The organism is Solibacillus sp. FSL K6-1126 (genome assembly GCF_038003445.1).
Lineage (GTDB): Bacteria > Bacillota > Bacilli > Bacillales_A > Planococcaceae > Solibacillus > Solibacillus silvestris.
Genome location: NZ_JBBOPD010000001.1, coordinates 1 through 112,500, shown reverse-complemented (window position 1 = coordinate 112,500; position 112,500 = coordinate 1). Strand labels below are relative to the sequence as shown.

109 protein-coding genes, 1 pseudogene and 2 other annotated features (1 of these 112 only partly in view) are annotated in these 112,500 nt (G+C 38.2%); of the genes and pseudogenes, 85 read left to right on the top strand and 25 right to left on the bottom strand.

The window, feature by feature from the left end:
* The 6 genes from gyrA to dnaA form a co-directional block, all read right to left on the bottom strand.
* On the bottom strand, nucleotides 1-2,199 hold the 5' portion of the coding sequence (gyrA, locus tag MHH44_RS00550; RefSeq protein ID WP_340797525.1) for a DNA gyrase subunit A. Its footprint begins 300 nt before the window's first position; 2,199 of the gene's 2,499 nt are visible here — the first part of the coding sequence; its start codon is at nucleotides 2,197-2,199; its stop codon lies beyond the left edge, outside the window.
* Nucleotides 2,200-2,289: 90 nt separating this feature from the next.
* A complete protein-coding gene (gene gyrB / locus MHH44_RS00545; protein WP_008408395.1) occupies nucleotides 2,290-4,215 on the bottom strand; it encodes a DNA topoisomerase (ATP-hydrolyzing) subunit B in 1,926 nt (641 codons plus the stop codon).
* Between the two features lie 61 nt (nucleotides 4,216-4,276).
* Complete coding sequence (recF, locus tag MHH44_RS00540; RefSeq protein WP_008408394.1) at nucleotides 4,277-5,395, bottom strand: DNA replication/repair protein RecF; 1,119 nt, start codon at nucleotides 5,393-5,395, stop codon at nucleotides 4,277-4,279.
* A 3-nt stretch (nucleotides 5,396-5,398) separates the two neighbouring features.
* Nucleotides 5,399-5,635: a S4 domain-containing protein YaaA gene (gene yaaA / locus MHH44_RS00535; RefSeq protein WP_008408393.1), complete on the bottom strand. Its 237-nt coding sequence runs from the start codon at nucleotides 5,633-5,635 to the stop codon at nucleotides 5,399-5,401.
* A gap of 125 nt (nucleotides 5,636-5,760) precedes the next feature.
* Nucleotides 5,761-6,897, bottom strand: a complete 1,137-nt coding sequence (gene dnaN, locus MHH44_RS00530; RefSeq protein ID WP_008408392.1) for a DNA polymerase III subunit beta — start codon at nucleotides 6,895-6,897, stop codon at nucleotides 5,761-5,763.
* 171 nt (nucleotides 6,898-7,068) lie between these two features.
* Nucleotides 7,069-8,412, bottom strand: coding sequence for a chromosomal replication initiator protein DnaA (dnaA, locus tag MHH44_RS00525; RefSeq protein WP_008408391.1), 1,344 nt, complete (start codon nucleotides 8,410-8,412; stop codon nucleotides 7,069-7,071).
* 686 nt (nucleotides 8,413-9,098) lie between these two features.
* On the opposite strand from dnaA, the gene rpmH reads away from it, so the two are divergent.
* The 11 genes from rpmH (at nucleotide 9,099) to MHH44_RS00470 (ending at nucleotide 19,471) form a co-directional block, all read left to right on the top strand.
* Nucleotides 9,099-9,233 (top strand): 50S ribosomal protein L34, encoded by a 135-nt coding sequence (rpmH, locus tag MHH44_RS00520; RefSeq protein ID WP_008408389.1) that lies wholly within the window; start codon nucleotides 9,099-9,101, stop codon nucleotides 9,231-9,233.
* A gap of 95 nt (nucleotides 9,234-9,328) precedes the next feature.
* Nucleotides 9,329-9,679 (top strand): ribonuclease P protein component, encoded by a 351-nt coding sequence (gene rnpA, locus MHH44_RS00515; RefSeq protein WP_340797524.1) that lies wholly within the window; start codon nucleotides 9,329-9,331, stop codon nucleotides 9,677-9,679.
* Between the two features lie 132 nt (nucleotides 9,680-9,811).
* Nucleotides 9,812-10,594 carry a membrane protein insertase YidC gene (gene yidC, locus MHH44_RS00510; protein ID WP_008408385.1) on the top strand — a complete coding sequence of 261 codons (783 nt, stop codon included), beginning with the start codon at nucleotides 9,812-9,814 and terminating at the stop codon, nucleotides 10,592-10,594.
* A complete protein-coding gene (gene jag / locus MHH44_RS00505) occupies nucleotides 10,595-11,359 on the top strand; it encodes an RNA-binding cell elongation regulator Jag/EloR (RefSeq protein WP_008408383.1) in 765 nt (254 codons plus the stop codon).
* Nucleotides 11,360-11,533: 174 nt separating this feature from the next.
* A complete protein-coding gene (gene mnmE / locus MHH44_RS00500; protein WP_008408382.1) occupies nucleotides 11,534-12,919 on the top strand; it encodes a tRNA uridine-5-carboxymethylaminomethyl(34) synthesis GTPase MnmE in 1,386 nt (461 codons plus the stop codon).
* Nucleotides 12,920-12,946: 27 nt separating this feature from the next.
* The gene (gene mnmG, locus MHH44_RS00495; RefSeq protein WP_014822345.1) at nucleotides 12,947-14,842 is read left to right on the top strand and encodes a tRNA uridine-5-carboxymethylaminomethyl(34) synthesis enzyme MnmG; all 1,896 of its coding nucleotides are present in this window, start codon (nucleotides 12,947-12,949) and stop codon (nucleotides 14,840-14,842) included.
* 59 nt (nucleotides 14,843-14,901) lie between these two features.
* Complete coding sequence (gene rsmG / locus MHH44_RS00490; RefSeq protein WP_014822346.1) at nucleotides 14,902-15,618, top strand: 16S rRNA (guanine(527)-N(7))-methyltransferase RsmG; 717 nt, start codon at nucleotides 14,902-14,904, stop codon at nucleotides 15,616-15,618.
* A gap of 249 nt (nucleotides 15,619-15,867) precedes the next feature.
* A complete protein-coding gene (gene noc, locus MHH44_RS00485) occupies nucleotides 15,868-16,752 on the top strand; it encodes a nucleoid occlusion protein (protein ID WP_008408374.1) in 885 nt (294 codons plus the stop codon).
* 222 nt (nucleotides 16,753-16,974) lie between these two features.
* Nucleotides 16,975-17,736: a ParA family protein gene (locus MHH44_RS00480; RefSeq protein ID WP_008408372.1), complete on the top strand. Its 762-nt coding sequence runs from the start codon at nucleotides 16,975-16,977 to the stop codon at nucleotides 17,734-17,736.
* The gene (locus MHH44_RS00475) at nucleotides 17,729-18,574 is read left to right on the top strand and encodes a ParB/RepB/Spo0J family partition protein (protein ID WP_008408369.1); all 846 of its coding nucleotides are present in this window, start codon (nucleotides 17,729-17,731) and stop codon (nucleotides 18,572-18,574) included. The genes MHH44_RS00480 and MHH44_RS00475 overlap by 8 nt, the downstream gene beginning before the upstream one ends.
* A gap of 189 nt (nucleotides 18,575-18,763) precedes the next feature.
* A complete protein-coding gene (locus MHH44_RS00470) occupies nucleotides 18,764-19,471 on the top strand; it encodes a DUF554 domain-containing protein (protein ID WP_008408367.1) in 708 nt (235 codons plus the stop codon).
* On the opposite strand, the gene yyaC is transcribed toward MHH44_RS00470, so the two are convergent.
* Nucleotides 19,388-20,014, bottom strand: a complete 627-nt coding sequence (yyaC, locus tag MHH44_RS00465; protein WP_008408365.1) for a spore protease YyaC — start codon at nucleotides 20,012-20,014, stop codon at nucleotides 19,388-19,390. The genes MHH44_RS00470 and yyaC overlap by 84 nt on opposite strands.
* A gap of 115 nt (nucleotides 20,015-20,129) precedes the next feature.
* Here yyaC and MHH44_RS00460 point away from each other — a divergent pair, with 115 nt between their 5' ends.
* The 6 genes from MHH44_RS00460 to rpsR all read left to right on the top strand — a co-directional run bounded on the left by MHH44_RS00460 (nucleotide 20,130) and on the right by rpsR (nucleotide 23,845).
* A complete protein-coding gene (locus MHH44_RS00460; RefSeq protein WP_087617924.1) occupies nucleotides 20,130-21,035 on the top strand; it encodes a mechanosensitive ion channel family protein in 906 nt (301 codons plus the stop codon).
* A gap of 3 nt (nucleotides 21,036-21,038) precedes the next feature.
* The gene (locus MHH44_RS00455) at nucleotides 21,039-21,239 is read left to right on the top strand and encodes a DUF951 domain-containing protein (RefSeq protein WP_008408362.1); all 201 of its coding nucleotides are present in this window, start codon (nucleotides 21,039-21,041) and stop codon (nucleotides 21,237-21,239) included.
* A gap of 128 nt (nucleotides 21,240-21,367) precedes the next feature.
* On the top strand, nucleotides 21,368-22,468 hold the full coding sequence (gene ychF / locus MHH44_RS00450; protein ID WP_014822352.1) for a redox-regulated ATPase YchF: 1,101 nt from the start codon (nucleotides 21,368-21,370) through the stop codon (nucleotides 22,466-22,468).
* A 209-nt stretch (nucleotides 22,469-22,677) separates the two neighbouring features.
* Nucleotides 22,678-22,968 (top strand): 30S ribosomal protein S6, encoded by a 291-nt coding sequence (gene rpsF / locus MHH44_RS00445; protein WP_008408357.1) that lies wholly within the window; start codon nucleotides 22,678-22,680, stop codon nucleotides 22,966-22,968.
* 38 nt (nucleotides 22,969-23,006) lie between these two features.
* Nucleotides 23,007-23,564, top strand: a complete 558-nt coding sequence (gene ssb, locus MHH44_RS00440; RefSeq protein WP_008408356.1) for a single-stranded DNA-binding protein — start codon at nucleotides 23,007-23,009, stop codon at nucleotides 23,562-23,564.
* 41 nt (nucleotides 23,565-23,605) lie between these two features.
* Nucleotides 23,606-23,845, top strand: a complete 240-nt coding sequence (gene rpsR, locus MHH44_RS00435; protein WP_172954456.1) for a 30S ribosomal protein S18 — start codon at nucleotides 23,606-23,608, stop codon at nucleotides 23,843-23,845.
* Nucleotides 23,846-24,000: 155 nt separating this feature from the next.
* Here rpsR and rbsB read toward each other — a convergent pair whose 3' ends face one another.
* The 6 genes from rbsB to MHH44_RS00405 are packed head-to-tail and all read right to left on the bottom strand — an operon-like array spanning nucleotide 24,001 to nucleotide 29,642.
* Nucleotides 24,001-24,939, bottom strand: coding sequence for a ribose ABC transporter substrate-binding protein RbsB (gene rbsB / locus MHH44_RS00430; RefSeq protein ID WP_008408352.1), 939 nt, complete (start codon nucleotides 24,937-24,939; stop codon nucleotides 24,001-24,003).
* Between the two features lie 15 nt (nucleotides 24,940-24,954).
* Nucleotides 24,955-25,896, bottom strand: a complete 942-nt coding sequence (rbsC, locus tag MHH44_RS00425; protein WP_008408350.1) for a ribose ABC transporter permease — start codon at nucleotides 25,894-25,896, stop codon at nucleotides 24,955-24,957.
* Entirely contained in the window at nucleotides 25,883-27,379 is a 1,497-nt protein-coding gene (locus MHH44_RS00420) for a sugar ABC transporter ATP-binding protein (protein WP_008408348.1), read from the bottom strand. Before MHH44_RS00420 ends, rbsC begins: the two co-directional genes overlap by 14 nt.
* Nucleotides 27,380-27,394: 15 nt before the next feature.
* Nucleotides 27,395-27,784: a D-ribose pyranase gene (gene rbsD / locus MHH44_RS00415; protein ID WP_340735881.1), complete on the bottom strand. Its 390-nt coding sequence runs from the start codon at nucleotides 27,782-27,784 to the stop codon at nucleotides 27,395-27,397.
* Nucleotides 27,781-28,659 carry a ribokinase gene (rbsK, locus tag MHH44_RS00410; protein ID WP_008408346.1) on the bottom strand — a complete coding sequence of 293 codons (879 nt, stop codon included), beginning with the start codon at nucleotides 28,657-28,659 and terminating at the stop codon, nucleotides 27,781-27,783. Before rbsK ends, rbsD begins: the two co-directional genes overlap by 4 nt.
* Nucleotides 28,656-29,642 (bottom strand): LacI family DNA-binding transcriptional regulator, encoded by a 987-nt coding sequence (locus MHH44_RS00405; protein ID WP_340797523.1) that lies wholly within the window; start codon nucleotides 29,640-29,642, stop codon nucleotides 28,656-28,658. The genes rbsK and MHH44_RS00405 overlap by 4 nt, the downstream gene beginning before the upstream one ends.
* Nucleotides 29,643-30,142: 500 nt before the next feature.
* On the opposite strand from MHH44_RS00405, the gene MHH44_RS00400 reads away from it, so the two are divergent.
* The 14 genes from MHH44_RS00400 to rlmH all read left to right on the top strand — a co-directional run bounded on the left by MHH44_RS00400 (nucleotide 30,143) and on the right by rlmH (nucleotide 46,244).
* Nucleotides 30,143-31,090, top strand: a complete 948-nt coding sequence (locus tag MHH44_RS00400; protein ID WP_340797522.1) for a YybS family protein — start codon at nucleotides 30,143-30,145, stop codon at nucleotides 31,088-31,090.
* Between the two features lie 13 nt (nucleotides 31,091-31,103).
* Entirely contained in the window at nucleotides 31,104-33,080 is a 1,977-nt protein-coding gene (locus tag MHH44_RS00395; RefSeq protein WP_008408343.1) for a DHH family phosphoesterase, read from the top strand.
* Nucleotides 33,077-33,523 carry a 50S ribosomal protein L9 gene (rplI, locus tag MHH44_RS00390; protein ID WP_008408342.1) on the top strand — a complete coding sequence of 149 codons (447 nt, stop codon included), beginning with the start codon at nucleotides 33,077-33,079 and terminating at the stop codon, nucleotides 33,521-33,523. Before MHH44_RS00395 ends, rplI begins: the two co-directional genes overlap by 4 nt.
* Before the next feature lie 12 nt (nucleotides 33,524-33,535).
* Nucleotides 33,536-34,888, top strand: a complete 1,353-nt coding sequence (dnaB, locus tag MHH44_RS00385) for a replicative DNA helicase (RefSeq protein WP_008408341.1) — start codon at nucleotides 33,536-33,538, stop codon at nucleotides 34,886-34,888.
* A 191-nt stretch (nucleotides 34,889-35,079) separates the two neighbouring features.
* On the top strand, nucleotides 35,080-36,366 hold the full coding sequence (locus tag MHH44_RS00380; RefSeq protein ID WP_008408340.1) for an adenylosuccinate synthase: 1,287 nt from the start codon (nucleotides 35,080-35,082) through the stop codon (nucleotides 36,364-36,366).
* Between the two features lie 294 nt (nucleotides 36,367-36,660).
* Nucleotides 36,661-38,130, top strand: coding sequence for a peptidoglycan DD-metalloendopeptidase family protein (locus MHH44_RS00375; protein ID WP_340797521.1), 1,470 nt, complete (start codon nucleotides 36,661-36,663; stop codon nucleotides 38,128-38,130).
* 238 nt (nucleotides 38,131-38,368) lie between these two features.
* Entirely contained in the window at nucleotides 38,369-39,079 is a 711-nt protein-coding gene (yycF, locus tag MHH44_RS00370; protein ID WP_340718861.1) for a response regulator YycF, read from the top strand.
* Nucleotides 39,080-39,084: 5 nt separating this feature from the next.
* On the top strand, nucleotides 39,085-40,920 hold the full coding sequence (gene walK / locus MHH44_RS00365) for a cell wall metabolism sensor histidine kinase WalK (protein WP_340797520.1): 1,836 nt from the start codon (nucleotides 39,085-39,087) through the stop codon (nucleotides 40,918-40,920).
* Entirely contained in the window at nucleotides 40,917-42,251 is a 1,335-nt protein-coding gene (locus MHH44_RS00360) for a YycH family regulatory protein (protein WP_339263400.1), read from the top strand. The genes walK and MHH44_RS00360 overlap by 4 nt, the downstream gene beginning before the upstream one ends.
* Complete coding sequence (locus tag MHH44_RS00355) at nucleotides 42,238-43,071, top strand: two-component system regulatory protein YycI (protein WP_008408335.1); 834 nt, start codon at nucleotides 42,238-42,240, stop codon at nucleotides 43,069-43,071. Before MHH44_RS00360 ends, MHH44_RS00355 begins: the two co-directional genes overlap by 14 nt.
* 12 nt (nucleotides 43,072-43,083) lie before the next feature.
* Nucleotides 43,084-43,872 (top strand): MBL fold metallo-hydrolase, encoded by a 789-nt coding sequence (locus MHH44_RS00350; RefSeq protein WP_340797519.1) that lies wholly within the window; start codon nucleotides 43,084-43,086, stop codon nucleotides 43,870-43,872.
* A gap of 181 nt (nucleotides 43,873-44,053) precedes the next feature.
* Complete coding sequence (locus MHH44_RS00345; protein ID WP_340735876.1) at nucleotides 44,054-45,346, top strand: S1C family serine protease; 1,293 nt, start codon at nucleotides 44,054-44,056, stop codon at nucleotides 45,344-45,346.
* 163 nt (nucleotides 45,347-45,509) lie between these two features.
* Nucleotides 45,510-45,674 carry a CxxH/CxxC protein gene (locus MHH44_RS00340; protein ID WP_340797518.1) on the top strand — a complete coding sequence of 55 codons (165 nt, stop codon included), beginning with the start codon at nucleotides 45,510-45,512 and terminating at the stop codon, nucleotides 45,672-45,674.
* A gap of 90 nt (nucleotides 45,675-45,764) precedes the next feature.
* Nucleotides 45,765-46,244, top strand: a complete 480-nt coding sequence (gene rlmH / locus MHH44_RS00335; RefSeq protein WP_340735874.1) for a 23S rRNA (pseudouridine(1915)-N(3))-methyltransferase RlmH — start codon at nucleotides 45,765-45,767, stop codon at nucleotides 46,242-46,244.
* A gap of 188 nt (nucleotides 46,245-46,432) precedes the next feature.
* On the opposite strand, the gene MHH44_RS00330 is transcribed toward rlmH, so the two are convergent.
* Nucleotides 46,433-47,623 carry an MFS transporter gene (locus tag MHH44_RS00330; RefSeq protein WP_340797517.1) on the bottom strand — a complete coding sequence of 397 codons (1,191 nt, stop codon included), beginning with the start codon at nucleotides 47,621-47,623 and terminating at the stop codon, nucleotides 46,433-46,435.
* 254 nt (nucleotides 47,624-47,877) lie between these two features.
* On the opposite strand from MHH44_RS00330, the gene MHH44_RS00325 reads away from it, so the two are divergent.
* The 3 genes from MHH44_RS00325 to MHH44_RS00315 all read left to right on the top strand — a co-directional run bounded on the left by MHH44_RS00325 (nucleotide 47,878) and on the right by MHH44_RS00315 (nucleotide 52,157).
* Nucleotides 47,878-49,467, top strand: a complete 1,590-nt coding sequence (locus tag MHH44_RS00325; protein ID WP_340797516.1) for an ATP-binding protein — start codon at nucleotides 47,878-47,880, stop codon at nucleotides 49,465-49,467.
* A gap of 703 nt (nucleotides 49,468-50,170) precedes the next feature.
* Nucleotides 50,171-50,473: a DUF4212 domain-containing protein gene (locus MHH44_RS00320; protein ID WP_008408321.1), complete on the top strand. Its 303-nt coding sequence runs from the start codon at nucleotides 50,171-50,173 to the stop codon at nucleotides 50,471-50,473.
* 16 nt (nucleotides 50,474-50,489) lie between these two features.
* Nucleotides 50,490-52,157, top strand: a complete 1,668-nt coding sequence (locus MHH44_RS00315) for a sodium:solute symporter family protein (RefSeq protein WP_340797515.1) — start codon at nucleotides 50,490-50,492, stop codon at nucleotides 52,155-52,157.
* A 149-nt stretch (nucleotides 52,158-52,306) separates the two neighbouring features.
* On the opposite strand, the gene MHH44_RS00310 is transcribed toward MHH44_RS00315, so the two are convergent.
* The 3 genes from MHH44_RS00310 to MHH44_RS00300 form a co-directional block, all read right to left on the bottom strand.
* Nucleotides 52,307-53,389, bottom strand: coding sequence for a DUF4179 domain-containing protein (locus MHH44_RS00310; protein WP_340797514.1), 1,083 nt, complete (start codon nucleotides 53,387-53,389; stop codon nucleotides 52,307-52,309).
* Nucleotides 53,373-53,936 carry a sigma-70 family RNA polymerase sigma factor gene (locus MHH44_RS00305; protein ID WP_340797513.1) on the bottom strand — a complete coding sequence of 188 codons (564 nt, stop codon included), beginning with the start codon at nucleotides 53,934-53,936 and terminating at the stop codon, nucleotides 53,373-53,375. Before MHH44_RS00305 ends, MHH44_RS00310 begins: the two co-directional genes overlap by 17 nt.
* A gap of 187 nt (nucleotides 53,937-54,123) precedes the next feature.
* The gene (locus tag MHH44_RS00300; RefSeq protein WP_340797512.1) at nucleotides 54,124-55,272 is read right to left on the bottom strand and encodes a YhgE/Pip domain-containing protein; all 1,149 of its coding nucleotides are present in this window, start codon (nucleotides 55,270-55,272) and stop codon (nucleotides 54,124-54,126) included.
* Between the two features lie 130 nt (nucleotides 55,273-55,402).
* Here MHH44_RS00300 and MHH44_RS00295 point away from each other — a divergent pair, with 130 nt between their 5' ends.
* Entirely contained in the window at nucleotides 55,403-55,993 is a 591-nt protein-coding gene (locus tag MHH44_RS00295; RefSeq protein ID WP_340797511.1) for a TetR/AcrR family transcriptional regulator, read from the top strand.
* A gap of 50 nt (nucleotides 55,994-56,043) precedes the next feature.
* Here MHH44_RS00295 and MHH44_RS00290 read toward each other — a convergent pair whose 3' ends face one another.
* Entirely contained in the window at nucleotides 56,044-56,697 is a 654-nt protein-coding gene (locus tag MHH44_RS00290; RefSeq protein WP_014822374.1) for a TVP38/TMEM64 family protein, read from the bottom strand.
* A 231-nt stretch (nucleotides 56,698-56,928) separates the two neighbouring features.
* On the opposite strand from MHH44_RS00290, the gene MHH44_RS00285 reads away from it, so the two are divergent.
* Nucleotides 56,929-57,672, top strand: a complete 744-nt coding sequence (locus MHH44_RS00285; RefSeq protein WP_014822375.1) for a DUF4230 domain-containing protein — start codon at nucleotides 56,929-56,931, stop codon at nucleotides 57,670-57,672.
* 329 nt (nucleotides 57,673-58,001) lie between these two features.
* A complete protein-coding gene (locus tag MHH44_RS00280; protein ID WP_340797510.1) occupies nucleotides 58,002-59,270 on the top strand; it encodes an OFA family MFS transporter in 1,269 nt (422 codons plus the stop codon).
* A 108-nt stretch (nucleotides 59,271-59,378) separates the two neighbouring features.
* Here MHH44_RS00280 and MHH44_RS00275 read toward each other — a convergent pair whose 3' ends face one another.
* Nucleotides 59,379-63,143 (bottom strand): S8 family serine peptidase, encoded by a 3,765-nt coding sequence (locus MHH44_RS00275; protein WP_340797509.1) that lies wholly within the window; start codon nucleotides 63,141-63,143, stop codon nucleotides 59,379-59,381.
* A gap of 350 nt (nucleotides 63,144-63,493) precedes the next feature.
* Here MHH44_RS00275 and MHH44_RS00270 point away from each other — a divergent pair, with 350 nt between their 5' ends.
* Nucleotides 63,494-63,718, top strand: a complete 225-nt coding sequence (locus MHH44_RS00270; protein WP_065217695.1) for a hypothetical protein — start codon at nucleotides 63,494-63,496, stop codon at nucleotides 63,716-63,718.
* Between the two features lie 142 nt (nucleotides 63,719-63,860).
* On the opposite strand, the gene MHH44_RS00265 is transcribed toward MHH44_RS00270, so the two are convergent.
* The gene (locus MHH44_RS00265) at nucleotides 63,861-64,448 is read right to left on the bottom strand and encodes a hypothetical protein (protein ID WP_340797508.1); all 588 of its coding nucleotides are present in this window, start codon (nucleotides 64,446-64,448) and stop codon (nucleotides 63,861-63,863) included.
* A gap of 340 nt (nucleotides 64,449-64,788) precedes the next feature.
* Here MHH44_RS00265 and MHH44_RS00260 point away from each other — a divergent pair, with 340 nt between their 5' ends.
* The 8 genes from MHH44_RS00260 to MHH44_RS00225 all read left to right on the top strand — a co-directional run bounded on the left by MHH44_RS00260 (nucleotide 64,789) and on the right by MHH44_RS00225 (nucleotide 71,923).
* Nucleotides 64,789-65,211, top strand: a complete 423-nt coding sequence (locus MHH44_RS00260; RefSeq protein WP_065217694.1) for an organic hydroperoxide resistance protein — start codon at nucleotides 64,789-64,791, stop codon at nucleotides 65,209-65,211.
* Nucleotides 65,212-65,596: 385 nt separating this feature from the next.
* Nucleotides 65,597-66,805, top strand: coding sequence for a glycosyltransferase (locus MHH44_RS00255; protein ID WP_014822379.1), 1,209 nt, complete (start codon nucleotides 65,597-65,599; stop codon nucleotides 66,803-66,805).
* A complete protein-coding gene (locus MHH44_RS00250) occupies nucleotides 66,771-67,514 on the top strand; it encodes an HAD-IIB family hydrolase (RefSeq protein ID WP_008407066.1) in 744 nt (247 codons plus the stop codon). Before MHH44_RS00255 ends, MHH44_RS00250 begins: the two co-directional genes overlap by 35 nt.
* A gap of 162 nt (nucleotides 67,515-67,676) precedes the next feature.
* Nucleotides 67,677-68,015, top strand: coding sequence for a CotD family spore coat protein (locus MHH44_RS00245; protein WP_008407064.1), 339 nt, complete (start codon nucleotides 67,677-67,679; stop codon nucleotides 68,013-68,015).
* A gap of 173 nt (nucleotides 68,016-68,188) precedes the next feature.
* Nucleotides 68,189-69,271 (top strand): type III polyketide synthase, encoded by a 1,083-nt coding sequence (locus tag MHH44_RS00240; protein WP_039967176.1) that lies wholly within the window; start codon nucleotides 68,189-68,191, stop codon nucleotides 69,269-69,271.
* Nucleotide 69,272: 1 nt separating this feature from the next.
* The gene (locus MHH44_RS00235) at nucleotides 69,273-69,815 is read left to right on the top strand and encodes an isoprenylcysteine carboxyl methyltransferase family protein (protein ID WP_039967174.1); all 543 of its coding nucleotides are present in this window, start codon (nucleotides 69,273-69,275) and stop codon (nucleotides 69,813-69,815) included.
* Nucleotides 69,816-69,979: 164 nt separating this feature from the next.
* The gene (locus tag MHH44_RS00230; RefSeq protein WP_008407061.1) at nucleotides 69,980-71,119 is read left to right on the top strand and encodes a zinc-dependent alcohol dehydrogenase; all 1,140 of its coding nucleotides are present in this window, start codon (nucleotides 69,980-69,982) and stop codon (nucleotides 71,117-71,119) included.
* Between the two features lie 162 nt (nucleotides 71,120-71,281).
* Nucleotides 71,282-71,923 carry a peptidylprolyl isomerase gene (locus MHH44_RS00225; protein ID WP_340797507.1) on the top strand — a complete coding sequence of 214 codons (642 nt, stop codon included), beginning with the start codon at nucleotides 71,282-71,284 and terminating at the stop codon, nucleotides 71,921-71,923.
* Nucleotides 71,924-71,949: 26 nt separating this feature from the next.
* Here the strand turns inward: MHH44_RS00225 and MHH44_RS00220 are convergent, their stop codons facing one another.
* Nucleotides 71,950-72,702, bottom strand: coding sequence for a DUF2268 domain-containing protein (locus MHH44_RS00220; protein ID WP_340797506.1), 753 nt, complete (start codon nucleotides 72,700-72,702; stop codon nucleotides 71,950-71,952).
* A gap of 100 nt (nucleotides 72,703-72,802) precedes the next feature.
* Here MHH44_RS00220 and MHH44_RS00215 point away from each other — a divergent pair, with 100 nt between their 5' ends.
* The gene (locus MHH44_RS00215; RefSeq protein WP_014822384.1) at nucleotides 72,803-73,048 is read left to right on the top strand and encodes a hypothetical protein; all 246 of its coding nucleotides are present in this window, start codon (nucleotides 72,803-72,805) and stop codon (nucleotides 73,046-73,048) included.
* 53 nt (nucleotides 73,049-73,101) lie between these two features.
* On the opposite strand, the gene MHH44_RS00210 is transcribed toward MHH44_RS00215, so the two are convergent.
* Nucleotides 73,102-73,947, bottom strand: coding sequence for a DegV family protein (locus tag MHH44_RS00210; RefSeq protein ID WP_065217689.1), 846 nt, complete (start codon nucleotides 73,945-73,947; stop codon nucleotides 73,102-73,104).
* Nucleotides 73,948-74,469: 522 nt separating this feature from the next.
* Between MHH44_RS00210 and mqo the strand changes: the two genes are divergently transcribed.
* The 8 genes from mqo (at nucleotide 74,470) to MHH44_RS00170 (ending at nucleotide 82,023) form a co-directional block, all read left to right on the top strand.
* Nucleotides 74,470-75,954 carry a malate dehydrogenase (quinone) gene (mqo, locus tag MHH44_RS00205; protein ID WP_014822386.1) on the top strand — a complete coding sequence of 495 codons (1,485 nt, stop codon included), beginning with the start codon at nucleotides 74,470-74,472 and terminating at the stop codon, nucleotides 75,952-75,954.
* Nucleotides 75,955-76,055: 101 nt separating this feature from the next.
* Nucleotides 76,056-76,535 carry a methylated-DNA--[protein]-cysteine S-methyltransferase gene (locus MHH44_RS00200; protein ID WP_014822387.1) on the top strand — a complete coding sequence of 160 codons (480 nt, stop codon included), beginning with the start codon at nucleotides 76,056-76,058 and terminating at the stop codon, nucleotides 76,533-76,535.
* 45 nt (nucleotides 76,536-76,580) lie between these two features.
* Nucleotides 76,581-77,186 (top strand): class I SAM-dependent methyltransferase, encoded by a 606-nt coding sequence (locus MHH44_RS00195; protein WP_340797505.1) that lies wholly within the window; start codon nucleotides 76,581-76,583, stop codon nucleotides 77,184-77,186.
* Nucleotides 77,187-77,428: 242 nt separating this feature from the next.
* A complete protein-coding gene (locus tag MHH44_RS00190) occupies nucleotides 77,429-78,640 on the top strand; it encodes an ABC transporter substrate-binding protein (protein WP_340797504.1) in 1,212 nt (403 codons plus the stop codon).
* 77 nt (nucleotides 78,641-78,717) lie between these two features.
* The gene (locus MHH44_RS00185) at nucleotides 78,718-79,593 is read left to right on the top strand and encodes a branched-chain amino acid ABC transporter permease (RefSeq protein WP_008407046.1); all 876 of its coding nucleotides are present in this window, start codon (nucleotides 78,718-78,720) and stop codon (nucleotides 79,591-79,593) included.
* Nucleotides 79,594-79,602: 9 nt separating this feature from the next.
* Nucleotides 79,603-80,541 (top strand): branched-chain amino acid ABC transporter permease, encoded by a 939-nt coding sequence (locus MHH44_RS00180; protein WP_340797503.1) that lies wholly within the window; start codon nucleotides 79,603-79,605, stop codon nucleotides 80,539-80,541.
* Nucleotides 80,538-81,314: an ABC transporter ATP-binding protein gene (locus tag MHH44_RS00175; RefSeq protein ID WP_008407042.1), complete on the top strand. Its 777-nt coding sequence runs from the start codon at nucleotides 80,538-80,540 to the stop codon at nucleotides 81,312-81,314. Before MHH44_RS00180 ends, MHH44_RS00175 begins: the two co-directional genes overlap by 4 nt.
* 1 nt (nucleotide 81,315) lies before the next feature.
* A complete protein-coding gene (locus MHH44_RS00170; RefSeq protein ID WP_008407040.1) occupies nucleotides 81,316-82,023 on the top strand; it encodes an ABC transporter ATP-binding protein in 708 nt (235 codons plus the stop codon).
* 105 nt (nucleotides 82,024-82,128) lie between these two features.
* Here MHH44_RS00170 and rluF read toward each other — a convergent pair whose 3' ends face one another.
* Nucleotides 82,129-82,833 (bottom strand): 23S rRNA pseudouridine(2604) synthase RluF, encoded by a 705-nt coding sequence (gene rluF / locus MHH44_RS00165; RefSeq protein WP_340797502.1) that lies wholly within the window; start codon nucleotides 82,831-82,833, stop codon nucleotides 82,129-82,131.
* A 352-nt stretch (nucleotides 82,834-83,185) separates the two neighbouring features.
* Between rluF and adh the strand changes: the two genes are divergently transcribed.
* From adh to MHH44_RS00140, 5 genes are all read left to right on the top strand, one after another.
* Nucleotides 83,186-84,712 carry an aldehyde dehydrogenase gene (gene adh, locus MHH44_RS00160; protein WP_008407036.1) on the top strand — a complete coding sequence of 509 codons (1,527 nt, stop codon included), beginning with the start codon at nucleotides 83,186-83,188 and terminating at the stop codon, nucleotides 84,710-84,712.
* A gap of 17 nt (nucleotides 84,713-84,729) precedes the next feature.
* Nucleotides 84,730-85,086: a DUF779 domain-containing protein gene (locus tag MHH44_RS00155; protein WP_087617877.1), complete on the top strand. Its 357-nt coding sequence runs from the start codon at nucleotides 84,730-84,732 to the stop codon at nucleotides 85,084-85,086.
* Between the two features lie 118 nt (nucleotides 85,087-85,204).
* A complete protein-coding gene (locus tag MHH44_RS00150) occupies nucleotides 85,205-86,179 on the top strand; it encodes a DUF4003 family protein (RefSeq protein WP_340797501.1) in 975 nt (324 codons plus the stop codon).
* 31 nt (nucleotides 86,180-86,210) lie between these two features.
* A complete protein-coding gene (locus tag MHH44_RS00145) occupies nucleotides 86,211-87,641 on the top strand; it encodes an aldehyde dehydrogenase family protein (protein ID WP_340797500.1) in 1,431 nt (476 codons plus the stop codon).
* Nucleotides 87,642-87,705: 64 nt separating this feature from the next.
* The gene (locus tag MHH44_RS00140; protein ID WP_008407032.1) at nucleotides 87,706-88,194 is read left to right on the top strand and encodes an acyl-CoA thioesterase; all 489 of its coding nucleotides are present in this window, start codon (nucleotides 87,706-87,708) and stop codon (nucleotides 88,192-88,194) included.
* 59 nt (nucleotides 88,195-88,253) lie between these two features.
* On the opposite strand, the gene MHH44_RS00135 is transcribed toward MHH44_RS00140, so the two are convergent.
* A complete protein-coding gene (locus MHH44_RS00135) occupies nucleotides 88,254-89,567 on the bottom strand; it encodes a globin-coupled sensor protein (protein ID WP_340797499.1) in 1,314 nt (437 codons plus the stop codon).
* A 165-nt stretch (nucleotides 89,568-89,732) separates the two neighbouring features.
* Between MHH44_RS00135 and MHH44_RS00130 the strand changes: the two genes are divergently transcribed.
* The 7 genes from MHH44_RS00130 to radA all read left to right on the top strand — a co-directional run bounded on the left by MHH44_RS00130 (nucleotide 89,733) and on the right by radA (nucleotide 96,743).
* Entirely contained in the window at nucleotides 89,733-89,945 is a 213-nt protein-coding gene (locus MHH44_RS00130; RefSeq protein WP_014822397.1) for a hypothetical protein, read from the top strand.
* A 121-nt stretch (nucleotides 89,946-90,066) separates the two neighbouring features.
* Nucleotides 90,067-90,372, top strand: a complete 306-nt coding sequence (locus MHH44_RS00125; RefSeq protein WP_008407029.1) for a DUF4870 domain-containing protein — start codon at nucleotides 90,067-90,069, stop codon at nucleotides 90,370-90,372.
* A 202-nt stretch (nucleotides 90,373-90,574) separates the two neighbouring features.
* A complete protein-coding gene (locus MHH44_RS00120; protein WP_008407027.1) occupies nucleotides 90,575-91,039 on the top strand; it encodes a CtsR family transcriptional regulator in 465 nt (154 codons plus the stop codon).
* Nucleotides 91,040-91,051: 12 nt separating this feature from the next.
* Nucleotides 91,052-91,594: a UvrB/UvrC motif-containing protein gene (locus MHH44_RS00115; protein ID WP_008407026.1), complete on the top strand. Its 543-nt coding sequence runs from the start codon at nucleotides 91,052-91,054 to the stop codon at nucleotides 91,592-91,594.
* Entirely contained in the window at nucleotides 91,591-92,688 is a 1,098-nt protein-coding gene (locus MHH44_RS00110) for a protein arginine kinase (RefSeq protein ID WP_014822399.1), read from the top strand. The genes MHH44_RS00115 and MHH44_RS00110 overlap by 4 nt, the downstream gene beginning before the upstream one ends.
* Complete coding sequence (locus MHH44_RS00105) at nucleotides 92,685-95,129, top strand: ATP-dependent Clp protease ATP-binding subunit (RefSeq protein ID WP_014822400.1); 2,445 nt, start codon at nucleotides 92,685-92,687, stop codon at nucleotides 95,127-95,129. The genes MHH44_RS00110 and MHH44_RS00105 overlap by 4 nt, the downstream gene beginning before the upstream one ends.
* Nucleotides 95,130-95,369: 240 nt before the next feature.
* Nucleotides 95,370-96,743, top strand: coding sequence for a DNA repair protein RadA (gene radA / locus MHH44_RS00100; protein WP_008407021.1), 1,374 nt, complete (start codon nucleotides 95,370-95,372; stop codon nucleotides 96,741-96,743).
* Between the two features lie 69 nt (nucleotides 96,744-96,812).
* Here radA and MHH44_RS00095 read toward each other — a convergent pair whose 3' ends face one another.
* Nucleotides 96,813-97,460, bottom strand: coding sequence for an acetate uptake transporter (locus MHH44_RS00095; RefSeq protein WP_008407020.1), 648 nt, complete (start codon nucleotides 97,458-97,460; stop codon nucleotides 96,813-96,815).
* Between the two features lie 285 nt (nucleotides 97,461-97,745).
* Between MHH44_RS00095 and MHH44_RS00090 the strand changes: the two genes are divergently transcribed.
* From MHH44_RS00090 to MHH44_RS00005, 18 genes and pseudogenes are all read left to right on the top strand, one after another.
* Nucleotides 97,746-98,825 carry a PIN/TRAM domain-containing protein gene (locus MHH44_RS00090; RefSeq protein WP_008407019.1) on the top strand — a complete coding sequence of 360 codons (1,080 nt, stop codon included), beginning with the start codon at nucleotides 97,746-97,748 and terminating at the stop codon, nucleotides 98,823-98,825.
* Nucleotides 98,826-98,838: 13 nt separating this feature from the next.
* Nucleotides 98,839-99,519, top strand: a complete 681-nt coding sequence (gene ispD, locus MHH44_RS00085; protein ID WP_008407017.1) for a 2-C-methyl-D-erythritol 4-phosphate cytidylyltransferase — start codon at nucleotides 98,839-98,841, stop codon at nucleotides 99,517-99,519.
* 121 nt (nucleotides 99,520-99,640) lie between these two features.
* On the top strand, nucleotides 99,641-100,117 hold the full coding sequence (ispF, locus tag MHH44_RS00080; RefSeq protein ID WP_008407014.1) for a 2-C-methyl-D-erythritol 2,4-cyclodiphosphate synthase: 477 nt from the start codon (nucleotides 99,641-99,643) through the stop codon (nucleotides 100,115-100,117).
* Nucleotides 100,118-100,323: 206 nt separating this feature from the next.
* Nucleotides 100,324-101,784, top strand: coding sequence for a glutamate--tRNA ligase (gene gltX / locus MHH44_RS00075; protein ID WP_008407013.1), 1,461 nt, complete (start codon nucleotides 100,324-100,326; stop codon nucleotides 101,782-101,784).
* 100 nt (nucleotides 101,785-101,884) lie between these two features.
* Nucleotides 101,885-102,106, top strand: a binding site (T-box leader).
* A gap of 93 nt (nucleotides 102,107-102,199) precedes the next feature.
* Nucleotides 102,200-103,603, top strand: a complete 1,404-nt coding sequence (cysS, locus tag MHH44_RS00070) for a cysteine--tRNA ligase (RefSeq protein WP_087617868.1) — start codon at nucleotides 102,200-102,202, stop codon at nucleotides 103,601-103,603.
* Nucleotides 103,604-104,017, top strand: a complete 414-nt coding sequence (locus MHH44_RS00065; protein WP_014822403.1) for a Mini-ribonuclease 3 — start codon at nucleotides 103,604-103,606, stop codon at nucleotides 104,015-104,017.
* Between the two features lie 137 nt (nucleotides 104,018-104,154).
* The gene (gene rlmB, locus MHH44_RS00060; protein WP_173364521.1) at nucleotides 104,155-104,883 is read left to right on the top strand and encodes a 23S rRNA (guanosine(2251)-2'-O)-methyltransferase RlmB; all 729 of its coding nucleotides are present in this window, start codon (nucleotides 104,155-104,157) and stop codon (nucleotides 104,881-104,883) included.
* A 4-nt stretch (nucleotides 104,884-104,887) separates the two neighbouring features.
* Complete coding sequence (locus tag MHH44_RS00055) at nucleotides 104,888-105,400, top strand: NYN domain-containing protein (protein ID WP_008407006.1); 513 nt, start codon at nucleotides 104,888-104,890, stop codon at nucleotides 105,398-105,400.
* Between the two features lie 94 nt (nucleotides 105,401-105,494).
* Nucleotides 105,495-106,118: an RNA polymerase sporulation sigma factor SigH gene (sigH, locus tag MHH44_RS00050; RefSeq protein WP_169797433.1), complete on the top strand. Its 624-nt coding sequence runs from the start codon at nucleotides 105,495-105,497 to the stop codon at nucleotides 106,116-106,118.
* A 77-nt stretch (nucleotides 106,119-106,195) separates the two neighbouring features.
* Nucleotides 106,196-106,342 (top strand): 50S ribosomal protein L33, encoded by a 147-nt coding sequence (gene rpmG, locus MHH44_RS00045; protein WP_039967164.1) that lies wholly within the window; start codon nucleotides 106,196-106,198, stop codon nucleotides 106,340-106,342.
* 40 nt (nucleotides 106,343-106,382) lie between these two features.
* The gene (gene secE / locus MHH44_RS00040) at nucleotides 106,383-106,568 is read left to right on the top strand and encodes a preprotein translocase subunit SecE (RefSeq protein WP_008407002.1); all 186 of its coding nucleotides are present in this window, start codon (nucleotides 106,383-106,385) and stop codon (nucleotides 106,566-106,568) included.
* Nucleotides 106,569-106,747: 179 nt separating this feature from the next.
* The gene (gene nusG, locus MHH44_RS00035) at nucleotides 106,748-107,287 is read left to right on the top strand and encodes a transcription termination/antitermination protein NusG (RefSeq protein ID WP_008407000.1); all 540 of its coding nucleotides are present in this window, start codon (nucleotides 106,748-106,750) and stop codon (nucleotides 107,285-107,287) included.
* 180 nt (nucleotides 107,288-107,467) lie between these two features.
* On the top strand, nucleotides 107,468-107,893 hold the full coding sequence (gene rplK / locus MHH44_RS00030) for a 50S ribosomal protein L11 (protein WP_008406998.1): 426 nt from the start codon (nucleotides 107,468-107,470) through the stop codon (nucleotides 107,891-107,893).
* 132 nt (nucleotides 107,894-108,025) lie between these two features.
* Nucleotides 108,026-108,724 carry a 50S ribosomal protein L1 gene (gene rplA, locus MHH44_RS00025; RefSeq protein WP_008406997.1) on the top strand — a complete coding sequence of 233 codons (699 nt, stop codon included), beginning with the start codon at nucleotides 108,026-108,028 and terminating at the stop codon, nucleotides 108,722-108,724.
* 74 nt (nucleotides 108,725-108,798) lie between these two features.
* Nucleotides 108,799-108,944 (top strand) — a sequence feature (ribosomal protein L10 leader region).
* Nucleotides 108,945-108,976: 32 nt separating this feature from the next.
* The gene (gene rplJ, locus MHH44_RS00020; RefSeq protein WP_008406995.1) at nucleotides 108,977-109,477 is read left to right on the top strand and encodes a 50S ribosomal protein L10; all 501 of its coding nucleotides are present in this window, start codon (nucleotides 108,977-108,979) and stop codon (nucleotides 109,475-109,477) included.
* Between the two features lie 72 nt (nucleotides 109,478-109,549).
* Nucleotides 109,550-109,909, top strand: a complete 360-nt coding sequence (gene rplL, locus MHH44_RS00015) for a 50S ribosomal protein L7/L12 (RefSeq protein WP_008406994.1) — start codon at nucleotides 109,550-109,552, stop codon at nucleotides 109,907-109,909.
* Between the two features lie 191 nt (nucleotides 109,910-110,100).
* Complete coding sequence (locus MHH44_RS00010; RefSeq protein WP_008406993.1) at nucleotides 110,101-110,703, top strand: class I SAM-dependent methyltransferase; 603 nt, start codon at nucleotides 110,101-110,103, stop codon at nucleotides 110,701-110,703.
* A 252-nt stretch (nucleotides 110,704-110,955) separates the two neighbouring features.
* A pseudogene (locus MHH44_RS00005) lies at nucleotides 110,956-112,500 on the top strand (DNA-directed RNA polymerase subunit beta); the annotation flags it as partial.

The following is a 112,500-nucleotide window of genomic DNA, read 5'->3' as shown; positions in this document are numbered from 1 at the left end:
ACGGCTTTGTAAACGGTATTCAGATTCTGGTGTACGTTTACCGTAACCATTTTCAGTGACAACTAAAATTTCCTGACCTGGTTCAAGAATTTCCATACCTACTACAAAGTCACCTTCACGAAGTTTAATACCGCGTACCCCGGCAGCTGAACGACCCATTGAACGAATATCGTCTTCTTTAAATCGTACTAACATACCATCGCTTGTACCGATAATAATTTCCTTCGTGCCATCCGTTAAGTGAACAGAAATTAAATCATCGTCTTCACGTAATGTAATGGCGATTAAACCATTTGTACGGATATTAGCAAACTGATCAACAGGTGTACGTTTTGTTACCCCTGTTTTCGTAGTAAAGATAAAGTAAGCATCTTCTTTAAACTCTGTTACGCGAATCATTGCAGTAACATGCTCACCTTTATCAATATTAAGCAAGTTTACTATTGGTAAACCTTTCGCTTGGCGACCAAACTCAGGAATTTCATATCCTTTTGCACGGAACACTTTCCCTTTGGAAGTGAAGAACAGAATTGTATCGTGTGTAGAAGTGAATAATAAATGTTCTACAAAGTCATCTTCATTCGTTCCCATACCTTGTACACCACGGCCACCACGTTTTTGTGAGCGATACGTGTTCGCAGCTAAACGTTTAATATACCCGTTATGTGTTAATGTCAGTACCGAGTTTTCACGAGGAATTAAATCTTCGTCTTCGATCATTTCTAAGCCGCCAGCTGTAATTTCAGTACGACGCTCATCACTGTAGCGTTCTTTAATATCCGTCATTTCTGTACGGATAATTTCGACTACTTTTGCTTCGTCAGCTAAAATCGCTTTTAATTCATCGATTAATTTTAATAGTTCCTGGTACTCAGCTTCAATTTTTTCGCGTTCCAACCCACTTAAACGCACAAGACGCATATCTAAAATTGCCTGTGCTTGGCGTTCAGATAAATTAAAGCGCTCCATTAATTGAGGTCTTGCTTCTTCCCCGCTGCGAGATGCTCGAATAATAGAAATAATTTCATCGATATGATCAAGCGCAATACGTAAACCTTCTAAAATATGTGCACGTTCCTCTGCTTTTCGAAGTTCGAATGCAGTACGACGTTTAATAACTACTTTCTGGTGTTCTAAGTAATGATAAAGCACTTCTTTTAGACTTAATACTTTTGGCTGCCCGTCAACTAGCGCAAGCATATTTACACCAAAGCTTGATTGCATCGCTGTTTGCTTGAATAAATTGTTCAATACGACATTTGCATTTGCATCACGGCGTACTTCAATTACAATACGCATACCATTACGGTCTGATTCATCACGTAAATTAGTAATGCCATCGATTTTTTTGTCGCGAACTAACTCAGCAATTTTTTCAATTAGTTTCGCTTTGTTAACCTGATATGGCAATTCGTGTACTAGAATTGTCTCTTTGCCGTTAGAAGCTTGCTCAATTTCTACTTTAGCCCGAATGGTCAGTGAACCACGGCCCGATTCATATGCACGGCGAATACCGCTGCGCCCTAGAATAATTCCCCCTGTAGGGAAATCCGGACCTGGAATGATTTCCATTAGCTCTTCTGTCGTAATGCTTGGGTTATCTGCCACTGCTAATACGCCGTCAATTGTTTCTCCAAGGTGATGAGGCGGTATATTTGTAGCCATACCTACTGCGATACCAGAAGCACCATTCACTAATAGATTCGGATAGCGCGCCGGCAATACTAAAGGTTCATTTTCACTACCGTCATAGTTCGGTCCATAATCAATCGTATCTTTATTAATATCGCGCAACATTTCCATCGCGATCTTTGACATACGTGATTCCGTATAACGCATTGCTGCTGCACCGTCACCATCAACAGAACCAAAGTTACCGTGGCCATCGACTAGCATATAACGGTAGCTGAAGTCTTGCGCCATACGCACCATTGCATCATAAATTGATGAGTCACCGTGAGGGTGGAATTTACCCATTACGTCCCCTACAATACGGGCACTCTTTTTATATGGCTTATCTGAAGTATTTCCTAGCTCCTGCATACCATAGAGGATACGACGATGTACTGGTTTAAGCCCATCACGTACGTCTGGTAAGGCACGCGAAACGATAACGCTCATCGCATAGCTTAAGAAAGATGATTTTATTTCTGTTGTAATATTTCTAGATTCAATATGTCCATGCTGAATGTCAGACAAAATAAGGACCTCCTTCCAATTGCACTAACTAATCAATTATGCCCGAGCATAATTGCATCTTTCAGCGGGTTTTCAAACCGCTGAAAAATGTTAAATATCCAAGTCTTGCACGTATACTGCATTTTCTTCGATAAAATCACGACGAGGTGCAACTTCATCACCCATTAAGTGATCGAAAATTTTATCCGCTTCAATTGCATCATCCAATTCTACTCGAATTAAAGTACGGTGCTCTGGATCCATTGTTGTATCCCATAATTGTGTCGCATTCATTTCCCCTAAGCCTTTATAACGCTGTACATTAGGTTTCGGTAACTTCGGCAGACGGTTTAAAATATCTTCTAACTCCTGATCTGAGTAGCAGTATTCAACATGTTTCCCTTGTTTCACCTGATAAAGAGGCGGTTTTGCTGCATATACATAGCCCGCTTCGATTAACGGACGCATGAAACGGAAGAAGAATGTCAGCAATAGTACACGAATATGTGCACCATCGACATCGGCATCCGTCATAATTACAATTTTATGATAACGTGCTTTTTCTAAATTAAATTCTTCACCAATACCGGTACCAAATGCTGTAATCATCGCTCGAATTTCGGCATTTGATAAAATACGGTCTAAGCGTGCTTTCTCAACGTTAAGGATTTTTCCGCGCAATGGTAAGATCGCCTGGAAATGACGGTCACGTCCTGATTTAGCAGAACCACCGGCAGAGTCACCCTCTACGATATAGATTTCAGATTCGGCAGGGTTTGTTGAAGAACAGTCTGCTAACTTACCTGGTAAGCTTGAAACTTCCAATGCAGATTTACGACGTGTAAATTCACGAGCCTTTTTCGCTGCTACACGAGCACGTGCCGCCATTGTACCCTTTTCAATAACTTGACGTGCTACCGATGGATTTTCAAGCAGGAAACGTTCAAATCCATCTGAGAATAAAGCATTTGTAATCTGGCTTACTTCAGAGTTCCCTAGTTTTGTTTTTGTTTGACCCTCAAACTGAGGTTCCGGGTGTTTTATTGAGACAATTGCCGTTAAACCTTCACGAACATCTTCGCCTGTAAGGTTGGCATCCGATTCTTTAATTAAGTTTGATTTGCGGGCATAGTCGTTAATAACACGTGTTAAGGCAGTTTTAAAGCCCGATTCGTGGGTACCACCCTCATATGTGTTAATGTTGTTCGCAAAAGACATTATATTCGAGCTGAAACCTGCATTATACTGCATGGCAATTTCAACCGTAATGCCTTCTTTTTCACCCAACACATCAATTGGCGCATGAATCGCTTCTTTATTTTCGTTAATATGCTCAACATATTCGCGAATACCGCCTTCAAAGTGGAATGTCTCCGAACGTTCCTGTCCTGTACGCTCATCTGCAATCGTCAGGCTGATGCCGCGATTTAAATAGGCTAATTCACGGATACGTGTTGCTAAAATATCGTATTCATAAACTGTTGTTTCTTTAAATATTTCGCTGTCCGCTTTAAATCGAGTTGTTGTACCTGTATGGTCTGTTTCGCCAATGACTGTTAATTGTTGAACAGTATGACCGCGCTCAAAAATAATTTCATGGATTTTACCATCTCGATGTACTTGAACAATTGTCTGACTTGATAATGCGTTTACTACAGAAGCACCTACACCGTGAAGACCACCTGATACTTTGTAGCCTCCGCCTCCGAATTTACCGCCGGCGTGCAGTACTGTCATAATTACTTCAACAGCAGGCATACCCATTTTTTCCTGAATATCTACGGGAATACCACGACCGTTATCTTCTACGCGAATCCAATTGTCTTGTTCAATTGTTACTGTGATTCCTGTACAATAACCTGCTAAAGCTTCATCAATACTATTATCAACAATCTCCCAAACTAAATGGTGCAATCCTTTTGAACTTGTTGAACCAATATACATGCCCGGACGTTTTCGAACAGCCTCTAATCCTTCTAATACTTGTATTTGATCCGCATCATAAGATTGCTGGACTTTATTATCTTCTAAAGCCACTATTGTTCACCTACTCTTTCATAACTATCAGTATGCTTCTTTTTTACGTATTTCAATGCACTTACGGTTGTTCAATTGTTCCTTGTGTGACACGGAACAATTTTGCGTGCTGTATTGTGTCATGGTGAATGCCTTCTACACTCGTTGTTGTAACGAATGTCTGGACCTCACCTTGAATTGTATTTAATAAATGTGATTGGCGATAATCGTCCAATTCAGATAAAACATCATCCAATAAAAGAATCGGTGTTTCCTTCGTTTCCTGTTTGATCAGTTCAATTTCGGCAAGTTTTAAAGATAATGCCGTCGTGCGTTGCTGCCCTTGTGAGCCATATACTTGAACATCATAATCATTGACAAAAAACTGCAGATCGTCCCGATGAGGCCCTATAAGTGTTACGCCTCTCTCAATTTCACGCTGCTTCACTTCTTCTAGCTTCTTTGTTAAGTAATCCGCCATTTCTTCGGCAGTCCAGCTTGCATCCATCCCGGTTACAGGACGGTATTTTATGACGAGCTTTTCTAATCCCCGCGAAATACCAAAGTGAATCGGTTCAGCCCAATCCTGTAAAAGCTCGATAAACTGAAATCTTTTACGAATAATTTGAATTGCCGCCTGCACATATTGTTCAGTATAAATTTCAAACATCACATCGGATGCGAGTGATTGTTTACCCATATTCTTTTTTAATAAATGATTACGTTGTTTCAAAATCTTTTGGAATGTTAGTAAATCATGTAAGTAAACAGGGGAAATTTGTCCGATTTCCATATCGATGAATCTTCGGCGAATTTGGGGGCTGCCCTTTACGATATTCAAATCTTCAGGTGCAAACATTACTACATTCATCTGTCCGATATAATTGCTTAGTTTCGTTTGTTCAAGATGATTGATTTTGCCCTTTTTGCCTTTTTTTGAAATCGTCAATTCGATAGGAACGCCACCGTAACGCTTATTTACCACACCTTCTATTTTACCATAATCCGCATCCCAACGTATTAATTCTTTATCGTTCGCGGTACGATGAGATTTGGCCATCGCTAGTACATAGATTGATTCCATTACATTTGTTTTTCCTTGGGCATTTTCCCCAATAAAAACATTAATTTTATCTGAAAAATCCAGTGTTAACGATTCGTAGTTACGATAATTTGTTAGCTGCAAGCGCTCGATGTTCATGAATTAATTTTCTCCGTTTTCAATAAATGCATCGACAATTTTGTAACGTCCTACACCAGGAATATTAACTACATCTCCATGACGCAGTTTTTTCCCGCGGCGATCTTCCACTTCTCCATTTACAAACACTTCATGTTCACTTAAAAACCACTTTGCCATACCGCCAGAGCTAATTGTATCTGTCATTTTCAGCGCTTGACCAAGCGTTATAAATTCTGTATCAATTACTAATTCATTCAACGTAATTCATCCTCCACTTAAATAAAGTCTTATCATTCTATCATACCTAAAAATTGTCCATAAGTAAAAAAGGAACGGTCTCAATAACAAGTTAAGACCCTTCCTTTTAGAATTTTTATTGAATTTTAGTAAGTACGTACCGGTAAAATCAGCTGCAATATTGCATCATCCGCAACAGAACGTAAGATGAACGGGCGCATTGCACCTGTAAATTCAATGACTACATCTTGTCCATCGATCGCTTTTAAGGCTTCCATCATATATTTCGCACTGAATGAAATTTTCAAATTTTCGCCTTCTAAACTTTCCACTTGGATCTGCTCTTCAACTTTACCAATCTCAGGTGAATTCGATGAAATTTCGACCGTTTGATTTTCAAGTGTTTCAAAACGGACAACATTATTGCGATCTTCACGAGCTAAAAGTGAAGCACGGTCAATTGCCTGCAATAAAGATTTTCCGTTAATAGTGATCATTGTTTTAAACTCTTCCGGAATTAAACGTGATGTATCCGGATAATTGCCTTCTAAAAGACGAGAGAAGAACAGGACATCATCTGTTTTAAATAATACATGCTGATTTGTTAATACGATTTGAACCGGATTATTTGTGTCTTCTAAAATTTTGTTCAATTCATTTAAACTTTTACCTGGAATTACGACTGAAGTAATATCATTTGGTAAATTTTCAAGATTGACTTTGCGGCGTGCTAAACGGTGACTATCCGTTGCAACGCATATTAATGCATCGCCTTCAACTTTCCAGTTTACACCTGTCAACACTGGACGGCTTTCCGATGTCGCTACAGCAAATACAGTTTCTCTAATAACTGATTTTAATAAATCGGTTGGAATCGTAAATTGTCGGTCAGCAGCAATTTCAGGTAGTTGTGGATATTCTGTTGCATCTAAGCCGATAAGGTGGAATTCCGATTTACCTGAACGAATGATTGTTGCATAGCCGTTCGTAATTTCAATTTCAACTTCATTTGTCGGCAATTTACGGATAATTTCATTGTACATACGAGCTTGTAGCACAATAGAGCCTGTTTGAGTAATATCCATAATTTGTTCGCCATTTTCTTCTACCGGGATGAAAGTCTGGATTGTAATGTCTGCATCACTACCAGTTAACGTCATACCTTCGTTTGTAACATCAATTTTAATTCCCGTTAAAATAGGAATCGTTGTTTTGGAACTTACAGCTTTCATTACATCGTTTAATCCTGCTAAAAGACGATCACGTAAAATAGTAAATTTCATTAGTTTACCTCTCTTATATAATTAATTATTTATTTAAAGATATTAATAGATATAGTAATAGGGCCTGTGAATTTGTGGATAACCCCTAATTTAAACAGGCAGAGCACGCTATCCACATGTTGATAAGCTGTGAATAGGTATGTGTGAAAAACATAAAGTTATACACAGAGATTATTTACCTAACATACTACGTATTTGTTTAATATCCTGCTGAAGCTGCTGATCTGTTTTAAGTAAGGAAGAAATCTTTTCATGGGCATGGATCACTGTTGTATGATCACGGCCTCCAAACTCCTCACCAATTTTAGGTAATGAGTAATCTGTTAGCTCACGCGATAAATACATCGCCACTTGACGAGGATAAGCAATCGATTTTGTCCGGCGCTTAGCCTTAAAATCTTCCAGACGTATACTGTAATGTTCACCAGTTGCAGTTTGAATATCTAAAATCGAAATCATGCGCGGTTTTGAATTTGGCATAATATCTTTTAAAGCTTCTGCAGCAAGTTCAGGCGAAACATCCATATTTACTAAGGATGAATAGGCCACAACCCGTATTAATGCCCCTTCAAGTTCACGAATATTTGTATCAACCTGATTGGCAATATAAAGCATGACTTCATTTGGAATATCGAGTCCATCAGCTTTGGCCTTCTTACGTAAAATAGCAATACGTGTTTCCAAATCTGGTGGTGCAATATCTGTAATTAGTCCCCACTCAAAGCGTGAACGCAAACGGTCCTCTAAAGTAGGGATTTCCTTTGGAGGGCGGTCACTTGAGATGACAATCTGCTTTGATTCTTCATGCAGTGTGTTGAATGTATGGAAGAATTCCTCTTGTGTCGATTCCTTACCAGCCAAAAATTGAATATCGTCAATTAGCAGTACATCAACATTGCGGTATTTATTTCGGAAATCGATTGTTTTATTATCACGGATGGAGTTAATGAACTCATTTGTGAACTTTTCGGATGATAAATAGACGACATTTGCTGTCGGATTATGTTCTTTTACATAATGGCCAATTGCATGCATTAAGTGAGTTTTTCCTAAACCTACCCCCCCATAAATAAAGAACGGGTTGTAAGCTTTTGCGGGTGCTTCTGCTACAGCTAAGCTCGCTGCATGGGCAAAGCGGTTACCGGAACCAATAACGAATGTATCAAATGTGTACTTTGGATTGAGCATACCCGGGGTAATGTCATGGTGTTCACTTGATTTTGCTTGAGTAATTGGGGGCGGTAGTTCAAAGTCGTCTGCCGTCTGATCTTTCTGGACAACAAAATTAATGACTAGATCCTCTCCAGTTAACTCGTTTAATATTCCTGTAATCATATGGATGTAATATTGTTCAAGCCAATCGCGGGCAAAAGAGTTAGGCGCGGAAATCGTCACTTTTGTGCCACTATGCGCAAGAAGTTTTGTTGATTTCAGCCAAGTATCAAAGCTCGGTTTCGAGATTTTCTGTTCAGCTTGGGCAAGGACGGCATTCCATAGGTTTTCTAAATGTTCCAAGCTCTTTCTTCCTTTCATTAATTCATTTCACATTCGATTCGTATATTTAAATGACAAGGCTCATACTAACGAAAATTAGATGAGAGTCTTTTTTATGTGAATTTCCTTACAATGCAAACTTTCTTGCTTACGAAAAAAGAAAGGCTCTGTTAAATGATTAATAGTAAACAGAGCTATAAAATATATATTTTATAATTAAAAAGGAGTTCATACACATAACCACAAGTTGTGGATAAAGGTTGTTCTAGAGTATGGGAAATCTTTGTCCACAGATTATCAACAATTGTGGATAATATATTTCCCAGAAAAGAATTCCACAAAGTAAAACACAGTTATCGTATCAAATAAAGTTAGGTATTTCAATACTTAAACGATCTTATCCACATAATCATATGTTATATACATAACAGTTGTCCACAGGTTTGTTATATGTGAAAAACCTGTAGATAAGCGTTGTGGATAATTTTTAAGAGCAAAAATACTATTCACAGCATAAATGTAAATTAATTTTATAAATTGTGGATAACTGAGAGTGTGAATCAGGAAAGGGATTTATATGAGGTTTATATAGAAAAACAGAAAAATTATAATGAGGCATTGACAAACAGGTTTTATTCTTTATATAATATCATGGTCTGTATGTAGAGATAGATATAGTAACGCTCGAATTCAGGAGGTGTATATAAATGAAACGCACGTACCAACCTAAAAAACGTAAGCACTCTAAAGTTCACGGTTTCCGCGCTCGTATGAGCACTAAAAACGGCCGTAACGTATTAGCTCGCCGTCGTAAAAAAGGAAGAAAAGTATTATCAGCATAAGTCCACTGAGCCACATCAGTGGTCTTTTTTTTCTTTTATCGTTGTTGAATGAGCAAAAAAAGTACCAATGATTAGATGGAGCAGGTGAATGGATCATGAATAAACGCCAACGTATAAAGAAAAATGAAGATTTTCAAAAGGTGTTTAAAAAAGGTAAGTCGTTTGCGAATCGCCAATTTGTTGTATATTGCTTGAAGAAGGAAGAACAACAGGCGTTTCGTATTGGCTTATCAGTGAGCAAAAAAGTAGGAAATGCGGTCACTCGGGTTCAAGTGAAACGATATATTCGCCAAGCTTTTCTGGAATTAAAAGATGAAGTAAAACAAGATATGGATTATGTTATTATCGCCAGAACGCAGGCGGCCACACTGGATTTTCACGAAACAAAAAAAAGCTTGCAGCATGTTTTAAAGGTTGCAAAGGTTGCAAGAGTATATAAAGGATAGTTCCATAATTAATTGTTTATCATTCATTACTTGAAACTTTGAATATACAGAACAATTAGTAGTGTACGAACGTCCGTACATGGTAAAATATTGTCATAAAAATTGAATAGGTTTGCTTTAGGAGGAAGAAGGTTGAAGAAAAATCTATGGATAATGCTGTCACTTGTTTCAGTAGTATTACTGCTATCAGGCTGTACAGAATTTGACCAACCAATTTCATCTGAAAGTAATGGCTTTTGGAATGAATATATTGTTTGGCCATTAGTATCATTTATCAAGCTTTTTGCTGATATGTTTGAAGGTAATGCCGCGAATTATGCATTTGCAATTATTATTGTAACTGTTATTATTCGTCTAATCATTCTGCCTTTAACTATTAAACAAGTAAAAAGTTCTAAGAAAATGCAGGAAATGCAACCGAAGTTAAAAGAGCTGCAAGCAAAATACAGCTCAAAAGACGCGGCAACTCAGCAAAAATACCAACAGGAAATGATGCAGTTAATGCAGACTTCAGGTGTTAACCCATTAGCTGGATGTTTACCGATTCTTATTCAAATGCCGATCTTAATCGGTTTCTATCATGCAATTAGCCGTATGAATGCAACACCGGATGCATTTGAACTAGGGACATTTTTAGCGGTTCCATTAGCGGAGCCAAGTATTGTATTTGCTGTAATCGCAGGTCTGATCCAGTATGTTGTATTAATGACTGGTCCCGCTGTAGATAATCCGCAAATGAAAATTATGATGTACATCATGCCATTAATGATTGTTGGTTTCGGTATTATTTTACCTGCCGCTTTATCATTATATTGGGTAGTTGGAAACTTTGTATCTGTATTACAAAACCTTGTTATTTACAAACCTTGGAATAAAAATAAACCGGATGCTACCGATGCAAAAGGAGCGAAATAAGTGAAACAAACTACGCAAATAGGCGCAACAGTAGAAGAAGCGATCTCATTAGCGTTACAAAAGCTTGGCCATACTCGTGAACAAGTTGATGTGGAAGTTTTACAAGAGGGTAAAAAAGGATTTTTAGGTTTTGGAGCACGAAATGCTGAAGTTCGTGTAACTGTAAAGGAAATTGTTCAGCAGCAAGTGGATCAAGAGACGACTTCAGATTCTGCACCTGATGTGGAAGAACAACCAATTGTCGAGAAAACAATCGAGAATGAGCCGGTTTTAGCTAATGAAGATCAACCAATTCACCATGAACAACAACAAGTGGATCCTATTGAAGAAGCAAAAGAGTATTTAACGAATATTGCTTTAGGGATGGGAATTACAGATTTAACAATCGACCATGAAACAGATGGTAAACATGTTTCATTTAAGTTATCGAGCGAGAAAGCAGCATTATTAATTGGGAAGCGTGGTCTTACATTAAATGCGCTTCAACATTTAACTCAGCTCATTCTTAATAAAACAGCCAAATCGTTTATGATTTTACAAATGGATGTGGAAGATTATCGTGAGCGACGTCAAGTTGCCCTTGAACAGCTGGCATTACGCATGGCGGACAAGGCTCTTCGAACACGAAAACCCGTATCATTTGAACCGATGGCATCTTATGAACGAAAAATTATTCATAATGCCTTGGCAAATCGTATAGATATTGAAACGCACTCAGAAGGTGTCGAACCAAATCGATATTTAGTCATAGAGCCAGTAAAATAATATACAGACAGTTTTCGACCTATTCTTTTGGATAGGTCGTTTTTTTAATGAAAGATGGAACCAAATCTACATTACTTTAGATTTTAATTAAAATATGTTAGTCTAAATTGTTAGTTAGTATAGCACGGATGTGATTTATCCACATGTGGATAACACTGAAATAGGAGGATATAAATGGAATTCGATACGATTGCTGCGATTTCCACTCCAATGGGAGAAGGAGCTATTGCGATTGTTCGTCTGAGCGGCGATGAGGCGGTAGCGATTGCAGATAAAATATTTAAATCACCAAATCATAAGCGTTTGACGGAAGTTGCGACACATACGATCCATTACGGACATCTGATCGACCCGAAAACGGATGAAGTGGTAGAGGAAGTTATGTTGAGCTTAATGCGCGGACCGAAAACATTTACGCGAGAAGATGTTGTCGAAATCAATTGTCATGGTGGTATTGTGTCTGTTAACCGAGTATTACAGCTTGTCTTACGTTACGGTGCACGTTTAGCAGAGCCTGGGGAATTTACGAAACGTGCATTTTTAAATGGCCGTATCGACTTATCACAGGCAGAAGCGGTAATGGATTTAATTCGTGCGAAAACTGACCGCGCGATGAACGTTGCGCTTGGCCAGATGGATGGAAAGCTTTCTCGTCTCATTACATCTTTACGCCAGGCATTATTAGAGACGTTGGCACAAGTGGAAGTAAATATTGATTATCCTGAATATGACGATGTAGAAGAAATGACGATTCCTGTACTTCTTGAAAAATGCGGTTGGGTACGAGAGGAAATTATTAAATTACTTCAAACATCATCCCAAGGTAAAATTTTACGTGAAGGTTTATCTACCGTTATTTTAGGACGTCCAAACGTAGGTAAATCATCTCTTTTAAATAGTTTAGTTCAAGAAAATAAAGCGATTGTAACCGACATTGCAGGTACAACTCGTGATATTATTGAAGAATACGTAAATGTACGTGGAGTTCCTTTACGTTTAGTTGATACAGCAGGTATTCGGGAAACAGAAGATATTGTTGAACGAATCGGAGTTGAACGTTCGAGAGAGGCACTAAAAGATGCCGATTTAATATTGCTTGTATTAAATTACGGAGAAGAGCTTACAGAAGAAGATGAACGCCTTTTTGAAACGATTCAGGCGATGGATTATATTGTCGTTGTCAACAAGACAGATATCGAACGCAAAATCGATTTAAACCGTGTTCATGAATTGGCTGGAAAACATCGTGTCGTAACGACTTCGTTATTGAAAGAAGAAGGTGTAATCGAGCTGGAAGAAGCGATTGCAGCATTGTTCTTTGAAGGGCAAGTAGAAGCGAATGATTTAACATATGTATCAAATGCGCGACATATTGCGCTATTGCATCAAGCTCAACAGGTGATTGAGGATGCGCTTGCTGCAGCTGAGTCAGGTGTACCTGTCGATATGATTCAAATCGATGTGACACGTACATGGGAAATTCTTGGTGAAATTATTGGAGATACTGTACAGGAAAGCTTGATCAATCAGCTATTCTCGCAGTTCTGTTTAGGGAAATAAATCGGAATAAAAGAGAGGAAGAACAACATGTCAATACAATACGAAGCAGGTAATTTTGACGTAATCGTTGTTGGTGCAGGACATGCAGGTGTGGAATCTGCCTATGCAGCTGCGAAAATGGGTGCTAAAACACTCATGCTTACAATTAACTTAGATATGATTGCGTTTATGCCTTGTAATCCATCAGTCGGCGGACCTGCAAAAGGAATCGTTGTTCGCGAAATTGATGCACTTGGCGGTTTAATGGGACGCATTATCGATAAAACACATATTCAAATGCGCATGTTAAATACCGGGAAAGGTCCAGCAGTACGTGCTTTACGTGCACAAGCCGATAAATTCCAGTATCAGCATGAAATGAAACGGGTTTTGGAAGAAGAAGAAAACCTTCAAATTCATCAGGCAATGGTCGATGAACTAATTGTAGAGGATGGCGAAGTAAAGGGTGTTATTACACAAGTTGGAGCAATTTACCGTGCACCGGCTGTCATCATTACTACAGGTACGTTTTTACGTGGGGAAATTATTTTAGGAAATCTGAAATATTCTTCAGGTCCAAACAACCAGCAGCCATCAATCAAATTAGCGGATAACTTAAAAGAATTAGGATTCGACTTAATCCGATTTAAAACAGGGACACCACCACGTGTAAACAACCGTACAATTGATTATTCTAAAACGGAAATTCAACCTGGTGATGATGTACCCCGTGCATTCAGTTTTGAAACAACAGAATATATTATGGATCAGCTACCTTGCTGGTTAACTTATACAACAGAAGAAACACATCGTACAATTGAGGAAAATCTGCACCTATCCCCAATGTTTTCAGGGATGATTAAAGGGACAGGTCCACGTTACTGCCCATCCATTGAAGATAAAGTAACACGCTTTAACGATAAGCCGCGTCACCAGATTTTCCTTGAGCCAGAAGGGCGCAATACACGTGAAGTATATGTCCAAGGTTTATCGACAAGCTTACCTGAGCATGTTCAAAAGAAATTAATTGCTTCTATTCCAGGGTTGGAAAATGCGGAAATGATGCGTGCTGGCTATGCCATTGAGTATGATTCAGTCATTCCTACACAATTATGGCCAACATTAGAAACGAAAAAAATTCAAGGTCTTTATACAGCAGGTCAAATTAATGGTACTTCAGGTTATGAAGAAGCAGCAGGCCAAGGTTTAATGGCCGGGATGAATGCAGCAGCAAAAGTTTTAGGCCGTGAAGAAATCATTTTAGACCGTTCAGATGCTTATATCGGTGTATTAATCGACGATCTAGTTACAAAAGGTACAAATGAGCCTTACCGTTTATTAACATCTCGTGCAGAGTACCGTCTTCTGTTACGTCATGACAATGCAGATTTACGTTTAACGGAAATCGGTTATAAAGCAGGGATGATTACAGAAGAGCGTTATGTGAAGTTCCAACATAAAAAAGCACAGATTGAGCAGGAAATTGCCCGTCTGCGTGAAATTATTATTAAACCAAATGCGACAACGCAGGAAGTAATCCGTAATGCTGGCGGTGCGGAGCTAAAAGATGGTATCCGTGGAGCAGACCTTTTAAAACGAACAGAAATGACGTATGATTTAGTTGCTTCCCTTACTCCATCGGAAATCGAACTTTCGGATGATGTGAAAGAGCAAATTGAAATTCAATTAAAATATGAAGGGTATATTCAAAAAGCGCTTCAGCAAGTAGAGAAAATGAAGAAGCTTGAGGATAAGAAAATCCCTGAAAATATCGATTATGATGCCATTCCAAGCTTAGCAACAGAAGCACGTATGAAACTGAAAAGTGTTCAGCCGCTTTCTATTGCTCAAGCATCGCGTATTTCAGGTGTTAACCCTGCAGATGTTTCAATTTTACTTGTCTATATTGAGCAAGGTAAAATTGCAAAAGTAACTACGAACTGAATGATGTGAGCGTCTTTAACCAGAAAGACGCTCATTCTTTAATATGGAGGAATCATTTTATGAACGAAAAGCAATTTATCGAAGCATTGAAGGAAAAGGGTATTGAGCTATCAGAACACCAGATTGCGCAGTTTAAAAAATATTTTGAGCTATTGGTTGAGTGGAATGAAAAAATGAATTTAACGGCGATTACGGATTTGGAAGGTGTTTATTTAAAGCACTTCTATGATTCAATCAGTGCGTCTTTTTATTTTGATTTTACAAAGGTGACAACGGTATGCGACGTTGGTGCAGGTGCAGGCTTCCCAAGTATTCCGATTAAAATTTGCTTCCCTCACTTACAAATTACGATTGTCGATTCACTTAACAAACGAATTACATTTTTAAATCATTTAACAAATGAGTTAAACTTGGATCATATGACATTTGTTCATGCCCGTGCTGAAGAGTTCGGTCAAAATGCAGCATATCGTGAAAAGTTTGATGTTGTAACAGCCCGCGCGGTAGCACGTCTTTCTGTTTTATCAGAGTTATGTATTCCTTTAGCAAAAGAAGGCGGTTATTTTGTTGCATTAAAAGCTGCAGCAGGTGCAGAGGAATTAAAAGATGCGACAAAAGCCATTTCTACGTTAGGCGGAAAATTAATAGAGGAGTTTGCATTCCATTTACCAGTTGAGGAAAGCGAACGTTCACTTTATGTATTTGATAAAGTAAAATCGACACCGAAAAAATACCCGCGTAAACCAGGTGTTCCGAATAAAACACCAATTAAATAAATAAATTTACGAAATTTGAAATATATCCGTCTTTTGCTGCATATATATTTATATTTATGTTTTTTTAGTGGATAGAAAAATATAAGTTTATTTTGAAATACAAATGGGTATAGACACTATTTTGTCCTATTTTAGGCGAATTCAGTCTATCACCTAAATTACTATTCATTGAACACTGTACATTTTTGATTGAATCAGAAATAATATTGTATATGAGGTAGACAGTTTCCTAAAGGTGGTGCCACACGGATGAAAAGTACTTTTTCACGTTTTTTCGGAGGCGGGAGCAAAGAGCCAGAAGTAAAAAGTGAAGTAGAAGTAATAGAGAATATCTCGATGGCTTCAGAAGAAGTAGTTAAAATTCCAATAGACAAAATCATTCCGAACCGTTATCAGCCACGTACAGTTTTTGATGATGAGAAGATTGAAGAATTAGCAAGAACGATTCATACACACGGCGTCATTCAACCAATTGTGATTCGTCCAATAAATGATGACGCGGATAAATATGAAATAATTGCCGGTGAGCGACGTTATCGAGCGATGAAATCCCTACAATGGACAGAAGTACCTGCTATTGTACGTAATTTAAATGATCGAGAAACGGCGTCTATTGCCCTTATTGAAAACCTTCAACGTGAGGAATTAACAGCAATTGAAGAAGCGCTTGCTTATCAACAATTATTAGGATTGCATCAGCTTACACAAGAAGCGCTTGCACAACGTCTTGGTAAAGGACAATCAACAGTTGCTAATAAATTGCGTTTATTAAAGTTGCCTCAATTTGTTCAGGATGCTATTTTAAATCGTGAAATTTCGGAACGTCATGCCCGAGCTTTAATTGTAATCAAAGATGAGCAATTACAAATGCAGCTCATTGCAGCGACAAAAGAGTTTGATTGGAATGTTAGACAGCTTGAAGAACAAATTCAAAAAATTCTAAATCCCGATGAGCCTGAGATAAAAAAACGTAAACCAAGCAGAAAAGCGATTAGCAAAGATGTACGTATTGCCCTTAATACGATCAAGCAGTCGTTATCAATGGTGACGAAAAGTGGAATTAATGTTAAAACGGAGGAAGAAGATACAGATGATTACTACCAAATCACTGTAAAAATTCCGAAGAAAAAATAAATTAGTGAACTGCCCGAAAGATAACGACTTTCTAGGCAGTTTTTTTAGTAGATTAGTAGAAGCAGCAAGTTTTTTGAAAATAAATTTAGTTTCATAGCATCGTTTTCTAACATTTTTTGTTAAGATAAAAGAAACAGTATTATAAAAGGAAGATTTAATCATCCAAGATTTTTAGACTTTAAAAATATACCTAAATTGAAGTGATGAAAGCAGGTGCGGATATTGGGACGTATTATTGCGATAGCCAATCAAAAAGGTGGCGTTGGAAAAACGACAACCTCTGTTAACTTAAGTGCATGTTTAGCTTTTTTAGGAAAGAAAGTATTAATAATCGATATCGACCCACAAGGTAACGCTTCAAGCGGATTAGGTGTTCGAAAAGGTGATTTGGAAAGCTGTATATACGATGTATTAATTAATGATGAAGATATTAAAGGCGTTATTCAACAAACAGATGTAGAAAACTTATATATTGTCCCTGCTACAATCTCATTGGCGGGTGCTGAAATTGAGCTTGTTTCCACAATATCGCGTGAAGTTCGACTGAAAAAGTCATTACAGGAGATTAAAAATAACTTTGATTTCATTATTATTGATTGTCCGCCATCACTTGGCTTATTAACTATTAATGCGCTGACTGCCTCCGATGCACTGATTATCCCGGTACAATGTGAATATTATGCATTAGAAGGGCTGAGTCAGTTGCTTTCCACCGTCCGCCTTGTCCAAAAGCATTTGAACAAGGAGTTAATGATTGATGGAGTGCTACTCACAATGCTGGATGCCCGTACGAATTTAGGGCTTCAAGTTATTGACGAAGTAAAGCGCTATTTCCAGGATAAAGTATATCGCTCGATTATTCCGCGTAATGTGCGGTTAAGTGAGGCACCGAGTCATGGGAAACCGGTAATTTTATATGATTCAAAATCACGCGGGGCAGAAATTTATTTAGAGTTTGCAAGGGAAGTGATTAAAAATGGTTAAAGGTTTAGGTAAAGGGATTGATGCGCTTTTTCGTGAAGAGGCCGTACATAAAGAAGACCAGGTACAGCAAATTGCAGTCGGGAAAATTTTAGCAAACCCATTTCAGCCACGTAAAATTTTTGATGAGACTGCAATCGAAGAATTAGCTAGCTCCATTCATGAACATGGTATTATTCAACCGATTGTCGTCCGTAAAAACGGAAGGAAATATGAAATTGTAGCAGGTGAACGCCGTTATCGTGCAGCGGTTAGTGCAGGTTTGACAGAAGTCCCTGTCATTGTAAAAGATTTTAACGAGCAGCAAATGATGGAAGTTGCTATTTTGGAAAACTTGCAACGCGAAGATTTAACACCAATTGAAGAAGCAGAAGCGTACAACAGTTTAATTGTGAAACTGAATTTTACACAAGATGATTTAGCGAAACGATTAGGAAAAAGTCGTCCACATATTGCCAACTTAATTCGTCTGTTGCAGTTACCGGAAGATATTCGGGACCTTGTCAACGAAGGAAAGCTTACAATGGGGCATGGGCGAGCATTGCTTGGTTTAAAAAATAAACGACGCATACCTGAAGTGGCTCATAAAGTTATAAAAGACCACCTTAATGTCCGTCAGTTGGAAAAGTATATTCAAGATTTAAATGAAGCTGTTTCACGTGAAACAAAGCCTACAAAAAAGGATATTCATACCCAGGCAACAGAATCTCAACTACGCGACTATTTTGGAACACAAGTACAAATCAAAAAAGCTAAGAACAAAGGTAAAATTGAAATCGAGTTTTATTCAGATGATGATTTGCATCGCATTTTGGAAATATTAAATATGGAACAACAATAAAAAGGTGCTGAGCGAAAAGTTTCAGCACTTTTTTTATGAACAGTTATAATATAAAAAAGACTAATACTTACCTAATACATAAAGGGAGTCTTGCCTCTGCCTCGATTCTTCAGAGGCAGTCAAATTACTATCCGTTAATAAGAGTTAAAATTGAATTTGTTGGACAGCAAATAGAAAGAGGAAAATTTCATGGTATTACTAGGTTCTCTGTTAAATGCATTATTTATCATAATCGGTGCATTGGTCGGCCGTATTTTTAAAAATATTCCAGAATCCATGCAGCAGACAGTGTTATCCATTATCGGGTTAGTTGTTGCGCTATTAGGAATTCAAATGGGACTGGAGAGTACGAATTTTATTCTCCTTATAGTCAGTTTAATCATTGGTGCGGTCATCGGTGAATGGCTCGACCTTGAAGGAAAGTTTAATCGCTTCGGTCAATGGATTGAGTCCCTTTTTGGAAAACGTGCACAAAAAGGAACGATTGCAGAGGGGTTTGTTACTGCAACGCTCATTTTTGTTATTGGTTCAATGGGAATTCTCGGTGCTCTTGATAGTGGCTTGCGCAACGATCACAATATACTCATCACTAAAGGGATTATTGATGGATTTATGTCCATTATATTAAGTTCAACTTTAGGGATCGGTGTCATATTATCAGCAATTCCTGTACTTTTATATCAAGGCTCGATTGCATTATTTGCAGGTGTTATTAGTACATATATTCCTAGTGAAGCACTGGATCTATTTATCACAGAAATGACAGCAACGGGCGGTATTATGATTATGGCAATCGGTTTGAATATTGCCGGATTAACGAAAATCCGTATAGCCAATTTGCTGCCAGCGATTTTGATGGTCGGGATACTCGTTGCGATTATTTTTCCGTTTCAGTAAGTGACGCTGCCATGCCAAAACAAGTGCTCGAACAATTTTATCACTCATAGAATACGTAACATGCAGTCTCGTATTTTGTAATACTTTAGCTTCCATAAAGCCTCCGACGTTAACAATTCCTTTTACAGAAATATTACCGATAGGGGGCAACTCTTTTTTCACGGCCTTTCCGGGATAAAGAGGGCCCTGTTGGATTAGAATAGAACCAATCGCATTTGATTCACCTAAACAAGCATCAATGGCAATAATAAAAGGTTGCTCTTTTTCATTAATCAACTGCTCGTAACGCTCTACAATATTGAGGGCATGAAGTGGTGCCTGCAAAGTTCCAACAACCGGAAATGGAAATGAGAAAGTTTGGTGCAGCTGGCTGCCGATAATAGGGCCTAATGCATCTCCTGTAGATCGGTCTGTACCGATACAGCAAAAAATAAGTTCTTCATGATCAAACGGAATCGTTTTTAAAAAGATTTCGCTCAGCTCCCAAACAGCGCTCGTCTGTTCGTAATGTACACTATAATTTTGAGGACAGGCTTGTGTCATATTATCACTCCTTTAATTTTTAAATTTAAATAGATTACTCGAGAAATAAGCTAAAATACGATATATTTATGCAGTATATTCAATTTTAAAGTTTGTTATACAAGAGGTGGTAAATTTGGAAAAAGATTTGAAATTAGATTTAGAGGAATTTGCTGAAACGGATATTAAAGGACTCGCACGCTATACGACTAAACTTTGGGAATACGTCACAAGTGCGGAATTTTTGGATAAGATCATTGTAGCCAGCGCGAAAATTCTGGCGATTATCGTTATTTCGTATCTTGTCGTTTTTATCGGCAAGAAGGTCATTCACCGAGTGTTTATGCTGCGTGTAAGAAATAATGAGCGTCGACAGCTTACGATTGTAAAGCTGCTGCAAAGCGTATTGAGCTATTTAGTGTACTTCTCCGCCATTATGGGAATTTTATCGGCTATGAATATACAAATTGCCGGGTTACTGGCAGGGGCAGGTATTGCTTCTGTCGCCATTGCCTTTGGTGCGCAAAACTTAGTGAAGGATGTTATTACAGGATTTTTCATTATTTTAGAGGATCAGTTCGGTGTAGGGGATTTTGTAAAAATTAATACGGCAGAAGGTACTGTGATGGAGATTGGTCTTCGTACAACGAAAGTGAAAGGGATAACAGGAGAGCAATTTATTATTCCAAACGGCAGTATTGTAGATGTTATCAACTATTCTATCAACAACTCAAAAGCTACGATTAATATGCAAATTCCGCTTGATGTCAATATTGAAAAAGTTCAAATGGTTATACAAAGCTATCTGGATACATTACCGGAAAAGTATGAGGAGCTTGTCACTGCTCCGGTTTTTCTAGGTGTAACGAATACGACAAGCACAGAAGCGACAATTGGTATTACGCTGGAAACATTGCCTTTACAGCAGTATTCCATTTCCCGTATTATCCGAAAAGATGTAATGGATATCCTGACTCGTAACGGCATTCCTCTTGCTGTACCGAAAATGATGTTTTATGAGCGAAATCAGGGAGGAGAATAATAGATGGAAGCAAAGCAGTACAGTCTTAATGACGTTGTGGAAATGAAAAAGCAACATCCTTGCGGCACGAACGAATGGAAAGTAATTCGATTAGGCGCCGATATTCGTATAAAATGTGAAGGTTGCGGACATAGCGTTATGATTCCACGCCGCGAGTTTGAGAAGAAAATGAAGAAAATTTTACGCCAGGCAGAAGAAGTCTAAAAGCAAAATAGACTTTTATGCGCGCAATCAATATAATAGACAAGGTTGTAAAATTTAATGGACAGAAAAATCCATAAAAGAATTAATAATAAATTTAAATGAACTGAACATAGAAAGGTTGTGTCAATATGGCATTAACAGCTGGTATTGTTGGTTTACCTAACGTAGGAAAATCGACTTTATTCAACGCAATTACAAAAGCAGGTGCACTTGCGGCTAACTATCCGTTCGCAACAATCGAACCGAATGTTGGCAGCGTAACTGTTCCGGATGAGCGTTTAGACAAATTAACAGAATTAGTAGTACCAAAGAAAACAGTTCCGACAACTTTTGAGTTTACTGATATCGCGGGTATCGTAAAAGGTGCTTCTACTGGTGAAGGTTTAGGAAACAAATTCCTTGCCCACATTCGTGAAGTGGATGCAATTTGCCAAGTTGTACGTTGTTTTGAAGATGAAAATATTACACACGTTTCAGGTACAGTAAATCCTATCGATGACATTGAAGTAATTAATTTAGAATTAATTTTAGCGGATATGGAATCAGTAGATAAACGTATTGCACGTGTAGCAAAAATGGCAAAGCAAAAAGATAAAGAAGCAATGGTAGAAGAGCCAATTCTTCAAAAGCTTAAAGACGTATTAGAAGCTGAAAAACCTGCTCGCGCGGCAGATCTATCAGATGACGAGAAAAAAGTGATCAAAGGTTTACATCTATTAACGATTAAACCAATGCTTTATGTTGCGAACGTTTCTGAGGACGAGGTAGCAGATCCATCTGAAAACAAGTATGTAAAAATGGTACAAGAATACGCAGCAGCTGAAGGCGCACAAGTAATTACTGTTTGCGCGAAAATTGAGGAAGAAATTTCTGAGTTGGAAGACGATGAGAAAAAAGAATTTTTAGCTGAATTAGGAATTGCTGAATCAGGATTAGACCAATTGATTAAAGCTTCGTACAGCCTATTAGGTTTGGCTACTTACTTTACAGCTGGTGTGCAGGAAGTTCGTGCATGGACATTCCGTAAAGGCATGAAAGCACCACAATGTGCTGGTATTATTCACTCTGACTTTGAACGCGGCTTTATCCGTGCTGAAACAGTGGCATATACGGATTTAGTAGAATACGGTTCAAAGCCAGCTGCAAAAGAAGCAGGCCGAGTACGCGCTGAAGGTAAAGAGTATGTTGTACAAGACGGCGATGTATTAGAGTTCTTATTTAACGTATAATTAGTAGACGCTTTGTGAGTATAAATATATTCTCACAAAGCGTTTATTTATATATGAAAATAAGCTATTTCCTTAATATTAAAAGACGTAGCCAGTTGCATAGAAATAACAACTATGATACAATTCATTGATGTGAGTAATAGAAGTTACTTGCTCCTTGCTCCCTATTTAGTAGGAGAGCCCAAGTCCATAAGGAGGTGCAAACACAAATGAGAAAGTACGAATTAATGTACATCATCCGCCCAAACATTGAAGAAGAAGCGAAGAAAGCTTTAGTAGAGCGTTTCCAAGAAATCTTAACTTCAAATGGTGCAGAGATCACAGAAGCAAAAGATTGGGGTAAGCGTCGTTTAGCTTACGAAATCAATGACTTCCGCGAAGGTTTCTACCAAATCGTGAAAGTTAACGCTGGTACTGAAGCTATCAACGAATACACTCGTCTAGCTAACATCAGCGAAGACATCATCCGTCACATCGCAGTACGCGAAGAAGACAAATAATTTTTAAACTTAAATGCTGAAAAAAGGAGGGTGCATTGATGATTAACCGTGTCGTATTAGTCGGAAGGCTTACAAAGGATCCAGAGCTTCGTTACACACCGAGTGGAGTTCCAATGGCACGTTTTACGATTGCCGTAAACCGTACATTTTCGAGCCAGTCGGGTGAACGCGAAGCAGATTTCATAGGCTGTATCGCCTGGAGAAAACAAGCTGAAAACTTAGCAAACTTCATGAGAAAAGGGAGTTTGATTGGTGTAGAGGGTCGTATTCAAACAGGTAGCTTTGAAGGACAAGATGGAAAGCGTGTGTATACAACAGATGTCGTTGCTGATTCAGTGCAGTTCTTAGAACCACGTGGAGGAGCTAATGCATCACAAGGTGCACCAAGCCAACAATACGGTGGAGGGCAAAATTATGGTGGTCAGCCATCTTATAATCAGCCTAACCAACAATTTGGAGGCGCGCAATCACAGGATTCTTACGGTTCTTATCAACAGCCAGCTCAAAATCAGCAAAACTATACACGTGTAGATGAAGATCCATTTGCAAACAGTAAAGGACCGATTGAAGTTTCTGAAGACGATTTACCGTTCTAAGAATTTCACATCTATAATTAAAAATTAAAAGGAGGAACACGATAATGGCACCACGTCGCGGAGGCCGCAAACGCCGTAAAGTTTGCTACTTCACTTCAAATAACATTACGCACATCGACTACAAAGATGTAGATCTTTTAAAGAAATTCATCTCTGAGCGCGGTAAAATTTTACCACGTCGCGTAACTGGTACTTCTGCTAAATACCAACGTAAACTTACATCTGCAATCAAAGTTTCACGTATTATGGCATTATTACCATTCGTAGCTGAAGAAAAATAATTTCTTAAAATGTACAGCAAAGGCTTAATTGTCTTCTGCTGTACTTTTTTTATTGTATAAAGTTTTTTATAGATCCATAAACAAAGGCTGCCACAAAACAACTTGTGACAGCCTGAGAAGTGCAACAGCCCATTTGCAGGCTGTTGCATACATTATTATTTTGTAATTAAATCAAGATTGACTGGAATAACTTCTTCAACCGTTTCACCGTTTAAATAAGCAATCGCTGTTTCCATCGCGATCTTTCCAATCTCATCAGGTTTTTGTGCAACGGTTGCAGCTAGATTTCCTGCTTTTACAGCAGCCACCGCATCGTCTGTTGCATCAAAGCCGACTACTACAATTTTCTTACCCGAAGCTGAAATTGCTTCCTGCGCACCTAATGCCATTTCGTCATTGTGTGCAAATACTGCTGTAACATCCGGATTAGACTGCAGGATATTCTCCATGACTGTTAAGCCCTCTGAACGGTTAAAGTTCGCTGTTTGCTTTGCAACGACGTCTAAGATGCCTGTTACAGCTTCATTGAACCCCTGTCCACGATCACGTGCAGCAGATGAACCTGCGACACCTTCCAACTCGACGACTTTGGCACCTTCACCAACCAACTTTGTAATATATTCTCCTGCCAGTTTTCCGCCAGCTACGTTATCAGAGGCGATATGCGATACGACTTCTCCACCTTCAGAAGAACGGTCTACCGTAATGACGGGAATATTTAAAGCATTAGCAGATTCAACAGCAGTTGCAACAGCAACAGAATCTACAGGGTTAATAATGATCAAATCAACATTTTGCTGGATTAAATCTTCAATATCGGAAGCTTGTTTAGACGCATTATCTTGAGCATCTACAATCGTTGTATTTACACCAAGTTCTCTTGCTTTTGCTTCCGCATTTTCACTTAGCGTCACGAAAAATGGATTATTTAAAGTTGAAATCGATAAACCGATTGTCAATGTATCATTACTGCCTTTTGTAGATGTGGCAGATGTTCCGAAAGAAGGTTCCAAAGAGAAGCCAGGTTTTACCGAACAAGCCGATAGCATCACAGTGGCCAAAAGTGCCATTAATAATATTAATTGTTTTTTCACGCTTATGACCTCCATCTACGCTGTTTTTTTACGGTCAATTAACACCGCGATTAAAATAACAATCCCTTTTACAACTTGCTGGAAGAATGAAGAAACGCCGATTAAGTTCAAGCCGTTATTCAATACTCCGATAATTAAGGCACCTACTAATGTACCGAAAATCCAGCCTTTACCGCCTGTTAAACTTGTCCCACCTAAAACAACTGCTGCAATTGCATCCAACTCATAAGATGTACCTGCTGTTGGCTGTGCAGAGTTTAGACGAGATGTTAAAATCAGTGCGGATAAAGCTGCTAACATACCAGTTAATGAGTATACAGCAATTTTTACACGGTCCACATTGATTCCTGATAATTTAGAAGCCGCTTCATTGCCGCCTACTGCATAAACACGGCGACCGAATGTTGTTTTATGCATAATTACATATAACGCAATGAAAGCTAGAATCATTGTACATACTGGAACTGGAATACCGAAGAAGTATCCTTTACCTAACATCTGGAATGTAATTTCATTTCCTAAGTCAGAAACAGGGCGACCATCCGTATACACTAACGTTAATCCACGGTAAATTGTCATTGTTGCCAATGTTGCGATGAATGGTGCTACTTTTCCTTTTGCAATGATGACACCATTTACAGCACCAAGAATGGCCCCTAATATTAAGGCCGCAAGAATCGTTAACACAGGATCTATTCCTGAAGCAAGCATTGTGGCAGCAACTGCTCCTGTAAGGGCTAATGTCGAGCCAACCGATAAATCGATGCCGCCGGTTAAAATAACAAAAGTCATACCGAATGCAATGAGCGCACTAATCGATACTTGACGTAAAATATTTAAAATATTATCTGTTGTCATAAAGCTTGGATTTAAAATCGTAATGACAATTACAATTAGAAATAATCCTAAGAGAGGACCTAGCTTTCCTAACATTTCTTTTGAGCTAGTTTTTAACAACTTCTTCTCCTCCTGTTGCGTAATGCATAATAGTTTCTTGTGTTAAGTCAACGTTGTCTAAAATAGCTGTTTGACGTCCTTCGTGCATGATCATTACACGGTCCGCCATACCTAACACTTCCGTTAGCTCTGAGGAAATCATTAAAATGGCTACACCTTGCTCGGCTAACTGATTCATAATCGAGTAGATTTCTTTTTTTGCACCGATATCAACACCGCGAGTCGGTTCGTCCAAGATTAAAATATCCGGTTTTGTACTTAACCATTTCGCAATAACTACTTTCTGCTGATTACCGCCGCTTAGTGAGCCGACAGCCTGTGTCGCATCACTGCAGCGAATATTTAACTGCTCAATATATTTTGCAGCATGTGATTCCTCTTGTTGTGGTTGAATAAAGCCGCTTTTTGCAATTGTTTTCAAGTTTGTTAAAAACATATTTTCCTTAATTGAAAAATCTAGTACAAGACCTTCTGTTTTACGGTCTTCCGTTACAAAGCCAATTCCGTACTTCATTGCTTGAATTGGGTTTTTAATCGACACCTTTTCCCCATGGATGAAAATATCCCCTTTGGACTTTTTAAGGTTACCGAAAATGGCCTGTGCCACTTCTGTACGGCCTGCGCCCATTAAACCTGCAAACGCTAAGATTTCCCCTTTACGAATCTGGAAGTTAATATCTTTGCATACCGCGGGACATGTTAGCCCTTTTACTTCTAAAGCAATGTCCCCAATTTTTGCATTACGGCTTGGATAACGTTCACCAAGTTCACGTCCGACCATCATTTTTACAATTTCATCAAAAGTTGTTTTTGGAATTTCACGAACACCAACATACTCACCATCACGTAAAATTGTAATACGATCACAAATTGCAAAAATCTCTTCCATACGATGTGAAATATAGACAAACGAAATACCTTTTGCTTTTAGTTCTCTAATCGTTTCAAAAAGTGTTTCAATTTCACGATCTGTAAGGGCAGCTGTCGGTTCATCCATTACGATATATTTTGCTTCTGAATTAATTGCTTTGGCAATTTCAATCAGCTGTTGTTTTCCGACAGATAGCGAACCGGCAGGCTGGCGAACATCAATATGCAAACCGAGTTTTGCTAATAGTGTCTGTGCTTCTTTATTCATTTCACGGGTACGCAGTAATCCTGTACGACCGACTGTTTTTTCTTTCCCTAAAAATAAGTTTTCCGCTACCGATAAATGCGGCAGAATATTTAATTCTTGGTGAATTACGTGAATGCCTAAACTTTCTGCGTCTTTTGCTGAAGTAAATGTATACGACTGACCGTCAACTAGCACGTCACCATTATCACGCGAGTAGATGCCGGCCAAAATTTTCATCATTGTTGATTTACCGGCACCATTCTCACCCATTAAGGCATGGATTTCCCCGTTTAACAGGGTGAACTCAACATTGTTTAAAACGACGTTTCCATTGAATGCTTTTCTTATGCCCTTCATTTCAATCATGTTCCGTCACCTACCTTAAAAAATTACGCCGCTTTGTAGCATGATATTGGCGTATGGTGTTATTTCACCTGTACGAATAATGACCTTTGCTTCGCTCGACATCTTCTTGAATTGTTCGTGGGATATATATGTAACCGGTTCCACTTTTTGCAATATAGAAGAATGAATAGTTTCGTTAGCAGTTTTTATTTCTTCGGCTAAGTAACTATGTTCTACTTTTAAATCTTCTAGAACAACTTCTAAAATCGCGTTAAATCCTGGTTCTCCCAGTTTGTATGCTAAATCGATACATGTAACACCGTCCGGAATTGGTAAGCCGCAATCGGCAATTACAATTTTGTCAGTATGACCTAAACGTGCAAATATACCGGCTAATTCCCGGTTTAAAATGCCTTGTTTTTTCATTTTGCGCCTTCCTTTCGAACAATTACATCTTCTAATTTTGGCATCCCACCTTGGGCTCCAAATTTTTCAACGGACAATGACGCTGCTATATTCGCAAAAAATACTGCTTCTTCAATCGATTGACCGTTTGTAATAGCATGTGCAAAGGCACCGTTAAATGTATCACCGGCACCTGTCGTATCGACAGCTGTTGTGTTGAACCCTTTTACATGTACATGTTTTGTCCCATCAAAGTAGCGTGCACCATCTTCACCTAATGTCACAATTAACTGATTCGGATATTTTTCCAATGCTGCTTCAACATCATCTCCAAATAGTAGGGCACATTCAGTTTCGTTCGGTGTTAAGTACTTAATATACGGCATCCATTCAATGTCGAAGTTTGCTGCTGGAGCGGGATTAAATAGTACTGGTACTTGAAGCTCTTTACATAAATTCAGGCTATACTTTATTGTTTCTACTGGAATTTCAAGCTGCATTACAACTAACTGACTATTTTCAATAACAGTTTTTGCAGAAGCAATCACTTCTGGAGATACTTTAGAGTTGGCGCCTGGTACAACGACAATACGGTTGTCCGATTCGTGGAGTAAAATATTTGCAATGCCTGTAGCACCACTTGTATTCATAACTAAGCTCGTATCTATATTTTCTTCATTCAGATTCGCACGGAGTTCCGTACCGAAGCTATCCGAGCCGACAGCGCCTAACATTTTTACTTGGCTGCCTAAACGTGCAGCTGCTACTGCCTGATTCGCACCTTTTCCGCCTGGAACCGTTGTAAATAAGCTCCCTAAAACGGTTTCCCCTTTTTTAGGGAATACATCCATTTGAACGACTAAGTCCATATTGATACTTCCAATTACCGTTATCATTTTGCAGCTTCCTTTCTTGTCGTCCCTCGCACAATTAATTGCGGATCTATATTTAATACCGTTTGTTTTATTTCTTTGCCTTCAATCTGTTCGATTAACATTGTTGCGGCTGCAGTACCCATCTTGTATAAATCCTGACCGACCGTTGTTAAAGGCGGTGATACCATCTCACCGAGCGCAATACCATCAAAGCCAACAATTTGAAGTTCTTCTGGTACGCGCTTGCCAAGCTTATGTGCAATGTGAAGTGCAGCAATGGCTAATGTATCGCTGCTTGCAAAAATACCATCAATCTGCGGATTTATTGCTAAACACTGTTCAATCGCTTTAGCAGCAACTTTAAAATCAAATGACGATGTTATAACTATTGGAGCTAATCCATGTTTATCCGTTGCTTCTAGAAACCCTGTAAGACGGTCATCCGCCGTTTTTAAACCGTGTGGACCACCTATACATAATAAATTTCTCGCACCATTTGTGAGTAAGTACTCACCCCCAAGCCTTGCTCCTTTTTGGTTATCGGTTGTCACGGTCGGGACAGTTGCATCGATTATTCGGTCAAGGGCAACAATTGGTGTATTGATGGATAGATATACAGAGGGATCTAATAAGCTTGTTGCCACAATTAAGCCGGCAACATAAGTTTGTGATAAGCGCTCTAAATATAACAATTCCTTTTCCATTTGGTCGTCTGAATTACAAAGAACAACTGTATAGCCATAAGACCATGCCATGTCTTCCACAGCACGCGCCAATTCTGGAAAATACGGATTTTTTATATCAGGAACTATAAGGCCAATAATATTGGATTGTTTTTTACTTAATGAACGTGCAACGCTGCTTGGTTTATAATCCAGCTCACGAATTGCCTGTTCAATACGTTCTGATGAATTTTTACTGACATAACCATTTTGGTTTAAGTAGCGTGATACTGTTGCTACAGAAAGATTTGCAACCTTTGCTACATCTTTAATGTTAACCATTTATCCGCCCCCTAAAACAAAATGTGTTACCGGTTACATAATATATGCTATACAATACAAATTGTCAACGAAATAGATGACATAAAGAACAGAAAAAAGGCTTTTTATACGTAGAATCTAGTTATTCAAACGAAAATTACTCCATATTAAGTTATACTAAAAAAATTATAATGACATACTATTGGTTTCTTTTGCATTTTAACCTATGGATTTCAATCCTATTTATTGGTGGTATTCCAGTATTTACATGCTCTCGCACAGTTTTGGAGGGATACAGATTTGGTAAGGAGAGGAGAAGTCAAAGGGGATATCATCATCTATACGTTTAATCATTCTTCTTGTCATGACGGTTATTTTGTTTGGGCATGCAAAAATGGTACAATAGAAACGTGAGAAAAGTTGAAAGTAGACTGGTCAAAAAGCCGACCAAATGTAATAACTATGTTTAAATAATCGTTGCATTATAAAGTCTTACGAACAACAGATAAGGAAGGTTCTCCATGCAAAATAATCAAACAAGAAAGTTGGCACATGGTGCGATGATGATTGCGCTGTTCACTGTGCTGATGGCAATCGTATTTTATATTCCATTGGCGAATATCATCGCGGCGATTATTGCTCCATTACCGATGATTTGGTATAGCGCAAACTATAATCGAAAGTCATCGCTTTTAGTCGCAGTGATTGCTGTATTTATTACCTTTTTTATAGGTGGACTGCTTTTACTACCCGCTTCATTAATCTTTGCAGCAGCAGGTGTAGCGATAGGGGATGCTATTTATCATAAAAAAAGTAAAGTATTTATGTTTATCTCAACGAGTATCGTCCTGCTGTTCACATTTGCAATTCAGTATTTAATTTCTTTGCGTTTGTTTGAAGTAGATTTTATTCGAGATTCTATCGCGCTCATGAAGACGAGCTATATGGAGTCGATTAAAATGACCGAAAATCTGACTGGACAACCTGTGCCCAAAGAAACAATGGATCTGGCGAATACTATGTTAGATACGTTGGAAATGACAATTCCGGCTTCCATTACATTTGCCATGTTATTTTTGGCATTTATTATTATTACCGTTAATTTACCGATTTTAAAGCGTTTAAAAGTAGACGTTCCAAAATTTGCGAAGTTTAGTGAATTACGTTTACCCCGAGCGGTATTATGGTATTATTTAATCGTTTTATCGGTGAATTTATTCATTCGTCCAGAGGCGGATTCGTCATTGGCTATTATCATCCTAAATATTTCGATGGTATTATGGGTATTATTAACAATACAAGGTATCTCATTTATTCATTTTGTCATTGATGTGTTTGGCTATCCGAAGTTTTTAAAAGTTTTAAGTACAATTTTGGCAATACCTCTCTATTCGTTTGTCATTTTAGTAGGTATTGTTGATTTAGGCTTTAATGCACGTAATTACATTCAAGAAAAGAGTCAGAAATGAGGAGCTGATGGGAATGGGGATTTTTCGTAAAAGACCAATTCGATATCCACTATTAGTATTATTTTTACTTGGTGCAGTAGCAGCTATCCTTATTATGATGTGGAATGTATGGGTGGGAATAGCCTTTATAGCTATTTATGCAGTAGCAGCTTACTACACGGTAAAAGTTGAATTATTAACATATGTAGAAACTGAAAAGCATATTCAAACACTTTCTTACCGGATGGAGGATGTTGGAAAAGAGGCATTTCTGGAAATGCCATTCGGAATCCTTTTAATGAATGATGAAATGACGGTGGAATGGGCGAATCCGTTTATGCTTCGCGTCCTACAGCAAGAATCGCTAGTCGGATATGAACTGGAAATGATATCAGAAGAGCTGCCTATACTTGTTAATCAGGAACAAAAAAATGAAACGGTCATTGCTATTAATGATCGCAAATATCATATTTATTACAAAGAAGAAGAGAAACTTTTTTACTTCTTTGATATTACAAAACAAGTACAGATTGAAAAGCAATATATGGCGGACCGTACAGTACTTGCAATTTTATTTATCGATAATTATGATGAGCTTACTTCGGGCATGGATGACCAGGCACGAAGCGTCACCAACACGATGATGACATCGATTATTAATGAATGGGCAGCACATTATGATATTTTTGTTAAAAGAATTGCATCGGACCGTTACATGGCTGTGTTAAATGAATCGATTTTATCGGAGCTTGAGCAGAAGCGATTTTCAATTTTAGACGTCATCCGGGAACGAACGTTGATGCAGAAAAATTTATCATTAACATTAAGTATCGGAATTGGAGCAGGTTCCCAATCACTTGTAGAGCTTGGGCAATTAGCACAGTCGGGACTTGATCTAGTTCTAGGTCGTGGTGGTGACCAAGTTGCCATTAAGCAGTCCAATGGTAAGATTCGCTTTTATGGGGGCAAAACAAACCCTGTTGAAAAGCGCACAAGAGTACGTGCACGTGTAATATCACATGCGCTAAGTGATTTAATACAAGATAGTGACCGTGTTTTCGTGATGGGTCATAAAAGCCCGGATATGGACTCGATAGGAGCCTCTGTCGGTGTACGCAAAATGGTTGCGATGAACGGGATTGAAGGCTTTGTCGTAGTCAATTTTGATGAAGTTCGAGGAAGTGTAGACCGCTTAATGACCGAGTTGGAGCAAAAAACCGATTTTTACGATCGCTTTATTACACCGGACGAAGCTTTATCTAAAATAACTCCAAAATCACTTGTAGTCATTGTCGATACACATAAGCCGAGCATGGTAATTGATAGCCGAATATTAAGCAGAACAGATAAGGTTGTTGTCATCGATCATCACCGTCGCGGAGAAGAATTCATCAATAATCCGACGTTAGTATATATGGAGCCATATGCATCATCTACAGCAGAACTCGTTACGGAGCTGCTAGAATACCAGCCTCAAAATGAAAAGTTATTGCCGCTTGAAGCAACAGCATTATTGTCTGGTATTATAGTCGATACAAAAAGCTTTACATTAAGAACAGGGGCGCGTACATTTGAAGCCGCTTCGTATTTACGAACATTTGGTGCTGATACCGTGCTGATTCAACGTCTGTTAAAAGAAGATGTAGAAACATATGTCGCCCGTTCAAAAATTATTCAAACTGTTGAATTTCCGTTTGCAGGAATTGCGATTGCAAATGGTGAAGATTCAAAAATATACGATTCCGTACTAATCGCACAAACGGCAGATATTTTACTTACAATGAAGGATGTCGGTGCCTCGTTTGTCATTGCTCATCGCAATGATGGATTAATTGGTATTAGTGCACGTTCATTAGGAGAAGTAAATGTCCAGCTTGTCATGGAAAGGCTTGGCGGTGGAGGTCATTTAACAAATGCCGCTACCCAAATGGAAGCACAATCCATTGACGAAGTGAAAAAGTATTTATATGAAGCAATTAATGAAGTAATTGAAGGGAGTAAAGAATCATGAAAGTAGTATTTTTAAAAGACGTAAAAGGTAAAGGCAAAAAAGGTGAAATTAAAGAAGTAGCAGAAGGTTATGCACGCAACTTTTTAATTAAAAACGGTTATGCAAAAGAAGCTAATAACCAAGCAATTAGCGAACTGCAAGGTCAAAAGCGATTAGAAGAAAAAAATGCGGCAGCAGAGTTGCAGGCAGCGAAAGATTTAAAAGAGCAATTAGAAGCAATCACAGTAGAAGTAAAAGCGAAATCAGGTGAAGGTGGTCGCCTATTTGGTTCGGTATCTACAAAGCAAATTGCAGATGCACTACAAAAGAAACATGGTTTTAAAGTAGACAAACGTAAAATGGATTGTAATGAAGGACTACGTTCATTAGGATTTGCCAATGTACCAGTGAAGTTACATCAAGATGTAAAGGCTACTTTAAAGGTACATGTAATTGAAGAGTAAGGAGCGACAACAATGAACGAATCCATGATGGACCGTGTTCCTCCACATAATAGTGAAGCGGAACAATCGGTCATTGGAGCCGTTTTCCTTGAACCACAAGCTCTAATAACAGCATCCGAAATTGTTATAGCAGATGATTTTTATCATATTGCCCATCAAAAGATTTTCCAAACGATGCTGAACTTGAGCGATCAGGGAAAAGCAATTGATCTTGTCACTGTAACGGAAGAATTATCAGCAAAAAAAGAGCTCGAGGATATCGGCGGATTAAGCTATATTACGGAATTGGCGAGTGCTGTTCCGACGGCTGCCAATATTGCACATTACGCAAAGATAGTAGAGGAAAAGGCGATTTTACGTCGCCTTATTCGCGTTGCATCTAAAATTGCAGATGATGGATATACGCGCGAAGATGAGGTAGAAATTCTTTTAGCAGAAGCTGAAAAGAAAATGCTTGAAGTTTCGAACCGTAAAAATGCGGGCGATTTTAAGCACGTAAAAGATGTACTCGTTCAAACATTTGATAATATTGAACAGCTCCAGTCACGTGAGGGGGATGTGACAGGTATTCCTACCGGTTTCCGTGATTTGGACAAGATGACGGCCGGTTTCCAACGCAACGATTTAATTATTGTGGCAGCCCGTCCATCGGTTGGTAAAACAGCCTTTGCCTTAAACGTAGCCCAAAGTGTTGCTGTAAAAGCCCGTGAAAATGTAGCGATTTTCTCTCTTGAAATGGGAGCAGACCAGCTTGTCATGCGTATGTTATGTGCAGAAGGTAATATCGATGCACAACGCTTGCGTACAGGCGCTTTAGAAACAGAGGACTGGAGCAAGCTGACAATGGCTATGGGAAGTTTATCAAATTCCGGTATTTACATCGATGACTCTCCGGGTGTGCGCATGACAGATATACGTGCCAAATGCCGACGATTAGCTAAGGAAAACGGTTTAGGAATGATTATGATCGATTACTTGCAGCTTATTTTAGGTAGCGGTAAACCAGGAGAGAACCGTCAGCAGGAAGTATCGGAAATTTCCCGTTCATTAAAAGGTTTAGCGCGTGAACTAAAGGTACCTATAATTGCCCTATCACAGCTGTCGCGTGGTGTAGAGCAACGTCAAGATAAACGACCGATGATGAGTGACTTGCGTGAATCTGGTTCGATTGAGCAAGATGCCGATATCGTAGCCTTCTTATACCGTGATGATTACTACGATAAAGAATCGGAAAGTAAGGATATTATCGAAATCATTATTGCAAAACAACGTAACGGTCCAACAGGCACGGTAAGCTTGGCATTCCGTAAAGAGTATAATAAGTTCTTAAATCTAGAATTTACCCCACCTCCACGAGAGGAATAATCCTTAAACACGAACGTTTCACATCAGTTGAATGTGTACGTTCGTGTTTTTTGTTGACATTTAGGATTTGAAATTGTTAAAATGTTCATGTTTCATCATTAAGGAATTAAAAGGTAAATTCTTATGAAAAAGAATGAAATACTTAATATATAATTTTCATTAGGTGAATCATTCGTCGGAGGTGCACATAGATGACAGCTGTAGTTGTAGTAGGTACGCAATGGGGAGACGAAGGAAAAGGTAAAATTACAGATTTCCTTTCAAAAAGAGCAGATGCAATCGCACGTTATGCTGGTGGGGATAACGCGGGTCACACAATAAAGATTGGTGAAGAAACATATAAATTGCATTTAATCCCTTCAGGAATTTTTTATCCGGAGAAGCTTTCGGTTATAGGAAATGGTGTTGTTCTTAATCCGAAATCAATTGTAACGGAATTAAAAGGACTGCAAGCTAGAGGAATTGATACATCGAATTTAAGAATTTCTAATCGTGCACATGTAATTTTGCCGTATCACATTTATCAGGATATTGCAGAGGAACAGGCACGTGGTGATGAAAAAATAGGCACAACAGCAAAAGGAATTGGTCCATGCTACCAAGATAAAGTTGCCCGGATCGGGATTCGTGTAGCAGACCTATTAGATAAAGAAACATTTGAAAAGAAATTACGCGCAAATTTAACATTAAAAAATCGCTTATTTACAAAGTTTTATGAAGTAGAAGGATTACAATTTGATGATATCTTCGAGGAATACTTTGCTTATGGGCAGGAAATTGCCCAATATGTAACGGATACATCGAAAGTGCTGAATGATGTTATTGAAGAAGGCGGTAAAGTGCTGTTTGAAGGGGCACAAGGGATTATGCTTGATGTCGATCAAGGTACTTATCCATATGTAACTTCTTCAAATCCAGTGGCAGGCGGGATAGCAATTGGATCAGGAGTTGGTCCAACAGCAGTAGAACGTGTCGTTGGCGTTTGTAAGGCATATACATCTCGTGTTGGAGATGGTCCATTTCCTTCTGAACTTCATGATGAAATTGGTCAGCAAATTCGGGAAGTAGGCCGTGAATATGGTACAACAACGGGCCGCCCACGTCGTGTTGGTTGGTTTGACTCGGTCGTTGTTCGCCATTCACGCCGAGTTTCTGGAATTACGGATTTAGCATTAAATTCTATTGATGTATTATCAGGTCTTGAAACGGTTAAAATTTGTACAGCGTATGAATATAACGGAGAACAAATTACAGAATACCCGGCGAACCTGGAAATCATTAAACAGTGCAAACCTGTTTATGAAGAACTGCCAGGTTGGTCAGAAGATGTGACGAACGTTCGGACATTTGATGAGTTGCCTGATAATGCGAAAAATTATATACACCGCATTGTAGAGCTTACAGGTATTTCATTAATGACATTCTCAGTTGGCCCTTCACGTGAGCAAACGAATATCGTAAGTGAAATCTGGAAATAACCGGTTTGAATATAAAAGTGTATTAAAGGTCTAACAGGCTTTTAATACACTTTTTTATTATTTCTAATAAAATGAAAAAGAGGATACTAAGAGGGTGAATATACTATTTTAACTAATAAAAATGTAACAAATTTTTAGATAATAATACATTTACATTACAAAAAGACTGGAGCGGTTCATTTGAAATGTGAAATATGATACATTAGCGAAGTGTGTTTTTTGACCATTGCGAGTTATTAAAAGAATATACAAACATTTTTTTATAGAACAGATCTAGTCGAAAGGAGCTTTATCATGAGTTCAAAAGGAAACAAGTTAGACTTAAAAAAACGTAATCTAAGTCTAATGAATCGTCATAATAGAAAACTTAAAATGGCAACATTATTTGCATTACTTGTTTCTACAGTGACATTCAATATAGGTTTCGCGAATGAAACAGATAAAGAAAAATTCGCTAAAGTTTTCCACGTTTATGTAGCTGATACATACGTAGGTTCTGTTGCAGATGAAGCAACAGTAAATGAGATTGTCGAGCAAAAAGAACAAGAGGCAAGCGAACAATATGAAGATTTAACAATTGACGCTGGCGCCGATATCTCAATCATCCCAGAGCAAGTATTTACAGTCGAAGCTAATGAAGAGCAGACATTAAAAAACCTTCAGGAAGCAATAACTGTTCAGGCAAAAGCCCATTCCCTAAAAGTAGGGGAAACAGTCGTTGCATCAGTGAAGGATAGAGAAGAGTTCGAAGCTGTAATTGACGGATTAAAGCTTCAGTTTGTGTCACAAAACGATTTAAATGAATTGCAAAACATTGCTACTAAAGATTCTATACCCGAATTGAAGGATGATGAAACACGCCTGGTTGATCTTACATTATCAGCTCCGATTACAGGAAATGAAGTGTTAGCCGAGCCGGCGGAGATTGTTTCAGCCAAACAAGCGGTACAGCTTTTACAAACAGGTGCATTAGAGCAAAAAGTATATACGGTAAAAGCAGGAGATGTGTTAGGTTCGATTGCAAAAGCCCACAATTTAACAACTGCTGACTTATTAAAAATCAATCCCACACTTAAAGCAGACACTGTCCTGCGTATAGGCGAACAAGTTAACGTAACTGTACAAAAACCGTTTGTTACGGTAAAGGCAGTTTATGAAAAGAAAAAAGTAGAGGGAATCGACTTTGCGAAAATCGTTAAAGAAGATGAAACAATGCTTAAAGGCAAAAAAGTAGTTAAGCAGGAAGGCGAAAAGGGCAAAAAGGAAGTTTACTACTTAATTACTGAAGAGAATGGTGTCCGAACGGAAAGAATAGAATCAGAGGCAAATGTAGTAGCCGAGCCTGAAGATCGTGTTGTTGTTGTCGGAACTAAAGTAATCCCTTCTGTTGGTACAGGTACCTTTGCTTGGCCTGCAGTTGGTGGCTATATATCAAGTAATATGGGAGAGCGTTGGGGACGTTACCACTACGGAATCGATATTGCCCGACCATCAAACTATACGATAAAAGCATCGGATAACGGTGTTGTTAAAACTGCAGGTAAGCATTCAACATACGGAAATTATGTTGTGGTTAACCATAAAAACGGTTTTGAATCGTTATATGCTCATTTATCTCGTATTGACGTAGAAGTTGGACAAGTAGTTGAACAAGGTTCCGCTTTAGGGCAAATGGGTTCAACAGGACGTTCAACAGGTACACATTTACATTTCGAAATTCATAAGAACGGTACAGAAGTAAACCCGTTATCATATTTAAATTAATTTTTAGCAGTCCAAGCGGAGTTTTGGGCTGCTTTTTCTATAATATGACCATTAATTAATTTAATGGGTAAAATTCAAAAAAATTCTTATATGGGTGGAATATTTCCCGGAAAATAATCATAGCAATATAGCTGTATAATGCACCAAATTGCAAAGCATGATAGAGTAGTTATAGTAAAAATAAAAGATAACCTTTCATAATTATATAGAGAATTTATGAGAAAAGAGGAATTAGATGATGGATAAAACGATATTAGTTGTAGACGATGAAAAACCGATTGCAGACATTTTGCAGTTTAATTTAATAAAAGAAGGTTATCGCGTCATTTGTGCATACGATGGGGACGAAGCGCTTCAAAGAGTAGAAGAGGAACAGCCGGATTTAATGTTGCTGGATATTATGTTACCTAAACGTGACGGCATGGAAGTATGTCGTGAAGTGCGCAAAAAATATGATTTTCCAATTATTATGCTAACGGCAAAAGGGTCGGAAATCGATAAAGTGCTAGGACTGGAAATGGGTGCTGACGATTATGTAACAAAGCCGTTCAGTACACGTGAACTAATCGCCCGTGTAAAAGCGAATATGCGCAGATTAAATGTGCCTGCTCAAATAGAAGAAGCACAAGCGGAAACGAATGATATTGTAGTAGGCTCTTTAACGATTCAGCCAGATGCCTATTTAGTATTAAAGCGCGACGATTCAATTGAATTAACACACCGCGAATTTGAATTACTGCATTATTTAGCAAAACATATTGGTCAAGTAATGACACGTGAGCATTTGCTGCAAACAGTATGGGGTTATGATTATTTCGGTGATGTACGAACAGTGGATGTAACAATCCGCCGTTTACGTGAAAAAATTGAAGATAATCCAAGTCACCCTTTATGGATTGTTACGAGACGAGGAGTAGGCTATTACTTACGAAACCCTGAACAGGAGTAAAATACATGCAAAAAGTGAGCTTTTTTAAGTCCATCCATGTAAAGCTTGTATTGATTTATGTCCTATTAATTATTATTGCTCTTCAAATTATAGGCATTTATTTCTCAAAGCAGCTGGAGTCGAATTTAAAAACGAATTTCCAAGATTCGATTCGCCAAAGAATAGAGCTTGTGCATTATAGTGTACGTGAAGAAATGTTAAAGATACGCGATGAAAATACCCCGCCTTCATTAGAGGATAGTTTAAAACCGATTTTGCAGGGGTTTTCTACAGAAGATATTAACAAAATCAATGTAGTGGACCGTCACGACCGTATATTGGCTACTTCCGAAGATGACCAGGCAATTGTTGGTCAGCGTATAAATGAAGAAATTATACAACAGGCCGCGTCTTCCGAAACACTGTTGGATAAGATTTCATTGGATCGGGATACAGGACAGCGCATATGGATATTAGCTGTACCTATTATGGATAATGTAGGATCTAAAGGGGATTTGAAAGGCGTCATTTACGTTCAATCGAATATTGAAAAGGTATACGAGCAACTAAATGAAATTAACCGGATTTTTGCGGCAGGTATTGCAGTATCGCTTGCTATTACCATTATTTTAGGAATTTTAGTTGCGCGAACTATTACTCGCCCTATTTCCGATATGCGAAAACAGGCGCAGGCAATGTCAAAAGGAAATTATGCAAGGAAAGTGCGTGTATACGGAACAGATGAAATAGGTCAGTTAGCCATTGCCTTCAATCATTTAACCAATCGTCTGCAGGAAGCACAATCCACGACAGAGGCTGAACGCCGAAAACTGGCAAGTGTACTTAGTAACATGACAGATGGTGTAATAGCCACAGACCGCAAAGGGAAAATTATATTGATTAATGATCCGGCATTGGAATTGCTTCATGATTCACGTGAAACAACGTTAAACCGCCCGATTGCATCGGTATTACGCTTAGACCAGGAGTATAGTTTTGAAGACTTGATTCATATGAAAGATCCTGTGAATCTTGATTTTAGTATGAATGATGCACCTTATGTGTTACGTGCAAACTTTTCTGTAATTCAAAAGGAAACAGGTTTTGTAAATGGTCTGATTACGGTATTGCATGATATTACCGAACAGGAAAAAATTGATATGGAGCGTCGTGAATTTGTTGCGAATGTTTCCCATGAATTGCGTACGCCGTTAACGACGATGCGGAGTTATTTAGAAGCACTTGCGGAAGGTGCATGGAAAGATGAAAATATAGCGCCGACATTTTTAAACGTCACGCAAACTGAAACAGAGCGTATGATCCGCCTTGTAAATGATTTGCTACAATTATCAAAAATGGACAGCCAGGAATATGAACTGAATCTGGAGTTTGTTGAATTTAATAAGTTTTTCACGCAAATTATTGACCGTTTTGAAATGTCGAAGTCACAGAATGTAGAATTTATCCGATTGCTTCCAGAAAAGAGCTATTTTGTTGATATTGATACCGATAAGCTTACACAGGTGATCGATAATATTATTTCAAATGCATTGAAATATTCTCCGGATGGCGGCAATATTCGTTTTGGTTTTACCGTTCATGATAATATGATTCGCGTTATGATTTCAGATGATGGTATGGGAATTCCGAAAGAAAATGTGACGCGAATTTTTGATCGCTTCTATCGTGTAGACCGAGCAAGAGCAAGGTCGATGGGTGGAACAGGTTTAGGTCTTGCAATTGCTCGTGAAATGATTGAAGCACACGGCGGGAAAATTTGGGCAGAAAGTGAGGAAGGCCAGGGCACTACGATATTCTTCACATTGCCATATGAATTGGATGAAGCGGGGGATTGGGAATGAAATATGTTGAACAGATAAAATCTCTTTTATTAGCATTCCTCGTTTTACTCAGCATTGTGTTCACACTTCTTATTTGGAATTATAAACCGGAATATGAAACGATAAAGGAGACCCAGATTGAGGAAGTACTTGTCGGCAAACCGAAGGACTTACAGGAAGTAATAAAACCATACAGATTGTTGTATCGCCAAAATGAGCAATTTTACGGGACAGTTTCTTCAACACCTTTGAAAGGATTATACAGCCACTTACGTTCGTGGCAAGTTTACGAGATGGATGTAATTAACAGTGACCTTTCAGACAGTAAAATGAACGAAATGCTGCGGAAGAATAATCGTATAACAATGTTTTTTAAAGAAGAAATTCCTTTGCGCGTTTTTTCAAATATCTTGTCATTTAATGATAATGAAATACCAGATGTAAGCTTTACACGTCTTATTGTAGACTGGTCAAATGTAGAGAATAGCGATCAGCTACAGTTGCTTTTCCTAAACACAGAAAAGCGATTATTATATAGAGCGTATGCGAGCGTGCCGGATAAAGATTATTTCATGGAGAAAGTAATTGAACCAGCAAATGATTATAGCCAATATGTTGAAGTTGAACGGGATGCTCTAAGCTCTTTATATGTGGCCAAAGATCCTATACAATCAGCAAGGTACAGATATTTAACTGAAGAGATTAAACCTGATTTATTTAAAAAGATTCTGTTCACCGATTTAAAAATCGTACAACGGAATATTGAAAGTTCCCAATCTGAAAGGTTTACTGATGGGACATCGTTAATGACAGTTGATAGCCAAAATCGGATTATAAATTATGTATACCCGACTGCAGAAAGTATTGCACCGATTCCTTCCACAAGATTATTTATAGACAGTTATAATTTTATAAATGACCATGGTGGATTTACAATGGATTACCGCCTTTCTTCTATGGACATTGATAGGCATATTACAGAATATCAGCTATTTGTACAGGGTCTTCCTGTATACAGTAATGTTACGGCAACGCGTCTCGTAACTACTTGGGGTGAAAACCGTATTTTCCGTTACCGCCGCCCTTATTATTCAATGGGTACTAATATTGAAAAGGTACAGAGGGATCTGGAATCAGGGGAACAAATAGTTGAGTTGCTTCGTACCAATGATAATAAATTATTTAATGAAACAGAGGAAATCGTTGTTGGGTACGAATTAACGCTTGAAGAATCAGAGCAGGATACGGATTTAGTCCTCGTATTGGAGCCAAAATGGTTTGCCGTAACAAACAATGTATGGACACGCCTTTCACCCGAGGAAATAGGGGGTGATGAAGTTGGATTGGAGTAGAACGAAAACTATTTTTATATGGGTTTTTCTAGTATTGAATATCTTTTTATATACGCAGTATTTAGAGAGCTATAACGAAGGCCAGGAAATAGATGTTTTAGGGGAAACGATGGAAATTGAAGCACGTTTGAAGGGAGATAATATAACGTATATTGCCCTTCCGAACAATAAGGAAAGTGCAGCATATTATTCCGGACAAATTAAAAATTTCTCTCCATCTGAAGTGCCATACTTTAAGAATCAAAGCGCAAAGATAGAAAATAACAATAAGCTGATTGTGACGATGGACAAGCCTGTAAAGCTTCAGAAAAGCGATACCCGAGATTCCTATACTGACTTTGTCCACAACAATGTATATGAAGGTGATTCCTATGTGCTTTGGGATATCGATAAAGAGAAAAAAGAAGCGACATTTTTCCAGAAGGTGAATGACGTAACACTGTATTATAATGTGCGTGGTTATGTAAAACTTTATTGGGATGATGAAAACCGCATTGTTTCCTATGAGCAAACAATGCTGGAAAAGCATGAAAAGTTAGATAAACAGCAAAATCTATTAACTGCAAGACAAGTATTGCAGATTCTATATGGAAAGAATTTATTAAAACCCGATTCTCAGATTACGGAAATGAATCTAGGCTACTCTACAATTGTTCAATTAACGCAAACACAAGTATTTGCACCGACATGGGAAGTACGGGTAAAGCTGACTGATGACACAGAAGAAATACATTTTGTGAATGCGGTACAAGGACGAATTGTGGAGATCCAAAATGACTTATCCGAAATTGTTGAGCAGACAGAGGATTTGGAAGAGTAGGGAGTTTTAAAAATGCGATTTAGCGTTTTAGCAAGTGGCAGTACAGGAAACGCAGTCTACGTAGAAAATGATGAACATTCATTTTTGATTGATGCAGGCTTAAGCGGAAAGAAAATGGAGCAACTGTTTGCTAATATAGATCGTGATATGAAAAATTTATCAGGTATTTTAGTAACTCATGAGCATAGTGACCATATTAAAGGGCTTGGTGTCATTGCACGTAAATATAATATTCCTGTCTTTGCAAATGCAAAAACATGGACAGCGATGGACGGGCTCGTAGGAACGATTCCGACAGACTTATGTTTTGATTTTAATATGGAAACAGTAAAAACATTTGGCGGGCTGGATATTCAATCATTTGCCGTTTCTCACGATGCTGCTGAACCGATGTTCTATACATTCTATGAGAACGGGCGAAAGCTAGTTGTCATTACAGATACAGGCTATGTCAGTGACCGGATGAAGGGATATATCTCAGCAGCAGATGCCTATGTATTTGAAAGTAATCACGATGTGAGTATGCTTCAAATGGGCAAATACCCTTGGAGTATTAAACGCCGTATATTATCGGATGTAGGACATGTATCGAATGAAGATGCTGCAGTGGCAATGGCTGATGTTGTAGCAGAAAAACCGACGCAAGTTTATTTGGCGCATTTAAGTAAAGACAACAATATGAAAGATCTGGCGCGGATGAGCGTAGAACAGACATTGCAGTCTTGCGGGATTATGGCAGGGGAATATCTGCATCTGCATGATACCGATGCAAATGAGCCGACAAAGCTTGTGACAGTTTAATTTCAGCAAGGCATAATTGAAGTAAATATGGGTAAAAGATAGGTGTGTTAAAAGTTTCTACTTTTAGCATACCTTTTTAATTTTATTGACAATTTTTAATTAGGTTTTATGAGATTTTCATCTAATTTTAATGTTAAGTGTGTATGCTATCAGTAAGAAGAAATAAGGAAGGATGAGCGATATGGGATACTATCCTGAAGACGATAAGAAAGAAACCCAAAATGATCGTATTGCAGAGCTTGAGGCTCGTTTAAAAAGAGAAGAAGAAGAAAAAAAACAGCGGCAGAATAGAAAAGAAAAAAAAGGCGGCAGTAAAGGCGGGTACTTTTTATCTGGCTTGAGCGGTGTTGTCGTTGGTGCTTTATTATTATGGCTCCTGCTTCCCTCGTTGGCAAATCAGTTGCCAGGGGGCAATGAAGTAAACTCGATTACAAAGGACTCCCCAAACTCAACGATTAGTCAAACTGCTACAGAGGTAACTACAAATGTAACAGATGCGGTGGAAAAAGTATCAAGTGCCGTTGTTGGGATTACAAATATTCAAAATGTAGCACCGAACTTCTGGAATCAAAGTACAGGAGAAGCTCAAGCGGTAGGTAGCGGTTCAGGCGTTGTATATAAAAAAGAAGGGAACTTTGCCTTTATCGTTACAAATCACCATGTTGTAGATGGTGCAGAACAAATTGAAGTAACTTTAGACGATGGTGAGAAAGTAAAAGCAGAGCTTATTGGTTCTGATATTTGGACAGACTTAGCAATACTTTCAATACCAAGTGAAGGAATTGAAACAGTAGCTAACTTCGGAGATTCGGATGTATTAAAACAAGGTGAAACGGTAATCGCCATCGGAAATCCATTAGGCTTAGATTTTTATGGTTCGGTAACAACAGGTGTAATTTCAGGGAAAGATCGGTCTGTACCAGTCGACTTAAATGAAGATGGTGCGGAAGACTGGTCAACAGAAGTATTACAGACTGATGCAGCGATCAATTCAGGGAACTCTGGTGGCGCTTTAGTCAATATTGCCGGAGAATTAATCGGTATAAATTCAATGAAAATTGCCCAGTCTTCAGTTGAAGGCTTAGGATTTGCGATTCCGATCAATTCAGCAATTCCGATTATTGAACAACTCGAAAAGCATGGGGAAGTACAACGCCCAACAATGGGAATTTCCTTAGTCGATTTAACGGAAGTACCGGCTTATTATCAACAGCAAACATTAAAATTGCCTGAAGAAGTAACAAATGGCGTTGTCATTTCTCAAGTTGTACGAGGTTCAGCTGCTGATAAAGCTGGTTTGCAACAGTACGATGTCATTGTGGAGATGGATGGCGAAAAAATTGAAAATGCAATTGAGCTTCGCAAACATTTATATAATGAAAAATCCATTGGCGATACACTAAAAATTAAAGTATATCGTAACGGTAAAATAGTAGAAGCTAATTTAGAGTTAGTGGAAAATGCACAATTGTAAATGTGGATAACTTAATTAAAGAGTGAAATTGTACACAACGGGTAGAGAAGAAAAAGGCTTGTCTTTTCTACTCGTTTTTTGTCTGTTACAATGGGTTGTGGATAACATTTCAAAAATTGTGAATAAGTTTGTGGAAATTTCAGAAAAGAAAGAAGGTTTAAAAATGAAGATATACAGCTGTGAAACCCATATAGATCATGCGTTAGATATGCATGTGGCAGAAACGGAAAAATTCCCTATGATGGATTTTTTATCGGAAGAGGAAAAGTTATCAACAACTTGTTCTTACTGTGAACAGTCAGCAACATATGTTGTATCAAGTAAATAACTTTACACAATATATAGTTTTTATTTGTGGATATGTGCATAACTTTTGTGGATAACTTGTTTGTAAATGGAACGTAAAGGTGGATAAGTTGTGAATATTACTATCGTCTCGGTTGGTAAATTAAAAGAAAAGTATTTAAAAATGGGCATCGAGGAATATGTGAAGCGATTAGGCGGCTATGTAAAAATCGATTTAGTAGAAGTCCCGGATGAAAAAGCACCTGAACAGTTAAGCGATGCCGATATGGAAATCGTCAAACGAAAAGAAGGTGACCGTATCCTTGCGAAAATTAATGATGGTACATATGTCATTGCTTTGGCACTCGACGGTAAAATGAAAACGAGCGAAGAAATGGCGGCAGATTTAGAGGCGCTGATGACTTACGGGAAGAGCAAAGTTGCGTTTGTTATAGGCGGGTCATTAGGGTTGCATACGGATGTACTTCAGCGCGCGGATGAAAAGCTGTGCTTCGGAAAAATGACGCTGCCTCACCAGTTGATGAAACTCGTGCTAGTAGAACAAATATACCGCAGTTTTAGAATAATTAAGGGTGAACCGTATCATAAGTAAGTGCGGTTTTTGAAACAGGCACATTCGCTTCATGCGATTGTGCCTGTTTTTCTACTAAAGTATAGGTTGTAACTAAGTAAGCACTTTAATTGGCAACTTTTCTGAAAATTCATCTCTATCTGCCAAAAGATAAACCGGTAGCAATGATCGATGTAGAATTAATTTAACTTTTGTTTAATTGATCACTTCTATTCTGATGTATTTTGTTTTTGGTCTAATTGATGACTAAAGAAAGTTAGCAGACTTGCACAGACGGCAATTATCCCACCGACCCAAGCTACATTCATTAAATTTCCTTGATGGTACACAATTCCACCTAATGCAGAACCAAAAGCGATGCCTACGTTGCTTGCCACTGGCATTAGTGAAGCGGCGAGTCCTGTTGCTTTTGGCTGATAAATTCCTGCAAGGTCAATTAAATATAGCTGAGTAGATGTTGTTAAAAGGATAGCCATTAACGACATTAATCCAATATTTATTAATCCTAAAACAAATTGATTGGTAGTCCAAAATAAACTTGTTAGAACAACTGCTTGCAAGAGAAAAACAAACCGAAGGCGACCGATTGCATTTTGGCTAGCAATTTTACCAGCGAGGATGTTGCTGAAAATCGAAATAAACCCATAACTAAATAAGATTATACTAATTGACTTATTTGGTGTTCCCATTTCTTTCAAGATTGGTACAAGGTATGTAAAGACTGCATAAGTTGCGCCAAATCCGAGTGCAGGAATGAAAAAAGCCATTAATATACGAGGCTTGGTCAATAAAGAAAACTGATCACGTATCGAACTGCGTACTTGGCTGAGTTTATGAGGTAAGACAAAAAAGGATGCCAAAAACGCCAATCCTCCTAGGAAAGTGGTTAACATGAAAGTGGCATTCCAGCCGTAATCTTCGGCGATAACAATACCAATTGGCACTCCAACGACATTTGCAAGTGTGAAACCACCGAAAACGAATGAAATAGCAAGTCCGCGTTTTTTAATCGGTATGGTTTCACTTGCTACAATCATGGCTAGAGAGATTAAAACTCCTGTTACAATCGCTGTCATAATCCGTAGTGTAAGGAGCATGATATAGCTCGTCGAAATTATGCACAAAGCATTTAGAATGATGAAAGATGCTATTAAAAACAACATCCATTTTCGCTTTGGTAAATGACTTGTTACTGACATCACCAGTGGTGTAGCGATGGCAAACGTAATTGCAAACGCAGAAACGAGTGTGCCGGTTTTTGCATTAGTCATATTAAGACTTGAAGAAATATCTGTTAAAATTCCGACAATAACAAATTCACTTGTCCCGAGAACAAATGTTAATAAAGAAAGTGTTAAGATCAGCAACCAATGTTGCTTTGATAATTCTGTGGAGTGCATAAATACCTCTTTCTTAGATGAATGTAAATGTGTGACATAGTAATTACACAACCTTAACATCATACCAAGAATAGAACAATTACGGGAAGTTATATAGTTAAGAATAGATTATTCAATGATATAACTGGAATTATAATTAATAGAGTTTCTAGTATTATATTTTTATAAGCATATCTACCTAAATGTACAAGTAATGGTATTCTTAATAGATTGAATGGAATAACAAATAAATTGCAAATGGTGGCTTTAAAAAAATGGAAACTAGAAATGAATATATATATAATTCGCATCAAAGATGTCTTGATAGGAAATTGGATCCTTATAAACTTCCTATTCCTGGAGGGAAATTGTCAAAAAGTGAGTTGGTACAAAAAAAGAAGGTGCTTGAAGATACCATTACAGTGGCGAGAAAATTTATGACAAAGATAATAGCTGAACTTGATGGGACAGCTGTTTTAATCGTTATCACTGATCATGAAGGATACATTATTGAGTTGTACGGAGATGAAATGATTAAGTGCCAAAGTGAATCGTTAGGTTTATCTACCGGAATCAGGTTAAAGGAAGAAGAAGCGGGAACGAATAGTATTGAAATGGCACTAAAATTAGGGGAATCTGTCCAACTCATTGGATCAGACCATTTCTTCCATTGTTTACATAAAAGTGCTTGTTTCTCTGTACCATTCAATTCGTTAGGTAAGATAGGCGGGACTATTTCGGTGATGATGGCTGCTCATCATGCAAGTTCATTCCATTCAGGATTACTTCAGTCTGCGGTGGATTCTATAGAACGAGAGGTTAAAGTTAAGCAGCAGAATAAGAAATTATTAATCTTAAATCAAGTGCTGATGGAAAACAGTCGAAACGGGGTCATTATGACCAATGAGGACGGAAAAATAATTGAGATAAATGCTTTTGCTGAGAAAGTATTATCTTGCAATAAAAAAGAAATATGCAATCGCCCTATTACAGAAATCGCAGTAATTGGCGGGTACATGGAAAATGTTTTGAGGGGGAGTAAAAAGTACGAAGATATTGAAATATCTATATCCAATAAAACGTATTTATTTGACTCATTTCCAATTTATAATGAATCCAACCAAATAAATGGAGTATTTGGCCAGTTTAGAGATATTACAGAAAGACTCGTATTAGAAAGGCAACTTATGCTAAGTGAGAAATTGTCAGCAATAGGAAAGATCAGTGCCGGACTTGCTCATGAGATTAGAAATCCTCTTACTTCAATCATAGGTTTGTTAGAAGTCTTTAAGGTAAATTTAAAAACAGATAATGACAAGCAAAAAGAATATTTTAGAATCATCTTCAGTGAATTAGAAAGAATAAAAAATCTTGTTCAGCAATTTGTAATGATGGCTAAACCAGATGCAAAAGAAGTCTCTAAATCCAGAGTGAGTATACATGAAATTATAGAAGATATCTTAACGTTAATGGAAAATGATTTTAAAAATAAAAATATAAAGGTCCATTATAAGGCTACTTTTAAGAATAAAATTAATGTAGATAAGGATAAAATCAAGCAGGTTTTTCTAAACGTCCTACAAAATTCCTTGGAAGCCATTGACTTTGAAGGCAATATATCAATTGCTGTCAATCAAAATCAATCTGATGGTGAGGTTGAAATTACAATCCGAGATGATGGATCTGGAATGGATAAAGATACGTTAGAAAAACTATACACTCCTTTTCATTCAACGAAAAAAAGCGGGTTGGGACTGGGATTATCGATGAGCTATCACATTATTGAGTTGCATAGAGGAAGAATAAAAGTAAAAAGTGAGAAGGAAAAAGGCACAATCTTTACAATTTGGTTGCCGCAATCTTAAAAATTCAGAACCATTATTGGACTGTAAGAAAACAGATATGAAAAAGCTTAGAGGAGATTAACTTGTTTCGGAAACAAACAAAAAAGCAGCATCCCACTTGGAGATGCTGCGGTAGAATTCTTTGTTCCTGAAGAACTCTAATGGGTTTGGCACCCAATAATGCTGATTTAACAATCTTAAATTAACATTTTCGATGTCAAAAATACTACTATTTCAATATAACATAGTAAACCGTGGAATCATTAATAATTATGTATTCTGTGTTTAAGTTTATAAGAAAAATCATATTCGATAAAAGAGGAAACAAACCATATTATAAGTAGGGGCAGTTTTAAATAAATACCACCTGGAACGTTGATTTGTCATCGTTCCAGGTGGTTTTAATTTTTCATGCTTGTCTGTTTTAATATTCGTACTCAACTGGATTTTTTATTCTATAGTCGTTTTATCCTGGACATTTTCAACATACATTAAAAAAAACTTGGAGACAAAGGGGGAATTAGTTGCTGCTGTTCATTATTCTTTTCTCCATTTGCTGTCTTGCTTATGGACTAATAAAAAAACGTTTCATCGCTCTCACCTTTCCAGTAATAGGACTTATTATTTTAATGGTTGTTAAGGTGATTTTAGTACCGCTTCCGTTAAAGGAAACAATTCTTTTTATTTTTGATTTACGATAAAAATTAGAAGAAAGAAGGTCTAGATGAAAAAAATTGACAAAAAAGTTGCTGATGCCTATTTCCGTGAGAAAAATACGTACATGGCTATTTATTTTGTTATTTGGTTTTTAGTGTCTTTTGTTATGGTAGCGCTTGCAGACTCATTAACTGAAGTTCAATTTTTAGGGTTCCCATTCCACTATTTTATGGGGGCAATTGGAGCTTTACTTACTTTCATTATTTTACTTTTTGTAAATGCAATTGTTGGAGACAAAATTGATAAAAAGTATGGAATTAGTGAAGCGCGAAATGAAGAGATAGGCGCAAACAATATGATGAATCACTAATGAAGGGAGGTAATTTATGGATACTCAATTTATAGTGTCAATGTTAATTATACTGGCAACATTTGCTTTATATATTTGGATTGCAGTTTATAACACTGCTAAACAAACATCAGACTTCTATGTTGCTGGTCGTGGAGTGCCACCAATTTTTAATGGGATGGCAATTGGGGCAGACTGGATGAGTGCAGCATCCTTTATCGGGATGGCTGGTACGATCATGTTACTTGGCTATGATGGATTGGCTTATATTATGGGATGGACTGGCGGATATTTATTTTTAACGATATTACTTGCACCGCAGCTTCGTAAATTTGGTCGCTATACTGTGCCAGAATTTATTGGAGACCGTTTTAATAGTAAAGCAGCACTAATAATAGCAGCTCTATGTACAATTATTATAAGCTTCACGTATTCAATCGGACAGCTATCAGGTTCTGGTGTAGTAATTGGACGTCTCTTTGAAATTGATGCGAAAATTGGAACGCTAATCGGCGTTGTGCTCATTGCATTTTATGCTGCATTTGGTGGTATGAAAGGTATTACTTGGACTCAAGTAGCACAATACGTGATTTTAATTATCGCATATTTAGTACCTGTTATTTTTATGTCATTCCATTTGACTAGTAATCCCTTACCATGGATTTCCTATGGTGAAATTTTAACGAAAATGGGTGAACTCGACCGGGAACTCGGTATTTCGGAGTATTTTGCACCTTTTACAAATGGAACTAAGTGGCAGTTTTTAGCTCTTATGTTTACGTTAATGTGTGGTACAGCAGGGCTTCCGCATGTAATCGTACGTTTTTATACAGTAGGTACTATGAAGGCAGCTCGTTGGTCAGGTGCATGGGCATTGGTTTTTATCGGGCTTTTATATTTTAGCGCACCAGCTTATGCAGCTTTTGCTCGCTTTATTTTAATGACGGAAGTGGCTGGTAGAAAAATTGCTGAGCTACCGGCTTGGACTCAATCGTGGATTGATACAGGCAAATTAGGGATAGCCGATACGAATGGTGATGGCATTCTTCAATGGCTAGAACTGCAAATAGCCAACGATATTGTCGTAATGGCAACACCTGAAATCGCAAACCTAGGTGTGTTTGTTATTGGACTCGTGGCAGCGGGCGCAATGGCAGCTGCATTATCTACAGCTGGTGGTTTAATGATTTCTATATCCTCGTCATTTGCACACGATATTTATTATCGCATCATCAATCCACAAGCATCTGAACAAAAACGCCTGTTAATAGGACGTATTTCAATTGTTGTGGCAACACTGTTGGCTGGTATTATTGCATTAAACCCACCTGGTGCCATTACTCAAATTGTTGCATGGGCATTCGCGCTTGCAACAGGTACCTTCTTCCCAGCACTCGTTTTAGGTGTCTGGTGGAAGCGTGCTAATGCAAAAGGAACAATAGCAGGTATGCTTGTCGGTTTAGCGGTTACACTTATTTACATCTTTAGTGCGAAGTACGGTGGCTTTACGATATTAGGCATCATTGATACAGGTGCTGGTGTTTTCGGAGCAATTGCTGCCTTCGCTACTAATATAATTGTTTCACTTTCAACACGGGCTCCTTCACAAGAACTTCAAGATGCAGTTATAAACCTGCGTTATCCAGAACAAATGGTTTATAAAGATGGCGAAGTTTATTTAAATGACGGATCATCGAAGGAGTAAAATATTGAGAGGGCAGTTCAATGTTTTATTACAAAATCACTAATATTCAAAAAGCCAAAACGTTAATTCTACGTTTTGGCTTTTCTATTGGTTGCGTTTCTCCCTAATTCCAAGGAGATCTAGGCAGGTTATTCATTTTAGATGACGTATTACTTAGGAATTTTAATAATAATATCACTAAGTTCGATTATTTCCATTTTTAAATCGCTATCAGGATTTACCCATTTTACGCCGTTTTCATCGATTTCCGCCTCCATCAATTTGAATATGGGAGTGAATATTAAAGTTTTGGCATCCGGGTGTAGTTTTTCATATGTGAATACATATTCCATAAACCCCTGCCCGTTTCCTGTGCCGCCTGTTAACCTTGATGTATACGTATTGCCTAAATCATCCTTTACATTTAAATCGGAAGAAATAACGTCCCATTTCTCTTTTAACATCTCATTTTTTTGCGTTTCTGTATAATTGACGATAAAGGAGATCGGTGTGTATATAACTTCATTTATTTTAATACCTAGAGCAGCTTTTTTTGATGCAGGTGCTTCCACAATTTGAACTTTATTCTCAGTAGCTTTGGCATCTATTTCAAAAACCCAACTACCTTGAACCATTTCTTTTGTATTCCGATTGGAAAGACTGCTAATGTGGAATTCGAAATTCGCCTGTTCCAATTGATTAGATAAGTTCAGAATTGCTGTTGTTAAGCCGGCATATTTGTTTGGTCCGACCTTTTCAATTATATGCTCTGTATGAAAGAGGGCATGCTCACGACCATCCATTTTAAATGTAGTTTCTATTTCCGGATGCTCACCTAAATCTCTGTCTGTTTCAATATAATAGCCAACTAAAAACTTTTTACTGTCAAATAAGCTTTCATTTACCGTAATCGTTGTGCCATTGCTTTCTGCTACAAGATGCTGCTGATCCGCAAACTCCTCATAGCCTGAAATTATCTTGTCCTTGGTCGAGAAGAGTTTGATAATACTGTTTACTATCGGAATTTCATGAGCAAAGGTGGTATAGGATAGACCTATAAGTGATGCGGTACCGATACCGAGCGAAAGGCAGACAGCCGCAACTCCTTTCATCCACTTTCTGTTTTTTGTTTTGGATACTTGTCTTTTCAAGTCTCTTTTAAACTGAGCCTTTTCAAATTCTGTTACATCAGCTTCTTCAAATTCATTTACATCAATGTCAATATCATTAAAGTGTTTAAACAGATTTTTCAATGGGCATACCCCCTAAATCTTTTTTTAGTTTTTTTCGACCATGGTAAAGGCGGTTATCTATTGCCGATTTTGTCATCTCCAACTGACGAGCAATTTCTTCTGTATCAAAATCTAACAAGTATCTCATTATAAAAATTTTCTGATCGACGGGCTTTAAACTAGAGATGATTACCTGAATTTCCTCCTGTTCTTCCAGGAAGGAGTTTTCATACATTATGGATTCGGCCTGTGTCAGTTCTATGTTCAAAGAAGGGCTTTCTTTTTTCTTCATTTCCATCCGGTAATAATCGATTGCTTTATATTTAGCAATAACGCAAACCCATTTCTTAAAATCAGCTGCATCGCCATGGAACTTTTTTGCATTTTTCCAAATAGATAATAGAATATCGTTACAGCATTCCTTTGGGCTTTCATTAATGTCTAGCGGACCTAAAATTTTTAAAACAACACCTTTTATTAATGGAAGATAGTGGTCGATTACGTAATCAAGAGCATGTTCTTTGCCGGCTTGAAGATATTTTATAAAATTTTGCTCATCAATCTTCATATCGTTCTCCTTTTTATAGTATTGTTACTGCAAAAGCTTTTACATTATATATAACGTATGGTGATGACCTTTTTTCGCAATAAAACCAAAAAAGTTAAAATATTGAAATATATATCGGGCTTATCTAAAAGAAGTTAAATAAAAAACGTTATTTTGCGCTGAATGCAAAATAACGTTTTTTAATATGTTAGTTCTGTTGTTCTTTAACTTTTACCGGTTTGAAAATAGACAGTAAGAAAATAACCAAACCTGCAATACCAATTCCTAAAATTGTGTTAAAGGATGCGCCTGTGTAAAATCCGCTGCCAAAGTAGAAAATTTCTCGTAAACCTTCAGAAGCAAAGCGAATTGGTACCCAAGGACGAATGAAGTTTACGAAGAAACTTGGAAGCATTTCCTGTGGTGTCATAAGAACACCCATACCTAAAAGCATGACAACCATGAATAATGTAATGGCCGGTTTGCCGATCCATGCGGTAATTGCTGATACTAATAAGTAGAAACAGAATGCCGCAAATGATACAAAGAAGGCAACTAGGAAGTAGCTTGGCATGTTAATACCGGCGATCTGTGCAAGTGTTGCAACAGTAAAGCCTGAGAATAGGGCGATAATAATGCCGAATAATACTTGCCCACCGATAAGGCCTATTGTTTGTTTACGTGTTAACAGTTCTTTCTTAAAGATGCCTGATGTTGCTAAAAATACAATGAATCCACCGATTAACGCACCTACCCATGCAGGTACTGCCAATAAAGTTGGAGCACTACCATTTGCAGTAGAAGCTGTAATAGCATTGTATATTTTTTCTTCCGGAACAATTGGATTTACTAAAACAGAAGCCTGTGCAGCATCAATTTTTTCAGTGCCAAGCTGAGCTAGGAAATTGGCGGAATATTGACTATTTACCTCATTTACAAAACCGTTTAAAGCAGTTTTTGCAAAGTTTGCACCTGTCATATTAAAGCCTTGGTTAATATATATTTGAAGTTTTGCCGCTTCATTTTTTGTTAGTGCATTTTGTAATGTGTCATTGTAGCCTTCAGGAATGACAATTGCTGCATAATACGTTTTATCTGCAAAAAGTGCCTTGATATTTTCTTCATTCTCATTTGTAAATGCTATAACGGGTTCTGCACCGTCTATACCTTTACTCATTTGTTCAACAGCCGCGCGAACAGTTTCAACGTGTTGCCCCTCATCGTTAACAATAAGAGCAACCGGCAGATTTTTTACTTGTGGATTTCCTTGTGCGAATAAGTTTACCGAAAATAGTGCAATGATTAATATAACAGCAATAGGAGCAGCCCATGCTAATTTTTCTTTAAATAATCTCAAATGAATTTCATCCTTTCTCAAATTTCAACATGTTGTTTATTATTACTCGTTTATTTTATAATTTAAGGGGAAATCAAAGCAATCAACAAAATAAACAGATTGTTCATTTTTGGTGAAAGAGGGTGTTTTTTTGAGCGTTTATACAGAAAAAAATCGAAGAACAAAAGAGCTTATTCAAAAATCATTTATGGAGATGCTGGAAAAGAAAACTTTCGATTCAATTACAGTAGGGGATATTGCGAAAACAGCCAAGATTAATCGTGGAACGTTTTATTTACACTTTATCGATAAGTTTGATTTGCTGGATCAGATTGAATTACAACTGTTTGAAGAGCTAGGGGATCATATTGATGAATTGCAGTTAAACTACTCATCTACACATACGTTTGAAAAAGGACAAGAGCAAATAGCTTCCGCATTATTTAATTCGATAAAAATGCAGGCACCATTTTTAAAAATCTTTTTAAGTGAACATGGAAGAGCGGGTTTTCATCTTCGGTTTAGAGCAGCCTTTTCAGAAAAAGTGCGTGTAAACTTGGAGGGGAATAAAAGTTTTAATGCAAATTTAAAGGTCCCGATGGAGTACTTTTTAGCCTTTATCACATCTGCTTTTTTAGGATTAATTGAACAATGGGTTCAAAATAATTTAGACAAGACTCCTGAAGAGATGACTGCATTGTATATTGATATTATTTCCTTTATCCAAAAGAAAAATAATTAGGCTGTTGTGTAATTAGCGCAATAAAAAAAGAAGGTATAATACCTTCTTTTTTAAATACTGCTTGTACGTTGCTTTTTAATGAATCGAACCGCAACGATAATGGCGGCAATTGCAATAATCACATAAAATAGTTGTCTATATTGCTGTGAGACAGAGATAATTCCAAAAGAAATAGAGGCTAATACAAGTCCATAAATCATGTTACCAATTGTAGTAGCTGAGATAAAATAAGATATTTTCATTTTGCTTAAGCCGGATACGATGTTAATTAGATTCGTAGGAAGGAATGGCAAAATACGGCCTGAAAGAACAAATAGAAAGCTGTTTTGATTGATTTTCTGCTCATATTTTTTTAGTTTTTCCGAAGTAATCAAATTTGCAAAAAAATAGCGGATGGAAATGAAAATCGATGTACTTCCAATAACACTGCTGAATGTACTAAAAAAATAACCACGCCAAAACCCGAACAATGCAATATTAATTGTGATAACTAAAATTAACGGAATAAATGTAAATAAGTTTTGCAGGAGCATTAATAACATCATTATTAAAATAACGATAGTTAGATTATTATGAGCAAGCTCTAAAATAAGCTGGGGTGACAGATCGGAAACAGAAATACCGCTTTTGTAAAGTGCAAAGAATAAACCTGTTAAAATTGCTGCAAATAGAGTTCCTCGTATAAACAACGATTGTTTTTTCATTTTGTAACCTCTCTTAATATAATTCCATTCGATAGTTTAAATGTATTTTATGAAAATTGCTATTAACAAGATTTGAAAAAAATGAAAAACGATTACACCTTCTGAGTTATATCTCGTAGTCACCTTTTTTAGTACTAATAAAGGTAAATAATTTGATATGATATTCAAGTATAAATCTGGAAACTATAATTTAATTTTCCTTAACAAGATATCGGGAAGGGGGAAGATGCCATGAGTAAAAAAGAAGAAGCATTAACACAAATTGAACAAGTATTGAAAGAATTGAAAAACGGTGAGGAAGAAAGTGCTGCCACAGCGGTTATAGGACAGCACAGAGGAAACGCCAATATTTCCGGAGCAATATTTAAGGTTATATTTAAATTTTGGGGATTTAAGATTTTATTAATTGCACTGCTCCTAATCCTCATTACCTTTGGAGGTACTTGGTTATTTTTCGGAAATACATTGAAAAAAGATAGTACAGTATTTGTAGAACAGGTTCAGGAATTAGCAACGCTCGCAACGGCTGAAGCACATGTGAAAGTAGTCATTGAACAAAAGGATAATAAGCTGTTCGGAAATGATATTTCGGTTAATTTACCAGGTACAAAAAGGGAGCTATTATTAATTGTCCCTGCCACAGTCATTGCAGGTGTTGATCTTAAAGGAATAACTTCGGATGATATCAAAATCAACGAAGATGATAAAGAGTTAGAGATTGTCCTGCCACGAGCAACACTGATACAGGATCCTGCTATTCAAATGGAAGATGTCAAAACCTTCTCGGACGAAGGATTATTCCGTGGGGAAGTGAAGTGGGATGAGGGATATAATCTGGCAGCAGTAGCGCAAAAGCAAATTAAAGATGAAGCCATTGAAATCGGGTTGCTGGAATCAGCAGAAAAAAGTGCGGAGAAAGTTCTCGCAGGTTTTTTCCGAAATCTAGGCTATGCTGTGAAAATAACATTTAAATAGATTTTAATTATACCCGATTAAACAAGAAGATATATTTTGCTGCTTCAAACAGTCTAATTACTAAATTAGGCTGTTTTTTATTTTCTTAAGTACAGAATAATTTGAATAATATATGAATCATTTCTAGCAATTTAAAAATTATATTAAAATTATTATTCATTTATCATGAATATTATTATATAATCACTTTGTTAATGTTCGTGAAAATAAAATATTTAATCTATAAATCACTTATTATAATTAATAATATAGTTTATATACGAACTATATTTATTTATTTCTAATTAAAGTTCGTGTTTTGGGTTAAATGAATAATGAGGAGTTTTAATGTGGGAAAGTTTGAAAACAAGTGGATGCGTGCTGTCATTCCGGCTTTATTGATTCACTGTAGTATTGGTACAGTTTATTGCTGGTCATTATTTAAGGGTGATATTGCCTCTTACATCGGAAAACCTGTCAGTGAAGTGGAATGGGCATTCAGTATAGCTATTTTTGTTCTTGGTATGTCTGCTGCTTTTGGCGGGAAATTTGTTGAAAAAGATATTCATAAGTCATCCTTGCTTGCGGCCATATTTTTTGTTGTAGGGATGGCAGCAACAGGATTCTTTATTTATCAAAAATCATTAATGGGAATTTATATTTCATATGGAGTTGTTATGGGGATTGGGCTTGGAATCGGCTATTTAACACCTGTAAAAACACTGATGCTTTGGTTTAAAGAACAAAAGGGATTAGCAACGGGTCTTGCTGTTGCAGGATTTGGCTTAGCAAAAGTTATTGCAAGTCCATTAATGGAAAAGTTACTTGGTGATCGCAATAGTGAAGGTATTTTAGTGAATCCGACAAATATCTATATTATGTTTTATATTTTGGCAGCAATCTATTTAGTAATGATGGTTGTCGGACACTTAATTTTAAAGAAACCGGCTGGATATGAAGAAGAAAGTTTACAAATGCAAAGCTTTAGTTATAGAAAAGTATTAACGAATAAGACATTTATCGGTATTTGGCTGATGTTCTATATTAACATTACATGTGGCTTAGCGTTAATTTCACAGGAAAAAGGCATTTTAGCTTTCATTGGATTTGGAGCGATTGGTTTAGTTAGTTCGCTCACAGCTATTTTTAATGCAGGCGGACGAATTGCATTTTCTTCTTGGGGGGACCGTTTAAAAGATCGGAACTCCATTTATAAAATTATTTTCATTTCTTCCATTGTCATTATTTTATGTACCGTTATATTTGATGGAATAAATAATTCCATGGCCATTCTTATCATTGCCTTACTTTGTATTGTGAATGCAGGTTACGGGGGAGGATTCTCATCGTTGCCGCCACTGTTATCAGACCGCTTTGGTATCGACAGTATCTCAACTGTGCATGGCTTAGCCTTATCTGCATGGGCGTTTGCAGGATTGACAGGCAACCAGCTAAGTGCCATTATTCTTGAAAAAACCCAATCTTATGACATGGTATTATACGTAATTGCAGCTTTGTTTACGCTTGCTACTTTAATTAGTATATTCGTTGTTAAACCTGAAAAAGTGAACTTGGAAAACGAAGAGTTTAATAAGAAAAAAGAAATAGTAATAGGATAAAGTGTGAAGGGGTGCTGGTGCTTTAATAAAAGCATCCTTTTTCTTCGTAGGACAAAAAAGCCAAGTTTAGGCTCCATCGGGGATGAAGCTTAAACTTGGCTATATTAATTAAATTTCAAATTCGGTAACTTCATTGTTCTTTTTAGGAACTTTACCGTTGCCATTGCCGTTGCCATTGCCGTTGCCGTTGCCATTGCCGTTGCCGTTGCCGTTGCCATTGCCGTTGCCATTGCCGTTGCCGTTGCCGTTGCCATTACCAGGCTTTACAACAGTCACGTCAAACGTTAATGTATGCTCACCATATGTTACTGTAACAGAAGTAGTACCTTGACCTTTTCCTTTTACAGTGCCTGCTTTAACAGTAGCAATCTTCTCGTTTTCAACTTGGTAGTTTGCAAGGTTTGTAACATCTTTTTCTGTTGTTTCACCGTTCAATGTTGATACTTCAGTAATCTTAACCTTAACTTCTTTACCGATGCTTGTCTCAACTTGAGTTTGGTCGACTTCCAGTGTTACAACTGGCTCTTCTATTACAGGAGCTTTAACTGTTACAGTTACTGTTGCTACATTTTCACCATGTTTAACAGTAATTGTCGTTGTGCCTTCCGCTACTGCAGTTACTAAACCGTTTACAACTGTAGCAACATTTTCGTCTGCCACAACATACGTAGCTTGTGAAGTTACGTCTTCTTCTGTTGCATCGCCTTCAGCAGGTGTTGTTGTTTCCGTTACCGCAAGCTGTGCTGTTTCACCAGATGTTAAATCAAGCTCTGTTGGACTTACAGAAAGAGTGACAATTGGTTCTACTAATTCTTTTTCAAAAATTACTGCTTCGCCGACATTTCCGGCAGCATCTGTAATGACTACTGTTACAGCATTTGTTTCTGCTGTTACCGGGAATGTAAAGCTACCATTCTCATTTAAATCGAATGCAACCGGTGCTTGTACTTCGCCGTTTACAGTCGCAACATATGAAGCTTTTAATTTATCATTTAAATTGTAATCTAAGCCGTATAAATATAATTCTTCATTGTAGTCGATATACTTATCTGTTACTTGTCCTGAAACAATACCTTCAGCTACTGAACCTGTAATTTCCGGCTTTGTCGTTTTTACAACGATTGGTCCTACATAATCCGAAACTATTCCTGTAGCTGCCATACCAGTAAAGTCAATTGTATATAGACCATCCGGAATTGTAGTTGAAGGTGCACTGCCCCAAGGTTTGTACTGCCCGCCAACATTCAGCGTATAAGATCCTTTTCCTAGTGCAGAACCTGCATGCAGATATCCGATATAACCGTCCCCATATTCTCCGCCTTCCGGATTCATAATGTCCCAAAGCTCGATATAGTTTGTTGTAACATCACCAGTCAGGGTAAATGAAAGTACCGCTGAATCTTTGATGCCATCACCGTTAAATGACAGGTCTGTTTCTGTAATGTTGAAATCTTTAATTTCAGTAGCTGCCGCGCTGCCAAAGTCAGCTGCGAAAGGTAATGAAGCTTCTGTAGATCCACCGTTTATATGGATAAAACCTAAAATTTCAGAGCCATTTGGTGCCACAGCTTGTGAAGCAGTTAATGTAATGTTTAACAGCTGCTCACCAGCTAAATTAAAGGTAGACTGATCGACTGTAACAGCTGCATCGCCAAATGTTTTTGTCACATCAACGGATACGTTGTAACTGCCGCCATTTCCTTTCATATCTTTTACTAATACTTGTTTCGTTACAGAAATGTTTCCGTCTTTCAATGATTGAGGACCAAAAGTAACCGTCCCTTTTTTGTTGTCTACAACAGCACCTGTAGCATCTAAAACTGCTGTATCAAGTGCATACGCAAGAATTTCCGGGTGAGCCGCTGCATAGGCATTTACGCGTCCCGCACCTTGAGAGAACACATCATATTTTGCTGTATCCAGCACTTTTGCTGTATTCGAAAGGGCAACTTTTACATCGAAAGCATCCCAATCTGGATTTGCTTGTTTTACTAATGCTGCAATACCTGCAATATGCGGTGTTGCCATAGAAGTACCTGTTTTACGAGCATACGCTTCGTTGTAAACTGCTTCAGGGAAGTCCACTTTATACATAGGAATCGTTGACATAATATTTGTTCCAGGTGCCGTGACATCTGGTTTAATATCGAAGTTTGGTGTAGAAGGTCCACGTGAACTAGAAGAGTTTACATCATCTCCAGTTGTCGTAGTTGAAGCAAACTTGCCGAAGCTTACTTTCCCTGTTCCACCTGCCAATACAGTGCGAATTGCATTACCGTCTGTTACTGACATATCGAATGTTGGCAGGAACTCAAAAGAGTCACCAAGGAATGTGCCTGAAATGTCCGGTGCATTCGTTCCACCGGCAAAGTTATGGATAATTGTAGCGACTGCACCGTTTGCTTTAGCATTTGCAATTTTATCAACAAATGCAATACTTCCGCGCGAAATTAATGCCACTTTACCTTCAACATCAATTCCTTCATAATCTTTCACTTCCCCGTTTCCAGGAATCGCAACTAGATCAAACTCACCTTGAAGCTGAGCTGCTAAGTTTTTACCAAAAGTTGTTCCCATTAAAGGAAGCTGTTTTGTAAAGTTATAGTCGCTAACTGTAATATTAACCTCTCCGTTATACATTGTTTCCGGATTTGTTGTGTTACCGACTGCAATCCCTAAGCGGGCAGTTGCAGGTGTGCCCATTGTTCCACGGTTTGGACCTGAATTTCCTGTTGCAACAACACCGATTGTTCCAGCCATCATTGCGTTATTGATCGCAAATGATCCTGCATCCGTTTCAGTGTTAGCACCACCACCAAGTGAAAGGTTAATAACATCCATTTCTTCTATAACAGCTGTTTCAATTGCTTTAACAATACCTGATGTCGCACCGCTTCCGTATGCTCCAAGAACGCGGTAAGCATAAAGGTCTACTTTTGGAGCAATTCCTTTAATGCCGAATTCGTTAGCGCCAATTGCCGCTATTGTCCCGGCAACATGCGTTCCATGAGAAGTATAGAACGAGCTTCCGTTTGCATTGAATTCAGGAGTACCTGCTGGGCGCTCTGAAGGTAATGTTTCCGATGCATCGTCATCTGCACGTGGTTTAGCGTAAGTTGAAGAGTTAGGAATAAAGTTCTTCCCGCCTTTATAAATATCAGCAAATTCAGGGTGGTCTGCATCAATACCTGTATCAAGTACTGCCACTTTTATCCCTTGTCCTTCAATTCCTTCATTCCAAAGATTTTCAATACCAAGGAAAGAAATACTTGTATTCATTTGTGCTTCCAATTGCTCATCTTTAATAAGTTCTGATGATTTCGATTTTGTTGTAATTTCTTCTGATGCGTATACCGTTGCATCCGGTTCAATTAAAGTAATTCCTTCTACTGATAGCAGTTTTGGAATGTCATTTGCTTTAATTGTTGCTGCAAACCCGTTTAGTACCGTATCAAAAGTGTATCCTTGAGTCATTTGCACCTGTTTGGCAGTTAACTCTTTTTTTACTTTTGCCTGTTGTGCTTTTACATTTGCGCGAACTTCATTTGCGCGGGCATTAGAAAATTTTTTGCCTTTAATTTGGCTGATTCCTTGCTCTAAAGCTACCGGTTTTTCAGATAAATGAACGATAACTGCAACCTCTTGATTGCCTGAAATATTTTGCAGGCTTTCATGAAGAGTTGGGCCATCTTTAGACAAGGTTAGCTGTTCAGCAATCGCCGCTTTTAGCTGGAGGGTACTTTCACTCTGTCCATCCTGCTTGAATGGTTTTAATTCCTCAGCACTTGCATTCGAGAATGGAACTAATAAAGAGAGCACCATAACGAAAGCTAGAATACTGCTAAAGAATCTCGTAAATTTAAACTTTTTCAATCCTCATTTCCCCTTTGTATTAAATTTTCGCACTATTCTGTTTAATGCGGTATTACCAATTTATCACAATTGAATTTATCCGAATATCGAAATTTCTGTATTTTCAAAAAGATTGATAAATAGTATCAGTATGGTAAATATAGGGTAAATCTATCTTCCTAGTAATTTGGTAAAATAGTAGAACTTTCATACGAGAGATAAAAAAAGGAGGGAACTAATTCACTAATTAGGGAAAGGAGATTGTATATATTTTTAATAAAAGGAAGTAAGAGTGGTTAAACTTTAAAATGAAAAGTATAAAGGGGAAAAGATTTTTATACTTTTCAAATAAAAATCAATGGAGGATGGCTATGTCAAATATGGATTTTAAACGCAACTATGCAAAAGCAAGTCGCAAGCAAAGTGCGAATAAGCTAGAAGTAAATCAAAATCGTAAAAACTCCAAGCAAGAAGAGTTTGTATCAGAACTTGATTTTATTTTTAATGCAGCTCCAGCAAAAGAAAGCAATGTTCCTGCTAAAAGAAATAAAACAGGCATGAACGAGGCTGAAAGTGAACGAACTGCCTGGAACTAATTTATATTTGACATCTATTTTGTACATTGAATTAAAGAACTAAGGCATAAGCCTTAGTTCTTTTTTATTGAAAGTTACTTTTCATATTGCAAACAGGTTATATCATTTAACATTTTGGTTCGGCAATTACAAGCTGATTGATTTAGTAATGATTTTCCTTATTTACCTTCTTTTCATTTTCGTCAATTTCTTTCATGTATTCCTGGTATTCTTTCTCCACTTCCGATGTTGAGGGGAGAATGTGTTCCTTAGATGAGTCGATCCGCTTTCCATAACGAATCATCTTATAAATTATCATCCCGTTATTTGGTTTTCCGTTAAATGTGGTCATTGGAACTGCATCGAATAATACATAATAAAATGCATAAAAAACAAAGCGATCCCAAAATGTTTTATATTCTTCAATCACCCCATTAGCAATTAGAAAATTAATCGTAAGACCTACTATAAGATTGATTAAAATAGGTCCCGAATAAATGCTAATATAGGCAAACTTATTTTCATGTTTTAATTTGTCATACGAAAACCAGCTATAAAAATGATAGCAACTGCGGATATCGAACATACCAAACTTAAAAACTCTGCGCCCGGATCCGATCGTTACTCTTGGTTTAATTACTCCGAAAAGCCAACTGACTATTACGTATCCCATCTCCCGAATAAATACAACAGCAGGCAGGATAATAAATGCAGAAATGACAAGTGAAATGAGATCGGATATGCCAAACATATTACTATCCCCTCCCAACGAATACTTGTAAGTTGATACCCCCGATTATCAATTCAAAACATAAGCAATCGCTTGATTAACAACACTTGCATCCAATTTGTTTGGGGAAAAAATAGTATAGAGAAATAGTAAAAAAGTATTGGACTGTATAAATCCAATAAAGAAACACAAGCCCTCATCACTCATTTTGGCGATTATATCGACCTATAAAAATTTTTTGCTGAATAATTTATTGCTACTTCATCATGAATTTAACAATTAATTAACAAAAACACTTTTGGAAAAAGAAAAAAACGGGTAAGGATAAGTTGTATTTAAAAATGAAAGGTGTGGAAGTGGAATGTCTGAAAAATTATTTACTGCTATTGCAACTGCTTCAGGAGGACGTGAAGGGAAAGTACAGTCGGATGATGGGGTAATTCAATTTGAAACAGCAATGCCAGGAACACCGCGAGCGAAAAAACTTGAAAATGCAACAAACCCGGAACAATTATTTGCTTCAGGTTATGCTGCTTGCTTTGATAGCGCTCTCCAATTAACGGCAAGTAAAGCCCGTATTAAATTCACTTCTGAAGTAACAGCTAATGTCAGCTTATTGAAAGATGAACAAGATCAAGGGTTTAAGCTTGGTGTTGTGCTTCAGGTGAAAGGCACAGATATAGAGCGCGATCAATTAGAAGAACTGGTGCATAAAGCACATGAAGTATGTCCTTACTCAAAAGCAACAAGAGGCAATATTGAGGTCACGCTTGAAGTGATTTAAATAAAGTGTGCTGGCTTATAAAGATTACAAAATGCAGGTGCTTTTAACCTATTTTGAAAAAATAGTGTAATAATAAAGTTTTGTTTTTACTATTTTTTAGAATATTTTGTTTAATTTTTACTGAGTGGGGTACGTATCAATTGAACCTAATTAATAAAATATTAAATTCCAACACCCTTAATCTCTCTTCTATTATTTGCTAGGTAGTGTGAGGGTGTTTAAATCAATTGAGAATAAAGGACAGCATAAGAAGTTATAAATTCTACCTAGCTAATGAAGAGTAATTTTATGAAAAGTTACCATCATTTCATTAAAAATCAGCAAGACAGCAGTAAATATTTACAGCTATGATTCGCTGCTTAAGAACGAAAGGATGAGATTTCATTTGAGAAAGATATTATTTATTTCCGATCATGGCGACCCTTTAATTCCACTTGGAAGTAAACAAGCAGGTGGACAAAACAATTATGTAAAACATTTAGCCCTGCAGCTTGATGGGCTTGGGTACAGTGTTGATATTGTTACCCATTGGAGTAGTGAACAAAAGCCGGCAGTTGAACAGCTGGGTGAGCGCAGTAAAGTTTACCGCTTTGCAGGTGGTCAAAAAGGCTTTGTTGATAAGCGTCAGATGTTTACTTTACTTCCTCGTTTATACGAAGAAATGACCGAAACACTGGATATAAGCAGCTATGATGTTGTTCATACCCATTACTGGTTATCAGGAGTACTTGCATATAATCTGCAAAAAGAATATTCATTTTACTGGTGCCATACAAATCACTCCCTTGCCATTGCAAAAGAGCAAGGTACAGGCTTTATAGAAAGTAAGCGTAAGCACTTTGAAAAACTAATTATGGAGCAAGCGGATGTAGTTATTGCGACTACTCCAAATGAAAAGCAACAGATTGAAGTTTTTACAAAGAAAAAAAGTGCAGTATCTGTTGTGCCGGTAGGAGTTTCACCAGTGTATCTGACATCCCCTGAGGAAGTGGATCAGTTTGCATTTCCATACTATTTTTATGCCGGCCGTTTAGAAACTTCAAAAGGGATTTTTGATCTTTTAGAAGGATTCAGACATATGCTGAAAAAGTATGATGTCCCGGATAACGTGAAACTGCTTATTGCAGGTGGCTGTCCGGAATCAATTGATATTAAAAACTATTGCCCAAAAAGCGAACCGCTAAAAGAAGCAATTAAAGGAATGGAAGATCGTGTATTATTCCTCGGCCCCAAAAATGAAAAACAGTTAAAGAACCTTTACGGTGGTGCCTTAGCAACCATTATGCCTTCACATTATGAATCATTTGGTATGGTAGCTGCAGAAGCGCAGGCTTGTGGCTGTCCTGTAATTGCGACACATGTAGGCGGACTAAAAGATGTCGTCAAATCCGGAGTGACTGGCCTTCATATACCAAAAGCAAATGTGCAAAAATTGAGCGAAAGCATGGCGTATTTCTTAAAGAGCTCGCCAAAACTATTAAAAATGCGTCGTGATGCAAAACAATATGCAATGAAAGAATTTAACTGGTCTCTCATTTCCCGCAAAGTAAAGGAGCTGTATGAACGAAAAAATGCTTACATTTCCTTACCTTAAACCTCGTGTTTTAGCAACAGATTTAGATAATACGATTGTTAGCGATAAGGTTCCACATACCGATTTGTGGGAAACGCTGGCACTTGAAAACACATCTCTTATATACATTACAGGAAGATACAGGCAGTCGGCGATTGATTTAATTGAACGCGAACAACTGCCAAAGCCGGACATTTTAATATGTGACGTTGGAGCTTCGATCTACCTTGGTCCTTCATATGAGCTTGATCAGGAATGGGCGAGCAATATTAAGCAGGAAGACTTTGAACAGGTTAATACGATTGCAAAATCCATTGATATCGCCAGACAGCCAATTGATACCCCTTGGCGATTGGCCTATTTTGCGAGTGAACTGCAGGTTCAAATACTTAAGAAAGCGATCAAGCAGCATAATTTAGCAGTTGATCTTATTTTTAGCAGTGAAAGAGATGTAGATATTCTCCCTGCAAATATTAATAAAGGTGCTGCTCTGAAATATGTACTTAATAAGTGTAACTATGATGGCGAGGTAGTTGTAGCGGGGGATTCGGAAAATGATCTCAGTCTTTTCAATCTCGGCTATCCTGCAATTGCAGTTGGAAACGCATGTGACGCCATATTAGCATTATCGCAAAATGACCATATTCATTATGCAAAAGGGCACGCATCAGCCGGTGTAAAAGAAATATGGGAAAGACTTTACACGCCATTATCACAAAAGATTCAATAGGTTTTTACTAGACAAATATTTTTTGACTTTACTTCACTATTTTTGCAGATTACAGCCTATTCTTTAAAATTTGTTTCTAAACAATAGGCAAGTAAATAGGTTATTCCGAATTCCTTTCATACGTTAGTAAAGATACATCAAGATGAAGGAAGGAGGATAAAATTGGTTAATAGAAACTGGTTTAATTCTTTTAATGATGAAAGAGGTCAATCGTTTTTCAATAATGCACAGCAATTACCAACACAAACAGGACCAACTCAGTATGCATCACCGCAAGTATCGCCAACGAGACAATATGTTCAAAGAAATATATCGAACACGGTGGTGCCACACGTTCATCCATCACATTTAACAACGGTCAACCAACATTATATTAACAACCAACACTATTTCCCTCATACACAATCTGTTGTGAATGAGTGTTTCGAAACTAATACAATGTGTGGAACACCGTTTAGACCACATGGTGACTGTGGTTGTTCAAAAAGAAGAGGCTGGTAGTCGTTCTTCAATAATTGCATTTAAAAATTAATAAAAAAGATAATAGCACCGTCCTGTTAATGGATAGTGCTATTATTCATGAAAAATAACATAAATATTCCATTTATTTCTGTATATTTTTTTGGTTTTATCAATACATTGAAAGAAAATAACTCATATAAGGAGAAATTACTATTCCAAAAATCGCTTCAGTAAGTACGCATACACCGCCTTTCGCATTAGCTCAGTCGAATATTGAGCAATTGACGAAAGAGCTTTTCCAACATAAAATTCCAAAGTTAGAACGGTTATTAAAAGTTTTTGAGAATGGTGAAATAAAAACAAGAAATTTATGTGTTTCACCTGACTGGTATCGTGAAGATCATACATTTGAAGAACGCAATGAACTTTATATAAAACTGGCTACCGAGTATAGTGTTGAAGTCATTCAAAAATGTTTAACAAATCGTTCCTTTTTACAACAGGACATCTCTACTGAAGATATAGATGCTATTATTTTTATTAGTAGTACAGGCATTTCAACACCAAGTATTGATGCACGTGTTATGAATATTCTACCTTTTTCAAATGAACTAGTCAGAATCCCGTTATGGGGGCTAGGCTGTGCAGGGGGAGCCGCAGGTATTAGTAGGGCTTCTGACTATTGCAAAGCGCACCCAAAGGCAAAGGTACTTGTCGTTTGTGTGGAACTATGTAGCCTTACATTCCAAAAAGATGATTATTCTAAAAGTAATCTCGTAGGTACTTCATTATTTGCTGATGGAGCGGCTTGTGCCCTCGTGTGCGGCGATGATGTTGAGCTAGAGCAAAATGTACCAATCCCATATATTAAGGGAAGTGGCTCAAAGTGGATGCCGGATTCTGAAGATGTAATGGGCTGGGATGTAAAAAATAGCGGTTTGCATGTAGTATTTTCAAAAAGCATACCGGTCATTATTTCAAAGTGGCTTGGACCATTTATCCATGAGTTTTTAAATAAGTACGATGTTTTACCTGAACAAATTGTAAACTTTGTAGCACATCCTGGTGGAAAAAAAGTATTGCAAGCATACGAGGAAACAATGAATTTAACAACGGAACATACAGATGTTTCACGTGAAATACTTCAAAAAAATGGAAACATGTCTTCTCCTACAGTTCTGTATGTTTTGGAGCAATTTATGTTAAATGAAAAAAGAGCGGATACTTTAGGTTTACTAGTGGCTCTAGGGCCAGGTTTTAGCGGAGAAGTCGTATTATTGGAATGGAGGGAGTAAGCTGATTTTTTATATTGTACTAGCTTTTGTAATTATTCAAAGATTAGTAGAGCTGGTTATAGCAAAAAGAAATGAAAAATTAATGCTTGCTAAAGGAGCATATGAAGTAGGTGCCTCTCATTATCCATTCATGATTGTACTGCATACTGGCTTTTTTGTAAGCCTTCTTATTGAAGTCTTATTTTTCAGTGGACAGTTTACACCGCATTATATATGGCTCATTTTATTTTTATTGTTGCAGATGTTAAGAGTATGGTGTCTAGTTTCATTAGGATCTTTCTGGAATACAAAAATTATTATTTTACCAGGAGCAAATGTAGTAGCGAAGGGGCCGTATTCTTTTATCCGTCACCCAAACTATTTAGTTGTATGTTTAGAGATTGCTGTATTGCCACTTATGTTCCAGGCATATTTTACAGCTATCTGTTTCACAATTTTAAATTTCATTATCCTTTCTATTCGTATTCCACTGGAGGAAAAAGCGTTAAAAGAAGGGACGAACTATACTGCCTATTTGGAACGTAATAATGTTAAGCAGCCATAAATAAAAACACTGATTCTTTAATAAAGGATCAGTGTTTTTTTAGCTGTAAATAGAATACACAATGGCTGATTTTATGTCTATTTTCTCGGCTGGAGGGTATATAACTTACAGAATAACTTTGACGAAGTTTCATTCTAATACTTTATCCAACAGGAGGGGTCTTTTTGAAAGCAGTAACGTATCAAGGTGCAAAAAAAGTAGAAGTAAAAGAAGTTCCGGATGCAAAAATTGAAAAGCCAGATGACATTATTGTACGTATTACCTCAACGGCAATTTGCGGGTCAGATCTCCATATTTATCGCGGGGCTGTTCCGGCACGAGAAGATTTTGTTATTGGACATGAACCTATGGGAATCGTGGAAGAAGTCGGACCTGATGTGACAAAAGTTAAAAAAGGGGACCGCGTTGTTATTCCTTTTAATGTTGCTTGCGGAGAATGCTTCTACTGTCAAAATCAATTGGAAAGCCAATGTGACAATGCCAACGAAAATCCGGCGATTGATTCGGGTGCCTATTTTGGATATACAGAGCGCTATGGTAACTTCCCGGGTGGACAGGCAGAATACTTGCGTGTACCGTACGGGAACTTCATACCATTTAAAGTACCTGACAACTGTGAACTAGAAGATGAGGCATTGCTGTTTATATCTGATGTATTGCCGACTGCCTATTGGAGTGTGGAACATTCGGGAGTTAAAAAGGGAGATACGGTTATTGTATTAGGCTCTGGCCCCATCGGCTTAATGGTACAAAAATTCGCATGGATGAAAGGTGCGAAGCGTGTAATGGTAGTAGACCCTTTAAACTATCGTTTAGAACATGCAAAACGTACAAACAATGTAGAAATATTTAACTTTGATGATTTCGATGATGTAGGAAATCATCTTCATGAGCTTACACATGGAGGTGCCGATGTAGTAATCGACTGTGTAGGTATGGATGGTAAAATGTCCCTTGTAGAAAAGGCACAGCAAAAACTAAAGCTTCAAGGTGGAACATTGAGTGCGATTGATGTTGGAATTAAGGCTGTCAGAAAATTTGGTACAATTCAGCTGACAGGTGTATATGGTTCAAAATACAATATGTTCCCATTAGGCAATATTTTCGAGCGCAATGTAACAGTGAAAACGGGACAAGCACCGGCTATTCATTATAGTCCAATGCTTTATGAAATGGTTGCTGAAGGGAAGATTGATCCAACAGAAATCATTACCCATAAAGTGCCGCTGTCTGAGGCTAGTGAGGCATATAAGAAATTCCATGACCATGAAGATCAAAGTATTAAATTTATTTTAAAACCTTAGTTTTTCTGTCGAATTTAAATAAAAGCATTTTATATAACATCTAAAACATTGCGGCTGCAAGGTTTTAGATGTTTTTTAATGAAAACGCTGCTCCCAATTGATGCTCTAATATATATATCCGTAGTATGATGGAATTAAGTTGGAAAAAGGAGATGAATGTGAATGAAGAAGTATTATCAAATAGTTTTATTTACCGTGCTAATCGTCATTTTAGCTGCATGCGGTAAGGAAACGGCGGAAAACAAAGAACAGGAAACCACTGTAAATTATGCTGAAGAAGTTACAGAAAATCCAATTGTTACGATCACAATGGAAAATGATGAAAAGATCGTTATTGAGCTAGAGCCAAAAACAGCTCCTAATACAGTGGCCAATTTTATCTCCCTTGTAGAAGATGGGTTTTATGATGGACTAATTTTCCATCGTGTCATTCCCGGTTTCATGATCCAAGGTGGAGACCCGGATGGTACAGGTATGGGTGGACCTGATTATGCAATTAAAGGGGAATTTACCTCAAACGGATTTGAAAATACGTTAACACACGAGCGAGGTGTAATCTCGATGGCTCGTTCCCAAGATCCGGATTCGGCGGGCTCACAATTCTTTATAATGACGGAGCAAGCAACGCATTTGGATGGTGACTATGCAGCATTCGGCAAGGTAACTGAAGGAATGGAAACAGTTGATGAGATTGTTGCTGCTGAACGCGCGGAAAATGATAAACCGCTGGAAGATCAAAAGATAAAAACAGTTGAAGTTGACACGAAAGGCTTTGATTATCCGGAGCCAGTCATTCAAAAATAAATATGTAAGGGAGCAACCGTAAATAATTATTCGGTTGCTCCCTTTTTCCATCCTGCACCCTCTAATAAATAAAGTGAAGGCATGGAGAGGAGTTGTTTTACATCATAAGGACCTTTCTTTTGTAAAAAGGCTTCAACTAATCGATACCCCGTACAATACCCAATCCAAGGGGGTAAATTTAATGCCGAGTCCCCGAATAAAAAGGCTTGATGTTCATGCAAACCTGACACATGCAATGCTTGGGTGAAATGAGTATCCCAATAACTTAATACTTCCTCCATGGAATACCGTTTCGTCCATGAACTTAATGCATACTCTCCATATAAGCTTTCCACCGCATGCTCGGCCAGTCCCTCCATAAGCAATGAGTCAAGTAATGTAGGGGGTTCTATTAAAAACCTGCGCCTGCAAATATGATGATATTCATGGGTAAACAGTGCATGAAGTTCTTTTATTGTGACGCGAGGGGATACATACAAACAAATGCCATTAGGATAGGCAACACCATTTTTTACAAATCCGTTTTTTATTGGCAAAATGGCAACAGGTATATCCGGACCGTTCCATAAAAGTATTAATTCCTCTAAAAGTCTTTTTGATATTTGCCAAACATCCAATGTTATGCGGAGTTCCTCATGTTGAAGCAGCCCCTGCTGTAAAAGTTCAAATTGAACGGCCTCAGGTGGAAATCGAGGGAAAATGGATTGGATGATTGGATAGGCTGCCAGCTCACGATGCTCCGTTTTTTCAAATAATAATTTTGTCTCCAGAATGGGCATAATTTTCTCCTTTTTCTTAGTGTATGAATTAGACGAAGCGCTCGTATGTGCGAATTGCTTGAACATATAGTAGAAAAAAGTAAGGAAAGGAGTGAAATAGATGCATCCAAAAGAGGCGTATGATTTATGCTGCAAATATCAAGGGAAGCGGGTAAGGATTACAGATAATCAAGGTAATCTGCATGTAGGTAGAATTACACAAGTCGATAATCGCCAAGTATGGATTATGCCCGATAGAAATGGTTATGGTATTGGATTTTGGGGCTTTGGCGGGGCTGGATTTGGTTATGGCATTGCTTTAGGAGCGATTACCGGTATTGCACTTGCAGGGCTTTTTTTCATTTAAGTAAAAAAAGCTGTCTAGAAAGTAATTTTCTAGGCAGCTTTTACAATGTATACTTATTGTCCCGTAAAGAAAATAGCAATTGTGCCTCGACCGACATGTGCACCGATCACCGCACCAATTGTTGTGGTTTCAATTGCCTTCGGGTGTAATGAATCTGCAATTGCGGCTTTTATTTCTAGCATTAATTCCTCATCATTACTGTGGGAAATACCGACAACTTTATTCGAAAAGTCTCCTCCACGTTCTTTCATAAGGGCAATCATACGTTGGGTAGCCTTTTTAAAGCCACGTGTTTTTTCTATTGGTACAAGCTTACCATCATCCATATTTAAGATAGGCTTAATATTAAGTAATCCACCCATAAAAGCACTCGCTTTTGATACACGACCGCCTTTTGCTAAGTGGTTTAAATCGCCAACTGTAAATAGATGTTCCATTGAATTAGCCATTGTTGTTAGTTTTTCAACGGCTTCATTAAACTCAATGCCAAATTTATTTAAACGTACGGCTTCTTTCACAACTAAGCCTTGCCCGAAAGAAGCACATTTCGTATCAATAATTTCTAATTTCAAGTTCGGATAACTTTCTAATACCTGATTTTTTGCTAAAATTGCTGTTTGGCATGTACCAGACAATTCAGATGAAAAGGCAATATAAACTCCTTCTTCACCGGATTTTGCTAATTCTTCAAAAGCGTTGATAAATACTTCTAATGAAACTTGTGATGTTTTAAGTTGCTCACCTTCAGCAATTGCCGCGTATACCTGGTCTGTTGTGATGCCAATAATGTCATCATACTCAACACCTTTCACTAACACGCGTAACGGAAAAAGATGTACTTCTTCGTTATCAAAAAATGATTTCGGTAAGTCAGAACCACTATCCGTATAAATTTTCATAAACATCCCCCTTATCTCACTCAGATTTGATTTTAGTTTAATTTAAATTATGAACTATTTACATTTGTCATGTTTTTCCTATGATGACTGTATTTATTATATAGTTTATGCACAGAGCGATGCCTACTATTCTTACAAAATATTGACGATATTTCAAGTTGATATTTATAGAAATTCCATTTAATGAAAAGTATAAGCTTCTCATTGTAGCATAACGTAAAATAGACAAAATAGTTAGAAAAAAGTTGTTAGAAAATAAAGAAAACATAAATAAATAATTTTAAGCTTCTACAAAATATGCTCATAAATGTTTCGCCTATTCTCGCAAAAGACAACCTTTTCACTTGCTTGCATTGTCTCGGTTTGTATATATTTTAATCTTTTCACAATTGTGTTACACTACAATAAGGTAATAAATGATATAGAATCAATGGAATCGTCTCCTATAAAGGGTTGTCGATAGTAAAATAGAGCGCTTACATTATTCTAAAAATCTTAATATATATGTAAGGGAAGGTAAAAATGAGTAACAAGCATATCAAATCAGACGTTATCTTAATTGGTGCCGGAATTATGAGTGCTACTTTAGGTACAATGCTTAAAGAATTAGCACCGGATTGGAAGATCAAAGTATTTGAGAACCTAGCTAAAGCGGGTGAAGAGAGCTCTCACGAATTAAATAATGCCGGAACTGGGCATGCTGCTTTATGTGAGCTTAACTACACAAGCGAGAAAAAAGACGGAACAATCGATATTACAAAAGCGATTAACGTTAACACACAATTCCAAGATTCACTACAATTTTGGACACATTTAGTTAACACAAAGCAAATTGAAAAACCGGAAGAATTCATTATGCCATTACCACATATGAGTATGGTACAAGGTGCTAGCAATGTTGAGTATCTTAAAAAGCGTCATGCAGCAATGACAGCAAATCCATTATTCGAAGGTATGGAATTCTCGGATGATCCTGAAACACTAAAACAATGGATTCCTTTAATTATGAATGAACGTAAATCAAGTGAACCAATTGCTGCAACAAAAATCGATTCTGGTACGGATGTTAACTTTGGGGCGTTAACTCGTACGTTAATCACGAACTTACAAAAGCAAGATGTAGATGTAAACTACAACCATAATGTTTTAGATGTAAAACGTTTAAAAGATGGTTCTTGGGAAGTAAAAGTTCATAACAAAGAAAACGGTAAAGTCGAATACCACATTGCGAAATTTGTATTCCTTGGAGCTGGTGGTGGTAGCCTTGAGTTACTACAAAAATCCGGTATCCCTGAATCAAAACATATCGGTGGATTCCCGATTTCTGGTTTATTCTTAGTGTGTAACAATGAAGAAGTAGTTAACCAACACCATGCAAAAGTATATGGTAAAGCAGCGGTTGGTGCGCCACCGATGTCAGTACCACACTTAGACACTCGTTATATCGATGGTAAAAAATCATTATTATTCGGACCATTCGCAGGCTTCTCTCCGAAGTTCTTAAAAACAGGTTCAAATATGGACTTATTTGCATCGATTAAACCACATAACTTATTAACTTTACTAGCTTGTGGTGTGAAAGAAATGTCGTTGAGCAAATATTTAGTTTCTCAATTAGTTCTTTCAAAAGAAGCACGTATGGAGGAATTACGTCAATTCATTCCAACTGCCAAGTCAGAAGACTGGGAAGTTAGTGTTGCAGGTCAGCGTGTACAAGTAATTAAAGACACAGACGCTGGTAAAGGGACATTACAATTCGGTACTGAAGTTGTAACTGCACACGACGGATCTATCGCAGCATTATTAGGTGCATCTCCAGGTGCTTCTACAGCTGTATCTGTTATGTTAAAAGTAATCAACCAATGCTTCCCAGAAGAGATGAAAGCTTGGGAACCAAAGATTAAGGAAATGATTCCATCTTACGGTGAAAACTTAGTTGAAAATACAGAACTTCTTAAAGAAGTACATGAAACAACAACGAAAGCTTTAGGTTTAAACAAAGCATAATTGTTAATAGAAAGAACCTTTAATCATTGTCGGATTAAAGGTTCTTTTTTTAATAAAGAAATTACGCTATAGTAAATTTGGAGAAGGGAAGGAGGAGTACAATGTATAAATTAGATTATGCTTCACCAATTGGCGTTATTGAGATTGCAGGAACTGAACATTTTATAGCATCGGTATTATTTGCAGAGCGAGAAGAAATTATAAACTTCCCAGCTAATGATACCCCTCAGCTTTTATTGGACTGCAGTACAGAGCTGGATGAATATTTTAAAGGCCGACGCAAAGATTTTTCGATACTTTATAAATTGCAAGGAACAATGTTTCAAACAACGGTATGGCAAGCATTAACAACAGTTCCTTATGGCAAAACCGCTTCCTATAAAGAAATTGCCCAACAGATTGAAAATGAAAAAGCTGTCCGCGCTGTTGGAATGACAAATAGCAAAAATGTGATAAGTATTATCGTCCCATGCCACCGGATTATCGGCAAAAATGGTAAACTTACAGGGTATGCAGGCGGTTTATGGAGAAAACAGTGGCTGCTTGAACATGAGCTTAAATATAGCTTCAATTTAGATTAACGTTATAGAAATATATTTTTTTAAACTAGTTAGTGAGGTGAATGAATGAACGAGCAGCAATATGATCATATGCTAAATATCGAAACAACCGGCTATCAATACGGTTTTCCCAAATTAGCAAAATACCATCGCTATGAACCTACACCCTATAGCGGACTGGAGCAATTATTCGAATCCTACGAGCTACCCCCTAAAGCACATTTTCTGGATATCGGCTGCGGAAAAGGGCGTGTTCCTATTTATATATATCATCGCTTCCATATTCCCGTTATTGGCATTGAAATGGATCAGAAGTTTTTTACAGAAGCGGAACATAATGCAGAGCAATATTTAAAAAAGGTAAAGAAGAAACAAGCACCGATTCAATTTTTGAACATCATCGCCGAGACATATGAAATTAAAAAGCACGATAATGTCTTTTTCTTCTTCAACCCCTTTTCAGTACATGTATTTCGTGAGTTTATAAAGCATGTTATGGATTCCATCACGTTATACCCGCGAATAGTAGATATTATTTTATATTATCCATCCCCTGACTATATGGATTTCCTGCAACAAGAGCAGTCACTACATTGCCATTTAGATATAAAATTACGCCATGAAAAAAATGAAAATGAACGTATCGTCGTTTTTCGTATTCCGAAACAATAAACGGCGTTTTTTTATTATCAGAAAATAGTAGACTGTAAATTTAGAATACATAAAATTAACAGAATAATCGTACTAGACTAATAATTGGTATTCGATTACAATACAGAAGTTGGAATAATTGTTTATATTATTCTCGTAGATTTATTCTGAATATTGAAAATTTAGATTGTGCGAATGTAAGGTATTGGTTATAATTATCAGAAATATCAAACATTTGTAGTATGACTAAGGGGGAAATGATGATGACAAATCACAAAAAGACAAAAAAGTATGGTTCATTATTCATGGCAACAGCTTTATTAACAGGGGTGTTAGCTGGTTGTGGTACAGATGAATCTAGTTCTTCTGGATCAGGAGACGGCGGCAACGCAGCTGGCGACACGATTAAAATCGGAGCCAACTTAGAATTATCAGGTGCTGTAGCTTCATACGGATCATCGATTAATGATGGAGCAAAGTTGGCGATTGAAGAAATTAATGCAGCAGGCGGTATAGATGGAAAAAAACTGGAGTACATTCCAGTCGACAATAAATCAGAAACAGCGGAAGCAACTTCTGCTGCCATGAAATTAGCAGAACAAGAAAAAGTAGTGGCAATGTTAGCGCCGGCTACTTCAGGGAACTCCGTTGCAACAGTACAAATCGCAAGTCAGCATAAAGTTCCGATGGTGACAGGGTCAGGTACTGCACCAAATGTAACAGTAAACGATGACGGAACAGTAAATGAATATGCATTCCGTACTTGTTTCATCGACCCATTCCAAGGGACGGTAGCAGCAAACTTTGCGACAAATGAACTACAAGCTAAAAATGTGGCAATTTTCGCGGATAATGCTTCAGATTACGCGAAAGGTTTAGCCGCATCATTTAAGGAAACTATTTCTGCAAATGGCGGTTCGGTAGTCGCAGAAGAGGCGTATGTTGCAAAGGACGTAGACTTTAAATCTCAATTAACTAATATTAAAGGGAAAAATCCTGATTTCATTTTCATCCCTGGCTACTATGAAGAAGTAGGGATTATCGTAAAACAAGCACGGGAATTAGGTATTACCGTACCGCTTATGGGTGCTGATGGTTGGGATTCGCCAACACTAATTGAATTAGCGGGTGCTGATGCGTTAAATAATACCTTTATTACTAACCACTACTCATCTGAAGATCCGGATTCAAAAATTCAGGACTTCGTTACAGCATTTAATGATGAGTACAGCAAATCACCGAATGCTTTCCATGCATTAGGTTATGATTCGATTTACTTTATCGTTGATGCGATTAAGCGTGTAGATGGAGACATTACAGGCGAAGCAATTCAAAAGCAGCTTGCATCAACGAAAGATTTAAGCTTAGTAACAGGTACTTTCACAGTTGACGAAAACCACAACCCAGTAAAATCTGCAACAGTTCTAGAATTCGTAGACGGCAAACAACAGTTCAACTCTAAAGTTAATCCTTAATTTTTTACGAGTAAGGGGGGCGGAACTAGCCTCCCTTTTTTTTTCATACATTAATAGAGAAAAAAGGAGTGAACTGTATGGAATGGATCCAACAATTAGTGAATGGTATTTCGCTAGGTAGTATTTATGCACTAATCGCACTAGGCTATACGATGGTATACGGAATTATTAAGCTCATCAACTTTGCCCATGGTGATGTTTTCATGCTTGGTGCTTTTATCGGCTTTTATGCCATTGCACGTTGGGAAATGAATGTCTTTTTAGCCCTTATTATCGCGATGATATTATGTGCCGTTATTGGAGTAATAATCGAGCGTGTCGCCTATAAGCGACTGCGTAATGCAACGCGAATCGCAGCTCTTATTACGGCAATCGGTGTCTCACTGTTAATTGAATATACGGTAATTTTCTTTAGAGGTCCGTCACCAGAGGCGTATCCGTCTGTATTTGCAACGAAGAATATTGAAATTTTCGGTGCCCAGATCAGTACACTGGCGATATTCATCTTATCTGTTTCGATTTTCTTAATGATCTTATTACAATTCATTGTTCATAAAACAAAGATCGGTAAAGCAATGCGTGCCGTATCCCATGATGCAGATGCAGCTCGCTTAATGGGCATTAACGTAGATAATACGATTTCAGCCACATTCGCAATTGGTTCCGCACTGGCAGGAGCTGCGGGCGTAATTTTTGGCATTTACTATACACGTATTGATCCGTTAATGGGGATTATGCCTGGTATTAAAGCATTCATTGCCGCTGTATTAGGTGGTATTGGCATTATTCCAGGGGCAATGGTAGGCGGTCTTGTACTAGGGGTTGTTGAAACAGTTGTTTCGGCTCTCGGATATTCATTATGGCGAGATGCAGCCGCATTTGTCATCCTGATTTTAATTCTAATATTACGTCCAGCGGGTATTTTCGGTAAAAATACGCGCGAGAAAGTGTAGGTGAACAGCATGAAAAAATCGAAAATCTTTTGGGGTTATGCCGTCCTAGCACTTGTGATTTATGCAGTTATTCAATTATTGATTTCCAACGGTGTTATCCAGTTCTACTATCAAAACATGTTCATCGCAATGTGTATTAATGTTATTTTGGCGGTAAGTTTACATGTCATTATCGGGGTTACAGGTCAGTTCTCGATAGGGCATGCCGGTTTTCTAGCTGTTGGAGCTTACATATCGGCTATTTGTACAATGAAATTTGGCATGCCATTTATTACAGCCATTTTAATTGGCGCTATTGTCGCAGCACTTGCCGGATTGCTTGTAGGAATTCCTTCACTTCGTTTAAAAGGCGACTACTTGGCGATTGCTACGCTAGGGTTTGCTGAAATTATTCGAATTGTATTTGTGAATACTGACTATGTGGGTGGTGCAGCAGGCTTGCAAGTTGCCCATCAGTCAACATGGACATATGCATTTTTTGCGACATTCATTACAATTCTCGTCATCTCGAACTTTACGAATTCACGTCATGGTCGTGCGTGTATTTCCATACGTGAAGATGAAATTGCGGCTGACGCAATGGGCATTAACACAACCTATTACAAAGTTGTCGCATTTGCAATCGGTTCGTTCTTCGCTGGAGTGGCGGGTGCCATCTATGCCCATAACTATTATATTATTCAGCCGACAGCATTCGGGTTTTTAAAGTCATTTGATATTTTAATATTCGTCGTATTGGGCGGATTAGGCAGTTTATCTGGTTCTGTTATTGCAGCAGTATTACTGACATTCGTCTCTACGTATTTACAGGACTTCCCGGAAACGCGGATGATTATTTACTCACTGATTTTAATATTAGTTATGCTTTATCGACCTACAGGTTTATTAGGTTCAAAAGAGATCACAGCATACTTCAAGTTTGGTAAAAAAGGAGGTACACGCGTATGAGCAGTGCACTTCTAAAAGTAGAAAAGCTAGGTATTCAGTTTGGGGGTTTAAAGGCTGTTCAAAATGTAGAAATGCATTTGAATCAAGGAGAGTTGATAGGTTTAATCGGCCCGAATGGTGCAGGGAAAACAACCACATTTAATATGCTGACAGGGGTATATACACCAACGGAAGGGACAATTATATTCAACGGAAAAGCAATTGGCGGCCTGGATCCATATAAGGTGACACGCCAAGGTATTAGCCGGACATTCCAAAATATTCGCCTATTTAAAGAGTTGTCTGTACTGGATAATGTAAAGGTCGCTAACCATGGTTTGGCAAAACATAATTTAGTTTCGAGCATTTTCAGGTTGCCAAGTCACTTTAAAGGCGAAGAGAAAATGGAACAGGAATCATTAGCATTCTTGAAAATATTCGGGCTTGATGTATACCGTGACGAGCTTGCGAAAAATTTGCCGTACGGAATGCAGCGACGCCTGGAAATAGCCCGAGCGTTGGCTGCTGCACCAAAGCTATTATTATTGGATGAACCGGCAGCCGGGATGAATGCAAAGGAAACGCATGATTTAATGGAGCTAATTGCTTTTATTCGTAAGGAATTTGATTTAACGATTTTATTGATCGAACATGATATGAACTTAGTTATGGGTATTTGTGAGCGAATCTACGTACTTGACCACGGACAGTTAATTGCCGATGGGACACCTGAAGAAATCCGTTCAAACCCGAAAGTAATTGAGGCTTACTTAGGTGAGGAGGTTACAGAATAATATGCTAATAATTAATGATATCGATGTATTTTATGGTAATATCCAAGCATTGAAAGGAATCTCCCTCGAAGTAAAAGAAGGCGAAATTGTAACACTGATCGGTGCCAATGGAGCAGGGAAAAGCACATTGCTAAAAACAATTTCAGGTTTACTGAAGCCAAAGCGGGGTTCGATTGAATATTTAGGTGCGGCAATCGATGGAAAGCCGGCACAAACGATTGTAAAGGCAGGGCTTTCCCATGTACCGGAAGGACGTCGCGTATTTTCGAACATGACAGTGGAAGAAAATCTGGAATTGGGTGCCTATTTACGGAATGACCGAGAGGCTATAAAAAAGGATTTAAACCATGTGTTTGAGTTGTTCCCTCGTCTGTTGGAACGACGCAAGCAGCTTTCAGGGACTTTATCAGGCGGAGAACAGCAAATGCTTGCGATGGGCCGTGCTTTAATGGCTAAGCCGAAGCTGATCATTATGGATGAGCCATCAATGGGTCTAGCCCCTCTTATGGTAAAAAACATCTTCAACATTATTGAAATGGTCAACAAAGAAGGTGTGACAGTATTGCTTGTAGAGCAAAACGCACATATGGCATTATCGGTTGCCCACCGCGCCTACGTTTTGGAAACAGGCAAAATCGTCCTAACAGGTTCAGCAAAAGAACTGCAGGAGAGCGATGAAGTAAGAGCCGCTTATTTAGGCGGATTATAAAATAACAAGTCCGCTACTTTCATATCGAAAATAGCGGACTTGTTCTATAAAGACTCTAACAAATGCTACCAAACAATGGATTCGTTATCTGATATTTGTATATTCTTATTGCTTTGGTGTGTAGTTCAGTAACTGAAATAGTTCACTTCTTTCTTTATCTGTAAGGTCACGCCACTGTCCGACCTTTAAATTGCCGATATGAATATTCATAATACGAATGCGCTGTAATCGCTGTACAGAATAGCCAAGTGCAGAACACATTCGGCGAATTTGGCGATTTAATCCTTGTTCTAAAATAATCTTAAACACTTTAGAAGACACCTTCTCTACTCGACAAGGTAATGTCGTTGTATCTAAAATTTCCACTCCCGAGCTCATATCGTGAATAAATTGATCGGTAATCGGCTTGTCTACCTGTACGACATATTCCTTTTCATGATGATTTTCTGCTCTTAAAATTTCATTGACGATATCTCCGTCATTTGTAAGAAGCAGTAAACCTTCTGAATCTTTATCCAAACGTCCGATATGGAAAATACGAAGCGGATGATTTACAAAATCCACAACATTTCCTTCAATTTGTTTTTCTGTTGTACTCGTAATCCCAACAGGCTTGTTCAGTACAATGTAAACTAATTCTTCCTGTCTTTTTACAGGCTTACCGTCAACTAATACTTCATCGCCTGTTTCAACTTGGCTGCCGTTTGTTGCAACAACCCCATTGATTTTTACACGTCCATCTTCTACCCATTTATCTGCACCGCGACGGGACACGATGCCGGTTTCTGCTAAAAACTTATTGATTCTCATAATTTTTCACCTACTAATAGAATATCTTCAGTATACAGGAGTCTATCTGTACTTGTAATACTTCGTTCGAAATGACAGTTGATTATCCAATGGATAAACTTATCTTTACTGGAATTTACCCATTTTATACATTTTTATTATAGTAATCTCTTCATTTTCAGTATAACAGAATAGGGAATAATAAAATAATCTGAAAATTGTAGTTTAATATTTGAAATGATTCAACTTTTCTGACAATATAATAGATGAAGATACCTCTCACAGAAAAGTGAGCTTTACAGCATGGATGTCAGCACTGCCTTTTTATGAGAAGGTATGGTCACCACAATTTGTGCAAAGGGGAGAGATTTCAATGGCAGCAGTGTATCAAAATCCAAACACGGATGGCGCATTAGTAAATTTCAAGGAGCGTTATGACAACTTTATCGGTGGTAAATGGACACCGCCAGTAAAGGGGGAGTACTTCGACAATGTTACTCCTGTTACGGGCAAAGTATTTACCCAGGTCGCGCGTTCTACGGAAGAAGATATTGAGCTTGCTTTAGATGCAGCCCATGCGGCAAAGGATGCCTGGGGTAAGACATCGGCAACTGAACGCTCGAATATTTTACTGAAAATTGCAGATCGTATGGAACAAAATTTAGAAATGCTGGCCGTTGCAGAAACATGGGATAACGGTAAGGCAGTACGTGAAACTTTGAATGCAGATTTACCTTTGGGCATTGATCACTTCCGTTATTTTGCGGGTGCTTTACGTGCACAGGAAGGATCACTTAGTCAGATTGATGAAAATACAGTGGCCTATCACTTCCATGAGCCGATTGGTGTAGTTGGACAAATTATTCCATGGAATTTCCCGCTATTAATGGCTGTATGGAAACTGGCGCCTGCACTTGCTGCAGGAAACTGTGTCGTATTAAAGCCGGCTGAGCAAACACCAGCATCAATTTTAGTGCTTGTTGAGCTGATTGAAGATTTACTTCCACCAGGTGTGCTGAATGTTGTAAATGGCTTCGGTTTAGAAGCAGGAAAGCCGTTAGCATCGAATCCGCGCATCGGTAAAATAGCATTTACAGGTGAGACGACGACTGGTCGCCTTATTATGCAATATGCATCTCAAAATCTGATTCCGGTTACTCTGGAATTGGGCGGTAAATCACCGAACATTTTCTTTGAAGATATTATGGATGCAGATGATGCATTTTTGGATAAAGCGGTTGAAGGCTTCGTATTATTTGCTTTAAACCAAGGTGAAGTATGTACATGTCCTTCTCGTGCACTTATTCAGGAATCAATCTACGAGAAATTTATGGAGCGCGTATTAAAGCGTGTTGAAGCAATTAAAACAGGCAACCCTTTAGATACAGATACAATGATGGGTGCACAGGCATCATCGGAACAAATGGAAAAAATCCAATCCTATTTACAAATTGGTAAAGAGGAAGGCGCGGAATGCTTAATCGGCGGCGAGAAAAATGATTTAGGCGGTGATTATGCAGACGGCTACTATATTAAACCGACTGTATTTAAAGGTCATAATAAAATGCGTATTTTCCAGGAAGAAATTTTCGGCCCGGTTGTTGCTGTAACAACATTTAAGACGAAAGAAGAAGCGTTGGAAATCGCAAATGATACATTATATGGATTAGGATCAGGTGTATGGACACGTGATATGAATACTGCTTACCGCTTTGGCCGTGGTATTCAGGCGGGACGTGTATGGACGAACTGCTATCATGCATATCCGGCACATGCGGCGTTTGGGGGCTACAAAATGAGTGGTGTTGGTCGCGAAAACCATAAAATGATGTTAAGCCACTATCAACAAACGAAAAACTTGCTAGTAAGTTATGATGAAAACCGCTTAGGCTTCTTCTAAGAGAGGGGGTGCAGAATTTGGTTGATCGCGTTATAGCAACCGAAGCAGCACTACAGTTGATCGAGAAATTGAAAGAGCGCCACGGCCCGGTTATGTTCCATCAATCGGGAGGCTGCTGTGATGGTTCGTCTCCAATGTGCTATCCGGATGGCGATTTAATTATCGGCAACCAGGATATATTGCTCGGTCATATTGGCGGAAGTCCATTTTATATGCACAAAAACCAATATGATTATTGGAAGCATACACAGATTATTATTGATGTCGTCGATGGACGTGGCGGAATGTTTTCGTTAGAGGGCGTCGAAGGAAAACGCTTTTTATCTAGATCACGGGCTTTCACAAAAGAAGAGCTTGATGAGCTTCAAGTATAAAGTTGTAAAAGAGGAATGCTGGTTCAACAATCAGTATTCCTCTTTTTTGTGGAGAAAAAATCAAATTTTTTTCACTTTTAAATTTTAGGCGTATAATCAAGGAAAGGAGGGTGTACTGATGGAGCAAACAACTTTTATACAATTACTTAAAAATAATAATGAGCGGATGGAGCTTTTTTTCGGTGCGGACGTACAAAGTGCTGCCAGGATACCATTAGCGGTACAATTTACATTTTCACGTGAAACATTTAATGGCCCTGCATTTGAGAAGAATGTAAAAGAAATACATAATCAAAAATCAAGGCAATCATTTTTCGAGTTTTTCTCTACACCATCAAATAATTCAGTTTTAACATATAAAATGTTAGCCCATTTCGCATTGCACCCACAACCTGAGCAGGAGCTTCATCGTTTAAAGTTAAATGAAAAGGCATTATTGAATGCAGGGTTTAAATCCAACAGCTATCAAAAAATCGCAGCCCTTTTTTTAGTGGATGAAGCACATGCTGGAAAAGCAAAAGCATTACATGATGAAATGAAAAAACATCATTTTTTCCTGACCGGTAAAGATGATATTCCATATGCAGTTTTACTGACAAAAAAGCAAAATAATACGGTTAAGCTAGCTCAAACAATGCGGAAATACTATGATGCCTTGCACGGCAAAGGTTTTAAAAATGGGGATGCCTTGCAAGCAATGACACAGCTATTGCCATTGTATGATGAGGAGTTTCAGCCGGTATTAGTTGATTATGTAGTCGCGATGAAGCAGTCATTTTTAAATAATGGTGTGAAAGTGAAGAAAAGGTCTTATCCATACTTAGCTTTGCTGGCGTTAGTAGGGGCTTCATCGGAAGTTGTCGATGAAATTGTTGAAATGGAACGAGCACTCGCTAAGCTCCCGATGTTTACTGGGATGCAAGCGTATGCTTTAATGACCGCTGCCCAGTATGTGCTGAAAAGGTTAATTGAAAACGAATTGTTATCTCATTTCAATGATAGTTTATTATTTTTGCAGGCTCTTGAGATGAGCGATTATATAGATGATATCCCAATTTTACTTGCCATCGATATTCTCGATATATTTTTTTAATTTGGGTAAACAATAGTAAGGAGTGAATAAAATGAAACAGACAAAATTATGGATTAACGGCATTTGGGAAAGTACAAATGAAACAAGTAAGTTAACGGCACCTTATACAGGAGAATTGCTTGCAAATGTAGCAAAAGCATCGGCAGGGGACGTGGAGCGCGCAATCGAAGGCGCACATCAAGCATTCAAATCATTCAAAAATACGACTGCTTATGAGCGCGCAGAAATTTTATACAAAGTCGTGGAAATCATGCGTGAACGTAAAAACGAGCTTGCAGAAATTTTAGCAGATGAAGCGGCAAAACCAATCTCTGCAGGGCTTACTGAATTGGATCGTACTATTGCGACGTATCAATTTGCTGCAGAGGCGGCTAAACAAAGTACAGGCGAAACGATTCCGATGGATGCAGCACCAGGTGTAAAAGATCGAATCGGTTATACAAAGCGAGTACCTTTAGGCGTAGTTTCGGCAATTACACCATTTAATTTTCCATTTAATCTCGTAGCGCATAAATTAGGTCCAGCCTTTGCTGTAGGGAACACAGTTGTACTAAAGCCTGCATCTCAAACCCCGTTAAGTGCACTTGCGATGGCGGAAATTTTCAAAGAAGCAGGTTTACCGGACGGTGCATTGCAAATCGTGACAGGTAGCGGCGGGGAATTGAGCGAGACACTCGTAACACATCCGCTTGTGAAAAAAGTGACGTTTACGGGTAGTGGTGCGGTTGGCTTGAAGATTAAAGAAAAAGTCGGCTTGCGGAAAATTACACTAGAGCTTGGATCAAATGCGGCACTCATTGTTGAGCCTTCAACACCGCTTGAAAAAATTATGAAACGCTGTGTAGGCGGTGCATTTGGATTTGCTGGACAAGTATGTATTTCATTGCAACGAATTTATGTTCATTCTTCAATTTATGAAGAATTTACAAAGGCATTTGTAGAAGAGACAAAGAAACTAGTTGTCGGTGATCCGCATAATGAAAAAACGGATGTGAGTGCAATGATTCACCCGGATGAAGTTAGCCGTATAAAAGAATGGATTGAACAGGCGAAACAGCAAGGTGCAACGGTTGCAACGGGAGCTGAATTTACAGAGCGTACTTGCTCCCCAACTGTCATGACGAATGTGAAGTCCGATATGAAAATTGTTTGCCAAGAGACTTTTGCGCCGATTGTCTCCATTGTGCCATATGATACGCTGGACGAAGCAATTGCACTTGTAAATGAATCGGAGCTTGCGTTAAATGCTGGTATTTACACAAATGTATTAACAGATGCAATGAAGGCCGCGGAAGAAATTGAAGCAGGTGCGGTCATCATTAACGATATTCCAACATTCCGTGTAGATAATATGCCGTATGGGGGCGTCAAAATGAGCGGATATGGTAAAGAAGGCATTAAGTATGCAGTAGAAGAAATGACCGATTTAAAATTTATTACAATGAAGTTGAATTATGAATAGTTTGTACTAGCACTTCCATCTTCCGAATAGTAACATGGAGTGTAGTCTAGAAAGGAGGAAGATTATGAAAAATACTCTGCCAATGAGCTTTTCAAAATCTATCCAAACACGATTAGTACTGCCTCCTGATACAAATCATCATCAATCGATATTTGGAGGGAAAGTGTTAGCATATATTGATGAAATTGCTGCGATTGCAGCAATGAAACATTGCCAAGGTGAAGTCGTTACTGCTTCTTTTGACTCAGTAGACTTCGTATCTTCTGCCTATGCAGGTGATATGATTGAACTGGAAGCTGTTGTATCTGGAACAGGTCGTACTTCGATGGAAGTATATGTACGGGTTGTATCAAGAAATATTAAAACAGGTGCAAAGAAATTAACGACTGAATCTTTCGTAACGATGGTCGCAATTGACGAAAATGGCAAGCCGAAAGAAGTGCCGGGAGTTGAACCGGAGACGGATTTCGAACGTCATTTATTTGAAACAGGCCCAATTCGTCAGGAACATCGAAAACAAAAACGTGCATTATCAAAAAAACGTCGTGCATAAAAAAAGGGGATATCAAAGGCGAAATGCCAGTTGATATCCCTTTTTGGTATTAAGCAAAATTAATCATGCAGTTCCTGGACAATGTGCAGCAATGAATCTGATGATGTCATTACATCATTCGTTGTATGTGTCAAACCGGTAATAACAGAAGAAATGGCATGAATGTCTTCATTCGTGTTTTCATATTGCGTTTTGATTCCATGTACCGCTTCTGTAATCGATGTAAAGGAATCCGCCAGGCTTTTTTGCGTATCAACACTCATTTTTACTTGCTCATCTACACTAGAAACAGAGTCAGACATTTGTGAAATACTAAGTTCGGTTTCTTTAATTAAATGAGAGACGTTTTGAACCGCATTTTTAGTTTCTTCAGCAAGCTTTCGGACTTCATCAGCTACTACGGCAAACCCTTTTCCGTGTTCACCTGCACGTGCTGCTTCAATCGATGCATTTAATGCAAGCAAGTTTGTCTGATCAGCAATACCTGTTACCAATCCTACAATTTCGGCAATTTTTTTAGACGATTGACGGAGTTTAACCATTGACGATTCAAGTGTATCCACACGATCCAAAATGTTGGTCATGATTGCTGTCTGGTTAATTAAATATGTAGTACCTGTTGTTGATTTATTTTCTGTTTCCGCTACTAAATTTAAACCTTGTTTTGTATTGGAAGCAATTTCTTCTGATTGGCTCGCAATTTCCTGTAATGATGCATTTGTTTGATCACTAATATGCGTTAACTCTTGTGCAGTATGTTGAATTCGCTCTACAATTCTGTATTTTACATCTAAACTTTCAGTACGAATTCGTTGCTCTTCTTTTTCATATGCTTCAATGACAAGCTGTTGCTCGAAGTTAATGAGTTTTGAAAAAGCATCAACTGCTTTAGCCATGTCAATATTCGACATTTCTATTTTACTGATGAAGTCGATAAACGTTGTCATTAGCGATTGGAATGAAGCGATATACCACTTGGATTGAAGTCCGATTTTGACATGGACATGCGCAATCGTTTGTCGCTCTTCTATATAATGTGAATTGATATTACAGTTGAACATCGCTTCTAAATGCTTCGTTAATGTACCTTTTAGACGATCCATTCGAGCTGAACTCCCAATAATATCTACGAGTTCCGGACTTAAACTGATTGCACCGTAAAACTTTTCCACCATATTCGGGACAACCTGTTGTGCAAAAGGTTCTAACTGTTTAATTACAGCTAAATCCTCTTTCGTTAATTTTAGCAACTCAATCTGTTTGTGTAAGTTAGGATAGGTTGAAACATCCAGATTTACTTGCTGTGCATAATTAGCTATATCAAAATATGGCTTGTTTGAAACTTTTGTCGCTCTTGAAAACAGAATACCCATGTTCTTCCTCGTTTCGTCTATTTATTAAATAATACTCTATTACTGTTTATATCGGATCATATCAGTATTATTCTATAAGGATAAAAAATTTACAGTAATTTGTATATGAGGTAATATAATAACTAATTAAAATGGATGCAGTAAATAGTGAAAGGCGTTGTATTAATGAAGTTTCATAAAGGGCGTTTGAAATTTGTTATACCATTGTCACTTGGGGTGGCGATCGCATCGTATATTATGCTTGTAAACAATTATGCAGAAGTAGGCGACCGTGACCGAATTTTAATAGTTATAGGAGCAACCATCTTAACGGCGATTATTTCCTACTTCTTATTTCCACAAGAAGGGGACAACCCGAAAGATAGAGGCCCATATTGACCAAATACAGACATGACCGGAAATCTCGAAATAAAAATTCGGGATTTTTTGCCCTCTCTATGAAACTTTTACGAATATTATCCGTAAATAAGCTAATAAACTAAAGTGAGGTTGATAACAAATGGAATCTAAATGGTCGAAAATCATCATTCATGCCAGTGCATTCTTTGCGCCGTTCCTAGTACCGATTCTGTTTTTCTTAATAAGTTCTGAAGATGAAGTAAAGCGTACCGCGATTCAAGCATTGCTTTTCCAAATCGTATTCGGTATCTTCATAGCGATTGCAGGTGTCCTTTCAGTTATATTAATTGGTTTACCATTCCTGTTAGTATTTTTAGCCATCTTCTGGATTGCACCGATCATCGGTATTGTTAAAGCATTGTCTGATCAGCACTGGAATTATCCAATCGTCGGACGCTGGGTATAATTTATCCTCGTCTTGGCAAAGTTTATAAAAGCGGTAAGGTTTGTTTAAAAAACACCTTACCGCTTTTTTACATAAATAGGGATTTATTAATGTGAAAATAGGGAAACCTAAAACAAGAGTGATTAGTTGCATTTCGAAAAATAAATATTGTATATTTAAGTCAAAGATAGTCAAAGTCAGTTGATGAGAGGTGAGAGACAGCATGAGGAATATATCTGACATAATTGAAGGGTATTTGAAGGAAGTTATTGAATTAGAGGGACAGGGACATATTGAAATAAAGCGAAATGAATTAGCAAAGCAATTTGCCTGTGCTCCTTCCCAAATCAATTACGTTATCAATACGCGTTTCACGACCGAGCATGGCTACTATGTAGAGAGTAAGCGGGGTGGTGGCGGTTATATTCGGATTTTGCGTGTAACAATCCACTCTAAGAAAAATTTACTGGACGAAATGGAAACACAAATAGGTAACGCCATAGCCCAAACTAATGCTGAGCGTATTATTTTCCGTTTATTGGAAGAGGATATCATTACAGAGCGAGAAGCAAGCATTATGAAGGCCGCTTTAGATCGTGTCACATTACAGGTAGCTTTACCATTGCGTGATCAGCTAAGAGCGCGGATTATGCACGCAATGCTACAAACGATTTCTTTTGAAAAGTAGAGGTGGATTATTATGATATGTGAGCATTGTAAACAGCGTCATGCCAATGTTACCGTTACTCAAGTTCACAATGGTCAAAAAGTCGAGCGTCACTACTGTGAAGTATGTGCAACTCAATTTCATCCATTTCAATTTGACGTAAATGAAGAGCCTGCATCTCTTCAGCAGCTTATTTCAAATTGGTTTAATTTTGTACCTGTGAATGCAAAGAAAGAAAGCACGACAACAAATACTGCCAGCCCAAAATCCTGCCCATCCTGTGGGTTTACGTACCGACAGTTTTTAAAGCAAGGCAAATTTGGATGCGGTCAATGTTACGAAACATTTAGTGAGCAATTACCACAGCTACTTGAACGTCTGCAGGCAGGTACTCAGCATGTAGGATATGTGGAAGAAGGACCTTCAAAAGAAAAAGTGGAACAACAAATCCAAGAGCTCCGTTCATCACTGCAGCAAGCAATTGAGGAAGAGCGTTTTGAGGATGCAGCTTCCATCCGTGATGAAGTTAGGGAATTGGAAAGTAAAATAAAACAGGAAGGTGAGGGGAACGCATGAACATCGAGCATTTTTTAACGAATGCCAGTCCCAGCTGGATGCAGCACGAAAGCGATTCAGATATCGTCATTAGCACGCGCATTCGGCTTGCTCGTAATATTGCCAATACTCGATTTCCGATTAGTTTTACAGAACAGGAAGCACAAATGATCGAAGAAAAAATGATGCAGTCATTATTATCTTTAGATGACAACCCGTATCAGTTTTCTTATTTCCAAATAAAAGATATGCCCGTTTTACAACGCCAAATTTTAGTGGAGAAGCATTTGATCAGTCCGAATTTGGCACGAAGAAAAAAAATTGGATCATTTTTTTTAACAAAAGATGAATCCATTAGCATATTAGTAAATGAAGAGGATCATATTCGTATACAGAGTCTTACGCAAGGAATGAATTTAAAAGAAGCATTTGATAAGGCTCGTAATATTGACCGCTACTTAAGTAAGTCAATTAATTACGCATATGAAGACCGCTATGGTTATTTGACAAGTTGCCCAACAAATGTCGGAACAGGGCTTCGAGCATCTGTCATGCTCCATTTACCTGCACTCACAATGATGAAACAGATGAATCCATTAATTCAGATGATGACACGATTAGGAATGGTTGTGCGGGGTATATATGGGGAAGGCAGTGAAAATTTAGGCAATATTTATCAAATCTCGAACCAGATTACACTAGGTAAATCAGAAGAAACGATTTTACAGGAGCTTCAGGATGTTGTCGAGCAAGTTATCAAAAAAGAAGAGCTTGCACGCAAAAATTTATTGATGCGTGCCCCCTCCGCGTTGGAAGACCGTTTAAGCCGTTCACTCGGTACGTTAAAGTACGCAAAAATTTTAACGAGTGAAGAAGCGGCAAGCTGTTTATCAAATGTGCGTCTTGGGGTAAGTTTAGGATTATTAGAAGCAATTTCACAGCGTAAACTAAATGAGTGCATGCTTATTATGCAACCTGGACTCATTCAGCAATATATTGGTACTACGTTACAACCAGCAGAACGCGACATGTATCGTGCGAAGCTGTTGCAAGAAAAGTTAAACGAGCAAGATGAAGCTACAAACAATGGGGAAAAAGGAGAGGATTTTCTATGATGTTTAATCGATTCACACAACGTGCTCAAAAGGTATTACAACTTGCTCAAGAAGAGGCAATTCGTCTTAAGCATAAAGAAATCGGAACAGAACATATTTTACTTGGCTTAATTCGTGAAGGTGGCGGAATTGCCGCTAAAGCTTTGGAAGCAATTAATATTAGCCCTCAAATGATCGAAACCGGCATTGAGGAACTTGTTGGGAAAGGCACAGAAGATGTAGGTCCTATCGTTCACTACACACCACGTGCTAAAAAGGTAATCGAACTTTCATTGGATGAATCCCGTAAATTAGGGCATGCATATGTCGGAACAGAGCATATTTTATTAGCTTTAATTCGTGAAGGTGAAGGCGTTGCTGCCCGCGTATTGGCGAATACAGGTGTAAGTATCAATAAAGCCCGCCAACAAGTTTTATTGTTATTAGGCAACAATGACTCAAACACTAGCGGTAATTCCAGTATGACGCAAACAGTAAATACACCAACACTTGATAGTTTAGCCCGCGATTTAACAGCGGTGGCGCGTGAAGGTTCACTTGATCCGGTTATCGGCCGCTCTAAAGAAATTACACGTGTTGTAGAAGTACTATCACGTCGTACAAAAAACAACCCGGTACTAATCGGGGAGCCGGGTGTAGGTAAAACGGCCATTGCAGAAGGATTGGCACAGCAAATCATCAATAATGAAGTACCTGAAACATTACGCGATAAACGTGTTATGACGCTCGATATGGGAACAGTTGTTGCAGGTACAAAATATCGTGGGGAATTTGAAGACCGTCTTAAAAAGGTGATGGATGAAATTCGTCAGGCCGGCAATATTATTTTATTCATCGATGAGCTTCATACATTGATCGGTGCAGGTGGTGCAGAAGGTGCGATTGATGCATCGAATATTTTAAAACCATCATTGGCACGAGGCGAACTGCAATGTATCGGCGCAACTACATTGGATGAGTACCGCAAATATATTGAAAAAGACGCAGCATTAGAGCGTCGTTTCCAACCGATCCAAGTTGATGAGCCATCTGTTGAAGAAACAATCCAAATTATTAATGGCTTGCGTGACCGTTATGAAGCACATCACCGTGTGAAAATTTCGGATGAAGCGGTAGAAGCAGCAGCAAAATTATCAGATCGCTATATTTCGGATCGTTTCTTACCGGATAAAGCAATTGACCTAATTGATGAGGCTGGTTCAAAAGTGCGCTTACGCTCTTATACTGTTCCACCTAATTTAAAAGAGTTAGAAGATAAGCTGGAAGGCATTAAGTCTGAAAAGAATGCTGCTGTTTCAGGACAGGAATTTGAAAAAGCTGCTGCATTGCGTGATACGGAGCAGAAGCTTAAACAAGAGCTTGAACAATTGAAAAAAGAGTGGAAAGAAAAACAAGGCAAAGAAGAATCTACAGTATATGTAGACGATATTGCACAAGTGGTAGCGATGTGGACGGGAATTCCTGTTTCGAAAATTGCTCAGGCTGAATCTGCGAAGTTATTAAATCTTGAAGAAGAATTACACAAACGCGTAGTTGGTCAAGGTGAAGCAGTAGAAGCAATTTCCCGTGCAATCCGTCGTGCCCGTGCCGGCTTAAAAGATCCAAAACGTCCAATCGGTTCCTTTATCTTCCTTGGACCTACTGGTGTCGGTAAAACGGAACTTGCACGAGCACTTGCTGAAGTAATGTTCGGTGATGAAGATGCAATGATCCGTGTAGATATGTCCGAGTATATGGAGAAACATTCGACTTCTCGTTTAGTCGGTTCACCTCCAGGCTATGTAGGATTTGATGATGGCGGTCAATTAACAGAAAAAGTTCGTCGTAAACCATATTCAGTTGTACTGCTGGATGAAATCGAAAAAGCGCACCCGGATGTATTCAACATCTTATTACAAGTGTTGGAAGACGGCCGCTTAACTGACTCAAAAGGCCGTGTAGTTGATTTCCGTAACACAGTTGTCATTATGACATCGAATGTTGGGGCAGATGCACTGAAATACCGCAAACATGTTGGCTTCGGCGCCGGTTTAAATGCATCGAAAGATAAAGACATGAAGAGCACAATGCTGGAAGAACTGAAAAAGGCGTTCCGTCCAGAGTTCTTAAACCGTATTGATGAAATGATCGTATTCCATTCATTAGAGAAGGATCACTTAAAAGAAATCGTATCATTAATGGCGAATTCATTAAAGAAACGTCTAAAAGAGCAGGATATCGAACTGCAGCTTACAGATGCAGCGCTTGAGAAAATTTCAGAAGAAGGTTATGATCCACAATATGGTGCGCGTCCATTACGTCGTGCATTACAAAAACATGTGGAAGACCGCTTATCCGAAGAACTGTTAAAAGGTACATTGGATAAGACTCAAACAGTCGTACTTGACTATGTAAATGATGAGTTTGTCGTACGTACACAAGAAAAAGTAGCAACAAATTAGTAAAACCAGACGAGTCGGGATAGTTCCTGCCTCGTCTTTTTTATGCAGACTGAAGTTGCTGGGTACTGGTGGCATATACAAGCGAAACGCGCCGGTTACACATACGCAATTAAACGGGATGTACAGGAATTGTTATATGTATGAGAAGCTAACCGAAAAAGAATTTTGCGACGGATTAGTGGGTATTCAATTTTGTTTCGTGTACAATTATAGGAACAAACATTCGAAGGAGCTAGCAAAATGGCAAAAAAGAAGTCTAAATTTATGTGCAGCAGCTGTGGCTATGAAGCAGCAAAATGGATGGGGCGCTGTCCTGGCTGTGGCGAATGGAATACGATGAATGAAGAAGTCGAAGTCATCTCAAAAGGGCCACGCGGGGCGTTCCAGCATTCTACAACGGCTACAAAAGCAACCCCTATTATCCATGTGGAAGTACAAGAAGAAACACGTATCGCTACAGAAATGAATGAATTTAATCGTGTACTCGGAGGCGGTATTGTACCAGGTTCACTCGTGCTGATAGGCGGTGATCCGGGTATCGGGAAATCGACATTACTACTGCAAGTATCTGCACTTCTTTCTAATCAGGGGAAACGTGTTTTATATATATCCGGTGAAGAATCTGTACGTCAGACGAAGCTGCGTGCTGAACGTTTAGGTGTCCATACACCAGAGCTTTATATTTACTCGGAAACGAATCTGGAATTTTTAAATCAAACAATCGATGAAGTCCAACCGAAATTTGTCATTGTCGATTCGATTCAAACGGTGCACCATCCGGAAGTTACTAGTGCGCCGGGCAGTGTGTCACAAGTACGTGAATGTACAGCAGAATTAATGCGTATTGCAAAAACAAAAAATATCGCTATTTTCCTTGTTGGTCACGTTACAAAAGAAGGACAGATTGCCGGTCCGCGTATTTTAGAACATATGGTAGATACGGTGCTTTACTTTGAAGGGGAACGTCACCATAACCACCGGATTTTACGCAGTCAGAAAAACCGTTTTGGTTCTACAAATGAAATTGCAATTTTTGAAATGCTCCATGGGGGATTAAAGGAAGTATTGAATCCGTCCGAGCTGTTCTTACAGGAACGTTCACAAGGTGCCCCTGGTTCAACAATTGTTGCATCGATGGAAGGGACACGCCCAATTTTGGTAGAAATACAGTCGCTTGTTACACCAACCAGTTTCAATTATCCGAAGCGTATGGCAACCGGGGTTGACCAAAACCGTGTTCAGCTTTTAATGGCGGTATTGGAAAAACGTATGGGCATGATGCTTCAGGCACAGGATGCGTATATTAAAGTTGCGGGTGGTGTGAAACTGGATGAGCCTGCGATTGATTTAGCTGTCTTAACAAGTATTGTATCAAGCTTTAAAGATCAGACAGTACGTCCGACAGATTGTTTTATCGGTGAAGTGGGTTTAACGGGTGAAGTACGTCGTGTTTCCAGAATTGAGCAACGTGTACAGGAGGCGGCAAAGTTAGGGTTTAAACGCGCCTTTATTCCAGCTTCTAATATTGGGGGCTGGGAATTCCCGCCGGACATACAAGTCGTCGGTGTCGAAACAATCAGTGATGCACTGCGGGAATCTTTCCAAAATTTATAGTGAACGAATTCATAATAATCCGCACAAGAAAGAGGCATGGGAAGTTAAAAATTTCCATGCCTCTTTAAATTATGCTTTTACTGTTTTTTCTTTCTTTAAAAATGCTTCTCTTGTGAAAATACCAAAAGGCTTTCCAATCGGTAAGAAATTGAAGCCGAAATGCTTGTTCAATACATTAGCACCTGCACCGTAAAGTGATAAAAGAGCAATGATTAATTCAGAGTAGGCTGCTAATAAATGCATACCGTGCTCCATAATGCCAAATGAACTTAATGCCAGACCAATAAATAAGAAGTCGATCATTACAAAGATCGCGAATAGAACTTTATTTGTTTCAGCTGCACCAATCGTCATAAATAGGGTAAAGATTAAATAACCTAAATACACAACACCGAGCTGAGATGTATCAACAGATGCCTGTAATGTTGCACCAAATACACCGGCTTGAACGAACCAGCTCATACCTACACCCATCCAGAATAAACCGTATGCGCCGAATGCAGTCGTACCAAATGTATTATTATGTTTTGAGTCTAAGACAGATGCGTAAAATTGTGCAATACCACCTAAAAATATTGCCCAAGGAATAACCAAACCTAAGCCCTCTGTCCAGCCTAACTTTTGAGTGGAAGCAACAAATGTTACAATCGCCAAACCGAATAGACCGATTGCAGACGGATCAGCAGTAGTAATTTTTACTTCTTTTGCAGTATTCAAAACGTATTCTCCTCTTCTATGTTAAAATTTTCTATTATATTAATATAATATATTCATTAGTTTGTTTAAGCTACAGGGAACGGAAATTTAGAATGAAGTACGTCATTATTGAATTAATATCGCGCAAATCTAACTAAAAAAAATAGGGAATAATCTTAAAAAATGGGTAAAATCCTAATATTGGAATTCAATTGGCGTTTGTTGTTTATTTACCCTTGCTTTTGGTACCTGGGCTTCGCATGAATGAAACTTTAGATGTATAATTATTACTTGGAGGTGAAACAAATGTTGAAGAAAATAATTCAAGTAGCATTTTTATTTATCGGTGGAGCATTAGGCCTCATTTTCTTACCGCCATTATATGCATTCATGAACTTATCATCCAATCCTTGGCTTAATAATCCATATTTCAGTGTTGCGATAGGTGCTGCTTTGTTATTCGTTTTATCGTTTGCATTATCTGATTACTTTGTAAAATTAATTACTTGGTTAGAGGAAGTATTATTCAAATTGCCTGCAGCGGATTTATTATTTGGTACGCTCGGTTTAATCGTAGGATTATGTGTAGCAACATTGGTCGGTGTCGCGATCAATCAAATGAACATTCCGGTTATTACCGCTGTTGTTCCTGCTATTTTATCCATTGTTCTTGGTTATCTTGGTTTCCGGCTAGGTTTTAGTAAACGGGATGAGCTGTTGCAGATTTTTTCCGGGAAATCGACGAAAAAGCGTCAGAGTGACGGTTCTGTCAAGGAAGTTCAAGATCAGGAGCAGTATAAATTACTTGATACAAGTGTCATTATTGATGGCCGTATTGCTGATATTTCAGCAACAGGGTTTGTTGAAGGGGTTTTAGTTGTACCTCAGTTTGTTTTGACGGAACTACAGCATATCGCGGATTCATCTGATACATTGAAGCGTACGCGTGGTCGCAGGGGTCTAGATATTTTAAAAAGGCTTCAGGACGAACGAGCGTCGAAAGTACTTATTACGGAAGTTGATTTTGAAGATGTGTCTGAAGTGGATTTAAAGTTGGTTCGATTAGCCAAAAACATGAGTGCCCAAATACTGACGAATGATTTTAACTTAAATAAGGTCTGTGAACTGCACCGTGTACAAGTATTGAATATTAATGATTTGGCAAATGCGGTGAAACCGGTCGTAATTCCGGGTGAAGATATGCAAGTCGTAGTCATTAAAGACGGGAAAGAACACAATCAAGGTGTGGCCTATTTAGATGACGGTACAATGATTGTAGTAGAGGGCGGCCGAAGCTATATTGGCCAGGCGATTACAGTGACGGTAACGAGCGTACTTCAAACATCAGCAGGGCGTATGATTTTCGCCAAGCCAAAAGAGGATTAGGATGTGAAGCATTTTGCGTTATGAAGTCGTTTTGCCGGCAGCAGGAAGTGGAAAGCGCATGGGTGCCGGGCAAAATAAATTATTTTTAAACTTAGCGGATAAACCGATTTTAGTTCATACACTTCTTGTTTTTGAACGTGATGAAAATTGTACAGGAATTTGGCTTGCCGTAAAAGATGAGGAACGGCCATTTATCCAGGCGCTCATCGAAAAACATAATATTACAAAAGTAAAAGGCCTGCCGACAGGTGGTGAAGAACGCCAACATTCAGTGCATTCGTGCATAAAAGAAATGAGTGCAGTGGATGTTGTCCTTGTTCATGATGCTGCAAGACCTTTTATTACTATTCCGAAAATTACCGAACTTGCAAAAGTCGCTTATGAAAAAGGAGCGGCTATTGCAGGAGTTCGTGCGAAGGATACGATGAAGGTCGTCCATAACGGTCTTATTAAAGAAACCGTTGACCGGGAGTCTTTATGGATGGTTCAAACACCACAAGCGTTCCGTTATGATTTACTGGCAGAAGCTGAGGATGTAGCTGAAAAGGTGGGTTTTTTAGGAACGGATGAAGCGATGCTCGTGGAGCGTTTAGGACATGATATTCATATTGTGGAATGCAGTTATGAAAATGTAAAAATGACAACGCAGGAAGATCTGATTTTTGGGGAAGCTATTTTAAAACAACGAAAATAGAAGATACCTTGAAAAGAAAATAGGTTTGCGAGGCTTTTTTCGGACAAGTTGATTATACTAATGATAATGAGATTACCAGAAAGAAGGTGAAGGCTAGTTTACTTTGTAGGCTAGCAACGATATGTTTCGAATTGGACAAGGGTTTGACGTTCACGAATTTGCAGAAGGACGTCCATTAATTTTAGGTGGTATTACAATTCCACATGAGCGCGGTTTAGTAGGTCATTCAGATGCCGATGTACTTTTACATACAGTAACAGACGCGGCATTAGGTGCAATTGGTGAAGGGGATATCGGCCGTCACTTCCCTGATACAGATCCGGAGTGGAAAGATGCAGATTCAGCGAAGTTACTTGAACACATCTGGAAGATGGTTGAAGAGCGCGGATATAAATTAGGCAATGTGGATTGTACGATTATGGCACAGCGTCCGAAAATGGCCCCATATATTTCACAGATGCAAAACCGTATCGCACAACTACTGAATGCCGAACCTTCGCAAGTTAATGTAAAAGCGACAACAACAGAGAAGTTAGGTTTTGTGGGCCGTGAAGAAGGAATTGCAGCAATGGCAACGATTCTTTTAGTAAAAGCATAAAGTGCGATAAAATTGAGGGCGTGTGTCAAAAATCGGCACACGCTACTTTAATTTAATAACTTACAGTGGTAGAATGGTTAAAGTTTAAAAGACATCTATTGTGCCGATATTGGACAATATAATGTCCGTTCATATCCATATAAAAGTAAATTTATTATATTCGGAAAAGGTCGAGCGTTTTGACGCTAAAATTAGGAGGCAATATTATGACGAAAACAGTTCGCGTTCGTTATGCACCATCGCCAACAGGATTCTTACATATCGGTGGCGCACGTACAGCATTATTCAATTATTTATATGCAAAACATCACAACGGTACTTTTGTAGTACGTATTGAAGATACAGATATTGAGCGTAATGTAGAGGGCGGGGAAGCTTCTCAACTTGATAACTTACGCTGGTTAGGCATTACACCGGATGAATCGATTGATATCGGTGGCCCATATGCACCTTACCGTCAAATGGAACGTCTTGATATTTATAAAGAGCATGCAGAAAAAATGCTGGAAAACGGACAAGCGTATAAATGTTTCTGTACTTCAGAAGAGCTTGAAGCATCACGCGAAAAACAAAAAGCACAAGGTGTTGCAGCACCTGCATATGATGGAAAATGCCGTCATTTAACAGCAGAGGAAGTTGCTGAAAAAGAGGCTGCTGGTATCCCGCACACAATTCGTATGCGTGTTCCGGAAAATGTTACGTATCAGTTCACTGATTTAGTTCGCGGCGAAGTATCGTTCGAATCAAAAGATATCGGCGACTGGGTACTTGTAAAAGCAAACGGTATTCCAACATACAATTATGCGGTAGTACTGGATGACCACTTCATGGAAATTACACATGTATTCCGTGGGGAAGAGCATTTATCAAACACACCAAAACAAATGATGATTTTTGACGCATTCGGATGGGAATATCCGCAATATGGTCATATGACATTAATCGTAAATGAAGAGCGCAAGAAATTATCGAAACGTGATGAATCAATCATCCAGTTCGTTACACAATACAAGGACCTTGGTTACTTACCGGAAGCGATGTTTAACTTCTTTGCATTGCTTGGCTGGTCACCGGAAGGAGAAGAGGAAATCTTCTCACATGACGAATTTGTAAAGCTGTTTGATGAAAAACGCTTATCAAAATCACCATCTATGTTTGATAAAACAAAACTAACATGGATGAACAACCAATATATTAAAAAAATGTCTCATGAAGAGGTAGTTGCTTTAGCATTGCCACACTTGCAAAAAGCGGGCTTACTTCCAGAAGAGCTGTCAGAAGAGCAACATGCATGGGCTTCTGATTTAATCGCGCTTTACCATGAGCAAATGAGCTTCGGTGCAGAAATCGTAGAATTATCGAGCCAATTTTTCACAGAAGAAATTGCATATGATGAAGAAGCAAATGAAGTGTTAGCGGGTGAAACTGTGCCGGCTGTTATGGCTTCATTTAAAACTCAATTAGAAGCTTTAGAAACTTTTGATGCCGCTTCAATTAAAGCAGCGATTAAAGCTGTACAAAAAGAAACGGGTGTAAAAGGTAAAAATCTGTTTATGCCAATCCGTGTTGTGACGACTGGTCAAACACATGGTCCGGAATTACCGAATGCCATTGCTTTAATCGGCAAGGAAAAAACAATTGCCCGTGTTGAAAAATTTGCAAAGTAATTCATTTTGTAAATAGGGAGCTTACTTAACAGTTCTCTAGAATGGATAAAATGATTGATTTTTCTGAAAATAGATGTAAAATGAATATAATTCTATAAGTGATAGCACGTTGAGAAGGAGAAGTACGCTGCGCACCCCTTATTAGAGAGGATCACCACCGGCTGAAAGTGATCCAGGTTAAGGCAAAGCTGAAATGCACCTTTGAGTATTTAACTGAATTTGAAGTAGGTTAAATCGATTTGTCCACGTTACAGGACTTTAAGCGGAAAAAGTATGGCTACTTTTTCAACCAGAGTGGAACCGCGCATCTAGCGTCTCTGTCACCTTCTTTAGGTGATGGAGACGCTTTTTTCATTTTAATGGCAAATTAACCCAATACACACCGAAAAGAGCAATATGAAAAAGGAGAGGCAATATGACGATTCAAATCTTCAATTCGTTGACAAGACAAAAAGAACCATTTATTCCGTTGGAGGAAGGCAAAGTAAAAATGTATGTATGCGGACCGACTGTATACAATTACATTCATATTGGGAATTCCCGTCCGGTAATCGTCTATGATACAGTACGTCGCTATTTACAGTATGCAGGCTATGAGGTGAAATTCGTTTCGAACTTTACCGATGTGGATGACAAAATTATTAAAGCAGCAAATGAATTAGGTGAAGAAACTTCTGTCTTAACAGATCGCTTTATCGCTGCTTACTTTGAAGATATTACGGCGCTTGGATGCCAAAAGGCGGATGCCCATCCACGTGTAACAGAGCATATGGATGATATTATCGAGTTCATAAAAGTGCTGATCGACAAAGGCTACGCATATGAATCCCAAGGCGATGTTTATTATCGTACGCGTAAATTCAATGGCTACGGTAAGTTAAGTCACCAATCTATCGATGATTTAAAAGTAGGAGCACGTATTGAAGCCGGCGAGAAAAAGGAAGACCCGTTGGATTTCGCATTATGGAAAGCGGCGAAAGCAGGCGAAATTAAGTGGGCATCACCATGGGGAGAAGGACGTCCAGGATGGCATATTGAGTGTTCTGTAATGGCACGTGAGCATTTAGGTGATACAATCGATATTCACGCAGGCGGACAGGATTTAACATTCCCTCACCATGAAAACGAAATTGCCCAATCTGAAGCGCATAATGATAAAACATTCGCGCGTTATTGGATGCATAACGGCTATATTAATATTGATAATGAAAAAATGTCAAAATCACTGGGCAACTTTATATTAGTGAATGATATCCGCCAGCAAATTGACCCGCAAGTGTTGCGTTTCTTTATGCTGTCTGTTCATTACCGTAATCCGATCAACTTCGCTCAGGATTTAGTGGAAGCAGCTAAAAATGGTTTAGACCGTATTCGTACATCTTATACGAATGTGGAGCACCGTCTCACATCTTCTGCAAGTTTAGGGGATAACAGTGAGCAATGGCTTGAAAAAATTGGTCAGATTAAAGTTGATTTCGAAAACGCGATGAATGATGACTTTAATACAGCAAATGCGGTTTCGGCGCTATTTGAACTTTCCCATATTGCCAATGTGTATTTAAACGAAGCAAATACGGATAAAGAAGTATTGCAGGCAATTTTAACGATGTTTGATACAATTGGAAATGTACTAGGTATTCATATAAAAGTAGAAGCAGGCTTACTCGATGAAGAAATTGAGGCATTAATCGAGGAACGTAATCAAGCCCGCAAAAACCGTGATTTCGCTCGTTCAGATGAAATCCGTGACCAACTGCTGGGCATGGATATTGTGCTTGAAGACACTCGTCAAGGTACACGCTGGAAACGAGGACAGTAAATGCAAAATTTAACACCACATGATGTCATACAGCTAAATGCACTGGCGCTCGCTTATATGGGCGACGCCGTGCTGGAACAAAGAATTCGGGAACATTTAATATTGTCGGGCCGCGCAAAGCCTAACACATTGCATAAAGAGGCGACAAAATATGTTTCGGCCAAGTCCCAGTCCAATATTGTACATCGTATGATCGAAGAAAATTACTTAACAGAAGAAGAGCAAGCTGTTTTCCGTAGAGGACGCAATGCCAAATCAGGATCTGTTCCGAAAAACACAGATGTACGCACATATCGTAATAGCTCAGGATTTGAAGCGGTTTTAGGCTTCTTATTCCTTAGCAAAGAACATCATCGCGCAAATGAAATAATCGATTACGCAATCGAAATTGTCGAACAGGCAAAAGGAGTGTAACTATGGCAGAGAAAAGACAGCAAAATCGTAAACCAAAAGATTTTAAAGGGCGCGATAAAAAAGCAGATACTTTTAAAACTCAGGAGAAAAAGCAACAAGAAAAGCCGCAATCTGCCCAGGAAGAACTATCAGGAGAAATGATTGCAGGAAAAAATCCGGTACTTGAGGCACTTCGCGCAGGCCGAGAAATCAATAAGTTATGGATTGCTGAAGGCGTTAAGAAAACAGGTGTACAGGAGTTAATGGACTTAGCGAAAGAGCAAGGTGTCCTCGTGCAGTTTGTACCAAAGCAAAAAGTTGATAAGCTTGCAGAAAATCATCAGGGGATTGTGGCATCGGTCGCGGCATATGACTATGCAGAATTGGACGATCTATTTGCCGCAGCGAAGGCAAAAAGCGAAGACCCGTTCTTTTTAATACTGGACGAGTTGGAAGATCCGCATAACTTAGGATCGATTATGCGTACAGCAGATGCGATCGGTGCACATGGTATCATTATTCCGAAGCGTCGCGCAGTCGGTTTAACAGCAGTAGTTGCTAAAGCATCCACAGGTGCTATCGAGCATGTACCTGTTGTGCGTGTGACCAATTTGGCCCAAACGGTGGATGAGCTAAAAGACCGCGGTGTATGGATTGCCGGAACAGATGCAAAAGGTTCGGCAGATTATCGTAAAATGGATGCAACATTACCGCTTGCATTAATTATTGGTAGTGAAGGTAAGGGAATGAGCCGTCTTTTAAAAGATAAATGTGACTTCTTATATCACTTACCGATGGTTGGTCATGTAACATCATTGAATGCTTCCGTAGCAGCGGCATTACTTATGTATGAAGTGTACCGCAAACGACAAGAAGCTAACGGATGAGGTCATGCAGAACATATTGCTAGTAGACGGCTATAACATGATCGGTGCATGGAGTGAGCTTCGTCCGTTACGCGAGCCTCACTTCGAAGATGCACGTGATCGGTTAATTGAACGAATGGCGGAGTATAAAGCGCATACAGGCTGGCGTGTTATTGTTGTATTTGACGCGCATCTTGTTCCGGGCACTGAACAACTTTATATTCAGCATGCCGTGGAAGTGCTTTATACACGTAAAAACGAAACAGCGGACGAGCGCATTGAAAAATTATCGAACGAATTAAAAGGACGAAAAATCCAAATACACGTCGCAACATCCGATATGACTGAACAAAATGTTGTATTTGGTCATGGTGCATTAAGAAAATCGGCACGTGAGCTTGAAATTGAAATGCAAATTATTCAATCTAAAATTTCATCCAAAGTAAAAGAATCGACCGACGAAAAACCGGCCTCAAGAATCAAGCTATCAAAAGAAGTGGAACTACAGTTTGAAAAATGGAGAAGAGGGCTCAAGTAATAGATTGCCCGTTATTTCCAATTAAGTTATACTATTCCTAATTATTCTAGCGTAACTGAGGTGATTTTCATTGCTTAAAAGTGAGAAGTTACAAATGGTACTACGTTTTGAACATTTGACAGATGAAGAGCTTGTAGAACAAGTGCATCTAGGCAATACAGATGCGTTAGATTTTTTAATTTCAAAATACCGATTGTTTGTTAAGGCGAAAGCGCGGTCGTATTTTTTAATTGGTGCGGACAAAGAAGATATAATTCAAGAAGGAATGATTGGCTTATATAAAGCGATTCGGGATTTTAAAGAGGACAAGCTTGCGTCATTCCGTGCCTTTGCAGAACTTTGCATTACACGGCAAATTATTACGGCAATTAAAACAGCTACTAGACAAAAGCATATTCCGCTAAATTCATATGTTTCTTTAGATAAGCCAATTTACGATGAAGAATCAGAGCGCACACTGATGGATATTATTACGAGTCCTATTTCGGACGATCCTGAGTATTTGATGATTAATCGCGAAGATTATCTTTATTTGGAAGAGAAGATGGGTGAAGTATTAAGCGAACTCGAACAGCAGGTGTTGGTTCGTTATTTGGAAGGACAATCCTATAATGAAATTTCTGAAGAATTGGATCGACATGTAAAATCCATTGATAATGCATTACAGCGGGTGAAGCGCAAATTGGAGCGTCATCTTGAACTAAAAGAAATGACTTAAACACCATGAGCCTTTATTGACAGTGGGAAATTTAGGTGTTAGTCTTTAAAGGACAAACTGCCGAAAAGGTGATAAACATGGCAAAGAAAGTCGTTTTAAGTTGTGAAAAATGTGGTTCAAGAAACTACAGTGTCCCGAAAAAAGAAGGGGCAAGCGAGCGTTTAGAACTGAAGAAATTTTGCTCTCACTGTAATGAGCATACAATGCATAAACAAACGTTATAAATGAAAATAGATTAATTCGTTGTTCGGAGGTTAGGCAAAGATGAGTAAAGTAACAAACTTTTTACAAGAAGTCGGCTCAGAAATGCGCAAAACAAGTTGGCCGAAAAGTAAAGAGTTAACGAAGTATACGGTAGTAGTAGTTTCTACAGTTATCGTAATGGCGTTATTCTTTACAGCAATAGATTTAGGAATCTCAGAATTATTCCGTTGGTTCTTGTCTCTGTAAGCTATATCATGTTAATATTTCGAAATAGCCCGTCCATGCCATATAACGGGTTTTTTCATTTGTTAAAAAATGCTGACAGCTTAATTTAAAGAAATAGATTATTGAAGTTTTGTGATCAGGGAAATATATACCCTACACACATAATGTAAAGGAGGGACGGACGATTTAGTCCTACCTATATGGAGAAAAATTGGTATGTAGTTCATACGTATTCCGGTTATGAAAACCGAGTAAAAGCAAATCTTGAAAAACGCGTGGAAACGATGGGAATGCAAGATAAAATTTTCCGTGTAATCGTAGCTGAGCATGAAGAAATCGATGTAAAAGAAGACGGCAAGAAAAAAGCGGTAATGCGTAAAATCTTCCCAGGTTACGTTTTAGTAGAATTGATTATGACAGATGACGCTTGGTATGTCGTTCGTAATACACCTGGTGTGACAGGATTTATCGGTTCTTCGGGCGGCGGTGTAAAACCAACTCCTTTATTACCGGAAGAAGCGGAACGTCTGCTTGCACAAATGGGTATGAACGAATCCTTATTAGGTGAAGTTGAGATTTCTGTTGGTGAAGTTGTAGAAGTTCTAGAAGGACCATTTGCACATTTCCAAGGTCGCGTAGAAGAAGTAGATGTCGACAAAGCAAAATTAAAAGTTCTTGTTGATATGTTTGGTCGCGAAACAGTAATGGAGCTAGACTTTAACCAAGTTCAAAAAATATAGAATTATTTATACTTGATTAAGCAATTTAAAAGTGTTATCATTTCAAAGGTCAGACTGTCCAAGTTTTGGGCGTGTGATTATAATTAGTTTTAATGTTATCGGCAAGTTAGCTGACGAACAGATATTTGAGTGGGAGGGGTAACCCAATTACCACATCACGGACTTAAGGAGGTGTGTCTCGTGGCTAAAAAAGTTATTAAAGTTGTAAAACTTCAAATCCCTGCTGGTAAAGCAAACCCAGCGCCACCGGTTGGTCCTGCATTAGGTCAAGCAGGTGTAAACATTATGGGATTCTGTAAAGAATTTAACGCTCGTACTGCTGATCAAGCTGGTCTTATCATTCCAGTTGAAATTTCAGTATTTGAAGACCGTTCATTCACTTTTATTACGAAAACTCCGCCAGCTGCAGTATTACTTAAAGTAGCTGCTGGTATCCAATCTGGATCTGGTGAACCAAACCGTAAAAAAGTTGCAACGGTTAAACGTGATAAAGTTCGCGAAATCGCTGAACAAAAAATGCCAGACCTTAACGCTGCTTCAGTTGAAGCTGCTATGTTAATGGTTGAAGGTACTGCGCGAAGCATGGGTATTACGATCGAAGACTAATCCCATCTTCAACACTTGATGATGTTTTTGTTTTTGGAAGGTTGCTGCACTCGGATACTTGTTTGATGAGTGCGCAACCTTTATTCGTGGGAGGTCAAATCCGTTACAACCACAATCAAGGAGGAAATTATAATGGCTAAAAAAGGTAAAAAACTGCAAGAAGCAGCTAAATTAATCGACCGCGCTACTTTATACTCTGTTGAAGAAGCAGTAGCATTAGCGCAAAAAACAAGCACAGTAAACTTTGATGCAACTGTAGAAGTAGCATTCAAATTAGGTATCGATACTCGTAAAAACGACCAACAAATCCGTGGTGCGGTAGTATTACCACACGGTACTGGTAAAACTCAACGCGTATTAGTTTTCGCTAAAGGCGAAAAACTTAAAGAAGCAGAAGCTGCTGGCGCAGACTATGTAGGCGATGCAGAATACATCCAAAAAATCCAACAAGGTTGGTTTGATTTCGATGTAATCGTTGCAACTCCTGACATGATGGGTGAAGTTGGTAAATTAGGTCGTGTATTAGGTCCTAAAGGTTTAATGCCAAACCCTAAAACAGGTACAGTTACATTTGACGTAACAAAAGCAATCGAAGAAATCAAAGCTGGTAAAGTAGAGTACCGTGCTGAAAAGTCTGGTATCATCCACGCACCAATTGGTAAAGTTTCTTTCGAGACAGAAAAATTAGTAGAAAACTTCTTAGCTGTATTTGAAGTAGTTCAAAAAGCTAAGCCAGCTGCAGCAAAAGGTACTTACATGAAGTCTGTAAACGTTACAACTACAATGGGTCCTGCTGTAAAAGTTGACGCTGCTAACGTAACAGTTAAATAATTTCCGGTTTTTTAAAAATCGTAAAATAAAATTTGTTGACAACGCACCTCTTACTTGGTAAGATGAGTGCTGTTGTGAATCATCCATTTGTACCGTAGACAGTAGGGGTGCCATACGCACTTAATGATCCTACCGAGGACATAGGAGTTCGGATTCTTTTTAAGATGATGTACTTTCAGCCTCTATGTCTATTTTGATATAGAGGCTTTTCTTTGTCGGTATAAATGACTCATTCTAATAGGAGGTGTCATCATGAGCAAAGCAATCGAAACTAAAAAAGTTCAAGTTCAAGAAATCGCTGATAAATTCTCTGCTGCTGGTTCTATCGTAGTAGTAGATTACCGTGGTTTAACAGTAGCACAAGTAACTGAATTACGTAAGCAATTACGTGAAGCAGGTGTTGAGTTCAAAGTTTACAAAAACACTTTAACTCGCCGTGCTGCGGAAGCTGCTGGTTTAGAAGGAATCAATGAATTCTTAACTGGTCCTAACGCTATCGCATTCTCTAACGAGGACGTAGTAGCTCCTGCTAAAATTATTAACGAATTCGCTAAGAAAAACGAAGCGTTAGAAATTAAAGCTGGTATTATCGAAGGTACTGTGGCATCAGTTGAAGACGTTAAAGCTCTTGCAGAACTTCCATCTCGCGAAGGTCTATTATCAATGCTTTTATCTGTACTTCAAGCTCCAGTGCGCAACTTCGCACTTGCAACAAAAGCTGTTGCAGAACAAAAAGAAGAGCAAGGCGCTTAATAGCAGCCTCATAACTTCAAAAATCAGGCAAACTGCCTAAAACTAATAAACATTCCATAGGAGGAAATTAAAATGAACAATGAGCAAATCTTAGAAGCTATCAAAGCTATGACAGTTCTAGAGTTAAACGATTTAGTAAAAGCAATCGAAGAAGAATTCGGTGTAACAGCTGCTGCTCCAGTAGCAGTAGTTGCTGGCGGTGCTGCTGCAGCTGAAGAAAAAACTGAGTTTGATGTAGTATTAGCTTCTGCTGGTGGAGAAAAAATCAAAGTAATCAAAGTGGTTCGTGAAATCACTGGTTTAGGCTTAAAAGAAGCTAAAGAAGTTGTTGATAACGCTCCTAAAGCTCTTAAAGAAGGCGTTTCTAAAGACGAAGCTGAAGCTATCAAAGCTAAACTTGAAGAAGTTGGCGCTTCAGTAGAAGTTAAATAATTTTAGTTTAACTTTAATCGCTAAGCTATGAGCTTAGTTTAATAAGGAAAGCTCGTCACAATTTTGCGGCGGGCTTTTCTTTATTAACTTTTGTGGATATGAAAATATTGATTTTTATAGTAACCCACATGAAAAGACATCATTTTGCACAAATTAGCGCAAAATGTATTTTTTCTAAGGAGGCGTGTTGCATGTCTGAACATTATTATTCAAATAAGCCTCAAACTGAGAGTAAACCACGCCAATGGAAATTCACTTTATTAGGCAATACATTTACGTTTGAAACGGATACGGGTGTATTCAGTAAAAGCGAAGTAGATTTTGGTTCCCGTGTACTAATCGATGTGTTTGAAATGCCTAAAATTGATGGTGTTTTGCTTGATGTAGGTTGTGGCTATGGACCAATCGGATTATCGATTGCAAAAAACAACCCTGATCGTGAAATTTACATGATGGATATAAATTCACGAGCGGTTAGTTTGTCTCAAAAAAATGCCCAGCTTAACGGGGTTCAAAATGTACGTATTTTTGAAAGCGATGGATTAGCGGCTGTCGAACCTGGGACGAAAGTAGCTGCTGTATTAACAAATCCTCCGATTCGTGCCGGTAAAGAAACGATCTTTAAGTTTTATGACGGTGCATATGAATTATTGGAGGAAAATGGTGAGCTGTGGATTGTTATTCAGAAGAAGCAAGGCGCTCCATCAACTATGAGTCATTTAGAAGAAATGTTTTCAGAAGTAGATGTCGTTGAGAAGAAAAAAGGATATTGGATTATTCGTGCAAAAAAATAAGTAAGATTAGTTTCCAATATTGACTTGACAAATTGAATATGATAACATAATAAAATGCAAAATTATTATTTTGAGGTAGTATGCCCTTTTGCATTAAATATTCAAAGTTACGGGTATACTGCTAAGAATAAGTTAAGTTTAACCGAAAATGAGGTTTAAAAAAAGTCTCGTTTTCTTTTTGTCTTTCGAAATCATACACTATTTGTATGTTTTTGCAAAGACCTATTATCGCTTTATTGAGGGGTGAATGAGTTGACAGGTCAACTAGTTCAGTACGGACAACACCGCCAGCGTAGAAGCTTTGCGCGTATTAGTGAGGTGCTGGAACTTCCGAATCTAATCGAAATCCAAACAGCATCTTATGAGTGGTTCCTTGAAGAAGGGTTGCGCGAGATGTTCCACGACATTTCTCCAATCGAAGATTTTACAGGTAATCTTTCATTAGAATTCGTCGACTATACTTTAGGAGAACCTAAGTATGATGTGGATGAATGTAAAGAGCGTGACGTTACTTATGCTGCACCATTACGTGTAAAAGTACGTTTGCACAACAAAGAAACAAACGAAGTGAAAGAGCAAGACGTCTTTATGGGTGATTTCCCATTAATGACGGAAACAGGTACGTTTATTATTAACGGTGCTGAGCGTGTAATTGTTTCACAGTTAGTTCGTTCTCCAAGTGTATACTTCCACGAAAAAACGGATAAAAACGGTAAAAAAGGCTTTGGTGCAACGGTTATTCCAAACCGTGGTGCATGGCTTGAATATGAAACAGATGCTAAAGACGTTGTTTATGTACGTATCGATCGTACACGTAAATTACCAGTAACGGTGCTTTTACGTGCATTAGGTTTTGGCTCGGATCAAGAAATTTTAGATATCATTGGCGACAATGAATATTTACGTAATACGTTAGAAAAAGATAACACGGAAGGTACTGAAAAGGCCCTTCTTGAAATCTATGAACGCTTACGTCCAGGTGAACCACCAACAGTTGAATCTGCGAAGAACTTATTATATTCTCGCTTCTTCGATGCAAAACGCTATGATTTAGCGAATGTTGGTCGTTACAAAATGAACAAAAAGCTTCATATCAAAAATCGTTTATTCAACCAAACGATTGCAGAAACGTTAGTGGATCCTGATACAGGGGAAATTATCGTAGAAGCAGGTACATTATTAGACCGCCGTAATCTGGATAAGTTAATTCCATATTTAGAAAGTGGTGTCGGTTTCCGTACATTAAACCAAGTTGGTGGTGTATTGGAAGATGATATTACAATTCAGTCGGTTAAAATCTTTGCACCAAATGATGAAGCGCAAAAAGAAATTAATGTTATTTCAAACGCCTATGTAGATGAAGAAGTGAAAAATATTACTCCAGCCGATGTATTGGCATCAGTATCATACTTCTTCAACTTATTATATGACGTTGGTAACACAGATGATATTGACCATTTAGGTAACCGTCGTTTACGTTCTGTTGGCGAATTACTACAAAACCAATTCCGTATCGGTTTATCTCGTATGGAGCGTGTAGTACGTGAGCGTATGTCAATTAACGACACAGCAGCAATCGTACCACAGCAATTAATCAATATCCGTCCTGTTATCGCTTCAATTAAAGAGTTCTTTGGTAGCTCTCAATTGTCTCAATTCATGGACCAAACAAACCCGTTAGCAGAATTAACGCATAAGCGTCGTCTGTCTGCATTAGGGCCTGGTGGTTTAACACGTGAGCGTGCTGGTATGGAAGTACGTGACGTTCACTACTCTCACTATGGTCGTATGTGTCCG

Excerpts from the sequence above, each read along its gene's own strand:
- MHH44_RS00150 (WP_340797501.1), top strand. The coding sequence starts at position 85,205 with ATGGAGCAAACAACTTTTATACAATTACTTAAAAATAATAATGAGCGG.
- recF (WP_008408394.1), bottom strand. The coding sequence starts at position 5,395 with ATGAACATCGAGCGCTTGCAGCTAACAAATTATCGTAACTACGAATCG.
- MHH44_RS00180 (WP_340797503.1), top strand. The coding sequence starts at position 79,603 with ATGAAAAAATCGAAAATCTTTTGGGGTTATGCCGTCCTAGCACTTGTG.
- rpmG (WP_039967164.1), top strand. The coding sequence starts at position 106,196 with ATGGCAAAGAAAGTCGTTTTAAGTTGTGAAAAATGTGGTTCAAGAAAC.
- rsmG (WP_014822346.1), top strand. The coding sequence starts at position 14,902 with ATGAACGAAAAGCAATTTATCGAAGCATTGAAGGAAAAGGGTATTGAG.
- MHH44_RS00105 (WP_014822400.1), top strand. The coding sequence starts at position 92,685 with ATGATGTTTAATCGATTCACACAACGTGCTCAAAAGGTATTACAACTT.
- MHH44_RS00220 (WP_340797506.1), bottom strand. The coding sequence starts at position 72,702 with ATGCCCATTCTGGAGACAAAATTATTATTTGAAAAAACGGAGCATCGT.
- rnpA (WP_340797524.1), top strand. The coding sequence starts at position 9,329 with ATGAATAAACGCCAACGTATAAAGAAAAATGAAGATTTTCAAAAGGTG.
- MHH44_RS00195 (WP_340797505.1), top strand. The coding sequence starts at position 76,581 with ATGAACGAGCAGCAATATGATCATATGCTAAATATCGAAACAACCGGC.
- rluF (WP_340797502.1), bottom strand. The coding sequence starts at position 82,833 with ATGAGAATCAATAAGTTTTTAGCAGAAACCGGCATCGTGTCCCGTCGC.
- MHH44_RS00010 (WP_008406993.1), top strand. The coding sequence starts at position 110,101 with ATGTCTGAACATTATTATTCAAATAAGCCTCAAACTGAGAGTAAACCA.
- MHH44_RS00120 (WP_008407027.1), top strand. The coding sequence starts at position 90,575 with ATGAGGAATATATCTGACATAATTGAAGGGTATTTGAAGGAAGTTATT.
- MHH44_RS00270 (WP_065217695.1), top strand. The coding sequence starts at position 63,494 with ATGTCAAATATGGATTTTAAACGCAACTATGCAAAAGCAAGTCGCAAG.
- MHH44_RS00315 (WP_340797515.1), top strand. The coding sequence starts at position 50,490 with ATGGATACTCAATTTATAGTGTCAATGTTAATTATACTGGCAACATTT.
- secE (WP_008407002.1), top strand. The coding sequence starts at position 106,383 with ATGAGTAAAGTAACAAACTTTTTACAAGAAGTCGGCTCAGAAATGCGC.
- MHH44_RS00140 (WP_008407032.1), top strand. The coding sequence starts at position 87,706 with ATGAAAAATACTCTGCCAATGAGCTTTTCAAAATCTATCCAAACACGA.
- MHH44_RS00405 (WP_340797523.1), bottom strand. The coding sequence starts at position 29,642 with ATGGTTAACATTAAAGATGTAGCAAAGGTTGCAAATCTTTCTGTAGCA.
- MHH44_RS00285 (WP_014822375.1), top strand. The coding sequence starts at position 56,929 with ATGAGTAAAAAAGAAGAAGCATTAACACAAATTGAACAAGTATTGAAA.
- MHH44_RS00225 (WP_340797507.1), top strand. The coding sequence starts at position 71,282 with ATGAAGAAGTATTATCAAATAGTTTTATTTACCGTGCTAATCGTCATT.
- MHH44_RS00305 (WP_340797513.1), bottom strand. The coding sequence starts at position 53,936 with ATGAAGATTGATGAGCAAAATTTTATAAAATATCTTCAAGCCGGCAAA.
- MHH44_RS00200 (WP_014822387.1), top strand. The coding sequence starts at position 76,056 with ATGTATAAATTAGATTATGCTTCACCAATTGGCGTTATTGAGATTGCA.
- yyaC (WP_008408365.1), bottom strand. The coding sequence starts at position 20,014 with ATGACACAAGCCTGTCCTCAAAATTATAGTGTACATTACGAACAGACG.
- radA (WP_008407021.1), top strand. The coding sequence starts at position 95,370 with ATGGCAAAAAAGAAGTCTAAATTTATGTGCAGCAGCTGTGGCTATGAA.
- rbsK (WP_008408346.1), bottom strand. The coding sequence starts at position 28,659 with ATGATAACGGTAATTGGAAGTATCAATATGGACTTAGTCGTTCAAATG.
- MHH44_RS00175 (WP_008407042.1), top strand. The coding sequence starts at position 80,538 with ATGAGCAGTGCACTTCTAAAAGTAGAAAAGCTAGGTATTCAGTTTGGG.
- MHH44_RS00190 (WP_340797504.1), top strand. The coding sequence starts at position 77,429 with ATGACAAATCACAAAAAGACAAAAAAGTATGGTTCATTATTCATGGCA.
- MHH44_RS00420 (WP_008408348.1), bottom strand. The coding sequence starts at position 27,379 with ATGATTGAAATGAAGGGCATAAGAAAAGCATTCAATGGAAACGTCGTT.
- rplI (WP_008408342.1), top strand. The coding sequence starts at position 33,077 with ATGAAAGTAGTATTTTTAAAAGACGTAAAAGGTAAAGGCAAAAAAGGT.
- MHH44_RS00325 (WP_340797516.1), top strand. The coding sequence starts at position 47,878 with ATGGAAACTAGAAATGAATATATATATAATTCGCATCAAAGATGTCTT.
- MHH44_RS00265 (WP_340797508.1), bottom strand. The coding sequence starts at position 64,448 with ATGTTTGGCATATCCGATCTCATTTCACTTGTCATTTCTGCATTTATT.
- rpmH (WP_008408389.1), top strand. The coding sequence starts at position 9,099 with ATGAAACGCACGTACCAACCTAAAAAACGTAAGCACTCTAAAGTTCAC.
- MHH44_RS00145 (WP_340797500.1), top strand. The coding sequence starts at position 86,211 with ATGAAACAGACAAAATTATGGATTAACGGCATTTGGGAAAGTACAAAT.
- MHH44_RS00065 (WP_014822403.1), top strand. The coding sequence starts at position 103,604 with ATGCAAAATTTAACACCACATGATGTCATACAGCTAAATGCACTGGCG.
- MHH44_RS00250 (WP_008407066.1), top strand. The coding sequence starts at position 66,771 with ATGAACGAAAAAATGCTTACATTTCCTTACCTTAAACCTCGTGTTTTA.
- yycF (WP_340718861.1), top strand. The coding sequence starts at position 38,369 with ATGGATAAAACGATATTAGTTGTAGACGATGAAAAACCGATTGCAGAC.
- sigH (WP_169797433.1), top strand. The coding sequence starts at position 105,495 with ATGGTACTACGTTTTGAACATTTGACAGATGAAGAGCTTGTAGAACAA.
- ispF (WP_008407014.1), top strand. The coding sequence starts at position 99,641 with ATGTTTCGAATTGGACAAGGGTTTGACGTTCACGAATTTGCAGAAGGA.
- ssb (WP_008408356.1), top strand. The coding sequence starts at position 23,007 with ATGATTAACCGTGTCGTATTAGTCGGAAGGCTTACAAAGGATCCAGAG.
- MHH44_RS00055 (WP_008407006.1), top strand. The coding sequence starts at position 104,888 with ATGCAGAACATATTGCTAGTAGACGGCTATAACATGATCGGTGCATGG.
- MHH44_RS00125 (WP_008407029.1), top strand. The coding sequence starts at position 90,067 with ATGGAATCTAAATGGTCGAAAATCATCATTCATGCCAGTGCATTCTTT.
- MHH44_RS00400 (WP_340797522.1), top strand. The coding sequence starts at position 30,143 with ATGCAAAATAATCAAACAAGAAAGTTGGCACATGGTGCGATGATGATT.
- mnmE (WP_008408382.1), top strand. The coding sequence starts at position 11,534 with ATGGAATTCGATACGATTGCTGCGATTTCCACTCCAATGGGAGAAGGA.
- cysS (WP_087617868.1), top strand. The coding sequence starts at position 102,200 with ATGACGATTCAAATCTTCAATTCGTTGACAAGACAAAAAGAACCATTT.
- MHH44_RS00260 (WP_065217694.1), top strand. The coding sequence starts at position 64,789 with ATGTCTGAAAAATTATTTACTGCTATTGCAACTGCTTCAGGAGGACGT.
- adh (WP_008407036.1), top strand. The coding sequence starts at position 83,186 with ATGGCAGCAGTGTATCAAAATCCAAACACGGATGGCGCATTAGTAAAT.
- MHH44_RS00475 (WP_008408369.1), top strand. The coding sequence starts at position 17,729 with ATGGTTAAAGGTTTAGGTAAAGGGATTGATGCGCTTTTTCGTGAAGAG.
- ychF (WP_014822352.1), top strand. The coding sequence starts at position 21,368 with ATGGCATTAACAGCTGGTATTGTTGGTTTACCTAACGTAGGAAAATCG.
- MHH44_RS00470 (WP_008408367.1), top strand. The coding sequence starts at position 18,764 with ATGGTATTACTAGGTTCTCTGTTAAATGCATTATTTATCATAATCGGT.
- MHH44_RS00210 (WP_065217689.1), bottom strand. The coding sequence starts at position 73,947 with ATGAAAATTTATACGGATAGTGGTTCTGACTTACCGAAATCATTTTTT.
- dnaB (WP_008408341.1), top strand. The coding sequence starts at position 33,536 with ATGAACGAATCCATGATGGACCGTGTTCCTCCACATAATAGTGAAGCG.
- gltX (WP_008407013.1), top strand. The coding sequence starts at position 100,324 with ATGACGAAAACAGTTCGCGTTCGTTATGCACCATCGCCAACAGGATTC.
- rbsD (WP_340735881.1), bottom strand. The coding sequence starts at position 27,784 with ATGAAAAAACAAGGCATTTTAAACCGGGAATTAGCCGGTATATTTGCA.
- rplJ (WP_008406995.1), top strand. The coding sequence starts at position 108,977 with ATGAGCAAAGCAATCGAAACTAAAAAAGTTCAAGTTCAAGAAATCGCT.
- MHH44_RS00110 (WP_014822399.1), top strand. The coding sequence starts at position 91,591 with ATGAACATCGAGCATTTTTTAACGAATGCCAGTCCCAGCTGGATGCAG.
- MHH44_RS00375 (WP_340797521.1), top strand. The coding sequence starts at position 36,661 with ATGAGTTCAAAAGGAAACAAGTTAGACTTAAAAAAACGTAATCTAAGT.
- mqo (WP_014822386.1), top strand. The coding sequence starts at position 74,470 with ATGAGTAACAAGCATATCAAATCAGACGTTATCTTAATTGGTGCCGGA.
- MHH44_RS00455 (WP_008408362.1), top strand. The coding sequence starts at position 21,039 with ATGGAAGCAAAGCAGTACAGTCTTAATGACGTTGTGGAAATGAAAAAG.
- MHH44_RS00345 (WP_340735876.1), top strand. The coding sequence starts at position 44,054 with ATGGGATACTATCCTGAAGACGATAAGAAAGAAACCCAAAATGATCGT.
- walK (WP_340797520.1), top strand. The coding sequence starts at position 39,085 with ATGCAAAAAGTGAGCTTTTTTAAGTCCATCCATGTAAAGCTTGTATTG.
- noc (WP_008408374.1), top strand. The coding sequence starts at position 15,868 with ATGAAAAGTACTTTTTCACGTTTTTTCGGAGGCGGGAGCAAAGAGCCA.
- MHH44_RS00380 (WP_008408340.1), top strand. The coding sequence starts at position 35,080 with ATGACAGCTGTAGTTGTAGTAGGTACGCAATGGGGAGACGAAGGAAAA.
- MHH44_RS00115 (WP_008407026.1), top strand. The coding sequence starts at position 91,052 with ATGATATGTGAGCATTGTAAACAGCGTCATGCCAATGTTACCGTTACT.
- MHH44_RS00170 (WP_008407040.1), top strand. The coding sequence starts at position 81,316 with ATGCTAATAATTAATGATATCGATGTATTTTATGGTAATATCCAAGCA.
- nusG (WP_008407000.1), top strand. The coding sequence starts at position 106,748 with ATGGAGAAAAATTGGTATGTAGTTCATACGTATTCCGGTTATGAAAAC.
- rlmB (WP_173364521.1), top strand. The coding sequence starts at position 104,155 with ATGATTGCAGGAAAAAATCCGGTACTTGAGGCACTTCGCGCAGGCCGA.
- MHH44_RS00340 (WP_340797518.1), top strand. The coding sequence starts at position 45,510 with ATGAAGATATACAGCTGTGAAACCCATATAGATCATGCGTTAGATATG.
- MHH44_RS00320 (WP_008408321.1), top strand. The coding sequence starts at position 50,171 with ATGAAAAAAATTGACAAAAAAGTTGCTGATGCCTATTTCCGTGAGAAA.
- MHH44_RS00135 (WP_340797499.1), bottom strand. The coding sequence starts at position 89,567 with ATGGGTATTCTGTTTTCAAGAGCGACAAAAGTTTCAAACAAGCCATAT.
- mnmG (WP_014822345.1), top strand. The coding sequence starts at position 12,947 with ATGTCAATACAATACGAAGCAGGTAATTTTGACGTAATCGTTGTTGGT.
- MHH44_RS00360 (WP_339263400.1), top strand. The coding sequence starts at position 40,917 with ATGAAATATGTTGAACAGATAAAATCTCTTTTATTAGCATTCCTCGTT.
- MHH44_RS00185 (WP_008407046.1), top strand. The coding sequence starts at position 78,718 with ATGGAATGGATCCAACAATTAGTGAATGGTATTTCGCTAGGTAGTATT.
- dnaN (WP_008408392.1), bottom strand. The coding sequence starts at position 6,897 with ATGAAATTTACTATTTTACGTGATCGTCTTTTAGCAGGATTAAACGAT.
- MHH44_RS00290 (WP_014822374.1), bottom strand. The coding sequence starts at position 56,697 with ATGAAAAAACAATCGTTGTTTATACGAGGAACTCTATTTGCAGCAATT.
- MHH44_RS00130 (WP_014822397.1), top strand. The coding sequence starts at position 89,733 with ATGAAGTTTCATAAAGGGCGTTTGAAATTTGTTATACCATTGTCACTT.
- MHH44_RS00215 (WP_014822384.1), top strand. The coding sequence starts at position 72,803 with ATGCATCCAAAAGAGGCGTATGATTTATGCTGCAAATATCAAGGGAAG.
- rplL (WP_008406994.1), top strand. The coding sequence starts at position 109,550 with ATGAACAATGAGCAAATCTTAGAAGCTATCAAAGCTATGACAGTTCTA.
- MHH44_RS00330 (WP_340797517.1), bottom strand. The coding sequence starts at position 47,623 with ATGCACTCCACAGAATTATCAAAGCAACATTGGTTGCTGATCTTAACA.
- MHH44_RS00350 (WP_340797519.1), top strand. The coding sequence starts at position 43,084 with ATGCGATTTAGCGTTTTAGCAAGTGGCAGTACAGGAAACGCAGTCTAC.
- rplA (WP_008406997.1), top strand. The coding sequence starts at position 108,026 with ATGGCTAAAAAAGGTAAAAAACTGCAAGAAGCAGCTAAATTAATCGAC.
- MHH44_RS00395 (WP_008408343.1), top strand. The coding sequence starts at position 31,104 with ATGGGGATTTTTCGTAAAAGACCAATTCGATATCCACTATTAGTATTA.
- rpsF (WP_008408357.1), top strand. The coding sequence starts at position 22,678 with ATGAGAAAGTACGAATTAATGTACATCATCCGCCCAAACATTGAAGAA.
- MHH44_RS00090 (WP_008407019.1), top strand. The coding sequence starts at position 97,746 with ATGTTGAAGAAAATAATTCAAGTAGCATTTTTATTTATCGGTGGAGCA.